At 64.7% G+C, this 113,290-nt stretch carries 106 protein-coding genes and 2 pseudogenes (1 of these 108 running past the window's edge); 63 read left to right on the forward strand and 45 right to left on the reverse strand.

Features of this window, described 5'->3' with window-relative positions:
• Positions 1-117: 117 nt before the first annotated feature.
• Positions 118-336, forward strand: a complete 219-nt coding sequence (locus tag I3J27_RS26855; protein WP_270161903.1) for a hypothetical protein — start codon at positions 118-120, stop codon at positions 334-336.
• A 959-nt stretch (positions 337-1,295) separates the two neighbouring features.
• On the opposite strand, the gene I3J27_RS26860 is transcribed toward I3J27_RS26855, so the two are convergent.
• The gene (locus I3J27_RS26860) at positions 1,296-1,694 is read right to left on the reverse strand and encodes a hypothetical protein (protein ID WP_270161904.1); all 399 of its coding nucleotides are present in this window, start codon (positions 1,692-1,694) and stop codon (positions 1,296-1,298) included.
• A 308-nt stretch (positions 1,695-2,002) separates the two neighbouring features.
• Between I3J27_RS26860 and I3J27_RS26865 the strand changes: the two genes are divergently transcribed.
• A complete protein-coding gene (locus I3J27_RS26865; protein WP_270161905.1) occupies positions 2,003-2,260 on the forward strand; it encodes a DUF2798 domain-containing protein in 258 nt (85 codons plus the stop codon).
• 7 nt (positions 2,261-2,267) lie between these two features.
• Here I3J27_RS26865 and I3J27_RS26870 read toward each other — a convergent pair whose 3' ends face one another.
• The 3 genes from I3J27_RS26870 to I3J27_RS26880 all read right to left on the reverse strand — a co-directional run bounded on the left by I3J27_RS26870 (position 2,268) and on the right by I3J27_RS26880 (position 5,529).
• Entirely contained in the window at positions 2,268-4,055 is a 1,788-nt protein-coding gene (locus I3J27_RS26870) for a chloride channel protein (protein WP_270161906.1), read from the reverse strand.
• Between the two features lie 12 nt (positions 4,056-4,067).
• Entirely contained in the window at positions 4,068-4,721 is a 654-nt protein-coding gene (locus tag I3J27_RS26875; protein ID WP_270161907.1) for an L-fuculose-phosphate aldolase, read from the reverse strand.
• A gap of 181 nt (positions 4,722-4,902) precedes the next feature.
• Complete coding sequence (locus I3J27_RS26880; protein WP_270161908.1) at positions 4,903-5,529, reverse strand: MarC family protein; 627 nt, start codon at positions 5,527-5,529, stop codon at positions 4,903-4,905.
• Positions 5,530-5,692: 163 nt separating this feature from the next.
• Between I3J27_RS26880 and I3J27_RS26885 the strand changes: the two genes are divergently transcribed.
• The 4 genes from I3J27_RS26885 (at position 5,693) to I3J27_RS26900 (ending at position 9,367) form a co-directional block, all read left to right on the forward strand.
• A complete protein-coding gene (locus I3J27_RS26885) occupies positions 5,693-6,259 on the forward strand; it encodes a YciE/YciF ferroxidase family protein (RefSeq protein ID WP_270161909.1) in 567 nt (188 codons plus the stop codon).
• Between the two features lie 155 nt (positions 6,260-6,414).
• Positions 6,415-6,798 (forward strand): Hsp20/alpha crystallin family protein, encoded by a 384-nt coding sequence (locus tag I3J27_RS26890; protein WP_028142669.1) that lies wholly within the window; start codon positions 6,415-6,417, stop codon positions 6,796-6,798.
• An 8-nt stretch (positions 6,799-6,806) separates the two neighbouring features.
• Entirely contained in the window at positions 6,807-9,206 is a 2,400-nt protein-coding gene (gene lon / locus I3J27_RS26895) for an endopeptidase La (protein WP_270161910.1), read from the forward strand.
• Between the two features lie 5 nt (positions 9,207-9,211).
• Positions 9,212-9,367 carry a hypothetical protein gene (locus tag I3J27_RS26900; RefSeq protein WP_270161911.1) on the forward strand — a complete coding sequence of 52 codons (156 nt, stop codon included), beginning with the start codon at positions 9,212-9,214 and terminating at the stop codon, positions 9,365-9,367.
• 72 nt (positions 9,368-9,439) lie between these two features.
• Here I3J27_RS26900 and I3J27_RS26905 read toward each other — a convergent pair whose 3' ends face one another.
• From I3J27_RS26905 to I3J27_RS26940, 8 genes are all read right to left on the reverse strand, one after another.
• Positions 9,440-9,742, reverse strand: coding sequence for an HU family DNA-binding protein (locus tag I3J27_RS26905; RefSeq protein WP_200512102.1), 303 nt, complete (start codon positions 9,740-9,742; stop codon positions 9,440-9,442).
• A gap of 281 nt (positions 9,743-10,023) precedes the next feature.
• The gene (locus I3J27_RS26910; RefSeq protein WP_270161912.1) at positions 10,024-11,256 is read right to left on the reverse strand and encodes an acetyl-CoA C-acetyltransferase; all 1,233 of its coding nucleotides are present in this window, start codon (positions 11,254-11,256) and stop codon (positions 10,024-10,026) included.
• A 110-nt stretch (positions 11,257-11,366) separates the two neighbouring features.
• Positions 11,367-12,830, reverse strand: coding sequence for a GH1 family beta-glucosidase (locus tag I3J27_RS26915; RefSeq protein ID WP_270161913.1), 1,464 nt, complete (start codon positions 12,828-12,830; stop codon positions 11,367-11,369).
• 179 nt (positions 12,831-13,009) lie between these two features.
• On the reverse strand, positions 13,010-13,372 hold the full coding sequence (locus tag I3J27_RS26920) for a hypothetical protein (RefSeq protein ID WP_270161914.1): 363 nt from the start codon (positions 13,370-13,372) through the stop codon (positions 13,010-13,012).
• Positions 13,373-13,403: 31 nt separating this feature from the next.
• Positions 13,404-14,381: a Bug family tripartite tricarboxylate transporter substrate binding protein gene (locus I3J27_RS26925; RefSeq protein ID WP_270161915.1), complete on the reverse strand. Its 978-nt coding sequence runs from the start codon at positions 14,379-14,381 to the stop codon at positions 13,404-13,406.
• A gap of 79 nt (positions 14,382-14,460) precedes the next feature.
• The gene (locus I3J27_RS26930; protein ID WP_270161916.1) at positions 14,461-15,306 is read right to left on the reverse strand and encodes a fumarylacetoacetate hydrolase family protein; all 846 of its coding nucleotides are present in this window, start codon (positions 15,304-15,306) and stop codon (positions 14,461-14,463) included.
• Positions 15,303-16,925, reverse strand: a complete 1,623-nt coding sequence (locus I3J27_RS26935) for a bifunctional 3-(3-hydroxy-phenyl)propionate/3-hydroxycinnamic acid hydroxylase (protein ID WP_270161917.1) — start codon at positions 16,923-16,925, stop codon at positions 15,303-15,305. The genes I3J27_RS26930 and I3J27_RS26935 overlap by 4 nt, the downstream gene beginning before the upstream one ends.
• Positions 16,922-17,821, reverse strand: a complete 900-nt coding sequence (locus I3J27_RS26940) for a VOC family protein (protein WP_270161918.1) — start codon at positions 17,819-17,821, stop codon at positions 16,922-16,924. Before I3J27_RS26940 ends, I3J27_RS26935 begins: the two co-directional genes overlap by 4 nt.
• A gap of 132 nt (positions 17,822-17,953) precedes the next feature.
• Here I3J27_RS26940 and I3J27_RS26945 point away from each other — a divergent pair, with 132 nt between their 5' ends.
• A complete protein-coding gene (locus tag I3J27_RS26945; protein WP_270161919.1) occupies positions 17,954-18,652 on the forward strand; it encodes a GntR family transcriptional regulator in 699 nt (232 codons plus the stop codon).
• Between the two features lie 14 nt (positions 18,653-18,666).
• Here I3J27_RS26945 and I3J27_RS26950 read toward each other — a convergent pair whose 3' ends face one another.
• The 5 genes from I3J27_RS26950 to I3J27_RS26970 form a co-directional block, all read right to left on the reverse strand.
• The gene (locus I3J27_RS26950; RefSeq protein WP_270161920.1) at positions 18,667-19,074 is read right to left on the reverse strand and encodes a hypothetical protein; all 408 of its coding nucleotides are present in this window, start codon (positions 19,072-19,074) and stop codon (positions 18,667-18,669) included.
• A gap of 60 nt (positions 19,075-19,134) precedes the next feature.
• Complete coding sequence (locus I3J27_RS26955) at positions 19,135-19,302, reverse strand: hypothetical protein (RefSeq protein ID WP_270161921.1); 168 nt, start codon at positions 19,300-19,302, stop codon at positions 19,135-19,137.
• A gap of 144 nt (positions 19,303-19,446) precedes the next feature.
• Positions 19,447-20,370 carry a hypothetical protein gene (locus I3J27_RS26960; RefSeq protein WP_270161922.1) on the reverse strand — a complete coding sequence of 308 codons (924 nt, stop codon included), beginning with the start codon at positions 20,368-20,370 and terminating at the stop codon, positions 19,447-19,449.
• A gap of 203 nt (positions 20,371-20,573) precedes the next feature.
• A complete protein-coding gene (locus tag I3J27_RS26965; RefSeq protein WP_270161923.1) occupies positions 20,574-23,039 on the reverse strand; it encodes a TonB-dependent receptor in 2,466 nt (821 codons plus the stop codon).
• A 173-nt stretch (positions 23,040-23,212) separates the two neighbouring features.
• Positions 23,213-24,568, reverse strand: coding sequence for a histidine kinase (locus I3J27_RS26970; protein ID WP_270161924.1), 1,356 nt, complete (start codon positions 24,566-24,568; stop codon positions 23,213-23,215).
• A 141-nt stretch (positions 24,569-24,709) separates the two neighbouring features.
• On the opposite strand from I3J27_RS26970, the gene I3J27_RS26975 reads away from it, so the two are divergent.
• Together I3J27_RS26975 and fghA are read left to right on the forward strand one after the other, a co-directional pair.
• A complete protein-coding gene (locus tag I3J27_RS26975; RefSeq protein WP_014493646.1) occupies positions 24,710-25,330 on the forward strand; it encodes a response regulator in 621 nt (206 codons plus the stop codon).
• Positions 25,331-25,399: 69 nt separating this feature from the next.
• Positions 25,400-26,245 carry an S-formylglutathione hydrolase gene (gene fghA / locus I3J27_RS26980; RefSeq protein WP_270161925.1) on the forward strand — a complete coding sequence of 282 codons (846 nt, stop codon included), beginning with the start codon at positions 25,400-25,402 and terminating at the stop codon, positions 26,243-26,245.
• Positions 26,246-26,283: 38 nt separating this feature from the next.
• On the opposite strand, the gene I3J27_RS26985 is transcribed toward fghA, so the two are convergent.
• A complete protein-coding gene (locus I3J27_RS26985) occupies positions 26,284-26,856 on the reverse strand; it encodes a DUF3280 domain-containing protein (RefSeq protein ID WP_270161926.1) in 573 nt (190 codons plus the stop codon).
• Between the two features lie 74 nt (positions 26,857-26,930).
• On the opposite strand from I3J27_RS26985, the gene I3J27_RS26990 reads away from it, so the two are divergent.
• The 6 genes from I3J27_RS26990 to I3J27_RS27015 all read left to right on the forward strand — a co-directional run bounded on the left by I3J27_RS26990 (position 26,931) and on the right by I3J27_RS27015 (position 31,784).
• Positions 26,931-28,112, forward strand: a complete 1,182-nt coding sequence (locus I3J27_RS26990; RefSeq protein WP_270161927.1) for a lanthanide ABC transporter ABC transporter substrate-binding protein PedA1 — start codon at positions 26,931-26,933, stop codon at positions 28,110-28,112.
• An 8-nt stretch (positions 28,113-28,120) separates the two neighbouring features.
• Positions 28,121-29,089, forward strand: a complete 969-nt coding sequence (locus I3J27_RS26995; protein WP_270172893.1) for a YVTN family beta-propeller repeat protein — start codon at positions 28,121-28,123, stop codon at positions 29,087-29,089.
• Positions 29,086-29,892 (forward strand): lanthanide ABC transporter ATP-binding protein PedB/LutE, encoded by an 807-nt coding sequence (locus I3J27_RS27000; RefSeq protein ID WP_270161928.1) that lies wholly within the window; start codon positions 29,086-29,088, stop codon positions 29,890-29,892. Before I3J27_RS26995 ends, I3J27_RS27000 begins: the two co-directional genes overlap by 4 nt.
• Positions 29,889-30,737, forward strand: a complete 849-nt coding sequence (locus tag I3J27_RS27005) for a lanthanide ABC transporter permease protein PedC (protein ID WP_270161929.1) — start codon at positions 29,889-29,891, stop codon at positions 30,735-30,737. Before I3J27_RS27000 ends, I3J27_RS27005 begins: the two co-directional genes overlap by 4 nt.
• Positions 30,734-31,348, forward strand: a complete 615-nt coding sequence (locus I3J27_RS27010) for a hypothetical protein (RefSeq protein WP_270161930.1) — start codon at positions 30,734-30,736, stop codon at positions 31,346-31,348. The genes I3J27_RS27005 and I3J27_RS27010 overlap by 4 nt, the downstream gene beginning before the upstream one ends.
• Positions 31,349-31,481: 133 nt before the next feature.
• Complete coding sequence (locus I3J27_RS27015) at positions 31,482-31,784, forward strand: copper-binding protein (protein WP_270161931.1); 303 nt, start codon at positions 31,482-31,484, stop codon at positions 31,782-31,784.
• A gap of 54 nt (positions 31,785-31,838) precedes the next feature.
• Here I3J27_RS27015 and I3J27_RS27020 read toward each other — a convergent pair whose 3' ends face one another.
• Together I3J27_RS27020 and I3J27_RS27025 are read right to left on the reverse strand one after the other, a co-directional pair.
• The gene (locus I3J27_RS27020; protein ID WP_270161932.1) at positions 31,839-32,396 is read right to left on the reverse strand and encodes a PQQ-dependent catabolism-associated CXXCW motif protein; all 558 of its coding nucleotides are present in this window, start codon (positions 32,394-32,396) and stop codon (positions 31,839-31,841) included.
• Positions 32,393-33,274, reverse strand: a complete 882-nt coding sequence (locus tag I3J27_RS27025) for a substrate-binding domain-containing protein (RefSeq protein ID WP_270161933.1) — start codon at positions 33,272-33,274, stop codon at positions 32,393-32,395. Before I3J27_RS27025 ends, I3J27_RS27020 begins: the two co-directional genes overlap by 4 nt.
• A 129-nt stretch (positions 33,275-33,403) precedes the next feature.
• On the opposite strand from I3J27_RS27025, the gene I3J27_RS27030 reads away from it, so the two are divergent.
• Both I3J27_RS27030 and I3J27_RS27035 read left to right on the forward strand, forming a co-directional pair.
• Positions 33,404-34,330 (forward strand): quinoprotein relay system zinc metallohydrolase 2, encoded by a 927-nt coding sequence (locus I3J27_RS27030; protein ID WP_270161934.1) that lies wholly within the window; start codon positions 33,404-33,406, stop codon positions 34,328-34,330.
• 55 nt (positions 34,331-34,385) lie between these two features.
• Complete coding sequence (locus I3J27_RS27035) at positions 34,386-35,204, forward strand: quinoprotein dehydrogenase-associated SoxYZ-like carrier (RefSeq protein ID WP_270161935.1); 819 nt, start codon at positions 34,386-34,388, stop codon at positions 35,202-35,204.
• A gap of 31 nt (positions 35,205-35,235) precedes the next feature.
• Here the strand turns inward: I3J27_RS27035 and I3J27_RS27040 are convergent, their stop codons facing one another.
• On the reverse strand, positions 35,236-36,333 hold the full coding sequence (locus tag I3J27_RS27040; protein WP_270161936.1) for an ISAs1 family transposase: 1,098 nt from the start codon (positions 36,331-36,333) through the stop codon (positions 35,236-35,238).
• Between the two features lie 259 nt (positions 36,334-36,592).
• Entirely contained in the window at positions 36,593-36,952 is a 360-nt protein-coding gene (locus I3J27_RS27045) for a hypothetical protein (protein ID WP_270161937.1), read from the reverse strand.
• A gap of 87 nt (positions 36,953-37,039) precedes the next feature.
• Between I3J27_RS27045 and I3J27_RS27050 the strand changes: the two genes are divergently transcribed.
• From I3J27_RS27050 to I3J27_RS27065, 4 genes are read left to right on the forward strand one after another with little or no spacing between them, the layout of a single operon-like run.
• A complete protein-coding gene (locus I3J27_RS27050) occupies positions 37,040-38,020 on the forward strand; it encodes an ABC transporter substrate-binding protein (protein ID WP_270161938.1) in 981 nt (326 codons plus the stop codon).
• A 1-nt stretch (position 38,021) separates the two neighbouring features.
• On the forward strand, positions 38,022-38,759 hold the full coding sequence (locus I3J27_RS27055; protein ID WP_270161940.1) for an ABC transporter permease: 738 nt from the start codon (positions 38,022-38,024) through the stop codon (positions 38,757-38,759).
• Positions 38,749-39,459 (forward strand): ABC transporter ATP-binding protein, encoded by a 711-nt coding sequence (locus tag I3J27_RS27060; protein WP_270161941.1) that lies wholly within the window; start codon positions 38,749-38,751, stop codon positions 39,457-39,459. Before I3J27_RS27055 ends, I3J27_RS27060 begins: the two co-directional genes overlap by 11 nt.
• A gap of 49 nt (positions 39,460-39,508) precedes the next feature.
• Complete coding sequence (locus tag I3J27_RS27065) at positions 39,509-39,862, forward strand: hypothetical protein (RefSeq protein WP_270161942.1); 354 nt, start codon at positions 39,509-39,511, stop codon at positions 39,860-39,862.
• 197 nt (positions 39,863-40,059) lie between these two features.
• Here I3J27_RS27065 and I3J27_RS27070 read toward each other — a convergent pair whose 3' ends face one another.
• From I3J27_RS27070 to lanM, 4 genes are all read right to left on the reverse strand, one after another.
• Entirely contained in the window at positions 40,060-40,269 is a 210-nt protein-coding gene (locus tag I3J27_RS27070) for a hypothetical protein (protein ID WP_212488791.1), read from the reverse strand.
• Between the two features lie 139 nt (positions 40,270-40,408).
• Positions 40,409-41,314 carry a DUF6662 family protein gene (locus tag I3J27_RS27075; protein ID WP_270161943.1) on the reverse strand — a complete coding sequence of 302 codons (906 nt, stop codon included), beginning with the start codon at positions 41,312-41,314 and terminating at the stop codon, positions 40,409-40,411.
• A 25-nt stretch (positions 41,315-41,339) separates the two neighbouring features.
• The gene (pqqA, locus tag I3J27_RS27080; protein WP_008562446.1) at positions 41,340-41,420 is read right to left on the reverse strand and encodes a pyrroloquinoline quinone precursor peptide PqqA; all 81 of its coding nucleotides are present in this window, start codon (positions 41,418-41,420) and stop codon (positions 41,340-41,342) included.
• 175 nt (positions 41,421-41,595) lie between these two features.
• On the reverse strand, positions 41,596-41,988 hold the full coding sequence (gene lanM / locus I3J27_RS27085) for a lanmodulin LanM (protein ID WP_270161944.1): 393 nt from the start codon (positions 41,986-41,988) through the stop codon (positions 41,596-41,598).
• Positions 41,989-42,325: 337 nt separating this feature from the next.
• Between lanM and I3J27_RS27090 the strand changes: the two genes are divergently transcribed.
• From I3J27_RS27090 to I3J27_RS27115, 6 genes are all read left to right on the forward strand, one after another.
• The gene (locus tag I3J27_RS27090) at positions 42,326-43,990 is read left to right on the forward strand and encodes a methanol/ethanol family PQQ-dependent dehydrogenase (protein ID WP_270161945.1); all 1,665 of its coding nucleotides are present in this window, start codon (positions 42,326-42,328) and stop codon (positions 43,988-43,990) included.
• Between the two features lie 10 nt (positions 43,991-44,000).
• The gene (locus I3J27_RS27095) at positions 44,001-44,357 is read left to right on the forward strand and encodes a c-type cytochrome (RefSeq protein ID WP_270161946.1); all 357 of its coding nucleotides are present in this window, start codon (positions 44,001-44,003) and stop codon (positions 44,355-44,357) included.
• Positions 44,354-45,280 (forward strand): substrate-binding periplasmic protein, encoded by a 927-nt coding sequence (locus tag I3J27_RS27100; protein ID WP_270161947.1) that lies wholly within the window; start codon positions 44,354-44,356, stop codon positions 45,278-45,280. The genes I3J27_RS27095 and I3J27_RS27100 overlap by 4 nt, the downstream gene beginning before the upstream one ends.
• Before the next feature lie 165 nt (positions 45,281-45,445).
• On the forward strand, positions 45,446-46,462 hold the full coding sequence (locus tag I3J27_RS27105) for an FUSC family protein (RefSeq protein ID WP_270161948.1): 1,017 nt from the start codon (positions 45,446-45,448) through the stop codon (positions 46,460-46,462).
• Positions 46,463-46,571: 109 nt separating this feature from the next.
• Positions 46,572-47,573: a Bug family tripartite tricarboxylate transporter substrate binding protein gene (locus tag I3J27_RS27110; protein ID WP_270161949.1), complete on the forward strand. Its 1,002-nt coding sequence runs from the start codon at positions 46,572-46,574 to the stop codon at positions 47,571-47,573.
• A 139-nt stretch (positions 47,574-47,712) separates the two neighbouring features.
• Positions 47,713-48,138, forward strand: a complete 426-nt coding sequence (locus tag I3J27_RS27115; RefSeq protein WP_270161950.1) for a hypothetical protein — start codon at positions 47,713-47,715, stop codon at positions 48,136-48,138.
• A 40-nt stretch (positions 48,139-48,178) separates the two neighbouring features.
• Here I3J27_RS27115 and I3J27_RS27120 read toward each other — a convergent pair whose 3' ends face one another.
• On the reverse strand, positions 48,179-49,147 hold the full coding sequence (locus I3J27_RS27120) for a helix-turn-helix domain-containing protein (protein ID WP_270161951.1): 969 nt from the start codon (positions 49,145-49,147) through the stop codon (positions 48,179-48,181).
• Between the two features lie 514 nt (positions 49,148-49,661).
• Here I3J27_RS27120 and xoxF5 point away from each other — a divergent pair.
• The 7 genes from xoxF5 (at position 49,662) to I3J27_RS27155 (ending at position 57,594) form a co-directional block, all read left to right on the forward strand.
• The gene (gene xoxF5 / locus I3J27_RS27125) at positions 49,662-51,470 is read left to right on the forward strand and encodes a lanthanide-dependent methanol dehydrogenase XoxF5 (protein ID WP_270161952.1); all 1,809 of its coding nucleotides are present in this window, start codon (positions 49,662-49,664) and stop codon (positions 51,468-51,470) included.
• 110 nt (positions 51,471-51,580) lie between these two features.
• The gene (locus I3J27_RS27130) at positions 51,581-52,072 is read left to right on the forward strand and encodes a c-type cytochrome, methanol metabolism-related (protein ID WP_270172894.1); all 492 of its coding nucleotides are present in this window, start codon (positions 51,581-51,583) and stop codon (positions 52,070-52,072) included.
• Positions 52,073-52,132: 60 nt separating this feature from the next.
• The gene (locus I3J27_RS27135) at positions 52,133-53,242 is read left to right on the forward strand and encodes an S-(hydroxymethyl)glutathione dehydrogenase/class III alcohol dehydrogenase (protein ID WP_247525620.1); all 1,110 of its coding nucleotides are present in this window, start codon (positions 52,133-52,135) and stop codon (positions 53,240-53,242) included.
• A gap of 33 nt (positions 53,243-53,275) precedes the next feature.
• Complete coding sequence (gene gfa / locus I3J27_RS27140; protein WP_270161953.1) at positions 53,276-53,839, forward strand: S-(hydroxymethyl)glutathione synthase; 564 nt, start codon at positions 53,276-53,278, stop codon at positions 53,837-53,839.
• A gap of 631 nt (positions 53,840-54,470) precedes the next feature.
• Positions 54,471-54,923, forward strand: coding sequence for a (2Fe-2S)-binding protein (locus tag I3J27_RS27145; protein WP_270161954.1), 453 nt, complete (start codon positions 54,471-54,473; stop codon positions 54,921-54,923).
• A gap of 1 nt (position 54,924) precedes the next feature.
• Complete coding sequence (locus I3J27_RS27150) at positions 54,925-57,237, forward strand: xanthine dehydrogenase family protein molybdopterin-binding subunit (protein ID WP_270161955.1); 2,313 nt, start codon at positions 54,925-54,927, stop codon at positions 57,235-57,237.
• A gap of 96 nt (positions 57,238-57,333) precedes the next feature.
• Positions 57,334-57,594: a hypothetical protein gene (locus tag I3J27_RS27155; RefSeq protein WP_270161956.1), complete on the forward strand. Its 261-nt coding sequence runs from the start codon at positions 57,334-57,336 to the stop codon at positions 57,592-57,594.
• Between the two features lie 111 nt (positions 57,595-57,705).
• Here the strand turns inward: I3J27_RS27155 and I3J27_RS27160 are convergent, their stop codons facing one another.
• From I3J27_RS27160 to I3J27_RS27175, 4 genes are all read right to left on the reverse strand, one after another.
• The gene (locus tag I3J27_RS27160; RefSeq protein WP_270172895.1) at positions 57,706-59,433 is read right to left on the reverse strand and encodes a methanol/ethanol family PQQ-dependent dehydrogenase; all 1,728 of its coding nucleotides are present in this window, start codon (positions 59,431-59,433) and stop codon (positions 57,706-57,708) included.
• A 145-nt stretch (positions 59,434-59,578) separates the two neighbouring features.
• Positions 59,579-60,232 (reverse strand): QcrA and Rieske domain-containing protein, encoded by a 654-nt coding sequence (locus I3J27_RS27165; RefSeq protein WP_270172896.1) that lies wholly within the window; start codon positions 60,230-60,232, stop codon positions 59,579-59,581.
• A gap of 218 nt (positions 60,233-60,450) precedes the next feature.
• A complete protein-coding gene (locus I3J27_RS27170; RefSeq protein WP_270161957.1) occupies positions 60,451-60,915 on the reverse strand; it encodes a group III truncated hemoglobin in 465 nt (154 codons plus the stop codon).
• 136 nt (positions 60,916-61,051) lie between these two features.
• On the reverse strand, positions 61,052-61,903 hold the full coding sequence (locus I3J27_RS27175) for a 3-hydroxybutyryl-CoA dehydrogenase (protein WP_270161958.1): 852 nt from the start codon (positions 61,901-61,903) through the stop codon (positions 61,052-61,054).
• Positions 61,904-62,306: 403 nt separating this feature from the next.
• Here I3J27_RS27175 and pstS point away from each other — a divergent pair, with 403 nt between their 5' ends.
• The 6 genes from pstS (at position 62,307) to I3J27_RS27205 (ending at position 66,280) form a co-directional block, all read left to right on the forward strand.
• Positions 62,307-63,362 (forward strand): phosphate ABC transporter substrate-binding protein PstS, encoded by a 1,056-nt coding sequence (gene pstS / locus I3J27_RS27180; RefSeq protein ID WP_270161959.1) that lies wholly within the window; start codon positions 62,307-62,309, stop codon positions 63,360-63,362.
• Positions 63,363-63,448: 86 nt separating this feature from the next.
• Complete coding sequence (locus I3J27_RS27185; RefSeq protein ID WP_270161960.1) at positions 63,449-63,793, forward strand: ArsR/SmtB family transcription factor; 345 nt, start codon at positions 63,449-63,451, stop codon at positions 63,791-63,793.
• A gap of 11 nt (positions 63,794-63,804) precedes the next feature.
• Positions 63,805-64,284, forward strand: coding sequence for an ArsI/CadI family heavy metal resistance metalloenzyme (locus I3J27_RS27190; protein WP_270161961.1), 480 nt, complete (start codon positions 63,805-63,807; stop codon positions 64,282-64,284).
• Between the two features lie 17 nt (positions 64,285-64,301).
• A complete protein-coding gene (arsC, locus tag I3J27_RS27195) occupies positions 64,302-64,712 on the forward strand; it encodes an arsenate reductase (glutaredoxin) (RefSeq protein WP_270161962.1) in 411 nt (136 codons plus the stop codon).
• Complete coding sequence (locus I3J27_RS27200) at positions 64,712-65,416, forward strand: aquaporin (RefSeq protein WP_270161963.1); 705 nt, start codon at positions 64,712-64,714, stop codon at positions 65,414-65,416. The genes arsC and I3J27_RS27200 overlap by 1 nt, the downstream gene beginning before the upstream one ends.
• 165 nt (positions 65,417-65,581) lie before the next feature.
• On the forward strand, positions 65,582-66,280 hold the full coding sequence (locus I3J27_RS27205; protein WP_270161964.1) for an ABC transporter permease: 699 nt from the start codon (positions 65,582-65,584) through the stop codon (positions 66,278-66,280).
• On the opposite strand, the gene I3J27_RS27210 is transcribed toward I3J27_RS27205, so the two are convergent.
• Positions 66,254-67,063 carry an ABC transporter substrate-binding protein gene (locus I3J27_RS27210; RefSeq protein WP_270161965.1) on the reverse strand — a complete coding sequence of 270 codons (810 nt, stop codon included), beginning with the start codon at positions 67,061-67,063 and terminating at the stop codon, positions 66,254-66,256. The two genes, I3J27_RS27205 and I3J27_RS27210, sit on opposite strands and share 27 nt — an antisense overlap.
• Positions 67,064-67,217: 154 nt before the next feature.
• Between I3J27_RS27210 and I3J27_RS27215 the strand changes: the two genes are divergently transcribed.
• The 3 genes from I3J27_RS27215 to I3J27_RS27225 all read left to right on the forward strand — a co-directional run bounded on the left by I3J27_RS27215 (position 67,218) and on the right by I3J27_RS27225 (position 69,135).
• A complete protein-coding gene (locus I3J27_RS27215; protein WP_270161966.1) occupies positions 67,218-67,490 on the forward strand; it encodes a hypothetical protein in 273 nt (90 codons plus the stop codon).
• A gap of 211 nt (positions 67,491-67,701) precedes the next feature.
• The gene (locus I3J27_RS27220; protein ID WP_270161967.1) at positions 67,702-68,787 is read left to right on the forward strand and encodes a hypothetical protein; all 1,086 of its coding nucleotides are present in this window, start codon (positions 67,702-67,704) and stop codon (positions 68,785-68,787) included.
• Positions 68,788-68,850: 63 nt separating this feature from the next.
• Positions 68,851-69,135 carry a TonB-dependent receptor plug domain-containing protein gene (locus I3J27_RS27225; protein ID WP_270161968.1) on the forward strand — a complete coding sequence of 95 codons (285 nt, stop codon included), beginning with the start codon at positions 68,851-68,853 and terminating at the stop codon, positions 69,133-69,135.
• On the opposite strand, the gene I3J27_RS27230 is transcribed toward I3J27_RS27225, so the two are convergent.
• Complete coding sequence (locus I3J27_RS27230) at positions 69,132-70,448, reverse strand: alpha/beta hydrolase (protein ID WP_270161969.1); 1,317 nt, start codon at positions 70,446-70,448, stop codon at positions 69,132-69,134. The two genes, I3J27_RS27225 and I3J27_RS27230, sit on opposite strands and share 4 nt — an antisense overlap.
• A gap of 269 nt (positions 70,449-70,717) precedes the next feature.
• Here I3J27_RS27230 and blaBJP point away from each other — a divergent pair, with 269 nt between their 5' ends.
• Entirely contained in the window at positions 70,718-71,602 is an 885-nt protein-coding gene (blaBJP, locus tag I3J27_RS27235) for a BJP family subclass B3 metallo-beta-lactamase (protein WP_270161970.1), read from the forward strand.
• Between the two features lie 327 nt (positions 71,603-71,929).
• Positions 71,930-73,937 (forward strand): annotated as a pseudogene (locus I3J27_RS27240) (putative bifunctional diguanylate cyclase/phosphodiesterase).
• A gap of 7 nt (positions 73,938-73,944) precedes the next feature.
• Here the strand turns inward: I3J27_RS27240 and hutU are convergent.
• The 3 genes from hutU to hutI are packed head-to-tail and all read right to left on the reverse strand — an operon-like array spanning position 73,945 to position 78,395.
• The gene (gene hutU, locus I3J27_RS27245; protein WP_270161971.1) at positions 73,945-75,615 is read right to left on the reverse strand and encodes a urocanate hydratase; all 1,671 of its coding nucleotides are present in this window, start codon (positions 75,613-75,615) and stop codon (positions 73,945-73,947) included.
• Positions 75,616-75,624: 9 nt separating this feature from the next.
• On the reverse strand, positions 75,625-77,184 hold the full coding sequence (hutH, locus tag I3J27_RS27250) for a histidine ammonia-lyase (protein ID WP_270161972.1): 1,560 nt from the start codon (positions 77,182-77,184) through the stop codon (positions 75,625-75,627).
• Positions 77,181-78,395 (reverse strand): imidazolonepropionase, encoded by a 1,215-nt coding sequence (gene hutI / locus I3J27_RS27255; protein WP_270161973.1) that lies wholly within the window; start codon positions 78,393-78,395, stop codon positions 77,181-77,183. The genes hutH and hutI overlap by 4 nt, the downstream gene beginning before the upstream one ends.
• A gap of 98 nt (positions 78,396-78,493) precedes the next feature.
• Here hutI and I3J27_RS27260 point away from each other — a divergent pair, with 98 nt between their 5' ends.
• The 6 genes from I3J27_RS27260 to I3J27_RS27285 all read left to right on the forward strand — a co-directional run bounded on the left by I3J27_RS27260 (position 78,494) and on the right by I3J27_RS27285 (position 84,481).
• A complete protein-coding gene (locus I3J27_RS27260; protein ID WP_270161974.1) occupies positions 78,494-79,852 on the forward strand; it encodes a formimidoylglutamate deiminase in 1,359 nt (452 codons plus the stop codon).
• Positions 79,849-80,577 (forward strand): histidine utilization transcriptional repressor HutC, encoded by a 729-nt coding sequence (gene hutC, locus I3J27_RS27265; RefSeq protein ID WP_270161975.1) that lies wholly within the window; start codon positions 79,849-79,851, stop codon positions 80,575-80,577. The genes I3J27_RS27260 and hutC overlap by 4 nt, the downstream gene beginning before the upstream one ends.
• Positions 80,578-80,683: 106 nt before the next feature.
• Positions 80,684-81,628: an ABC transporter substrate-binding protein gene (locus tag I3J27_RS27270; protein WP_270161976.1), complete on the forward strand. Its 945-nt coding sequence runs from the start codon at positions 80,684-80,686 to the stop codon at positions 81,626-81,628.
• Positions 81,629-81,700: 72 nt separating this feature from the next.
• Complete coding sequence (locus I3J27_RS27275) at positions 81,701-82,474, forward strand: ABC transporter permease (RefSeq protein ID WP_270161977.1); 774 nt, start codon at positions 81,701-81,703, stop codon at positions 82,472-82,474.
• On the forward strand, positions 82,471-83,256 hold the full coding sequence (locus I3J27_RS27280) for an ABC transporter ATP-binding protein (protein ID WP_270161978.1): 786 nt from the start codon (positions 82,471-82,473) through the stop codon (positions 83,254-83,256). The genes I3J27_RS27275 and I3J27_RS27280 overlap by 4 nt, the downstream gene beginning before the upstream one ends.
• Positions 83,249-84,481 carry a Zn-dependent hydrolase gene (locus I3J27_RS27285; protein ID WP_270161979.1) on the forward strand — a complete coding sequence of 411 codons (1,233 nt, stop codon included), beginning with the start codon at positions 83,249-83,251 and terminating at the stop codon, positions 84,479-84,481. The genes I3J27_RS27280 and I3J27_RS27285 overlap by 8 nt, the downstream gene beginning before the upstream one ends.
• Here the strand turns inward: I3J27_RS27285 and bamA are convergent.
• Entirely contained in the window at positions 84,478-86,991 is a 2,514-nt protein-coding gene (gene bamA, locus I3J27_RS27290; protein ID WP_270161980.1) for an outer membrane protein assembly factor BamA, read from the reverse strand. The genes I3J27_RS27285 and bamA overlap by 4 nt on opposite strands.
• Before the next feature lie 250 nt (positions 86,992-87,241).
• Here bamA and I3J27_RS27295 point away from each other — a divergent pair, with 250 nt between their 5' ends.
• From I3J27_RS27295 to I3J27_RS27325, 7 genes are all read left to right on the forward strand, one after another.
• Positions 87,242-87,625 (forward strand): hypothetical protein, encoded by a 384-nt coding sequence (locus tag I3J27_RS27295; protein WP_270172897.1) that lies wholly within the window; start codon positions 87,242-87,244, stop codon positions 87,623-87,625.
• A gap of 1,104 nt (positions 87,626-88,729) precedes the next feature.
• The gene (locus tag I3J27_RS27300; RefSeq protein WP_270161981.1) at positions 88,730-90,259 is read left to right on the forward strand and encodes an efflux transporter outer membrane subunit; all 1,530 of its coding nucleotides are present in this window, start codon (positions 88,730-88,732) and stop codon (positions 90,257-90,259) included.
• On the forward strand, positions 90,256-91,494 hold the full coding sequence (locus tag I3J27_RS27305; protein WP_270161982.1) for an efflux RND transporter periplasmic adaptor subunit: 1,239 nt from the start codon (positions 90,256-90,258) through the stop codon (positions 91,492-91,494). Before I3J27_RS27300 ends, I3J27_RS27305 begins: the two co-directional genes overlap by 4 nt.
• A gap of 1 nt (position 91,495) precedes the next feature.
• Positions 91,496-93,457 carry a MacB family efflux pump subunit gene (locus I3J27_RS27310; protein ID WP_270161983.1) on the forward strand — a complete coding sequence of 654 codons (1,962 nt, stop codon included), beginning with the start codon at positions 91,496-91,498 and terminating at the stop codon, positions 93,455-93,457.
• Between the two features lie 90 nt (positions 93,458-93,547).
• Positions 93,548-94,261 carry a response regulator gene (locus I3J27_RS27315; protein ID WP_270161984.1) on the forward strand — a complete coding sequence of 238 codons (714 nt, stop codon included), beginning with the start codon at positions 93,548-93,550 and terminating at the stop codon, positions 94,259-94,261.
• The gene (locus I3J27_RS27320; protein WP_270161985.1) at positions 94,258-95,586 is read left to right on the forward strand and encodes an ATP-binding protein; all 1,329 of its coding nucleotides are present in this window, start codon (positions 94,258-94,260) and stop codon (positions 95,584-95,586) included. Before I3J27_RS27315 ends, I3J27_RS27320 begins: the two co-directional genes overlap by 4 nt.
• Positions 95,587-95,642: 56 nt before the next feature.
• The gene (locus I3J27_RS27325; RefSeq protein ID WP_270161986.1) at positions 95,643-96,782 is read left to right on the forward strand and encodes an MFS transporter; all 1,140 of its coding nucleotides are present in this window, start codon (positions 95,643-95,645) and stop codon (positions 96,780-96,782) included.
• Positions 96,783-96,788: 6 nt separating this feature from the next.
• On the opposite strand, the gene I3J27_RS27330 is transcribed toward I3J27_RS27325, so the two are convergent.
• A complete protein-coding gene (locus I3J27_RS27330; protein WP_270161987.1) occupies positions 96,789-97,778 on the reverse strand; it encodes a Bug family tripartite tricarboxylate transporter substrate binding protein in 990 nt (329 codons plus the stop codon).
• A gap of 296 nt (positions 97,779-98,074) precedes the next feature.
• On the opposite strand from I3J27_RS27330, the gene I3J27_RS27335 reads away from it, so the two are divergent.
• Positions 98,075-100,912 carry an ATP-binding protein gene (locus I3J27_RS27335; protein ID WP_270161988.1) on the forward strand — a complete coding sequence of 946 codons (2,838 nt, stop codon included), beginning with the start codon at positions 98,075-98,077 and terminating at the stop codon, positions 100,910-100,912.
• Positions 100,913-100,918: 6 nt separating this feature from the next.
• On the opposite strand, the gene msrA is transcribed toward I3J27_RS27335, so the two are convergent.
• The 5 genes and pseudogenes from msrA to I3J27_RS27360 form a co-directional block, all read right to left on the reverse strand.
• A complete protein-coding gene (gene msrA / locus I3J27_RS27340) occupies positions 100,919-101,434 on the reverse strand; it encodes a peptide-methionine (S)-S-oxide reductase MsrA (protein ID WP_270161989.1) in 516 nt (171 codons plus the stop codon).
• 128 nt (positions 101,435-101,562) lie between these two features.
• Positions 101,563-101,985 carry an OsmC family protein gene (locus I3J27_RS27345; RefSeq protein WP_270161990.1) on the reverse strand — a complete coding sequence of 141 codons (423 nt, stop codon included), beginning with the start codon at positions 101,983-101,985 and terminating at the stop codon, positions 101,563-101,565.
• Positions 101,986-102,101: 116 nt separating this feature from the next.
• Positions 102,102-102,311, reverse strand: a pseudogene (locus I3J27_RS27350) (enoyl-CoA hydratase/isomerase family protein); the annotation flags it as partial.
• A gap of 88 nt (positions 102,312-102,399) precedes the next feature.
• Entirely contained in the window at positions 102,400-103,089 is a 690-nt protein-coding gene (locus I3J27_RS27355) for a VOC family protein (RefSeq protein WP_270161991.1), read from the reverse strand.
• A 33-nt stretch (positions 103,090-103,122) separates the two neighbouring features.
• Positions 103,123-103,791: a sensor histidine kinase gene (locus tag I3J27_RS27360; protein WP_270161992.1), complete on the reverse strand. Its 669-nt coding sequence runs from the start codon at positions 103,789-103,791 to the stop codon at positions 103,123-103,125.
• A 326-nt stretch (positions 103,792-104,117) separates the two neighbouring features.
• Here I3J27_RS27360 and I3J27_RS27365 point away from each other — a divergent pair, with 326 nt between their 5' ends.
• The 3 genes from I3J27_RS27365 (at position 104,118) to I3J27_RS27375 (ending at position 109,062) form a co-directional block, all read left to right on the forward strand.
• Positions 104,118-106,976 (forward strand): ATP-binding protein, encoded by a 2,859-nt coding sequence (locus tag I3J27_RS27365; RefSeq protein WP_270161993.1) that lies wholly within the window; start codon positions 104,118-104,120, stop codon positions 106,974-106,976.
• A gap of 118 nt (positions 106,977-107,094) precedes the next feature.
• A complete protein-coding gene (locus tag I3J27_RS27370) occupies positions 107,095-107,802 on the forward strand; it encodes a hypothetical protein (RefSeq protein ID WP_270161994.1) in 708 nt (235 codons plus the stop codon).
• Positions 107,803-108,078: 276 nt separating this feature from the next.
• Entirely contained in the window at positions 108,079-109,062 is a 984-nt protein-coding gene (locus I3J27_RS27375) for a helix-turn-helix domain-containing protein (protein ID WP_270161995.1), read from the forward strand.
• 138 nt (positions 109,063-109,200) lie between these two features.
• Here the strand turns inward: I3J27_RS27375 and I3J27_RS27380 are convergent, their stop codons facing one another.
• Entirely contained in the window at positions 109,201-111,522 is a 2,322-nt protein-coding gene (locus I3J27_RS27380) for a molybdopterin guanine dinucleotide-containing S/N-oxide reductase (RefSeq protein ID WP_270161996.1), read from the reverse strand.
• 330 nt (positions 111,523-111,852) lie between these two features.
• Between I3J27_RS27380 and I3J27_RS27385 the strand changes: the two genes are divergently transcribed.
• Positions 111,853-112,203: a RidA family protein gene (locus I3J27_RS27385; protein ID WP_270161997.1), complete on the forward strand. Its 351-nt coding sequence runs from the start codon at positions 111,853-111,855 to the stop codon at positions 112,201-112,203.
• 14 nt (positions 112,204-112,217) lie between these two features.
• Here the strand turns inward: I3J27_RS27385 and I3J27_RS27390 are convergent, their stop codons facing one another.
• Positions 112,218-113,290, reverse strand: partial view of an acyl-CoA dehydrogenase family protein gene (locus I3J27_RS27390; protein ID WP_270161998.1) — the 3' portion only. It continues 82 nt past the right edge of the window; the window shows 1,073 of its 1,155 coding nt (coding positions 83-1,155); its start codon lies off the right edge, out of view; its stop codon occupies positions 112,218-112,220.

The raw sequence follows: 113,290 nt of genomic DNA on the forward strand, positions 1-113,290 counted from the left end.
ACTTGCTCGCCCCGATTTGATGGCCGCGACGCTGATATTCGGCAGCACGCGTCGCCATGTCAGCCGCGACGACGACAACATTTCTCGTAGCCGGAGCGTCGTCATGGGAGAAACAACATGCAAAAGACCTTTGCCATTCTCGGCACCGCACTGATTGCTGCCGCCACCATCCAGACCGCCGCGGCAAGCGAACGCCACCACGCCCGCAAGGCGCAACCGGCGCCCATCACCCAGTCGGTGCGCGACTCCAACGCCGCGCTCTGGCCGTCGCAGCCGACCGCGCCCGACTGGTCGCGCTACACCAACGGCGCGACGTCCGCACCGGCAGGACGGTGATGCCGGACGCAGGGCGATAGAACGCAACTGCATCAACGTCGTCATTCGCAAGGAGCTCTTGCGGCGAAGTAATCCGGACTGCCAGCGCGGAAGGATTCCGGATCCTTCATCGCAGCCCTCGTAGGATGGGTAGAGCGCAGCGAAACCCATCACGTCTGTCTACCTGGATACACGATGGGTTTCGCAAGTGCTCTACCCATCGATTTCCCAGACACACCTTCGCATTCTCGCGACTGATTTCGCCCGAGCTTTGCTTGATCGCCACCCTCAAATCCAAGAGGGCGCAGGGAAGGCCGGGTGCTGATCTAGCACCCGCGGTCCGCTGCGCAAAAGGCACGCGCAAAAGAACCGCACAGCAGCATACAGGTGTAGCCAATCACTCGGCCTTCCCTGCGCGATGGTCGGACGGCTTATGCCATGCTCTCCCGGGAGCCGAGTTCGTTCTGGCCTCCCTCGCTCTCGCGAAAGTCGCCGGCACCGCGCCGGTTGACGCGACTGCCGCCTCCGCAAAGGCTTGACCGTAGCAACGACGGCCAGGACCACACGGTTTTGCCGTACGCACGGTTCGCGTGTTCGCCGCAGTTTTCCCGGCCCTGTCGACAAAGCCGGAAACTTACAGGCGAGACGAACCTGACAGCGCCGCTCGTCTGCACGAGGTTACGAGCTCACGGAGAGCAATCCGCCCCGCCCGCCACCTTTCGTGCCGACGCTGCTGCGTCCACCGCAAGCCCGGCTCGCGAAAATGACGATCACATGATCGCCCCTCAAGAATGAGCCGGGATGGACGACACATACGCCGTTTCCGAATTTCGGTAAAGTGGAATATTTCGCACAAGCGGATTGACAGCCGGGCGAAACAGCACGATCGCGTAGCCCGGGCGACGCGACGCCAGAACCAAAAGGGGGCGGTGCAAGGCACCACCCCCGGGATGATCTACCCGGGACGATCGGCTGAACGATCAATACGGGTTGTAGTAGCGCTGGCCGCCGTAGTAGGGACCACCACCGTAATAGCCATAGCCGGGATCATAATAGGTTCGCGGCCCGCCATAATAATAGCGGTTCTCGTAATACTCCTGGCGCCGGCTCTCGGCGATGGCGCCTCCGATCAGACCCGCCGCCGCACCCATGAAGGCGAGGCCCGCAGCGTTCGGTCCGCGCCGATAATAGCGGTGACGGCGAGCGGCGCTGAAATCGGTTGCACTCGCAGCGGCCGGACCTGCGGCAACCGCCTTGGCGGGGCCCCCGGACGATGCCGCGGCGGACGGCGATGCGGAGGCCGCGACAAGGGCGAGGCTTGCAAACGCAGCCAATAGAACGTTGCGGCCGGCTGCGGAAATCATCGGTCCATCACTCATTTTGATTTTGACCTTCCTCTGTTCTCGCCTCTGTTCTCGCCCAAAGCGACATAAGCAAACCATTCATAATACGCAAACCGCTGAAATGGTTTCCTGATCGCGGCAATCTGCCACGCTTTGAACGATTGTAAACCGAACGACCTGATCCAGCTTGCGCCACTCAACCTGAGCGGTTAATGAACAACCGCGCCGTTTTCCGGTCGCCGTAAGCGTTTTACGTGAACCAACGCATCAACCGACGCCGTCGGAATCGATGCCATTTTAGGGTTCAACGTGACTGACGCGTCCTTTTCTTCGAGAGAAATCAGATGATTGCGGTTCGCAAACTGCCGGCGCGCTATGCGCCGATCGTGATGCCATTCGTACTGTCCATCCTCATGACGGCCGTGGTGTCGGTCATTTCGACGCTGCGGAGCCTCGGCGCGACGCCGGCGTTCCTGGCGACCTGGCCCGGCGCCTGGGGGCTGTCATGGCTCGTCGCCTTTCCAACGCTGCTGATGGTGCTGCCACTGGTCCGCCGGATCGTGGCCTGCGTCGTCGCGGCCCCGCCTCAACCGGGCCGATAGAAGGCGCCTACGACAGCGCGCCCAACACCCCGCGCGTCGCCTTGTCGATCTCCTCGACATAGCGGCGGCGGACGAAGGTCTCGGTGAGGAAGCCGACCACCTTGCGGCTGTCGGTGGAATCGACCACCGCCAGCATCTCGGCCTCGGCTTCGTCGAACACCGCCATCGCGCTCTTCACGTTCATCTCCGGGATCAGCACGATCTCGGTCAGGCGCGCGAGCTCGATCACCTGGATGTCGTCGGCGATGGTGTCGAGATCGCTGGAGAACAGGTCCGGCAGCAGGACGAGGCCGACATATTCGTCAGCATTGTTGACGATGACGATTCCGGGCCGCGAGCCCAGCGCGAATTCGCGGCGGACCGCGGCGATCGTCGTTGTCGACGGCACCTTGCCGACGTCAGAGCGCATCAGCCGCTCGACAGTGAGGTTGCGCAGCCAGCCGACGTCGTTGGCGCTGCGGATGGTCTCGCCGCGCAGATGCAGGCGCCAGGTCGAGAAGGAATGGCCGAACATGAAGCGGACGCAGATCGAGGTGACGATGCAGCCGGCCAGCACCACGGCGGTGACGTCGACATTGCGGGTCATCTCGAGCACGAGGAACGACATGGTCAGGGGCCCGCCGACGATGGCGACGCCGAGCGTCGCCATGCCCGTCAGCATCGCAACCAGCGGATCGATCACGAAGTTCGGGCTGATCAGGAGCAGCACCGCGGCAAAGAACTTTCCGATCAGGCTGCCGACGAACAGCGATGCGAAGAACAATCCGCCGCGGAAGCCCGAGGCGAGCGAGATCAGGCAGGCCGTCACCTTCAGGGCGATGATCAGCGCGATCAGGCCGATCGCCATGTCGTGGAACAGATCGAGCACCATGGCGCCGTGGCCGGCCGCCAGCACCTGCGGCGTGAGAATCGCAAAGCCGCCGACGATGAGGCCGCCGATCACCGGGCGCAGCCAGACCGGCAGCCATTTGAACAGGCGCTCGAACGTCGAGGAGGAGCGCATCACCGCGATGCCGACGCCGCTGGTGACGAGCGCGAGCCCGATCAGCGCCAGATATTGTTCGACGCCGACGGCACTGACCTTGGGAATTTCGAGCGAGTACGGCGCGCCGCCGAGCCATTGCGCGGTCAGCGCGCCGGCGAGCGAGGCCGCCAGGATCGGCGCGGCACTGCCGACCGAATAGACGCCGACGATGAGCTCGCAGGCGTAGAAGGCGCCGGTGATCGGCGCGCCGAATGCCGCCGCGATCGCGGCAGCGGCGCCGCAGCCGACCATCAGGCGCAGGTCGTTGCGCCGCAGGTTGAAGAACTTGCCGAACAGCGAGGCGATGCCCGAGCCGATCTGGGTGTAGCCGGCCTCGAGGCCGACCGAGGCGCCGCAGCCGTTGGAGATCAGCGTCTGGCTCGACACCACCACGCTGTCGCGCATCGACAGATTGCCGCCGCGTAGCGCGTTGGCCTCGATCGGATCGACCGCGCTGGAGATCTTCAGTCGCCGCCGCCACCACTCCATGACACCGAGCGCGAGCCCGCCCAGCGCGGGCGCGATCAGCGCGGCCCAGGGACTGACGCGCGTATTGGCCGAGAGGCGGACGTCGATGGGAATGCCGTAGATCACCACGTGCGCGATCTGCGCGATCTCGGCCATCAACGTCACGATCGCGCCGGCCAGCGTGCCGATCACCAGCGCCAGCGGGATCAGGTAGAATTCGTTGCTGCGCAGCAGGGCGCGCAGCCGGACCATGGTGCGGTTCGTCCCCTTGCCATCGACGAGATGCCTGATCCGCACGAACACCTTCAGCCCGCCCTACCCTTCCGACAGGCCGTAGCCGGCCATTCGCTGGCGAACCCGTTCGATCTCGTCGCTCGAGAGCAGCGGCGGTTTCCCGATCTGGAGGCAGCCGTGATATTGCCGCGCCAGCGTCTCGACCTCGACGGCGAGCCACATCGCCTTGTCCAGCGTCTTGCCGACCGCAATCATGCCGTGATGGTCGAGCAGGCAGGCATGCCGGCCCTCGAGGGCCCGTACCGCATGTTCGGACAATTCCACCGTTCCGAAGGTGGCATAGGGCGCGCAGCGGATGCTGTCGCCGCCCGCCGCTGCGATCATGTAATGCACCGGCGGGATCTCCATGCCCATGATCGCCAGGATGGTGCAATAGGTCGGATGGGCGTGGACGACGGCGTTGACGTCCGGCCGCGCCTTCAGGATGTCCAGATGAAAGCGCCACTCGCTGGAGGGCTTCTGGCCGGACCCATGCGAGCCGTCCATCGCCATGAAGACGATCTGGTCGGGCGTCATGGCCTCATAGGGCACGCTGGTCGGCGTGATCAGAAGCCCGTCCACATGCCGGACGCTGATATTGCCCGAGGTGCCCTGGTTGATGCCGAGCGCATTCATGCGGCGGCAGGCGTCGATGATGGCCTGTCTCTTGGCGAGGTCGTCCGCTGTCACCGACATCTCGATTTTGTCTCGGCTTCTTCTCGACTTCTTGGCGATGGGCGTTTGTTAGACCGGGAGTACGTCAAACCAATATGGCAGTGCAAGCGAAAGCGGGCCGGATCCGGCGCGGTCTTGCCGGCTGTACCGTTACATCAAGAAACCAATCGTGAAATCAGCATATTAGCAGATTGTCGCAGGATCAGGAAAAGCTCGTCCGGACGGCCGCGATCCCGTTGATCACGAACTGCACCGAATAGGCTGCAAGCAGCATGCCGAGCACGCGCGAAAGCACGGCATTGCCGGTGCGCCCAAGGGTTTTCGCGATCAGATGAGCTGAGACGAAGCAGAGCATGCAAATCGCGCACACCGCGACGACGATCGCGATGATGATGGCGAGCTTCGCCCCGTAGCCGGCATCGCCCGTCAGCAGCAGCGTGGTGGCGATCGCGCCCGGACCGGCCATCATCGGGATCGCCAGCGGAAACACCGCGACGTCGGAGGCATGCTCCGAAGTGGCCTTGTCGGCCTCGCGGGCCTCGCGATGCGGACGGTCGCCGAAGATCATCTGGTAGGAGACGCCGAACAGCAGCAGTCCGCCGGCGATCTGGAAGGCGGGGATGCCGATCCCGAGCTGGCGGAGCAGCCAGTTTCCGGCCAGCGCAATCACCACCAGGATCGAGGCGGCGATCAGCGGCGCGCGCAACGCGATCGTGCGCTTGACCTTGTCGGGCATGCCTCCGGTCGCGGCCAGGAAGGCCGGCGCAAGGCCGACGGGATCGACCACCAGCAGAAGCGTCACGAAGGCGGACAGGGCGAAGTCGAGCATGGGACAAGTCTCGGGCGGGCGTGTCAGGCAGGAATGGCTCTGGCGGCAAGCCATAGCTGCTCGCGGCCGCTTCCGCGAGGAACAATTGCTTTCGCAGAGTCTTGATCGCGAGAGGATTGAGGAAGGGCATGCCTTCCCGTGTCGCCTCATGAGGAGAGGATTTATGGCTAAACGAGCGAAGAAACGCACGACCAGGAAGACTGCTGCGCGCCGGCCGCGTCAGGCGCCGAAGATGCTGAGCGACCTGTTCCTGGAAACGCTGAAGGACATCTATTTCGCCGAGAACAAGATCATCAAGACCTTGCCCAAGATGGCCAAGGCCGCGCATTCCAAGGATCTCGCGGCCGCCTTCAACAAGCATCTGCGCGAGACGCAGGGCCAGGTCAAACGGCTCGACCAGATCTTCAAGATGCTGGGCAAGCCCGCGCGCGGCAAGCCGTGCGAAGCGATCAACGGCATCACCGACGAGGGCGCCGAGATCATGAAGGACTTCAAGAACGCCCCTGCCCTCGACGCCGGCCTGCTCGCGGCGGCGCAAGCGGTCGAGCACTACGAGATCTCCCGCTATGGCACGTTACGCACCTGGGCCGAGGAGCTCGGCATGCCGGACGCGGCACGGCTACTTCAGGCCACGCTGGACGAGGAAGAGGCGACCGACCACACGCTGACCGAGCTCGCCACCTCCGTCATCAACCTCGAAGCGGAAGAAGAGTACCGCGCCGCGGCCTGATGCGGTGCCCCGCGCCATGACAGAACGCCGCGGTCCTTACGCCGCGGCGTTTGTTTTTTGGATCGCACGATGGCGCATGGCACGTCGGCGCCACCGCACTGGATTTCCGCGGAACCAGCCCCATATGGTGACTTTCCCACCGCCGAGCCCGCATCATGCAACCCAAAAATCCCCTCGACTGGATGCTGTCCGAAGCCCTGGACCAGCTGACCCGCGCCGAACGGCTGCGCCAGCAGTTCGGACGTCAGGAAGCCTGCTGGGAGCCACCGATCGACGTGCTCGAGACCGAGCATGAGCTCCTGATCCTGGTCGCGCTTCCCGGCGTCAATCCCGACAATGTCGAGACGGTCATCCATGACGGCGTGCTCGTCGTCTCCGGCCAGCGCACACTCCCGCCGGAGCTTCGCAACGCCCGCATCCATCGTCTCGAGCTGCCGCAGGGGCGTTTTGAGCGCCGCATTGCATTGCCCCTTGGCCGCTACGCCATCAGCCGCTTCGTGATGGACGGCTGCGTCGCACTGCGCCTCGCCAAATCCTGAGGTCGATCATGGCCACCGAACAGATGAATAACGAACAGACGAATAACGGTCCTGACGTGAATATCCCCGAAGACGCGCTGATCATCATCCCCGTGCGCGAGATGGTGCTGTTCCCCGGCGCCATCGCGCCGATCGCGATCGGCCGTGCCAAGTCCATCGCCGCCGCACAGCAGGCGCTGCGCGAGCAGCGGCCGGTCGGCATCGTCCTGCAGCGCAGCCCCGAGATCGAGGAGCCCGGGCCGGACGACCTCTACCGGGTCGCGACCATCGCCAACATCGTGCGCTACATCACCGCGCCCGACGGCAGCCATCACATCGTCTGCCAGGGCGTGCAGCGCGCGCGCATCCTCGACTTGCTGCCGGGGACGCCGTTCCCGGCCGCGCGCATCCAGCAGATTCCCGAGCCGACCACGACCTCGCCCGAGATCGAGGCGCGCGCGCTGAATTTGCAGCGCCAGGCAATCGAGGCGATCGAGCTGCTGCCGCAGGCCCCGCCCGAGCTGGTCGCAATGTTCCAGAGCACCACCGCGCCCGGCGCGCTGGCCGATCTGGCGACCTCGTTCATGGACATCAAGCCGCAGGACAAGCAGGAGGTCTTGGAGACCATCGACCTCACCCTGCGCGTCGAGAAGGTGTCGAAGCACCTGGCCGAGCGGCTGGAGGTGCTGCGCATCTCCAACGAGATCGGCCAGAAGACCAAGGCCTCCTTCGACGAGCGGCAGCGCGAGGCGATCCTGCGCGAGCAGATGGCGACCATCCAGCGCCAGCTCGGCGAAGGCGACGGCAAGGCGGCCGAGGTCGCCGAGCTGACGGCTGCCATCGCCAAGGCCAACATGCCGCCGGAAGCGGACGCGCATGCGAAGAAGGAGCTGCGCCGCTACGAGCGCATGCCCGAGGCCGCCGGTGAAGCCGGCGTGGTCCGCACCTACCTGGACTGGCTGATCGAGCTGCCGTGGGCGCTGCCCGCGGAGAAGCCGATCGACATCAAGGAAGCGCGCCGCATCCTCGATGCCGATCACTTCGGCCTGGAGAAAATCAAGAGCCGGATCATCGAATATCTGGCGGTGCGCAAGCTGGCGCCGCAGGGCAAGGCCCCGATCCTGTGCTTCGTCGGCCCGCCCGGCGTCGGCAAGACCTCGCTCGGCCAATCCATCGCACGCGCGATGGATCGCCCCTTCGTGCGCGTCAGCCTGGGGGGCGTGCATGACGAGGCCGAGATCCGCGGTCACCGCCGCACCTATATCGGCGCGCTGCCCGGCAACATCATCCAGGGCATCAAGAAAGCCGGCAGCCGCAATTGCGTGATGATGCTGGACGAGATCGACAAGATGGGCCGCGGCGTGCAGGGCGATCCCTCGGCCGCCATGCTGGAGGTGCTCGACCCCGAGCAGAACGGGACGTTCCGGGACAATTACCTGGGCGTGCCCTTCGACCTGTCGCGCGTGGCGTTCATCGCGACCGCCAACATGCTGGACCAGATTCCGGGTCCGCTGCTGGACCGCATGGAGCTGATCAGCCTCGCCGGCTACACCGAGGACGAAAAGCTGGAGATCGCGCAGCGCTATCTGGTGCGGCGGCAGCTGGTGGCCAACGGCCTCTCGGCCGAGCAGGCCGAGATCGAGCCGGAGGCGCTGAAGCTGATCGTCAAGGGCTACACCCGCGAGGCCGGCGTGCGTAACCTCGAGCGCGAGATCGGCAAGGTGTTCCGGCACGCCGCGGTGCAGGTCGCTGAAGGCACGGCCGCGAAGGTCGTGGTGACGGCGAAGGACATCGCCACCGTGCTCGGCCAGCCGCGCTTCGAAGGCGAGATCGCGCAGCGCACCAGCATTCCGGGCGTGGCCACCGGCCTTGCCTGGACGCCTGTCGGCGGCGACATCCTCTTCATCGAGGCCTCGCGCGTCCCCGGCAAGGGCGGGATGATCCTGACCGGCCAGCTCGGCGACGTCATGCGCGAGAGCGTGCAGGCGGCGATGACGCTGGTGAAGAGCCGTGCTTCGCAGCTCGGCATCGATCAGACGCTGTTCGAGAAGAGCGACATCCACGTTCACGTTCCGGCGGGCGCGACCCCGAAGGACGGACCGAGCGCGGGGGTTGCGATGTTCACGGCGCTGACCTCGCTGCTCACCAATCGCACGGTGCGCAGCGACACCGCGATGACCGGCGAGATCTCGCTGCGCGGCCTGGTGCTGCCGGTCGGCGGCATCAAGGAGAAGGTGGTGGCGGCGGCCGCTGCCGGATTGAAGCGGGTGATGCTGCCGGCGCGCAACAAGCGGGATTACGACGACATCCCGAAGAGCGCGCGGGACAACCTCGAATTCATCTGGCTGGAGCGCGTCGACGAGGCCATCGCCGCGGCGCTCGAGCCGGCGGAAGCCCAAGTCGATGCGAAGGTCGAAGCGGCGGAGTGAATGCGATGAAGAAACTGCTCGAAGAAGTGAAGCGGTCACGGAAGACGCAGCGGCTGCGCCGGCTGCTGGATCGCGTCATCGACCGGGTTCGCGATGCGCTGGCGGCACCGGGGCCGCGGCTTCGACCGATTCCGGTCCGGGTGAAGCGCCGCAAGGGTTGAGCCCCTCCGTCTCAGGCCCTCGCGGCTGCCCCAAACAAAAGGCCCCCTCCATGCGAGGGGGCCTTCGCGTTGTCAGGACACGGCGTCCTTGGCAGCCTTGACCGGGCGGGCGCGGACGATCTTCCGGGCCGGCTTGGCCTTGAACATCATCTCTTCACCCGTGAACGGGTTGGTGCCCTTGCGCGCCTTGGTCGCGGGCTTCTTGATGACCACGAACTTGGCGAAGCCCGGCACCAGGAACAGGCCGTTCTTCTTGAGCTCCTTGTGACCGACGTCGGTCAGCGTCTCCATGACGCTCTTGACGTCGCGCTTGGAAAGCTCGGTGGCGGTCGCAATCTTTTCGATCAACTGCGATTTGGACATTTGGGCTGGCATCGTGTCTCCTCTGATTCGTTGCCGGTTGCATATTAGACCAACCGGCGAAGGCCTATAGCCTTCTGCACAGTTTTGTCGCGGTTTTACGGGCTTTTTTGGCCCCCTGAGGCAAAAACCCCTGCTTTTTAGCGGCTTCCAGAGCGGAAGGCGCCTCAGGCAGCGGTTTTTGCCTTGTTTCAAAGGCCCGCAAGCAGCCTTGCTAAAGCTGATTCGCTGCTTTCGACAAGCGACGAGCGGCCTCTTTGTGCAAGGAGGAGCGCAAAAACCCCTGTAAAATAAGGCTAGACGCGCTCGATAATGACGGCGGGCGCCATGCCGCCGGCCGCGCACATGGTGACGAGGCCGCGCTTGAGGTCACGCCGTTCGAGCTCGTCGAGCACGGTGCCGATCAGGATCGAGCCGGTGGCGCCGATCGGATGACCGAGCGCGATCGAGCCGCCATTGACGTTGACCTTGGCGCGGTCGAGCTTGAGGTCGCGGATATATTTTTCCGCAACCACCGCAAATGCCTCGTTGATCTCGAACAAATCGATGTCGTCGATGGTGAGCCCCGCCTTCGCCAGCACCTTGCGTGTCGCCGGGACCGGCGCGTTCAGCATCAAGGTCGGCGAGTCCCCCATGTTGGCCATCGCGACCACGCGGGCCCGGGGTTTAAGGCCATGCGCCTTGGCGTAAGCGGGCGACGCGAGAAGGATCGCGGCGGCGCCGTCGACGACGCCGGACGAATTGCCGGCGTGGTGCATGAACTCGATATTTAGGTCCGGATGTTTTTGCAGGATCAGGCCACGATAGGTCGTGCCCTTGTCGTCGAGCGCATAGTCGGCGATCGCGGGGAAAGCGGGCTTCAGCGCACTCAGGCCTTCCATCGTGGTCTGCGGCCGCGGATACTCCTCATGATCGAGCGCGAGGCTGCCGTCCTCGCGATGCACCGGCACGAGGCTTTTCCTGAAGTGGCCGTGCTCGATTGCGTGCGCCGCACGCTTTTGGCTTTCAAGGCCGAGCGCATCGACGTCCTGACGGGTGATGCCCTCCAGCGTCGCAATCGCGTCGGCACAGACGCCCTGATGCGACTGCGGATGCCGCGCACGCAGGCGCAGATTGCCGCCGTCCATCATCATCGGCCCGCCGCCGCGACGTCCCTCCATCGACATCATCTCGCAGCCGCCGGCGATGACGAGGTCTTCGGCGCCCGCCATGATCGAGGATGCGGCCATGTTGACGCTGGTGATGCCGGAGCCACAAAAACGATCCAGCGTCACCGCGCTGGCGCGCACGTCATAGCCGGCATCGAGCGCCGACATGCGGCCGAGATCGCCGCCCTGGGTCGCGACCTGCGCGCTACAGCCCCAGACGATGTCGTCGACATCGGCGGTATTGATACCGGTGCGCGTCGCGAGCGCGCGCAGCACGGTGGCGCCAAGCTGCTGGGGATGAATGCCCGAAAGCGCTCCCTTGCCGGCCTTGCCGACGCCCCGCGGGGTCCGGCAGGCATCGATGATGAGTGCATCGGTCATTGGCGTTGTCCTCCTGTTATGAGTGTTGGGGAGCGTTTTGAATCAGGGGAACAGGGGAGTCAATGCGCGCTAGTGCAGGCCCTCTCCCCGCAAGAACGGGGGGAGAGACATCACGCCCCCGCCGCGTTCTTCGCGATCACGTTGCGGTAGAAGCTGGCGCTGAGCTTCGGCGTGCGCACCTGGGTGTCGAAATTGACGTGGTAGAGCCCGAACCGCTTGTTGAGCCCGAACACCCATTCGAAATTGTCCATCAGGCTCCAGAGGAAATAGCCGCGCACCGGCACGCCTTCGGCGGTGGCGCGCTGGAGCTGGGCGAGATAGTTGCGCAGGTACATGATGCGGTCGGTGTCGTAGATCTTGCCGTCTTGTGTCACCACATCGTCGCTGGAGGTGCCGTTCTCGGTGATGTAGATCGCATCCGTCTTCCAGATCTTCGCCGCCAGCTTCGGCACCCAGTAGATCGTCTCGGGCGCGATGCGCAGCCAGTCGGAACTCATGTGCGGAAATGATTTCGGGATCGGCAACGGCATGAAGCCCGCGCCCTGGTCGGACGGCACCACGTAGTTCTGCGGCGCGTAGATGTTGAGGCCGAGGAAATCGACCGGCGAAGAGATGATCTTCAGCTCGGCGTCGGTGTATTTCGGCGCATTGGCGCCCGCATATTTCAGGAAGGCATCGGTGTACTTGCCGGTCATGATGACGTTGAGATAGCCGGCATTCATCTCGCGCAGCGCAATCTCGGCGGCGCGGACGTGCTCCGGCGTGTCGATCGCGGGAACGCAGACGTCGATGTTCTCGGCCGGCCCCACCCGTGTGCCGCGGCGGCCGAGCGCCCGCACCGCCTGCACCGCGAACCCGTGCGCGAGCGCGCTGTTGTGCCTGATCTGGTTGACGTCGGCCTGCGGCAGCGTCAGGCCCGGCGCATCGATGCCGAGGCCGTAGCCGAACGGAACGAAACGGCCGCTCTCGTTCAGCGTGAACACGTTCCTGACCCGATCGGTCAGGCGCTCGGCGACATAGCCCGCATAGTCGCCGAAAATCTTGCAGGTCTCGGCCGAGCGCCAACCGCCGAAACGGTCCTGGAGCGATTGCGGCAGGTCCCAGTGATAAAGCGTCAGCCACGGCTCGATGCCGTTCTTCAGGCACTCGTCTATCAGCCGATTGTAGAAATCGAGCCCCTTCGGATTCGGCTTGCCGTCGCCGTCCGGAAACACCCGCGGCCAGGCCACCGAGAAGCGGTAGGCCTTGCAGCCGAGGTCCTTGATGAGCGCGATGTCTTCCTTGTAGCGGTGATAATGCTCATTGGCGCGATCACCGGTGGTGCCATCCTCGATCTTGCCGGGGATGCGCACGAACTTGTCCCAGATCGAGGCCCCTCGCCCGTCCTCATTGACCGCGCCCTCGACCTGGTAGGACGAGGTCGCCGTGCCCCAGAGAAAGCCCGCCGGGAAGCCGCCGGCAGCCCGCGGCGCAGTTGCCTGCCTGGCCTCGGCGAGTTCGAGCGGACTTGCGACACCGGCTGCGGACACCCCCGCGATTTTCGCGAACTGGCGACGCGAGATCTTATCCGACATTGATGCTGCCCCCGAGATGAGTGTTCGGCGGCACAATGGCGGGTCGGAAGCCGTTTGAGAAGCGCCGGCACCGAAATCCGATGATGCAGGATTGCGCTACCCACGGGGCAACATATCGATGCAGGCGAAGCGGCGGGCTGCGACAATCGCGCCGGTTCAGCGCAAGCGCTTGGGCAGCTCTAGGAAGACAGACGAAGCCAGACGTCCTTGCTCGCCAGCGTCCCGTCCGGAGTGGCAATCTCCATGTCCACGACATGCAGGGAACCGGGCTGATCTCCATAGATGTATCGGAGGTGCCACATGAGACCCAGGTCCGGCGAGATGATAAAATCGTCCAATCCATCGGTGATCGAGCGAACGGCCTCGCGGTGTGCCAGGGGCGCGGAAAACATCGCATCGATCAGATTGGAGAGGCTCATGCCCTCGACGAGCATGAGGCGCGCGACTTCGTCACCGTAAACGTGTCGAAGTGCCGCAACGATCGAAGCGACTGCGTCCGGATTTTTGAATGACACAGCGAAGCGAGCCTCCGGGGCCATCATGCCGGAGGCGGGATATTTTTTGCAAGTCCCGCTATTCGGGTTCGATGCCGAGCCCCTGAATGATCTTGCCGGACGAGACGAGCTGGTCGTCGAGGAAGCGCTTCGCGCCCGCGGGCGTCACGGCGTCGCCGATACGGACATCGAAGCCGAGACTGGGCGCTCGCTCACGCACGTCGGACGATTCCAGGGCGCGTGCGATCTCGGCGCTCAGTTTGTCGACGATGTCGGCGGGCGTGCCGGCCGGCGCCATGAACATGAACCAGCCCTGCAGATCGACGCTTTGCAGCGTCTCCGCGATCGCGGGAACGTCCGGCAGGGAGTCGATCCGCTTGGCGCCGGCAACGGCAACCGGCCGAAGCGTACCTGCGGTGATGAACGCCTCGGCGATGGACGCCGATTGGATCGTCACCTGGACGCGCCCCGAGATGGCGTCCTGTACCGCATTCGTGGTCGTGTTGTAGGGGATCAGGACAAAGCCGGTCCCGGCGCTCTTGTTGATGGCTTGAGCGATCAGACCCGAGAGGTTGCGGGCACCGTCGACGGCCAGGCTCAATGAACCGGGCGCCGATTTTTCGAGCTTGATCAAATCCGGCAGCGTCCTGGCCTTCACGTCGGGATTGACGAGAAGGACGTGATTGCTTCTGGCCGCCATCGCGACCGGCACGAAGTCCTTGACGGGATCGTAGGGGAGTTTCTTGAACGTGTAGGGATTGGTGACGAGCGCGGCCGATGTGGCAAACAAGAACGTGTAGCCGTCCGGAGCCGCACGGGCGACCGATTGGGTGCCGACGAGGTTTGCTGCGCCCGGACGATTCTCGACGACGAACGGCTGCCCGAGGGTCCGGGAGAGTTTTTCGGTGATGAGGCGACACATCACGTCCGGGCTGTTGCCCGCCGGCTGCGGCACGACGACGGTCACCGGCCGCTGCGGCCACGACTGCGCCAAGGCCGGAACAGAGAGGCAGAGCGCAGCGCCGGCGAGCAGCAGACGACGGGATAGTCCGGACATGATGTTCCTCCCCTGGAAGATCCCGCTTTGCGGGTTTTTGTTGGTCGTCCGCATGCCGTCACCGGCCGCGGCCGTTCGATCAGGCTTCGTCTTCGACGACGTTCCTGAGCACACCGAGGCGTTCGACCTCGATCTCGACGACATCGCCGGGCTTCATCCAGAGCGGCGGCTCGCGCCGCGCACCAACGCCGCCCGGCGTTCCGCTGACGATGACGTCGCCGGGCTCGAGCCGCGTAAACGTGGAGCAATATTCGATCTGGCGCGGGATATCGAAGATCATCTGCTTGATCCGCGCTTCCTGCATGACCTGTCCGTTGAGGCGGGTCTGCAGCTTGAGCTCGTCCAGCGGGCCGAGCTCGTCCGGCGTCATCATCCAGGGCCCGAAGGCGCCGGTGTCCGGAAAATTCTTGCCCGGCGTGAACTGATGGGTGTGACGCTGGAAGTCGCGGATGCTGCCGTCATTGTAGCAGGCATAGCCGACGACATGATTCATGGCGTCGTCGCGGGTGATGTAGCGCCCCGCCTTGCCGATGATGACCGCAAGCTCGCCCTCGAAATCGAGGTGGGTGGAGACGCGCGGCCGCACGATCGGACGCAGATGTCCGGTCTGGCTGTTGGCATAGCGCGAGAAGATGGTGGGATGATCGACCTCGGCGCGGCCGGTCTCCTTGCGATGGGTCTCGTAGTTCAGGCCCACACACAGGATCTTGTCCGGATTCGGGATGACCGGCAGCCAGACGACTTTCGAGACCGGAACGGCAGCGGCCGCGGACCTTGCATCCGCAACTCCAGCTAAGCCGGAGCCGATGGCCGCCTTGAGGTCGGCATAGCGCGTACCAAGCACGGTGCCGACATCCAGGAAGGTGTCACCCTCGACAATGCCCCAGGTGGTCCGCCCGTCGATCGCTACGGTGGTCAGTTTCACGGCGTTCTCTCCATTTTCGGATCGGAAATCTTGTCTCGCATGGCCGGCACGTCACGAAGACGCGCATCGACATCGCGCAGGAGACCATCGAGCTCGGCGGGATTGCGCGCGGTGCCGAAGACGTAATGGTCGGGCCGGACGATCGCTGCGATGACACCGTGACGGGCGAACCAGCTCGCCAGCACGTCCTCGGTCTCTTCGAGCGCGTTCGGCCGGCTGGTGCCGGCAGGTGCGACTGCGGTTGCAGATATGTCCGGGCACAGGGCGCCAAGCGAGAGCATGGCAGCGGCATCATTGCTGCAGCCGTCGACGAACAGCCGCCAGCCGGATCCTGTCACGCCGTCCAGCAAGCGAACCGTACCGCCGCTGGCGACGCGCGGCTGTGGAAACAGGCTGCCGCGCGCCGGCGTTTCGCGACTTGCCAGACAGCCTGCGCGCAGCGGCGGAATGATCTCCTGCCGTGTCACGAGGAGCGGCTTGCCGCCGCCGTCTGCCAGCACTTGCGCATCGCGCCGCCGAGCCGCAGCCAGATCACGTTCGCAGATGGATTGGCCGATCGCCTTGATCTTGCCGGTCAGCTCGATCACGTGCTGCTTGCGTTCAACCGTGTAGCTGTCGAGCAGGCTGTCGGAAGACAATCCCTTGAGCACCCGATCCAGCTTCCAGACGAGGTTCGTGGCGTCGCGCAGGCCCTGGCACATGCCCTGGCCGATGAAGGGAGGCTGCTGATGCGCGGCGTCGCCGGCGATTAGTATCTTGCCGCTGCGCCAATCGGTTGCAACGAGAGCGTGGAAGCGATAGGACGCCGCTCGCCACAATTCCCCGTCATTCGGCGTGAGCCAGGGCGAGAGCAGCTTCCAGACATTGTCGGGCCGCTCCATCTGCCGCGCGTCTTCGCCCGGCAGCAGCATGATCTCCCAGCGGCGGTGGTTGTTCGGGCCGATGAGGAAGCTCACGGGGCGCGACGGATTGCAGAATTGCGCCGAGCATCGCGGCAGGCGGGCCAGCGCACTCTCTTTCACGCGCACGTCGACGACCAGCCAGGGCTCATCGAAGATGAGATCCTCGAGGTCGAGGCCTGCGATCTGACGCACCGTGCTCGCGGCACCATCGCAGCCGATCACATAGCGCGCGGTTACGGAGCGGTGCCATCCGTCGCCGTCCTTCAGCCGAGCCTCGACACGATCCGGCGTTTGCACGAGATCGAGCAGTTCGACGCCGAGCTCGACCCGCACGTTGGAAAAGCTGGTCGCGTGGCGGCGCAGCTCGGCCTCGACCGCGGGCTGGCTGAACACCATGCTCGGCGTGTAGCCGAGCGGATAGGGCTTTGCGACCATGTCGATACGCCGGATCAACTGACCGTCGACGCCAAAGTGCTCCGAGGCGGTGAAAGGCTCGACGAACGGCGAGATCGCCTCCGCAAGGCCCATATTGTCGAAATGACGAAAGATCTCATGATCGAGAGCAATCGCGCGCGGCTTGTCATAGACGGCGGTGAGCCGGTCGATCACAAGGGTGCGATGACCGAGGCGACCGAGCTGGCCTGCGGCAACGGCGCCGGTCGGCCCGAAGCCGACGACGAGCACGTCATAATCAGTGGCGCCAGCCCTCTCCGTCATGTGCGAGCCTTCGCGAAAGGAACGGCGACCTGCGCCTTCTTGCACGCGTCGGATTTCGGCGGGGCGATGCCCCACTGATCGGTTCGTCCCGGCGGCCAGACCCAATCGCCCGGACCTTTCGCGACATAGCTGTCGTCAATCTGCAAGACTTCGGCGGTGTATTCGATGACGATACCGGCCGGATCGACGAAATAGGCAAACACGTTGTCGCCCGGCCCATGCCGGCCGACGCCCCAGCCGATCGGATAGCCGTGGTCCACCATGCGACCGGAGCCCCGCATGACGGACTCCAGATCAGGCATGAGGAAGGCAATGTGGTTGAGGCCGTTGCGAGGGGCGTCGGCAACCACGATCGCATGGTGATCGCTATTGCAGCAGAGGAAGGCCATCAGCTTCGACCGATCCGACAGCCGAAATCCCAGAACCTCCTGGTAGAAGGCCGAAAGCCTCTCGACATCGGCGCTGTTGATGTTGACATGCGCCAGCCGCTCGGGGCGCTCCGCGATCACGCGCGCCGCCTTGGTACGATCACCATGAACAAATTCCATGGCGCACCCCTGCGGTTCGCGAACCAGAAAGCTTTCGCCTCCCGACGGTGCAGGCGATGGCCCGGGCGAACTGATCACCTCGCAGCCGGCTTGCCGCGCACGCGCGAACAGGCGGTGCAAATCCTCCTGTGAGCGGACGCGGAAGCTGACCTTGCGGAGCGACGTCGCTTCACCGGCCGTGAGCTCGAGAACGTGAAAGTCGCTGCCCGTTGCAGCGAGGTACGCCGTGCCGCCCGATTCCGCCGCAACGTCGAGGCCCCAGACCTTGCTGTAGAACTCGACCGAGCCGGCAAGCTGCGGCGTCGTAATCTCGACGCTGCGCAGGGCCGTCACCGGAAAGTCGGACATTGGACTTCCTTGTCAGGGACCGCGAACGTCAGTTCCTTAATATGTATAAAACCGATGGTAAAGACAAAATTTATAAATAATTGGTCCGGGCTCTGCTAATGTACACAAGCATAGAGATTCCGATGGATTCCCATGAGCCCTGACCTGCCAAGCCCGAAGGCGGACCAGCCGGCAACGCTGGCGACCACGATCTACGCGCGCCTCAAGGCCGACATCCTGACCACGCGGCTCGAGCCCGGACGCAAACTGCAGTCGCGCTTCCTGATGGAGCAGTACAACGTCGGACAGACGCCATTGCGCGAGGCCCTCAACCGCCTGACGACCGAAGAATTCGTCGTCGGCATGGAGCAGCGCGGCTTCTATGTGAAAGAGGTCAGCAAGGAAGAGCTCCAGGAGTTGACCAAGACGAGGTGCTGGGTCGAAGGGCTGGCGCTCCGCGAGTCCATGCAGAATGCGACCCAGGTCTGGGAAGAAGCTCTGCTGGTGGCGCATCACCGGCTCGATCGCACGCCGCGATCGCTCAAGCCCGCCACATTCGAGGACAATCCGGACTGGGAAAAGGTGCACCGCGCGTTCCACGCGACGCTGATCGGCCTTTGCGGTTCGCGGCCTCTGCTTGGCTTCTGCGAGCAACTCGCCGATCGGCTCTATCGGTATCGCATGATGTCGATCGCGAAGGCCTATCCGGCCCGCAAGGTCGGCGCCGAGCACAGCCAGATCCTTCAGGCAGTTCTCGCCAAGGATAGCGAGCAGGCCGTGCTTCTGCTTCAGCAGCACTATCAGCGCACGGCCGCCGTCATCTATTCCGATCTCGACGGGTTGCTGGCGTAGCTTCGCCGCGATCTTTAGCGCGAGCGCTTCGGCAATTTCGGAAGCTTGGCAGGATCGAACGCCGGGAGCTCCCCGACTTGCTCGGGTGGCAGCGGCGGTTGCTCGGTGAGAATGAGCGTTCCCTGCAGGATCATGCCCGGCACTTGTGCTGCCGTCGCCGTGTAGGTCGCGATCTTGCCGGGGCAGTGTCCCTCGATGACGAGCGTGAGCTCGTCGTCGTTGCCGAAGACCGTTGCGCGTCCGTCGGTATGGCGCTTCGTCGAGACGGTTGCGGTGAAGCGATCCCCATCCACCTTGCAGGAGCCGTGATACGTCATCAGGCTGTCGCGGCCCCAGATCTGGCCGTCCGCGACATGGACGATCCCGGTCCCCTGATCCAGCGGCGTCTTGTACCACGCCGCGTAGGTGCCGTCCTTCAGCATGGGAGCAGTCTCCCTGGTATTCCCACGCGGATAGTCCGCATGATCAGCGCTAACAAAGCGTTAATTGCGCGGCCCGTGCCAATCCGGGCGGTCCTTTCGCAGCTCCGCTTCGAGTTCCTCGACGATGCTGTGAAGCAGGCACGCGGCAAGCGGATCGGTGACTTCCTGCTCCAGGCGCCGATAGCGCGCGAGCTGGAATTCCTGCTCTCTCAACTGGCGTTCCGTCATCAGATGGCCCTCCGGCATACCGACGCGGACAGAGCCGAGGAGTTTCGTTAAAATTTTCCGATCATTTGCGATGGTTGACGGTCGGTTAAAGAGGACGAAGTGAGCCAGGCTGCGGCAGCGGAAAGCCAGTTCCGCCCTTCCCGTTCATTTCATCGCAATGTCGCTGTCCATTTTCCGGAGTTGCGAGAAAGCCGCCCAAGCTTTTTGATATTCGCTGTCCTTGGGATCGATCGTCAGGAGCGCTCGGCAGGCCTCTTTGATTTCGTCCGACGAGGGACGCATCGTGACATCTCCGGACGACTTCGCGCGCTCCCAACGTTCCGCGACGTCTTTCGCCATGGCCAGTGCTTCGGACGGGGTCCGCTTCCGGGTCGACTTCCCTAACGGATGATCTGGAGGGAACGTGGGCCATGCGACCGGAGGCTGATCGGCTCGCCGCTCGCTCTCCTTGCCATCTCCACGCGCCACCGTCGGACCTGACTGCCCTCCATTTGCAGAGTCAGACGGGCCAGTCTTGGCGGCCAACTCGCGGATCTGTTGCTCCATTGTGCCGCCGGAGGACTGTCCGCCCGCCGATGGCGCAAGCGTCGTCAGGACTGAGGCAGCCGACGTGTCGGCCTGCAATTTCTGGACGGTCTTCGCGATGGACAACACACCGGGCGATGAAGCCGGCTTCTGCTGCGCGACCTTGTCGATTTCAGCGGGGCAAGATCTGAATCCCGAGCGCTGGTTCGTGATCCGGCCGTCATCATCGACGCGGGCAAAGTCGATCGCCACGGTGTAAACGAAAGCGGCATCGACGAATTGGGCGGACTTGTCTCTTGCTTTGACAGCGCCGCAAACATATCTCGCCGCGTCGGCCTCGACCGAGCGCAATGCGCTGAATTTAGCCGAGTCCGGGTCGATCAGCGCATGACGAACGGCCGCGCGGGCTTTCGCATGTTCCGAGGAGAAGGCGCTGAGCACGACATCGGAGTTGAACATGTCGGGCTGGTAGTACCACTGGTACTCCACACCGAGGAATGCTGCGCCGAGAGCCGCTGCGATCAGGAAAGCCGGTACATTCATGCGATTGTTCCGGGTCATGGAACCCGGCATGGTTGTTATTCGTTTCAGCGCTTACTTGCGCTAGAACGGTCTAACAATCCGTTAATCGGTTGAACAATCGAACGTGATCTACCAATGGAAGAGCGCCGCTTCGTTCGGCGAGTTCCGTCACGGGGAGCAATGCCAGTTCGCGCGCCTGCCGGCGTCGACGCAATACCACCGGCCTAGAACGTCACCCGCATCCCCGCATAGAACGCCCGTGGCCTTGCCGGGCTGAGCGAGCGCGGGTCGGTGAAGTCGGCGCCACCATTGGTGAAGTTGGGCACGGCGCCCGTGTCGAAGAATTGGCCGTAGGTCGCGTAGCGCTTGTCGAAGACGTTGTCGACACGGCCGTAAAGCTGGAAGTTCTTCGTCACCTGATAGGACGTGTGGAGGTTGAACACCGTGTAGGACGGCAGCTTCGAATATTGGTTGGACTCGTCGCCGACGAAATACTGGCTGGAGACGAACAGTGCGTTGCCGCCGACCTTCCAGACGTCGGTGACGTTGTAGTCGATACCGATCTTGACGCGGTGGCGCGGAATCGCGGGGAGCTGATTGCCGGGCAGGACCTGGATGGTCTCGGTGGCGGGATCGGCGAACGGACTTTCGGAGCCAAGTGCGAACGCGTCGAGATAGCGCGCGTCGACGAACGCATAGCTCGCCTGGAATTGAAGCGTGGGCGACTTGATGTTGACCTCGGCTTCCAGCCCCTGACGCCGCGTCCTGCCGACATTGGTGAAATAGCCGAAGCCGGTACGTCCGACCGCGGGAACGGCGACGATGTCGTCATAATTGGTGGCCCGGAAACCGCCGATCTTCCAGCCGAGCGTGCCGATATTCAACTCCCTGGTGCCGCGCAGGCCCGCTTCAATGGTCTTGGACACGACCTGCTTCAGCGGCGGGTCGGAGACGAGGAACGCTGCAATCAGACAGGGACGCGCCGGATCGGAGCAGCCGAGCTCGAGCGGCGTCGGCACGCGGTTGGCCTCGGAATAGCCGGCATAGGCCGTCAGCTCGGGATTGATCTTATAGGTGCCGCCGATGACCGGGTTGAAGCGATAGAAGGTGTGGTCGCCGTTGAGATCGGTGCCGAGCTGATCTTCCAGCGTGATGCGCGCCGCGTTGAAGCGGCCGCCGCCCGTGATGGCGAAGGCATCCGTCACATTGAACGTATCCATCGCGTACAGGCCGTTATACTGGTTGACCGTTCGCAGCGAGACGGGACCCGCAACGGTATCAGGTACGCCGGTCGGCCCCAGAAAGAGGCCGCTGCCGCTGACGACGTAGTTCTCGCCCATCGTGCCGATCTCGGCGGTGGCGTTATAGCGCGTGACACTGGCGTCGTAGGTTGCGCCCATCACGAACCGGTTGTCGTGCCCGAACAGTTGATCGGTGTTGGTGGCCTGCCCCGATACGCCGAAGGTGGTCGACCGTATCGTGCTCCGGTCGATCTCGCCGAGGATCGTCCCCGATGCGAAGGGATTGGCAAGCGGCAGGCCGTTCGTGCCGTTCGCGGGTGTGGCGCCGTCGCCAAAGCAAAGAAGGCCAACGAGCCCCGGATCGGTGCATTCCTGCGCGTCGGTCGGATTGCCGTCGACGAGCTTCTGCTCGTACCGGCGCACATGGGCGGTGCCTTCGAGCGTCCAGGTCGGCGTTGCATCGACCTTGCCGGTCAGGTTGAGATAGCCGACGCGGTTGGAGGTGGTCTGCGGGGTCGTGTAGGTCGCGCCCCAATATTTATCGAGCAGCTCGGCGGGCACGGTGGCGCTGGCACCGAAATCGTTTTTCGCAACGCCCATGTTGGCGTGGAATTCGCTGTCGCCCGCCTTGTAGCCGACATCGCCGTAGAAGCGCCGCACGGTCGATTGGGAGAAATTACGGAAACCGTTGTCCCGCAGGCCTTCGACCGCGGCATAGACGCCGTAATTCTTGTCGACCGTCTTGCCCCATTGTGCCGAGCCCTGGATGCGGCCGAACGAGCCGCCCATGAGATCGAGCTCGGCGCCCTGATAGGTGAAGCCGTCCTTCATCTGCAAATTGATCGCGCCGCCCAGCGCGTTGAGGCCGAAGGCGGGATTGTTGGTCACGAGCGTCACCGACCTGATCGCCGCCGTCGGGATCAGGTCCCAGTTGACGGCGTCCGAGAAGGCTTCGTTGATGCGGACACCGTTCTGGTACACGGCGAGGCCTTGCGGCGTGCCCGTCACGGGCGACGCGACGAAGCCGCGAAACTCGACATCCGGCTGAAACGGATTGCCGGTGACCTCGGTGATGTTGACGCCGGCGATATTGTCGCGCAACGCGTCGGTGATGTTCAGCGAGCCCGTCCGCTTGATCTGGTTGGCATCGACCGCGTTGATTGCCGAAGGGACCTTGTCGACCTCGAGACCGCGGCCGGTGCCCGGCGAGGTCGGGTAGACATAAAGGCGTGTCCGGGGGCTGGCGGAGGACGGCGCTCCCACGCGCGCGACCGGTCGCGGCGGCGCGCTGCGCCTCGCCGTCGGCTGCGATGGCGCCGTCACCTCGACCGCAGGCAGGTTCTGGACGTTGGTCTGCTCGTCCTGCGCGGCCCCCGCGGGGCCGGCGAAAACCAACCCCGACATCAGCCCCGTCGACACCGAGGCCATCAACAAACGACGCTTGCCCATCCCCTGCCTTCCCATCCGTGACCACCGGCTGTTTTGATTTTCGCCGTTTGGTCGAGATGAGTGTAGTCGGCGGTCGCGATCCCGCCAGCCACAAAAGGTCTGGCAATCTCCGCGCCCGTTTTCCCGATCAAATCGGGAATTTTTCCCGATTGATTGTTTGAGCATGGATCTGATCAGGCCGCCGCCGTCGGAACCAGCGCCTCGACGGTCAGACCGCCATCGCCGGAGACGACGCTGAGCGTGCCGCCCAGCGCCAAAATCCGCTCGCGCATGCCGACGAGGCCGAAGCCGAGCTTCTGGCCCGGCTCCATGCCGCGGCCATTGTCGCTGACCCGCACCCTGGCGCGGCCGCGGCCGTCGCGTTCCACCGGCTCCACGGGCTCGATGACGACGTTGACCGAGGTCGCGCCGGCGTGGCGGAACACGTTGGTGAGCGCCTCCTGAACGATGCGGTAGATGGTGAGATCGGCGGTCTCGCCGGTGACCCCGAGCGACGGCGAGATCACGGTCTTGATCGCGACGTCGGGATGCGACTCCCGCCACAGCCGCGACAGCGATTCCAGCGCCTGGCGCAGGCCGAGCTCGGCAAGGCCCACCGGCCGGAGCCGTTCCAGCACGCGGCGGTTGAACTGCTGGAGCGCGTTGATCTGTTCCAGCATGGCGCTGCCGTGTTTTCGCACCGCCTCCGCGCTCGGCGCGCGTCCATCTGCCTGCTTGGCCAGCGCGCTCGCATGCGCGCGCAGCGAGAACAGATACGGCCCGAACTCGTCGTGCAGCTCGCGCGCGATTTCCTTGCGCTCGACGTCCTGGAGCGACACCGTGCGCTCGGCGAGGCGCCGCTTGTCCTCGACCGCCTCGCCGAGCGTTGCCGCAAGGTGGTTGAGCTTGGTGCAGATCGCGGCGAGCTCGGGCGCGCCGCCCGGCGTGACGCGCGCCTGATATCGCCCGCCCTCGAGCTCGGCCATCGTGTTCGCCAGGGACTGAAGCGGCGCCAGCGCCCGCCCGATCACATTCATCATCACCAGGAACAGCGCGAGCGCGATCACCGAGCCGACCTCGAGCTGGGTGACGATGGCATCCCAGATCTCGGCGATCTCGTCATCGGGATGCGCAGTGATCACCAGCGTCCCCGGCTTGCCATGGATTGAAACGGGCACGCTCACCGCGGTCTGCTCGGGATGAACAAGGCCGACGAACCAGGCCGGCGGCCCGCGCGCATCGTCGGCATCGGCCCGGGGCGGCGTCAGCGAGTTCCCGCCGGCATCCTTGAGGGCGATGCTGACATGGCGCAGGCGGCTGAGATCGCGCGCGATCTGGTTCAGCCGGGCATCCGGATCGGGCGCCTCGTTCAGATCCGCCACGATCATCTCGATGAATTCGCGCGCAAGCCGGATCACGCTCTGGTCCTCGGCCTGCACCCGCGGCCCGGCCTCCGCGACCTGGCGGCCGATATTGACCGCGAGGCCGAGTGCCAGCAGCAGCGCCAGCAGGAGGGTGATGCGCGCGCGCAAGGATAGATTTTGCCACATGGGTGTCGTCCGTGCCCCGCGAAGGTTGGCCCGCGCCTGTCCGATGACGTTGACAGAGGCGAAGCGCCCGATATCTAATCGAAAGCGTACAGCAATCCCGGCCGGGCGCGAAACAGGCTGGCGCTGTCGCGGGGAACGCCTATGCGCATTCTGATCGTCGACGATCATCCCATTGTCGCCTCCGGCTGCCGTGCCGTGCTGGCCGACGAAGGCGAGATCGAGATTTTGGAGGCCGCCGACGCCGAAGACGGCGAGTGCGTCTTCATTGTCGAGCGCCCCGACCTCTGCATCATCGACATCAACCTGCCGACCGTCTCCGGCTTCGAGCTGGCGCGCCGCATCCTCGAGCGCGCACCCGAGGCCCGCATCATCATGTTCAGCATGAACGACGATCCCGCCTTCGCCGCGCGCGCGATCGAATGCGGCGCCAAGGGCTACGTCTCCAAGACCGGCGACCCCGATGACCTCGTCGAGGCGATCCGCGCCGTCGGCGGCGGCGGCACTTACCTTCCGACCGCGATCGCGCGCAGCATCGCCTTCGCAGGGCCGACGCTGGCGCAGAGCCCGCTGTCGAAGCTGAACGCGCGCGAGATGGAGATCCTGCGGCTGCTGAGCGCCGGAAAGAGCCTGTCCGAGATCGCCTGGCTGGTGCAATCGTCCTACAAGACGGTGGCCAACACCTCCTCGATCATGCGCCAGAAGCTCGGGGTGAAGACCTCGGTCGAGTTGGTGCGGCTGGCGATCGACAGCGGCGTCGCCTGACATCGCCAAAAATTCGGTCACACAAGCGTTGCAATCCTGATGTGGTTAGATGCCACGGAGCATAACGGCATGACGATCCAGACTGTCTCGACCAATACATCCTATGGCGGCGTGCAGGGCGTGTACCGCCATGCCAGCCAGGCGACCGGAACCGACATGGTGTTCTCGGTCTATGTCCCCCCGCATGCGCAGGGCGCAAAGCTTCCCGTGGTCTGGTATCTCTCCGGCCTCACCTGCACCCATGCCAACGTCACCGAAAAGGGCGAATTTCGCAAAGCCTGCGCCGAGCTCGGCCTGATCTTCGTCGCGCCCGACACCTCACCGCGCGGGCCGGACGTGCCGGGCGACGCCAACAATGCCTATGATTTCGGCCTGGGCGCCGGTTTCTATGTCGACGCGACGCAAGAGCCGTTCGCGCGCAACTATCGCATGTGGAGCTATGTCACCGACGAATTGCCCAAACTCGTGGCGGAGAACTTTCCGGTCGACGCCAAGCGCCAATCGGTGATGGGCCATTCGATGGGCGGCCACGGCGCACTGACGGTGGCGCTGCGCAACCCGCACCGCTATCTCGCGGCCAGCGCGTTCGCGCCGATCGTCGCGCCCTCGCTCGTGCCCTGGGGCATCAAGGCGCTGACCGGCTATCTCGGGCCGAACAAGGATGCCTGGCGCAGCCACGACACCGTGGCGCTGATCGAGGACGGCGCGAAATACTCCGGCTTCCTGGTCGACGTCGGCGAGGCCGACAACTTCTTGAAAGAGCAGCTCAAGCCGGAGCTGCTGGAGGCTGCATGCGCCAAGGCCAGCATCCCGCTGACGCTGCGGCGGCAGGCGGGATATGACCACAGCTATTACTTCATCTCGACCTTCATGGGCGATCATCTGCACTGGCATGCGGAGAGGTTGAAGGGGTGATTTGCTTACCCTCCCCTGGAGGGGAGGGTCAGCGCCCCTTACTCCGGCTTGCCGTAATTCGGCGCCAGCAACCGGTTGCGGATCAGGTAGCTCATCGTGCGGGTCCAGGCTTCATCGGTGTTGCCGCGCATGTCGGCGCTGGCGGCCGTGATCATGTTGCCGGTCTTCACGTCGCGCAGATAGATGTTGAGATTGATGATCAGGTTCGAGACCTTCTGCACCATGCCGGTGATCTCGAGGTCGGCGCCCAATTGCCCAGCGAGCTTGAGGTCACAGCGGCCGCAAGCCTGAAGATTGGCGTGACGGGCGGCATCCCTGACCGGTGCGATGTCGAGCAGCTGGAACTTGCCTGACGCTGCCAGCTCCTTGCGGAGCTGCTCGCTGATGCGATCGAGCCGCGCTTCCTCCGGCTTGGAGCCGTAGAACTCGCCAGGCAGGCTGGTGTCGATCAGCTCGAAATCGAACACCACGAGCTTCGGCGGATCGGCGAACGCGACTGAGCCCGTCAACAGCAAAGCCGCGAAACATATCAGCGCTCGCATGATCGTGATTCCAGCCCTCGTGCGCGCGGGGACGAAATGCGGGGTTGCATGCCCTGACAAATCGGTCATGCTTTAGCAGAAACAATTCTCCATCGGCGGTCAAGCCGGGGAGAACTCCTGGAGAAAAAACGTTTGGAGGAAGCATGATCCGATGGTTGGTCGGCCTGATCGGCTTGGGTCTTGCCGCGACGAGCGCGCTCGCGGCCGACCCTGTCATGATCGGCGTCGGCTATCTCGGTGTCGCCGGTACCAGATCGACGCTGTCGCTGGTCGAGCAGCCCGCGGAGAATGACGGCGTCGCCGGCGCGCGCCTCGCCATCGAGGACAACAACACCACCGGCAGATTCCTCAACCAACGTTTTACGCTGGAGGAGCGACGTATCAAGGAGGGCGAAGATGCCGTGCAGGCCGCGACCGCGCTTGCCGAGAAAAACGGCTTCATCATTGCCGACCTGCCGGCCGATGCGCTGTTGAAGGTCTCGGACGCCCTGCGCGAGCGCGGCACATTGCTGTTCAATGCCGGCGCGATCGACGAGCGGCTGCGCGAGGCCGATTGCCGCGCCAATGTCATCCACACGGCGCCGACGCGTGCGATGCTGGCCGATGCGCTTGGCCAGTATCTCGTATGGAAAAAGTGGTCGCGCTGGCTGCTCGTGGTCGGCTCGCACGACGAGGACAGACTGTTCGCCGATGCGCTGAGGCGTACGGCGACGCGGTTCGGCGCCAAGATCGTCCAGGAAAAAACCTTCGAGGACAAGGGCGGCGCGCGGCGCACCGACTCGGGCGTCACGCTGATCCAGCGGCAGATGCCGGTGTTCACGCAACAGGCCCCGGCCTACGACGTGCTGGTCGCCGCCGACGAGAGCGAGGTGTTCGGCGCCTATCTGCCGTATCGCACCTGGGATCCCCGCCCCGTCGCGGGCTCGGCTGGCCTCGTGCCGCGGAGCTGGGACGCATCGCAGGACCAATGGGGCGCGATCCAGATGCAGAACCGCTTCGTCAAACTGAACGCGCGGCGCATGACCGCGCTCGACATGCAGGCCTGGACGGCGGTGCGCATGATCGGCGAGGCCACCTCGCGCACCAATTCGGGCGACGTCAAGAAAGTCACCGACTTCATCAAGGGCCCGGATTTTTCCGTCGCCGCCTTCAAGGGCACGCGGCTGACCCTGCGCGACTGGAATCTTCAACTGCGCCAACCGATCCTGCTCGTCGACGGCCGCATGGTGATCTCGGTGTCGCCGCAGGAAGGATTCCTGCACCAGGTCTCCGAACTCGATACGCTCGGCTATGATCGTCCGGAGAGCAAATGCAAGCTGAAGTGAGAATGCAGATGTCGCGCATGTGGCGTGTGGGGTTGCTGTCCGGACTGGCGCTGGCGGCAGCGCCGGCGCATGCGTTCATCGCCTATGTCTCGAACGAGAAGGGCAATACGGTCTCGGTGATCGATACCGAGAGCTGGACGGTGACCAAGACCATCAAGGTCGGACAGCGGCCGCGCGGCATCGACTTCACGCGCGACGGCAAGTTCGTGATGGTCGCGGTCGGTGACGACGACACCATCCAGGTAATCGACGCCAAGACGCAAGCCGTGGTGGACAGCTTGCCCTCCGGTCCCGACCCGGAACTGTTTGCGCAGGATGCCGCCGGCAAGATCCTCTATGTCGCCAACGAGAACGATAACACGGTGACCGTGATCGACCTGGAGAAGCGCGCCCGCCTCGGCGACATTCAGGTCGGCGTCGAGCCCGAGGGCATGACCATCAGCCCCGACGGCAAGATGCTGATCAACACGTCCGAAACCACCAACATGGCGCATTTCATCGACACAGCATCGCGCCAGATCGTCGCCAATGTGCTGGTCGACGCGCGGCCGCGCTTTGCCGAATTCAAGCATGATAGTTCAGAGCTGTGGGTGTCCTCGGAGATCGGCGGCACGGTCTCGATCATCGATCCCGGCAAGCATGAGGTGATCGGCAAGGTCAATTTCGAGGTTCCCGGCCTGCGAAAAGAGGCGATCCAGCCGGTCGGCATCGGCATGACCAAGGACGACAAGACCGCCTTCGTCGCGCTCGGCCCCGCCAACCGCGTTGCCGTCGTCGACGTCGCCTCGCGCAAGGTGATCAAATATCTGCTGGTTGGACAGCGGGTCTGGCACATGGCGTTCACGCCGGACGAGAAGTACCTGCTCACCACCAACGGCGTGTCGAACGATGTGTCCGTCATCGACGTCGCCGCGCAAAAGGTGATCAAGACCATTCAGGTGGGCGAGCTACCCTGGGGCATCACGATCGCGCCATGACCAGCCCTGCCCCCATCGCCGAACCACACGAGGCGCCGAAGCCTGACCCGGCAGCGGTTGCAGCTTTGTCGATCGACGGCGTCAGCCATGCCTACGGCCCGCGCCGTGCGCTGATGGACGTCTCGTTCAAGGTGCAGCCCGCAAGCTTCACCGCGCTGCTCGGCCTCAACGGCGCGGGCAAGAGCACGCTGTTCTCGCTGATCACGCGGCTGTTCGGCATCCAGAGCGGCCGCGTCGGCATCTTCGGCCATGACGTCGGCAAAAGCCCCGGCGAGGCACTGCGGCTGCTCGGGGTCGTGTTCCAGCCGCGCACGCTCGATCTCGATCTGTCGCTGACGCAGAACCTGCTCTATCACGCCGCACTGCACGGCATCAGTCGCCGCGATGCCACCGCACGTAGCGCGGAGCTGCTCGACCGCATCGGGCTGACCGAGCGCGCCGGCAGCAAGGTGCGCGATCTCTCCGGCGGACAGATGCGGCGGCTGGAGATCGCCCGCGCCCTGCTGCACCGGCCGCGGCTGCTGTTGCTGGACGAGCCGACCGTCGGCCTCGACGTCAAGGCACGCGCCGACATCATCAGCCATGTCCGCCAGCTCGTGACGGAGCAAGGCATCGGTGTGCTCTGGGCCACGCATCTGTTCGACGAGATCATGCCCGGTGACGATCTCGTGGTGCTGCACCAAGGCAAGGTGCTGGCACAGGGGCCTATGAGCCAGGTCATCTCTGAAGCCGGCGCGCAGGACGTCAACACCGCCTTCATGCGCCTGACCGGCGCGCAAACCATGCCGGGAGGCGGTGCATGAGCAGCATCACGACGCGGGACGCTCCGCACGGCTTCTCATTTGCCGAGTACATGACCTGCCTCACCGGCATCGTCTGGCGCGAGGGCCTGCGCTTCCTGCATCAGCGCGAGCGCTTCGTCTCCGCGCTGGTGCGGCCGCTGGTGTGGCTGTTCATCTTCGCCGCCGGCTTCCGCCAGGTGCTCGGCATCTCCATCATCCCGCCTTACGAGACCTACATCCTCTACGAGGTCTATATCGCGCCCGGGCTGATGGCGATGATCCAGCTGTTCAACGGCATGCAGTCCTCGCTCTCGATGGTCTATGACCGCGAGATGGGCAACATGCGCACGCTGCTGGTGAGCCCGCTGCCGCGCGGCTTCCTCTTGTTCTGCAAGCTGCTCGCGGGCACCGCGGTGTCGCTGCTCCAGGTCTATGCGTTCCTCTTGATCGCCTGGTTCTGGGACATCACCCCGCCGCCCTCGGGCTACCTCACCGTGCTGCCGGCGCTGATCCTGTCCGGGTTGATGCTGGGCTCGCTCGGCATGCTGATTTCCTCCGGCATCAAGCAGCTCGAGAACTTTGCCGGCGTGATGAATTTTGTCATTTTCCCGATGTTCTTCGCCTCCTCCGCGCTCTACCCGCTCTGGCGGGTGCAGGAGGGCAGCCCTTATCTGTATTATCTCTGCGAGGCCAACCCGTTCACCCATGCGGTCGAGCTGATCCGCTTCGCACTGTACGGACAGATCAACTGGATCTCGCTGGCGGTGGTGGCGACCTGTACAATCGTCTTCATGATCGGCGCGATTTTGGCCTATGATCCCTCGCGTGGGCTGGCGCGACGAGGCCCTGCGGGAGGCGAAGGATGACGGTTCGGGTTCTGGCCATGGCGCTTCTGGCACTCACAGCCACGAGCACGGCCGCGCGGGCGGCCGATCCGCGCTATCCCGACTGGCCGTGCACGCAGGCAAAAGTGCCGGTGATCTCACTCGCCGCCGTCTGGGCCGGCCCGGAACTCGGCGACGCCGAGACCAAATGGAAGGACGACACCAAGATCACCGCGCTGGTCTCAAAACTGTCGGCGCGCAAGACGCCGCTGGACGAAGCCGAAAAATCCGTGAAGGAATTTCTGGCCGCCTCCGCCACGGACAAGACCGCGAACGCAAAACTGCTGTTCGCCGGCCTGTTCGACACGCTCAACGCCCAGCGCTCCCAGGTCATGAACGGGCTCGAACGCGTCAGCCGCAAGCAGCGCGAGGCTGCCGACAAGATTCGCGAGGAGACCCTCGCGCTCCAGGCACTCCAGGGGACAACGCCGCGCGACGAGACCAAGGTCGAGGCCCTCAGCAACGAACTGATCTGGAAGACCCGCATCTTCGAAGACCGCTACAAAGTGGTGCGATTCGTCTGCGAGGTTCCGACCACGATCGACCAGCGCCTGTTCGCGCTGGGACGCGTGATCCAGCAGGAAGTGGAATAGCCGGTTTGCCGACGGCTTTCGCCAGAGTTCCCGCGATCTCATTGCGATCGTTAATCTTTGCAGCGCTATCTGCCGGAACCAAATCGATCTAGGATGGCTTGTCGAAGTGGATCTCGAACGCCGGGAGGCCTCGATGGGAACAACTAGATTCGTCTTCGCAGGCGCTGCCGTCATCGGCATGCTCGCAACCAGCGCTTTCGCTGACGACATGACCGGAATGATTACAAGGATCGACCGGCTCAACAACACGATCTCGATCCAGCAGACGCAGAAGGGCACGGTCGGCGGCAGCGCAGGCGGCGCCGGCGCGCTCCAGCAGTACAAGGCGAAGGACGCCGCGATGCTCGACGCCGTTCATGCCGGCGACCGGGTGACGTATTCGGCGACCGACGACACGAATGGTTCGGGCACGCTGACGAAGCTGCAGAAGCAGTAACAGTTCGTCTCCCTCTCGCCGCCTGCGGGGACGAGGGAGCACACCTGTGCCCGCCTACTGCTCCGGCCGCGGCTCCGGCTGCGCTTCCTCGGTGGGCAGTTTTGCGCGCTCCCAGCCGTCGCTGCCGTCGGGATACCAGGCGACGTTGGAATAGCCGTAGGCCAATGCGCGCTTGGCGGCATTCCACGACATCCAGCAATCGGCGAGGCAATAGATCACGAGCAGTGCGGCCTTGTCGCCGCGCGAGGCGCGTGCGAGGCCGCGCCGGAAATAATCGTCCATCGCCGGCGGCAACGTGCCGTAACCGGTGTCGGGCAGCCAGAGGCTGCCGGGAATGTTTTTCCGCGGCATATCGCGCCAGACTGTGCCCTCAGGGAGGTTCTTCGGCTTCGGCGGCCGCGGCAGCACGTCGACGAACGCAGCGCTCTTGGCACGCCAGATCGCCTCGGCCTCAGAAGTCGAGAGCACGCGCGCTCCGGCTAGCGTCGCCGGCACCGGGGCGCGATAATTGTCGGCGCGATAGCCTTCGGGCTCGAACGGCTCCTGCTGCTGCGCAAATGCCGGTGCCCACAGCACCGCGGCGACGAGCGCAGCGGCCAACGGCCGCATCATGGTGTCTTCTTGGCCGTCTCCGCACCGAGCGGCCGATCGCTCTCATCCAGCAGCGGTACACCGAAGTCGAGCAGGATCTTGCTGATCTCGCCCTGATTCTCCTGAATGAGCTTGTTGAGCTGCCGCTTCCAGTTCTGATCGGCGGGACGTACGCCCATGCCGATGCGATAGACCAGCTTCGGCCCGGTGGTTTCCTTCACCAGTGGTGTGACGTGCAGAGAGCCGGCTTTCTTCGCGTAGTAGCCGGCCATCGGTCCCCACAGCACGCCGGCGTCGATCTTGCCGGCAGCGAGATCGTCGACCATTGCCTGCGCCGAATTGTCGAAGCGCGTGTCGATCATCAGCGGGTAGGGTTTTGCATCGCTCATCAGGCCGGCGATCGCCATGTTGGTCGCGGGCGGCGTGCCGGCAACGATGCCGACATGCTTGCCCTTCAACCTGGCATCCTCGAGCGTATCGACGTCCTCGAGCCCGCTGCCATTCTTGGCGACCAGCGCATAGCTCGTGCGGTAATAGGGATTGGTGCCCTGCACCAGGTCGTCGCCTTGCGGGAATCCCATGATGACATCGCAGCGATGCGCGCCCAATGTCATGCGCACGAAGCCGGTGGCCTGCGGGAAGAAGACGTAGTCGAGCTTCTTCTGGAGCTTGTCCGCAAGAAACTCGGCGAGCTTGTTCTCGAAGCCCTCGCCCTTTTCATTGGAGAAAGGCAAATTACGCGGGTCGGCGCAGACGCGCAGCACCTTGGGGTCGACGAGCTCGAACGAGAGATCGCCGGTCTCGTTGGTCTGCGCCATGGCGACGTCGCCGAACGCGCAGGATGCAACCAGGACCCAGAGTGAAAACAACCAGCGACGATGTCGTCCGGCCTCCATCATCGCACTTCCTCCTCGTTTTGTTTGAATGTTATCCATGCAACGCATGACGCGCCATGAATTGCCAAACTTTGTGCTGGCTTTGCTTTGTTGCAGCGCAATGCGCGCAACCCTTTGAACTGAGGCGGAAAAGTGTCTCGCATCGCTCTCGTGATCGCAGCCTTGTCCCTGCTGGGGACAGCGACGCTAGCACGCGCCGGGGCGGCCGAATTGCCTGTGAGCGAAGTCGCAACCGGAATCTTCGTACACTCCGGGACCATCGCGCTCATGACGCGCGAGAACGAGGGCGACATCGCCAATGTCGGCTTCATCGTCGGCGAGGACGCGGTCGCCGTGATCGACACCGGCGGCAGCCTCCGTGAGGGCGAGGCGCTGCTGGCGGCTGTGCGGGCGCGCACCAGCAAGCCGATCCGCTATGTTATCAACACCCACGGCCATCCCGATCATGTGTTCGGCAATGCGGCCTTCGTTGCCGAGGGAACCAGCTTCGTCGGCCACAGCAAGCTGCCGCAGGCGCTGGCCAGCCGAGGGCCGTATTATCTCGACAATTTCAGGCGCATCATGGGCAGCGAGCTGATCGATCCCGTCAAGATCGTGCCGCCCACGATATTCGTGTCAGATGCGCTGACGCTCGATCTCGGCGCGCGCCGCCTGACCTTGCGGGCCTGGCCGGCCGGCCACAGCGACAGCGATCTGACCGTGTTCGACGAGACCAGCAAGACGCTGTTCGCGGGCGATCTCGTCTTCCTCCGCCATATTCCGGTGATGGACGGCAGCATCCGCGGCTGGCTCGATACCTTGAAGGGATTGGAGGCCATTCCGGCGCAGCGCGTCGTTCCCGGTCACGGGCCCGTGAGCAACTGGCCTGCCGCGGTCGCCAATGAACGGCGTTATTTGTCAACGCTGCTGTCCGACGTCCGCGCGCTCAACAAGAAGGGCGAGCCGATCCGAGCCGCCGCCGATAAGGCCGCCGCCATGGAGCGGCCGCATTGGGAGCTGTTCGACGACTACAACGCCCGCAACGCAACCGCAGCATTTTCAGAAATTGAATGGGAGTAGCGGGCGCGCTACGATGGGCAGGAGATCAGCTTCGCTGACTCCGGGAATCACGACCATGATGGGATGCACACGCCGCCTGCCTTTGATCGCCGCATTGCTCGGCATCGCCTTCGCCATGCCGGCGCAGGCCGAAGAGGCTGACGATCCCTGGCCGGGCCTCGTGCAGGACATCTTCGGCAACCGTCCGATGAATGACGGCAGCGCCGTCATCGGCATCGAGATGCCCTATCGCGCGGAGGACGCCGCCATCGTGCCGGTGAGCCTGCGCAGCAAGCTTTCCCCCGGTGACAGCAGGCGCATCCGCGCGATCACGCTGGTGATCGACCGCAACCCGGCGCCGATGGCGGCGAAGTTTGAGCTCGGGCCGGATGCCAACGTCACCGAAATCTCCACGCGCGTTCGCGTCAACAACTACACCGACGTCCACGCCGTCGCCGAGCTCAGCGACGGCCAGCTCTATGTCTCGAAGGTTTATGTAAAGGCCTCAGGCGGCTGCTCGGCGCCGGCAGGCAAGAATACCGAGGAAGCCAACAACCGCCTCGGCAAGATGCGCTACCGGCAGTTCGCGCGCGAGGACGCGCCGGCGAGCCGCGTCCGCGAGGCGCAGATCATGATCGGCCATCCCAATAATTCCGGCCTGCAAATGGACCAGGTCACGCAGCTCTATATTCCCGCCTTCTTCGTCAATCAGCTCAAGCTGACGCAGGACGACAGCCCCGTGCTGTCGATGGAAGGCGGCATCTCGATCTCGGAAGACCCCAATCTGCGCTTCACCTACGTCTCCAACGGCGCCAAGCGTTTCCGCGCGGAGGCGAAGGATACGGACGGACACGTGTTCCGCAATGAATGGGATGTGGAGAAGCCGGGGACTTAGGCGAGGAGCACCCTCCCCCGGGAGGGCAGGGCTATCGCATGTGGCCGAGGAGTTCGAAGAAGAAGGCATCGTTCCAGCCGGCCCGCTTGAGCTTGAGACGCAAGGAGATGGTGCTGTCGGGGTGAGCTCTGGCGACGTTGAGGGCAAGTCGCCTGAGGACGGCAAGGTTGGCAGGACCGTTGTCCTTGCGGTTGCGGGCCAGATCCTCGTCGAGGATGACGTCGAGCGGCCAGTGCAGGCCGTTTTCGATGGTCCAATGGGTGCGAACGATGCGCAAAACCTGTGTGCGACTGTAGTTTTGGCTCATCAGGAAGTAGCGCTCGACAGCTTTGTCCTTGCCGCGCTTGCTTGTGATCCGGGCGACAGCTTTGAGGGCGGGAAAGTTATGTTTCTCGGCCATGTCTTTGACGGGCACGACAAGCGCGCTGCGTCTTTCCTTACGCCCATGGTCTGCATCGGCGGTAGCAACCGGCTTCTTCCCCTTGCGCGCCGCTGCGGCAATCGCGGCCTTGGCGTCAGCCAGCAGGGCGGGCTGGTTCTCCTTCACCGCCAGCACGTAGTCGCCGCCCTGCGTCACGATCTGCTTGGCCATCCCTCGGTGACAATGCAGTGCATCGGCCGTCACGACGCAGCCTTTGAGTTGCAAGAGTTCGAGCAGTTGCAAAGCGCCGGCGGCTTCGTTGTTGTTCGGCGCCAGAACGTTGGCCAGCGCCATGCGCGTCTGCGCTGCCCACGCCGTCACCATCACCGGCGGCATGTGGCTTTTGCCGCTCTCGTAGCCACGCCGCAGCGCCTTGCCGTCCAACGCGATCACGCCTTGCGGCCGTGCAATCTGCGCACCTTGAGCGAAGGCTTCCATAAAGCGGCGGAATGCCGCCTCGAATGCTTTTGGATCGAGCATGCGGAACACTCGGCTGAACGTGTCATGGCTCGGCAAGCCATGCTTGAGCACCAGCACGTCCTGCCAAAGATAAGCCTTTAGCCGCGCAAACAGCGCCATGTCGGTGCAACTCGTCGCTCCGCACAACGTCGCCATCAGCGCGATGAACAAAAGCTCCGTCAGGTCGTGCAGCGCATTGTCCGCACGCGGGTCGGGCAGGTCTTCGAAGCACTCCGAAAATCGATCCATCGGTCGCCCTCTCCAACTCCGGGAGCCACCTTCAGAATCGATTTCTCTCCAAATCGCAATGCCTTAGAGCCACATGCGATTCCCCTGCCCGGGAGGGGGAGGGTCGGCTCACATTGACCGTAGCGAAATGTGAGACGGGGTGGGGTGACGGTCTCTCCACATCGAACAGTGCCCGTGTTGAGAGATCACCCCACCCCGCTCGCGCTACGCGCGATCGACCCTCCCCCTCCAGGGGAGGGTAAGACGCCACGACGCAATTTCAGAAACACCTCACCTCGGCCTCCGCCTGCGCCCGCCGCAAATCGTTCACCGCCGAGTTCGCCTGCTCCGAGGTGCGGAACTGGACGCCGAGATTGCCGCGGACCTGGGACATGCTGAGCGCCGTCTCCGCCGTGACGTAGCGATCGTAGGACACGATCGAGGCCACCACGTCGATCGAGCAGGAGCATTGCTCGATCGACTGCCGGCTCTCGCCATTGGCTTTCATGCAGCCATAGACATATTCCGCGCGCGCCGACGTCGGATAGTCATTGGCCTCCTCGGCCCGCGCCACGCCTGCGGTCGCCGCCAACACCGCCAATGCGGCGACAATCGGTCGTAGCTGTCCCGCCAGATTCATGAGCGTCCTCCCGCTGGTTGCGATGAAAGCTATGCTATGCGTATTGTCCTGAAAAGCACTCTATCAGAGGAAACGGCTCACAAGGTGATGAGAGCATTTGGTCGAACATTGGCACTCGCGGCGACGCTGGCGCTGGCTCTGGCCGCACCCGGCCGCGCCGCGGAGACGATCCGCCTTGCGGTGCAGAAGACCGGAACGTTCTCCTGGGAACTGGCCGCGATCCGCGCGAGCGGCCTCGACAAGGAGGCCGACCTGTCGCTCGACGTCACCGAGCTCGCGAGCCCCGAGGCCGGCAAGATCGCGCTGCGCGCCGGCAGCGCCGACATCATCCTGTCGGACTGGCTGTGGGTGTCGCGCGAGCGCGCGCTCGGCGCCAGGCTCACCTTCTATCCTTATTCGAGCGCGCTCGGTGCGGTGATGGTGCCGGCGGCTTCGCCGCTCAAGACGCTCGCCGATTTGAAGGGCCGCAAGCTCGGCGTCGGCGGCGGTGCGATCGACAAGAGCTGGCTGCTGCTGCAGGCGCGGATGAAGCAGGACGGTATCGACCTGAAGTCGGAGGCGACCGTCGTCTATGGCGCCCCGCCCTTGATCTCCGCCAAGGCGCTCGACGGCGAGATGGATGCGAGCCTCAACTTCTGGAATTTCTGTGCGCAGCTCGAGGCGAAGGGTTTTCGCCGCCTCGCCGGCATCGAGGACATTTTGCCGAAGCTGGGAGCCAAGGGCGCGGTGTCCGCGGTCGGCTATGTCTTCGACGAGAGCTGGGCGGCGAGCCATCGCGATGCCGTGGCGCGCTTCATCGCGATGACCCGCAAGGCCAAGCAGCTGCTCGTCACATCCGATGCGGCCTGGGACAAGATCGCGCCGCTCACCGGCACCAGTGATGCCACCATGCTCAAGACCTACCGCGACCGCTATCGTGACGGCATTCCGCGCCGGAGCATCGCGGACGAAGAGGCCGATGCGCGCGTGCTCTACCGCGTGCTCGCCGAGATCGGCGGCCGCGATCTGGTCGGCCCCGCGGCCGAGCTCGATCCCGGCACCTTCTATCACGCGGTTCCCGGAGACTGAGGTGCTGCGTCTTCTGTCGTTTGCCCTGTTTCTCGCGATCTGGTGGATTGCAGCGCTGTTCGTCGGCGGCGCAAAGCTGCCCTCCCCGCCGGCCGTGCTCCAGGTGATGATCGCAGAGGCCTCGAGCGGCGCGCTGTTCCTGCATCTCGGCGCCACGCTCGCCCGCGTCATCCTCGCCTTCGTGCTGGCGATGTCGCTCGGCAGCGCCATCGGCTATTTGATGGGACGGGTCAAGCTTGCCGACCGGCTCGGCGATCCCTGGCTGATCCTGCTGCTCAACCTGCCGGCACTGGTCGTGATCGTGCTGGCCTATATCTGGGCCGGCCTGACTGAAGCCGCCGCGATCGCCGCGATCGCCATCAACAAGCTGCCGACGGCCATCGTCACCTTGCGCGAGGGCACCCGCGCGCTCGACCGCTCGCTCGACGAGATGGCGAGCGTATTTGCGATGCCGCGCTGGCGCGCCTTCCGCCACGTGGTGCTGCCGCAGCTTGCGCCCTATATCGCGGCCTCGGCCCGCTCCGGACTGTCGCTGGTGTGGAAGATCGTGCTGGTCGCCGAACTGCTGGGGCGGCCGAACGGCGTCGGCTTCGAGATCGGCGTCGCCTTCCAGCTATTCGACACCCCGCGGCTGCTGGCCTATTCGCTGACCTTCGCCGCCGTCGTGCTCGTGATCGAAACCTTGCTGGTGCAGCCGTTCGAAGCCCGCGCAACACGGTGGCGGCCCCGTGCGGCTTGAGGTCGAGATCACAGGCAAGACGTTCAGGAGTGCCGCGGGCGAAACCCACGAGGTGCTGGCGCCGCTCAAATTTGCGCTTCAATCGGGCGAGGTCGGCGTGCTGATCGGCCCGTCCGGCTGCGGCAAGAGCACAATGCTGCGCATCATCCTTGGATTGGACCACGATTTTGCAGGCCGCATCGCGCGCCCGCCGGAGGCGAGGGTCGGCATGGTGTTCCAGGAGCCGCGGCTGCTGCCGTGGCGCTCGGTGGAGCAGAACGTTCGGTTGGCTGCGCCTGACGTCTCGGACGCAAAACTGTCGGAGCTGTTCAGGATTTTGGAGCTGGACGCGCATCGAAGCCATTTTCCCGGCGAATTGTCGCTGGGCCTCGCCCGCCGCGTCGCACTGGCCCGCGCCTTTGCGGTCGAGCCCGATCTGCTCGTGCTCGACGAGCCCCTCGCCTCGCTCGACGACGCGCTCGCCGGCCGCCTGCGCGACGAGATCGCAACGCTGGTCGCAAGCCGCCCGGTGATGACGCTGCTCGTCACCCATAGTCTCGATGATGCGATCCGTCTCGGCGACCACCTGTTCTTCCTGTCGCCGCAGCCGGCGCGCATCGTGCAGGAGGTGCCGATTGCCATTCCGCGCGCAGAGCGCAGCGAAGCCGAGCTCGGCAGGATCAAGGCGAAGCTCGCGGCCTTGCTGCTTGAATCGAAATGAACACTCGTGGTCAACTGGACCCAATGAGATTGCCTGAGGGAGGTTCACCATGCGGCGTACGCTGATTGCGATCGGCATCCTTTTGGTTGCAATGCCGGGCGCGGCGCTCGCGCAGGCCAAGGGCAAAGGCATCCGCCTCTGGAATCTGACGACGGAGACGATCTCCGGCTTTCAGCTCTCGCCCGCCGGCAAGACCGACTGGGGCCCAAATCAGTGCCTGAACGACAAGGACAAGGAAGTCGATCACGACGAGCGGCTGCGCATCACCGGCGTTGAGCCGGGCCGCTACGACGCCAAGGTCAGCTATCCCAATTCACGCCAATGCATCGTCCGCGACATCGAGATCAGGGCGGACGCGGTGTTCTCGATCGCCGACAAGGATTTGAAGGACTGCACGAAGTAGCGCCTGAGGAGCCCGCGTAGCGGGCATCTCGAAGGATGGCTAGGGCGAGATCTCGTAGAGTGGGCAAAGGCGCAGAGCGCCGTGCGCACCATCTTTCCGCAATCACGGAAGTGGTGGGTACGCTTCGCTTTGCCCACCCTACGGCTTTTGCCGTCATGGCCGCAGACGCGCGCTCCTCACCATGAGGGTCTCAGGCTTCACGCCTTATCGTTCGGGTGCGGGTATTCGCAGCGCCAGCGCACCGCCTGCCACTTCGGATGGTCGCCGACCCATTGCGCGATATAGGGCGGCGCCGCCATCGCGCATTGCCGCGGCGACCCCGCGTAATTGAACACCAGATGCTGCTCCTCGCAGGTCGCAGGCGAGAGCACCGCACACACGGTCACCACCAGGTCAATCGGGTTCATGCCGGGATCCTCTCGCAAGGGGGCGAACAGAGACTAGCACGAAAGGTTACGCTCCAAGGAGTGGGAAGTTTCAATTCGGCGGGGGGAATGGGGTCTCTTTCCCCTCTCCCGCTTGCGGGGAGAGGGGAAGAAAGTCCGCCTAGAAATTAACGCCGAACACCAGTCTCGCCTGATGTCGCTCGAAATTGACGAGGTCGAGATTGCCGCTTGATCCGGCCGGGCGGCCCCAGGCCTGCATGCTCCAGCTCATGGTCAGCCGCGACCGCTCCGAGAGCTGGAAATAGGCGGTCGGACCGACGAACAGGGCCTGCCCTGCGAACTCGCCGAGGCCGATGCCCTCATATTGCCGGAAGTAGCGCAGCTCGCCGCCGAGCAGCACATTGGGCCGCACGCGCACCATGCCGGCAAAGGCGGCGCCGATGGTGGAGCTCTTCTCGGAGGTGCCCGCCACCTCGAAGCGCGCCCATTCCGGCTGGTAGATCAAATTGAGCGCCGCGATGGCGTAGTTCGGAACCAGCTCGCGGTCGAAGGCGAGCGTGAAATCGGTGCCGTACATCCGCCCCTTCGCGCCGCTTGTCTCGTCGATGCGGTCGCCATGGAGCTCGGCGGCGACAGTCAGTCCAAATGGCGCGCGCTCGCGATCGAGCAGGCGATAGCGCAGGTCGAGCGAAGCCCCCTGGAAGTTGAACTGGCGGCGGTCGTCGAGATCGGGGACGCCGGTGATGTCGTGCAGCGTGGCAGTGCCGCCGACCTCGATGCGGAAATTCGGCAGTGGCACCACTTCGATCTCGAACTCCTGCTCGAGGGCGCGATAGCTGCCACCGCCCTTGCCGAAGCGTCCCGTGGTCTGGGTCTGGAATTCGCGCTCGCCGGGGCTGCCGACATCGGTCCCGATCATGAAGCCGAAGATGTGCTCGGTATCGAAGCCCTCTTCGGCGCTGACGCATGCCGGTGCAAGCGCGACGGTGCAGGCGGCTATGGTCCAGAATGTAGGGGCTCTCGCGCGCATCCCCGACACTACCACGGCTTCGACGGCGTTTGCCATCGAAGCCGCGGCAGGTTCGTCTGTCTTACTTGCGCGAAGCGCAGGCGTACATGTTGATTTCCATGCCGACCGGCACTTCCACGATCTTCGGAGCTTTCCAGGCCATTCGGGGTCTCCCCAAGGTATTATTGAGCGCGACATCGCGCGGGGCAAAACCTAGGGCTGCCTCAAGCACAGCGCAAGCATCGAATCGAAGCACGAACACAGCGAACTGTCGCATCGCGCTTGCAAATTTCTCTCTCGGGCAAACCGCCTTCGCTCCCAGTCAAGCCGGCCTATTCTCACCGCAACAATCGCAGCAACGCGCGGCCGGCGCGGGAATTCAGCTCCTTCGCATCCAGCGTTCCGTCCTTGTCGGGATTCGCTGCGTTGAAGCGCTGCTCGACCACCGAGAGATATTCGTCGAGCGTGAGCGTCCCGTCGCGATCGGGATCGGCGGCGGCGAGTTCTTTCGCCGTTAACCGTCCGCGCAGTTCGCGCGCGTCGAGCGTGCCATCATGGTCCGGGTCGAGCTTTGCGAACAATGCAGCCGCCGCCTTCTTCACCTCGGCGAGATCGAGCGTGCCGTCATTGTCGGTGTCGAACATCTTGACGGCACTGCCGGATGCCGACCAGGCGGGGCCGGACAGCATTGCAATCGTGAGAGCAAGCGCAACAGAGCGACGTGAAATCATCTGGACCTCCTGATCAAGTCCCCGATTCGCGCGGGATCGAAACGAGATAAGTCTACAAGCGACCCCCGGTTCAAGTCCGGAATTGCAACCTGCGCACGCACAACCCCTGGAACGTGGCTGCCGACGAGAGCGGCCCAGGCCGGCACCACTTCATGCCGCGGAATTTTTTCAGCGTCTGCACACAAGTGGAAGCCGATTGTCAGGTTTCTGTCAGGTGACCGGCATCTGGCATCCAACAAATCGGCAACGCACTTGCGACTTTCGTATTGACGGGTTTTGCATTCGGGCGGAGTGTTGCAATCGCAGCGTCAAAAGGCGCGCATATTGGGAGGAACGGATGAAACGCTTTGCGATGGCCGCGAGCCTCGTCATATCCGCATGCTCGGTTGCGAGTGCACAGACGACCGAGCAGCTGGTGAAGGGCGCGACCGATACATCTAACGTTCTCAACTACGGGATGGGCTACAATCTGCAGCGCTTCTCGACGCTGAACCAGATCAACAAGGACACCGTCAAGAACCTCGTCCCGGTCTGGAATTACTCCTTCAACGACGATCGCAGCGAGGAATCGCAGCCGCTGGTCTACCAGGGCGTGATCTACGTGACCTCGCACAACGCGACCATGGCGGTCGATGCCAAGACCGGCAAGCAGATCTGGAAATCCAAGATCGAATATCCCGCCGAGACACCGCGCATCGTCTGCTGCGGCATCATCAATCGCGGCGCCGCGCTGTACGACGGCAAGGTGTTCCGCACCACTCTCGACGCCAACGTGATCGCGCTCGACGCCAAGGACGGCAAGGAGCTGTGGCGGCAGAAGGCGGCCGACATCAAGGAAGGCTATTCGATGACGGTGGCGCCGCTGGTTGCCGACGGTGTCGTCATCACCGGCATTTCCGGCGCCGAGTTCGGCACCCGCGGCTTCATCGACGGCTGGGATCCGGCGACGGGCAAGCATCTGTGGCGTACCCATTCGATCCCCTCGCCGGACGAGCCCGGCGGCGACACCTGGAAGGGCGACACCTGGAAGCTCGGAGGCGGCTCGACCTGGATCACGGGTTCGTATGACCCCGAGCTGAACACGGTCTATTGGGGCATCGGCAATCCCGGCCCGTTCAACTCGGCGGTGCGCCCCGGCGACAACCTCTACACCTGCTCCGTGCTGGCGATGGATCCCAAGTCCGGCAAGATCAAATGGCACTACCAGTTCTCGCCGAACAATCCGTTCGACTATGACAGCGTGGCCGAGATGGTCCTCGCCGACATGAACGTCGAGGGCAAGCCGACCAAGGTGCTGATGGACGCCAATCGCAACGGCTTCTTCTACGTGCTCGACCGCACCAACGGAAAGCTGCTCGCGGCCAATCCGTACGTGAAGGTGAATTGGGCCACCGGCATCGACATGAAGACGGGGAAGCCGATCGAGACCGACGTTTCCAAGGACGCGCGCGAGGGCAAGAAGGTCACGGTCTATCCGTCGATCCTCGGCGGCAAGAACTGGGAGCCGATGTCGTTCAATCCGCAGACCGGGCTCGCCTACGCCAACACGCTCGCCTTCGGCGGCCGGTACAAGACCGAGCCCGTCACCTTCAAGCAGGGTGAATGGTATCTCGGCATGGACCTGACCGACCTCTGGGAATGGGGTGACGGTCCGCGCGGTCACCTGAAGGCGATCGATCCCATGACCGGCAAGGCGAAATGGGAAGCACCGAGCGACATTCCGCGCTTCTCGGGTGTGCTGTCGACGGCAGGCGGCGTCGTGTTCTCAGGCGCGCTGACCGGCGAGTTCGAGGCCTTCGATGCCGACACCGGCAAGAAGCTCTGGCAGTTCCAGACCGGCTCGGGCATCGAGGGACAACCTGTGACCTGGCAGCAGGACGGCGTGCAGTACATTGCCGTGACGAGCGGCTATGGCGGCGTCTACTCGCTGTTCTCCGGCGACGAGCGGCTGGCCAAGGTGCCGCCCGGCGGCTCGCTGTGGGTCTTTGCAGTCAAGCAGTAACCACGGCGCGATGCTGAAGGACATATCTCACAAGACGGTGGCGATCCTCGCCACCGTCGCGGTGCTGACGGCCGCGCTTGCGGCGACCGTTCGTGCCGCGGACGACGCAACCGGCAATCCGCTTCAGGCGCAGATCGATCATGGCAAGTCGACCTATGCCGCAAAATGCTCGCACTGCCACGGCCCCAATCTGATGAACTCCGGCACCATCACGCCGGACCTGCGCGCCTTCCCCGACGACAAGACGCGCTTCGTCACCACGGTGAAGAACGGCAAGAACAACAAGATGCCGCCCTGGGCCGACATTCTCAACGACGACGAGATCGGGGAGCTCTGGGCTTTCATCTCGAGCCGGAGGAAGCCATGAGAACCTGGCTCGCCGCGTGGGGCGTCGCCGCCATCCTCGCGGCGGCCACGGCCGCGCGTGCGGCCGACGATCCCTTGAAAATCTGCCTCGACGAAGATCGGCCGCCGCTCTCGGTGCATCACAAGGGCAAGCCGGATGCCGGCTTCGACCTTCTGCTGGCGGAGGCGATCGCGGAACGGATGGGACGGCCGCTGAAGATCCAGTGGTTCGAGAGCAAGCTGGACGAGGATTCCAGCCCGCAACTCGAGGCCAATGCGCTGCTCTCCGACGGACGCTGCTCGCTGGTCGGCGGCTACGCGCTGACGACGGATTCCCTCGTCAAGCCCGGCCTGAAGACGGCGCGCCTGCCGGATTTTGCAGGTGCCACGCGCGACGACCGGCGCCGCCGCGTCGTGCTCGGCGTGCTCGCGCCGAGCCAGCCTTATGTTTACTCGCCGATGACGGTGGTGCTGGGGCCGAAAGCGCAGGGCCGCAAGATCGGCGGCATCGGCGATCTCGCCGGGCTTCGTCTCGCAATCGAGAGCGGCTCGCTGGGCGATGCCATCCTGATGACCTTCGACAAGGGACGCCTGATCGACAGCATCACCCATCTCGTCCCCGGCCGCGACGACCTCCTCGGCGCTCTTGCCCGAGGCGACCATGACGCGACGCTGATCGACCTCGGCCGCTTCGACGCCCACCGCGCCGCGCATCCCGACACGGCAATCACCGCCTCCGGCTACTACTATCCGATCGGTGCCAATCGCGGCTATGTCGGGCTCGCCAGCGATGGCGCGCTGATCGACGCGGTCAACAAAGCGCTGACGGAGCTTGCGGCCGAAGGCAAGATCGCGGAGTTCGGCAAGCAGGCCGGGCTCACCTATCTGCCACCGCGCGAGCCTGCGATCCTGGGCGATGTCTGGATGAAGATCATTCAGCGCTGAACGTTCGCCGCGAAGAGTGGCGTCACCTCATCCTCTGCTGTCATCGCCCGCCTTCGCGGGCGATGACAGCGAGCGCGCGGAGAATGCGTGCTACAATCCGTTCGCTGGCCTAGCAGAGCCCCTCCCCGTATGATGCCTGCGTTTCATTCGCCCATTTGGTGCCCTGTGAATTCCCCGACCTCCACCGCAAGCCTGCGCGATCTCCTCTCCCGCGAGATCAAATCCGCCGAGCTGCTGCGCGCGCTGATTGTCGTCGGGCCGATGGTCGTGGCCTACTTCATCTCGCGCGAGACGGCGCTGCTCAATCTCGGCCTGGTCGCGGTCTCGCTGCTCATTCCGGCGCTCAGGCTGCACCTGCCGCCAAAGATGATCGCGTGGCACTACCTCGCGATCCTCCTGACCTTCGCCGCGCTGTTCCTCGCGGCGCCGGTCAAGCCGCTGTTCGTTGCGCTGACGGCGCTCGCCGGCTTCCTTGCGGTGGCGGGAACGCGCTATGGCGAACATTTCCGCACGCTGGGCAATTGGGTGTTCATCCCCGCGGTCTATCTTGCCTGCGAGGTGCGGGAGGGCGTGAGCGCTTCGGAAGCGCTGCGTCACGCCGGTGTGATCATCGTCTCCTCTCCAATCGCACTGGCGCTCGTCTGCGCGATCCGGATCTACGACCAGCGGCGGCGCAGCCCCGCCGCGACCTCGTTCGGACCGCCTGCCGCCGAGTGGTTCTTGCCCGCGGCAGCGACCGCCATGGCGGTCTTCGCCGCGGCGGGCCTGGTCGAGATCCTCGACCTTGCGCAGGGGCAATGGGTGATGTGGTCAGCCGCAAGCGTCGTGGTCGGCGATCTCTCGGCGTCCACCGGCAAGCTGAAGCAGCGGGCGATCGGTGCCTTTATCGGCGTGCCGCTCGGTTTTCTCGCGGGCCTCGCCCTGCCGCAAAGCCGCGTCGGTTATGCCATCGCGGTTCTCGCGGCCACGCTCACGCTGATCTCGTTCTCCCGCTACATCGTCGGCTTCGGCCTGCGCTGCTTCTTCATTGCGCTCGCCGCATCCTTTGCCGGCGGCGCCAGTGGCATCGCAGAGGAGCGCATCGTCAACGTTCTGATCGGCGGCACCTTCGGCCTCATTGCAGTGGCGCTGACCGAAACCGTCTGGCTGCGGGTCATACGAAAGGTCCGATCGTCCGGATGACGCCCGAATGGGCAAAGCACGGCCTTTCGAATGCGCCAATCTGTCTCGCCTGCCGCCCATGGCAGCGCCAGCCTGATGCAGTACCTTCGGCCAAAATCCGGAGGGAATCATGTCCGCAAAGCTCGATCGCCGCCACTTCATCGCCGCCGGTGCCAGCGCACTCACGATGCCATTTGTTACGCGCGGCGCCTCGTCGCAAGGCACGTCGCAAGGCACTTGGCCATCGCGGCAGATCCGCATGATTTGCAGCTACCCGGCCGGCGGACAAACCGATCTGCTCGCGCGCGCCTATGGCGAATTCATCTCCAAGCAGATCGGCAAGACCGTCGTCGTCGAGAACAAGCCCGGCGCCTCCGGCGCGATCGGCACGGCGGAAGTCGCCCGCGCCGAGCCCGACGGCCACACCATGCTGTGCTCGATCTCGACCACCTTCATCATGAACCGGGTGGTGATGAAGAATCCCGGCTACAACATGGACAAGGACCTGACCCTCGTCAGCGTCATTCCGGGCGCCGGACTGCTGCTGGTCGCGAACCCCAGGACCGGCGTCAAGACGCTGGAGGATTTCGTCGCCTTCGCGCGCAAGAGCGGCAAGGTGAATTTCGGCACCTACAGTGCCGGCTCGGCCCCGCACATGACGATCCACGAGCTCAACAAGCAATACGGCCTCAACATCGAGCCGGTTCACTACCGCGGCGAGGCCCCGATGTGGACGGGGATGCTGGAAGGCACGCTCGATGCCGCGATGGGCAGCTACACGGCGGCGCAGTCGGTCCTGCAAAGCGACCGCGGCACCGTGTTCGCCGTGCACTCGAAGAAGGTCGACGCGATCCCGGCCATCAAGACCCTCCCCGAGCAAGGCGCGACGTCGAAATTCTTCACCGTGAGCGGCTTCTCCGGCTGGGCGGTGCCGAAGGCGACGCCGCAGCCGGTGGTCGACCGCCTGGCCGAGCTCTGCGTCGCCGCCAACAACGATCCGAAGGTGAAGGAGGTTCTCGCGACCTTCGTGCTCGAGCCGGCGATCGGCTTCAAGGAGACCAACGCGCTGTATCAGCGCGAGCTGCCGATCTGGATCGAGAGCGCAAAATCGCTCGGCCTCGAGCCGGCCTAAGCCTTCAGCCGGGCCGCGAGGTGCCGGTCATCTCGCGGCCCGGCGTCCGACCAAAGCCTAGTGTCGAGAAGCCGTTTTCCCGCTATGATTGCGCGCCGCTGCCGGAAGCCCTCACCGCCGGACGAGAAAGGCCGATCGCATGACACCGGATGCAGTCGCCGTCGCCGTTATGGTCATCCTGCTTTTTCCGATGGGTTATTTCACGCTGGCCTCGCCCGCCTTCCTGCTGGTGAAGCTCGACATCCAGCCCGTCGCCCAGCTCCTGCGCGGCATGTTCAATGCCCATTTTCTGGTGATGCGCGTTGCCGGCGTGATCGGAACGCTGGCTTTCCTGGTCGACGGTCGGCTGGTCGCCGCAATCGGCGTCGGCCTGCTTACTGCTCTGGCGATCGGCGGACGCCGCTGGTTCATGCGACGGATGGACGACCAGCTCAGCGCGACAGACGCGGGCGACACCGAGGCCCCGCGTCGGCTGCGCCGGCTGCATTGGAGCGGCATGCTGTGCAACGCGGTGCTGCTCGTCGCTCTCGTGACCAGCATTCCCTACGTCGCCATATCGGCCTGAGAGATATCGCGGCCGGCATCGGCTGCGGCGCGGCGTTCGGCTAATGCTCGCCCGAACTCGCGGCGCCCTGCTGCGCCTTGTGGATCGAGGACGGCACCACGCCAAAATATTTCCGGAACACCCGGCTGAAATGCGATGAGCTGGAGAAGCCCCAGGAGAACGCGACGTCGGTGATGGTCTTGCCGCCGTGCGCTTCGAGCTCCTGGCGGCAGTTCTGCAAGCGCGCCTGCCAGATGTAGTCGCTCACCGTGGTGCCGCGCTCGGAGAACAGCATGTGCAGATAGCGCTTGGAGCAGCCGAGCTCGGCTGAAATCTGGTCGATGCACAGATCCGGATCGCGCAGGTGCTCGCGGATGAAGAACTGCGCGCGCACATACATCGCCTCGGGCCCGACGCGATCGAACATCGTGTCGGCTTCGCGCAGCGGCAGCAGCAGCAGATCGATCAGCGAATCGGCGACACCGACCGCGCTGTTAGCCGACAGCTTGGCCGCCTCGTCGAAGGTGGCGTGGACGAAGTCGTGGGCGATCCGCCCCGTCCCCGTCTTCGCCGACAGCTTGCAGGCCGGCATCCGCTGCGACGGGAATCCGCGATCACGCAACAGCGCCTTCGGCACGATCACCACGTCGTGACGCGTGAAGGCGGGGCTGATGATCGAATGCGGGCAGGAGACGTCATAGGCGATGATGTCGCCCGGGTTCAACTCGATGTGGCGGCCTTCCTGCTCGAAATAGGACACGCCGTAGGTCTGGAAGTGGATCTTGATGTACGGATGCTCGTTGGCCTTGGCGCGCGCCAGCGTGTGCGCGATGCGATGCTGGCTCACTTCGATCTGGCAGAGCTTGAGGCGCGAAACGGAGGTGTAGTCGATGCGGCCCTCGAGCGAGGACGCCTCGAGCGGATCGACGTCGAAATGCCCGCACAGGCTCGTCAGCCCGTCGATCCAGCTCTGGATCTGACGCTTCGGCGTCAGCCCGGTCGTCGAGAGCGTGTGAATTGTGTCGGACATTAATCCAGCCACTGCCTTGATCCGGAGATTCGACGCGAATCGCGACCAGCGCTGCCGGAGCCCTCAGCCATGATTGCGTGACGTTTACCTCGAATTTGAGCGGTCTTTTGCAACGAGCGCCATCGTTCCATTGCCACCCTTGAAAGTTAATCCTCCGCCTTAGTTGCAGCGCCGTCAAGGGGAACCTGATCGTTGAACGCCGCGCGCGCGGGCGCCGAAGCCGCTGAATTCGCTACTGCAAAATCAAAATCTTCGCGTCCGTGCGCTGTCAAGCAAAGCGGCTTCTCTCTTGGGCAAGTTTCCCGATGACGAAGTCGTTAGGGATTGCGGCAGGAACAACAAGAACGGGCCGCTCCTGCACGTGGACCCGTAGCTCTCATCCGGAGGAGGAAACAGCACAGCATCGTTTCTGGTCCCAATCGTGACCGCCCTGCACGAGCAGACGCCGGACGAGAAGCCCGGTGATTAAGCAATGCTTCGGAAACAATAAACGATACCCAACGGAGGAATGACTATGCGCAAGGTGCTAATGGCGACCTATCTTGGCTCCGCGGCCGTGCTCGCCGTCGGCAGCGCGTCAGCCAATGACGAGCTGATCAAGATGTCGCAGAACCCGAAAGACTGGGTGATGCCAGCGGGCGACTACGCCAATACCCGCTATTCCAAGCTGAACCAGATCAACGCTCAAAACGTGGGCAAGCTGCAGGTCGCCTGGACCTTCTCCACCGGCGTGCTGCGCGGCCATGAGGGCGGCCCGCTGATCATCGGCAACATGATGTACGTCCACACGCCGTTCCCGAACAAGGTCTACGCTATTGACCTTTCGCAGGAGAACAAAATCGTCTGGAAGTACGAGCCGAAGCAGGATCCGAACGTCATCCCCGTGATGTGCTGCGATACGGTCAACCGCGGCCTGTCCTACGGCGACGGCAAGATCATCCTGCATCAGGCCGACACCAACCTCGTCGCGCTCGACGCCAAGACCGGCAAGGTCGAGTGGTCGGCGACGAACGGCAACCCCGCGAAGGGCGAGACCGGCACTTCGGCTGCACTGGTGGTCAAGGACAAGGTCCTGGTCGGCATCTCCGGCGGCGAGTTCGGCGTGCAGTGCCACGTCACTGCTTACGACCTCAAGACCGGCAAGCAGGCCTGGCGCGCCTTCTCCGAAGGTCCGGACGACCAGATCAAGGTCGACCCGGCCAAGACGACGGCGCTCGGCAAGCCGGTCGGAGCCGACTCCTCGCTGAAGACCTGGCAGGGCGATCAGTGGAAGATCGGCGGCGGCTGCACCTGGGGCTGGATGTCCTACGATCCCGCTCTGAACCTCGTCTATTACGGATCGGGCAACCCCTCGACCTGGAATCCGAAGCAGCGTCCCGGCGACAACAAATGGTCGATGACCATCTTCGCGCGCGACGCGGACACCGGCATGGCCAAGTGGGTCTACCAGATGACGCCCCACGACGAGTGGGACTATGACGGCGTCAACGAGATGATCCTGTCGGATCAGCAGATCAACGGCCAGCCTCGCAAGCTGCTGACCCATTTCGACCGTAACGGCCTCGCCTACACGATGGACCGTGAGAACGGCGAACTGCTGGTCGCCGAAAAGTACGATCCGAAGGTGAACTGGACCTCCGGCGTCGACATGGACAAGAACTCGGCGACCTATGGCCGTCCGAAGGTGCTCGACGCAGCGTCGACCGACAAGGCCGGCGAGGACCACAACGTGAAGGGCATCTGCCCGGCCGCGCTCGGCACCAAGGACGAGCAGCCGGCAGCCTACTCGCCGGACACGCAGCTGTTCTACGTCCCGACCAACCACGTCTGCATGGACTACGAGCCGTTCAAGGTGAGCTACACCGCGGGCCAGCCCTATGTGGGCGCGACGCTCTCGATGTATCCGCCGCAGGGTGAAACCCACATGGGTAATTTCATCGCCTGGGACGGCAAGACCGGCAAGATCGTCTGGTCGAACAAGGAGCAGTTCTCGGTCTGGTCGGGTGCGCTCGCAACGGCCGGCGGCGTGGTGTTCTACGGCACGCTCGAAGGCTACCTGAAGGCGGTCGACGCCAAGTCCGGCAAGGAGCTCTACAAGTTCAAGACTCCCTCCGGCATCATCGGCAACGTCACCACCTATGAGAACGGCGGCAAGCAGTACGTCGCAGTGCTCTCGGGCGTTGGTGGCTGGGCCGGCATCGGTCTCGCCGCAGGTCTGACCGATCCGACCGCCGGCCTCGGTGCAGTCGGTGGCTACGCAGCCCTCAGCAACTACACGGCACTCGGCGGTACGCTGACCGTGTTCTCGCTGCCGGCGAACTAGCCTCACCTCGTATCGCTCCGGCGCGTGGATCAACTCCACGCGCCGGCTCGTCTCCACCTGATGCCTACGAGGACAATCTCTTGCGTAAAATCTGCTCTGTCATTGCTGCGATGATCTTCGTTGCTTCGGGGGGAATTGCCGTTGCGGACGGCCCGGGCGACCCGACTGCTGTGAAGAAGGAAGACGACGGAAAGTGGCTCGATAAAGAAGGCACCCCGACCTACAAGATTTCGGCGGACGGCACCGTGGACTGGTTCACCTATTCCGGATACCGGCGCTATCACTCCGACTGCCACGTCTGCCATGGCCCCGACGGCATGGGATCCACCTACGCACCGGCGTTGAAGGACTCGGTCAAGACCATGAGCTATGGCGACTTCCTCGGCGTCGTCGCCTCCGGCCGCAAGAACATTTCGACCGCGCAGGAGAACGTCATGCCTGCCTTCGGCGACAACCCCAACGTCGCCTGTTACATGGACGATCTTTACGTCTATCTCCGCGCCCGCTCCGACGAGGCGTGGGGCCGGCAGCGCCCCTCCAAGAAGGAGGAGAAGAATGAGGCCTATACCAAGGCGGAAGACGCCTGCATGGGCAAGAAATGAACGTTGCGGAGACTGCCGAGACTACCTCTTGGCGTCTTGCGAGAATTTGAGGAGTTACCGATGAAGACACGTGCCGCCGTCGCTTTCGAAGCCAAGAAACCACTCGAGATCGTCGAGCTCGACCTGGAAGGACCGAAGGCTGGCGAAGTCCTGGTCGAGATCAAGGCGACGGGCATCTGCCACACCGACGCCTACACGCTCGACGGCTTCGACAGCGAGGGAATCTTCCCGTCGATCCTCGGTCATGAGGGCGCCGGCATCATCCGCGAGATCGGTCCCGGCGTGACCTCCGTGAAGCCCGGAGATCACGTCATTCCGCTCTACACGCCGGAATGCCGGCAGTGCAAAAGCTGCCTGAGCCAGAAGACCAATCTGTGCACGGCCATCCGCGCCACGCAGGGCAAGGGCGTGATGCCCGACGGCACCAGCCGCTTCTCCTACAAGGGCAAGCCGGTCTACCACTATATGGGCTGCTCGACGTTCTCGAACTTCACCGTGCTGCCGGAGATCGCGGTCGCCAAGATCCGCGAGGACGCGCCGTTCGACAAGAGCTGCTACATCGGCTGCGGCGTCACCACCGGCGTCGGCGCCGTCGTCAACACCGCGAAGGTCACGCCGGGCTCCAACGTGGTCGTGTTCGGCCTCGGCGGCATCGGCCTCAACGTGATCCAGGGCGCCAAGATGGCCGGTGCCGACAAGATCATCGGCGTCGACATCAACGACGCCAAGGAAGATTGGGGCCGCCGGTTCGGCATGACCGAGTTCGTCAATCCCAAGAAGATTACCGGCGACATCGTCCAGCATCTCGTCGGCCTCACCGACGGCGGCGCCGACTACACTTTCGACTGCACCGGCAACACCACCGTGATGCGCCAGGCGCTGGAAGCCTGCCATCGCGGCTGGGGCACCTCGATCATCATCGGCGTTGCCGAATCCGGCAAGGAGATCGCCACCCGCCCGTTCCAGCTCGTCACCGGCCGCAACTGGCGCGGAACGGCCTTCGGCGGTGCGCGCGGCCGTACCGACGTGCCCAAAATCGTCGACTGGTACATGAACGGAAAGATCCAGATCGATCCGATGATCACCCACGTGCTCAAGCTCGAGGAGATCAACAAGGGTTTTGACCTCATGCACGAGGGCAAATCCATCCGTTCAGTCGTCGTGTTCTAGCCCGAAAGTGTCACCCCCAAGGAGGATCGACCCATGACTGTTGCACTCCATCCCTCGATCGATAACGGCATCAAGCAAGGCAGCGGCAGCTTCGCCGGCGGCACGCTGGCCTGCAAATGCAAGGACCACCCGGTCAAGGTCGGCATCAAGGGCGACGTCGCCCACAACCACGCCTGCGGCTGCACCAAGTGCTGGAAGCCGCAGGGCGCGAACTTCTCTGTCGTCGCCGTGGTGCCGCGCCAGAACGTCACCGTGCTCGAGAACGGCGACAAGCTCCAGGTCGTCGACCCCTCCGCAGTGATCCAGCGCCACGCCTGCAAGGCCTGCGGCACGCACATGTACGGCCGCATCGAGAACAAGGGCCATCCGTTCTACGGCCTCGACTTCATCCATCCCGAGCTGTTCCAGGAGCAGGGCTCGCAGGCACCGCAATTCGCCGCCTTCGTCTCTTCCGTGATCGAGTCGGGCGTGAAGCCCGAGCAGATGGCGGGCATCCGTTCGCGGCTGAAGGAAATCGGGCTCGAGCCCTATGACTGCCTGTCGCCGGCGCTGATGGACGCGATTGCGACCCATGTGGCGAAAGCCAAAGCCGCCTAGGCAAGGCCGACTGACTTCGCCGTGCCCCGTCCGCTCGCTGGCCCCGACCAGCGCCAGCGAGCCGGACGGGTCCGGTCCCGGAATAATCGCGGCGATGCCGCCGCCGCTGTACCCTGCGTATGAGGGCCATGAGCTCCTCAGTCCTGGTCTCTGAATGACTGCGCAGTGCCGCCCGCTTCCCTCTTGAAGTCCGCGCCTCTGCGTTTCTCCCTCCCTCGACTGAGGCATCCTGCTTCGTCCGCGCAGTTCTTCTGCCGGACGAAGCTTTTTTTTGCGCCGCGCCCGTTTCGGGAGGCGCGCGAGCGTGATGCCGCGCCCTGCTTTTGACAAACCATCGATGCAATCTTTTCCCGCCGAAGAGAGCTGACCAAGAACACTTGGCTGTGAACACCGAACCGCTGCGACCTCTGCTAGGATCGCGGCGTCACGATGCCGCGCGAATTCAATTAATCAAGAATAAGACGGGAGGTATCGAGCACATCCGGACATCACGATTCGCATTCCTGCTTCCTGCCGGGATCTGCCCGCGCAGGAGAACCGGCCGGAATGGCGACACGACACAACGGACCATTGCGCCGATCTCGGTTGGCCATGTTGAAATCGACATGCTTATGAAGAGCGAGGGACCATCATGATCAAGGTGAAGATCAACGGCCAGGAACAGAGCTGGGACGGCGACCCGGATCTCCCGCTACTCTGGTTCCTGCGTGACGAGGCCGGACTGACCGGCACCAAATACGGCTGCGGCCAGGCCCTGTGCGGCGCCTGTACCGTCCTCGTCGACAAGGAGGCCGTGCGCGCCTGCGTCACGTCGGTCAACGATGTCGCCGGGCGCGAGATCACCACGATCGAGGGGCTGCATCCGAATGGCGATCATCCGGTGCAGAAGGCCTGGCGTCAGGTCAACGTGCCCCAATGCGGCTTCTGCCAGGCCGGCCAGATCATGCAGGCGGCCGCGCTCCTGATGGAGAACCCGAAACCGTCGCACGACCAGATCCGCGAGGCGATGGCCGGCAACATCTGCCGCTGCGGCTGCTACCAGCGCATCGAGAATGCAGTCCATCTCGCATCGACGGGAGTGTGACATGAATTTCATCGAGAATCCGGCGAAGCTTCGTGGCTTCGAAAAGCACATCAAGGTCGAGAAGGTCTCGCGCCGCAGCATCCTCAAGGGGCTCGGCATCACCGGCGGGTTCGTGCTCGCCGCCCCCGTGATGTCGCGCCAGGCGCTTGCCTACGAGACCGGTGCCGGCAAGATGCCGCACGGCGTCGTGGTCGATCCGCGCGTCTTCGTTTCGGTCGCCCCGGACGGCATCGTCACGATCGTCGGGCACCGTTCCGAGATGGGCACTGGCGTGCGCACCAGCCTGCCGCTGATCGTGGCCGAGGAAATGGAAGCCGACTGGTCCAAGGTGAAGGTAGCGCAGGCCCATGGCGACGAGGTCAAGTTCGGCAACCAGGACACCGACGGCTCGCGCAGCACGCGGCATTATCTGATCCCGATGCGCCAGATCGGCGCCTCCGCCCGCACCATGCTGGAGCAGGCCGCCGCCAAGCGCTGGGGCGTGCCCGCGACCGAGGTCAAGGCCGTCAATCACGAGGTCGTCCATAGCGCGACCAGCCGCAAGCTTGGCTTCGGCGAGCTCGCAGCCGACGCCGCCAAGGAATCGGTCCCGAGCATCGAAGGCCTCAAGCTGAAGGACCCCAAGGACTTCCGCTATCTCGGCAAGGGCCAGGTCGGCATCGTCGACCTCCACGACATCACCACCGGCAAGGCGCGTTACGGCGCCGACGTGCGCCTGCCCGGGATGAAGTATGCCGTGATCGCGCGTCCGCCGGTGACCGGCGGCAAGCTGGTCTCGTTCGATCCGGAAGCCGCACTGAAGGTTCCCGGCGTCGACAAGGTGATGCAGGTGCGCGGCTGGCCGTGGCCGTCGAAATTCCAGCCGCTCGGCGGCGTTGCCGTGATCGCGCGCAACACCGGTGCGGCGATCAAGGGCCGCGATGCGCTGAAGCTGGTCTGGGACGACGGCGACAACGGCAAATACGACTCGATCGCCTATCGCAAGGAGCTCGAGGAGGCCTCGCGCAAGCCCGGTCTCGTCCTGCGCAAGGAAGGCGATGCGGACGTCGCCCTGAAGGGCGCCGACAAGGTCGTCGTCGGCGAATACTACGTCCCCCATCTGGCGCATGTCAGCATGGAGCCGCCGGTGGCGGTGGCCGACGTCAAGGGCGACAAGGCCGAGATCTGGGCGCCGGTGCAGAGCCCGGGCGGCACGCGCGAGGACGTCGCCAAGACGCTCGGAATTCCCGAGGGCAACGTCACGGTCAACGTCACGCTGCTCGGCGGCGGTTTCGGCCGCAAGTCGAAATGCGACTTCGCGCTCGAGGCCGCGCTGCTGTCGAAGGAGCTCGGAGCGCCCGTGAAGGTGCAGTGGACGCGGGAGGACGACATCCACAACGGCTTCCTGCACACCGTCTCCGTCGAGCGGATCGAGGCCGGCCTCGACAAGAGCGGCAAGGTGATCGCCTGGCGCCACCGCAGCGTGGCGCCAAGCATCGCCTCGACGTTTGCGGCCGGAACCGTGCATCAGGCTCCATTCGAGATCGGGATGGGTCTGGTCGACATGCCGTTCGAGATCGCGAACATCAGTTGCGAGAATCCGGAAGCGGCCGCGCACACCCGCATCGGCTGGTTCCGCTCGGTCTCCAACATCCCGCGCGCCTTCGCGGTGCAGTCGATGGTCGGAGAGATCGCACAGGCGACCGGCCGCGACCAGAAGGACATGCTGCTCGAGCTGATCGGCTCGCCCCGCATCGTCAAGCCGACGGTGAAGGACCTCTGGAACTATGGCGAGCCCTATGACAGCTACCCGATCGACACCGCGCGCCTGCGCAAGGTGGTCGAGCTGGTCGCCGAGAAGGGCGAGTGGGGCCGCAAGGTGCCCAAGGGCCACGGCATCGGCATCGCCGTGCACCGCAGCTTCGTCAGCTACATCGCGACGATCGTCGAGGTCGCCGTCGACGAGAAGGGCAAGCTTACGGTACCGCGGGTCGACACCGCGATCGACTGCGGCACCTATGTCAACCCCGAGCGAATCGCCTCGCAGATCGAGGGCGCGGCGATCATGGGGCTGAGCCTCGCCAAATACGGCGAGATCAGCTTCAAGGACGGCAAGGTGCAGCAGAAGAACTTCGACGACTTCCAGGTCATCAGGATGGACGAGTCTCCCGTGGTGACCAATGTCTACATCGTGCCCCCCGGTCCCGACACACCGCCGAGCGGCGTCGGCGAGCCCGGTGTTCCGCCGTTCGCGCCGGCGCTGATCAACGCGATCTTCGCGGCGACGGGAAAACGCATCCGCTCGCTGCCGATCGGCAAGCAATTGGAGGCGTAAAGCGCTGCAACAAGAGGAAGCGCAATAGAAGTCTATCGCGCTTGGGAACACAAGGCGACCTCGCGCCGTTTGCATCGATCTGACAGGAGCAGATCGATGACCAACATCTCAAAAGCGCTCGCAGTCTCGTTGCTGTCGAGCGCTTTTCTTTTGACCACCGCTGGCGCGTTCGGCCAGAGCAACACGACGCCGCCGACTTCCGCGACGCGTCCCACCACGCCGGACCAGAACTCGCTGCCCAACGCCAATGCCCCGCCCGCCTCAACCACCCAGACCACCGGGCAGACCAACACCGATCCGAAGGTTCAGGAGATGAACCAGAAGGAGAAGGACAAAGTGGACAGGCAGGGGAAGTAGTTGCTGCCGCTTTGCATCGTCACCCCCATCGCGCACGGCAAAATGCGGCGGACGTTGCCGTCCGCCGCATTTGCCCCCTGACGCTCCGCTTCTTCGATCCGCCCGCGGAGCTTATTTCTTCAGCGCGAACACCCAGATGACGCCGCCCTGCGGCACGTTGGACTCGATGCCGATATTGTTGGTCACGAGAGCATCCTGGATGCGCTGTGCATCAACGCCCCAGCCTGACTGGATCGCGATGTATTGCGTACCGTCGATCTCATAGGACGAAGGCATGCCCATGATGCCGGAGTTGGTCTTCTGCTCCCACAACAGCTCGCCGGTCTTGGCGTTGAAGGCGCGGAAGTTGCGGTCGTTGGTGCCGCCGACGAAGACTAGATCGCCTGCGGTCGCCGTCACCGAGCCGAACAGCTGCGACTTCGGGAAGTTGTGCTGCCACACCTTCTTTCCAGTCGCCGGATCCCAGGCCTGGAGCTCGCCGAAATGATCCGCTCCCGGCTTGGTCTTCAGGCCGATGTCCTCGGGCTTGGTGCCGAGCCAGAGTTCGCCGGGCTTGAGCGGGAGCTTCTCGCCGGTGAAGCCGCCGCAGAAATTCTCATTGGCGGGCACGTAGACGAGGCCGGTCTTCTGGCTGTAGGCCGCCGAGGGCCAGTCCTTGCCGCCCCACAGCGAGGGGCAGAACTCCACGCGCTTGCCGACCACCGGCTTGTGCGCGGGATCGACGATCGGCTTCCCGCTCTCGGGTTCGATGCCCTTCCAGACGTCGGTGGAAACGAACGGCCAGCCGGCGACATAGTTGATCTTGGTCGGCGTGCGCTCGAGCACCCAGAAGATCGCGTCGCGGCCGGGATGGATCAGGCTCTTGATGCTGCGGCCGTCACGTTGCAGATCGACCAGCATCGGCGCGTCGACTTCGTCCCAGTCCCAGGAATCGTTCTGGTGATATTGGTGATGGGTCTTGATCTTGCCATTGCTGGGATCGAGCGCGAGCACCGACGAGGTGTAGAGATTGTCGCCGGGGTGCATCTCGCCGGGCCACGGCGCAGCATTGCCGACGCCCCAATAGATCGTCTTGGTGTCCTTGTCGTAATTGCCGGTCATCCAGGCCGAGCCGCCGCCGTTTTTCCAGTCGTCGCCCTGCCAGGTGTCGTGACCGGGCTCGCCCTCGCCGGGAATGGTGTAGGTCCGCCACAGCTCCTTGCCGTCCTTGGCATCGAAGGCGGCAACGTAGCCGCGCACGCCGAACTCGCCGCCGGAGCCGCCGACGATGACCTTGCCCTCGACGACCAGAGGCATCAGGGTCATGTATTGCCCCTTCTTGTAGTCCTGCACCTTGGTGTCCCACACCACCTTGCCGGTCTTGGCGTCGAGCGCGACGACGTGGTCGTCGGTGGTGGCGAGATAGAGCTTGTCCTCCCAGAGGCCGACGCCGCGGCTGGTCGGATGCAGTTGGAACAGATCGTCGGGGAGCTGCCGCTTGTAACGCCAGTATTCGTCGCCGGTCTTGGCATTCAGTGCGATCACCTGCCCCATCGGGGTCGCCACGAACATCACGCCGTTGTTGACGATCGGCGGCGCCTCGTGGCCTTCGACCACGCCGGTGGCGAAGGTCCAGACCGGCGTGAGATTCTTCACGTTCGAGGTGTTGATCTGGTCAAGCGGGCTGTAGCCCTGCCCGTCATAGGTGCGCCGATAGAGCATCCAGTTGCTCGGTTCCGGATTTTCCAGGCGCTGCTGGGTGACCGGAGCATAGTTCTCGATCGGCCCGGCGATTGCGGCGTTCGCGGCAAGACACGTGAAGGCAACGAAGCCGGACAGGTACCATTGCTTCCTGGTCATCGACATTTTCATGGACGTTCCCCTTTTTCATCCGTCTGAATTCTTGTTTTGAATTTTTGTCTTTTGAATTCTAGTCGTTGGTCCCGTCGTCCGCCCCGCGGCGGATGCGGCCTCTCGTGACGCGGGCGCTTTCCCGCACCGTCCATCATCCTGGCTGCACGCCACCTACCTTTCCGATGAAGTTGCCGGCGACGCTGAGCGAGGTGTCAGCGAGCTCGAGCGGCAGGGCCGCGAGCCGTCGCGGCGCCGGCCCGAACACGACCTGCGCGCCCACGCGGGGATCGTATTCGGAGTTGTGGCACATGCACTTGAACACGTCCTTGTCGCCGACATCGCTCTTGACCCAGGCGGTGACGGGACAGCCCGCATGCGAGCAGATCGCCGAATAGGCGATGATGCCGTCGACGGCGCGCGCGCGGGTTTTCTCGTCGAGTTCGGCGGGATCGAGCCGGATGATCAGGATCTCGTTGAGGCGTGAGGCGTTGCGCACGACCGATGTCTTGGGATCTTTCGGCCAGGCATGCACCGGCGGCCCACCGGGCGGGACATCGGCGGCCGTGATGAGCTTTCCTTCCCGGTCACCCTCGGAGAAGACCAGCAGGTCGCCCTTCTGTGGCCGCTCGTCGGAGCCGGGCGGATCTTCACCCGCACGCGCCGGCGTGGAACAACCAAGGCAAGCGGTGGTGGCGAGCGCACCAAGCAGCAGCGTGCGCCGCGTCTGCTCCGGGCCTGCGTCAACTTCAGGTTCCGCAGAACTCTCGGACGATGAGGAATTGTTATTGAGCGATGCGCACGACATGCACGCTAGCAGGCGCTGGAACTCTGCCGAAAACAAGGCGGAGAATTGGCGCCGCAATGCATCAATATGGCTTTGCTCGCGTAGATTGCGCGCAACTGAGTGCATTCCCGCGCATATTGGCGATTGCAACGTCACATCGCGCGATCGGCATGATGATTTTGCAGATCAGACTGACGATGTTGGAATTGGTGCGGCGCGCTCGGCCTCGGCAATCGTTGTCAGGACCTGAGCACGTGTCGCGGCGCAGCGATGCACCCGGCGATGGTTGCCGATGCCATCTCAAAACTGTCGGCGATGCGACGCGCCCTGTCGATGAAAAGGCTAGCCGCCGGCGGCGGGCAGACTTCGCGCGCGGTTTGCTCGAACAGGTCGAGCCAGCGGTCAAAGTGATTGCCGACCAGGCTCAGCGGCATATGCGCCCGCATCGGCGAGCCATGATAGCGGCCGCTCATCAGCACGACCGACGACCAGAAATCCCTAAGCTTGGCGAGATGCTCGTCCCAATTCTGCACGACTGCGAACACCGGCCCGAGCAGCGCGTCCTCGCGCACGCGTCCGTAGAAGCGGGTGACGAGCTCCCCGATCATCTCCTCTGTAATCCCGGTGCGCTCGATCGCGTCCTGGGTCAGCAGGTTCCGCCGCGCGGCCGCCGCCTCGCGCTCGGCCTTCAGTCGATCCGACATGTCCTTCGTTATCCGCTTTCGTTGTTCCCGCGGGCCGCTCGTCCGACATTGTCGGGCCAATTGCGCGCGGCGTCTTTGTCGCAGCGCAAATTGCGGGAATCGGCGGCGGGTGTTGAACGCCCGCCGTCGCGCTTGATCAGGCGCCGTAAGTGTAAAAGCCCTGCCCGGTCTTGCGGCCGAGATGGCCGGCATCGACCATTTCCTTGAGCAAGGGGGCCGGACGGTATTTGGGGTCGTTGAAGCCTTTGTAAAAGACCTCCATCACCGAAAGCATGGTGTCGAGCCCAACGAGATCGGCCAGCGCCAGCGGCCCGATCGGATGGTTGCAGCCGAGCTTCATGCCGGCGTCGATCTCTTCCGCGGTCGCAATCCCTTCCTGGAGCGCGAAGATCGCCTCGTTGATCATCGGGCACAGGATCCTGTTGACGGCGAAGCCTGGGCTGTTCTTGGCGGTGATCGCGACCTTGCCGACGCGCTGGGCGAAATCGAGCGCCTTGGCGTGGGTGTCGTCCGAGGTCTGCAAGCCGCGGATGAGCTCCAGCAGCGCCATCACCGGCACCGGGTTGAAGAAGTGCATGCCGATGAAGCGGTCGGGACGGTCGGTCGCGGCGGCGAGCTTGGTGATCGAGATCGAGGAGGTGTTGGTCGCGACCAGCGTGCGCGGCGACAGCGTCGCGCAGAGGTCCTTCAGGATCTTGACCTTGAGCTCCTCGTTCTCGGTCGCGGCCTCGATGACGAGGTCGCAATCCGACAGCTTGGCGCGGTCGGTCGTGCCGGTGATGCGCTTGAGCGTGGCCTCGCGATCGGCTGCCGACATCTTCTCCTTCTTGACCAGGCGCTCGAGGCTGCCGCCGACGGTGGAGATCCCGCGGTTCACCGCCGCATCGGAAATGTCGACCATCACGACCGACAGCCCGGCCGCCGCGCAGATCTGCGCGATGCCGTTCCCCATGGTCCCTGCCCCGATGATGCCAACGGTCTGGATCATTGCCTCGAATCCTTCATCCTTGCGGCCCGTGCCCTGGCGGCCCCGTCCCATTGTTCCTGTATCAGGGTCTAGCACCGCCCACCGGCAGGTGCGACCTGATCCTGCCCTTTCCTTAAAGCATCCGAGCCGGGAATAAAGCCGCCATTCGGTCGCGAAACGGCATGATTTGACGCTTCTTTTGGCGGTTTGCCCCGAATTGGCACTTGCTCCCGCCCCTGCGCCTCGCAGCGGAGAGATGGCTGCCGCTCGGCTCGCTTCGGCCCCCGACCTAATCCGATCGGACGATGCGGGGCTCACCAACGGCGTAGTGTAATCGATTCGCAATGGCCAGCGCGAATGCTTCGCGACGCTGTTGTGACATAGGCCACATCGGCTTCGCGCCCCACCTGTTAGCGTCGTGCACATGAACAAACATATGGTACTGCCAATTGTCCTCACCGCTCTGCTCGTCGCCACGCCAAGCCTGGCCGCCGAGACCAAGGGAGCCGGCTCAACCTTCGTTTCGCCCGTGATGGCGAAATGGATCGACGCGTACAAAATGAAGACCGGCAACACCGTCAGCTATCAGGCGGTCGGCTCGAGCATCGGCGTCGGCCTGATCAGGAAAGAAGCAGTCGACTTCGGCGCAAGCGACATGCCGCTCGACCCGAAGGAGCTGGACAGGCTCGGCATGATGCAATTCCCGATCGTGATCGGTGGCGTCGTGCCGGTGGTCAATATCGACGGCGTCAAGCCCGGCCAAATCCGCTTCACGGGACAGGTGCTCGCGGACATCTATCTCGGCAAGCTGAAATCCTGGAACGATCCGGCCATTCGTGCCGTCAACCCCGACATCAGGCTGCCGAACACGCCGATCACGGTGGTCCATCGCGTCGACGGCTCGGGGACGACGTTCAACTGGTCGAATTACCTCTCCAAGGTCAGCCCGCAGTGGAAGACGAATGTCGGCGAAGGCACCTCGGTCGAGTGGCCGCTTGGGCTTGGCGGCAAGGGCAATGACGGCGTCGCCTCGCTCGTCAGTCTCGTTCCAGGCTCCATCGGCTATCTCGAATACACCTACGCGCTGCAACGGCTCGACAGGATTTCCTTCGGCCTCGTGCAGAACAGCGCCGGCAATTTTGTCGTCCCCGACGCGGCATCGTTCCAGGCGGCGGCCTCGAGCGCAGACTGGAAGGCGGAGAAGGATTTCCATCTCGTGCTCACCGACGCGCCCGGCGAAAACGCCTATCCGATCACGGCCACGACCTTCGTGCTGATGCCGAAGATGCCGAAATCTCAGGAACGGTCGGCGGCCGCCATCGACTTCGTCCGCTGGTCGCTGGAGAACGGCAAGCCGCAAGCCGAGACGCTCAACTACGTTCCGCTGCCGCCCGCCCTGATCGACCAGATCGAACGCTACTGGCAACAGAGCATTGGGGCAACCTCGACGGTCTCGGCGTCGGCCAACGTCAAGCGCTGAACTGCGACGCCCGAGCATCACATCGAGATTGGGGCCAACCCCAATCTCGATTGACAGGGCTCCATTATTTCAATAATCGTTGAAATATGGAAAAGACGGACGCCGTCGCGGCGCTCGCCGCGCTCGCACAGGACAATCGCCTCGACGTCTTCCGCCTGCTGGTGCAGGCCGGCCCCGAAGGCCTGACTGCCGGCGCGGTGGCCGAAGCGCTGGATCTCGCCCCCAACACGCTGACCTTCCACTTCGACCGGCTGCGGATGGCCGGGCTCGCGACCGTCCGGCGCGAGGGGCGCTCGATGATCTATGCGGCGCGGTTCGAGACCATGAACGCGCTGGTCGGTTTCCTGACCGAAAACTGCTGCGGCGGAGCATCATGCGCTCCGGCCGGACCTTCGAAGCCCGCGCGGAAGCGCAGTCAAGCGCCAGCCTGAAAGGACCGACCATGAAGCGCCTGCACGTTCACGTGTCCGTCGAGGATCTCTCCCATTCCATCGGGTTCTACTCGGCCTTGTTCGCCAGCCAACCGTCAGTCGTGAAATCCGACTATGCCAAATGGATGCTGGAAGACCCCCGCGTGAATTTTGCGATCTCGACGCGTGGCCGCGCGGTCGGCCTCGATCATCTCGGCATCCAGGTCGAGACCGGCGATGAGCTGCAAGAGGTTTATGCCCGATTGCGCCAGGCCGGCGGCAGCGTCATCGAACAGGGGCAGACCACCTGCTGCTATGCGACGTCGGAGAAATCCTGGATCGACGATCCGGCCGGCATCGCCTGGGAAACCTTCCACACCACGGGCGAGAGCACCAATTACGGCGACGGCAGCGGCGAGAATACGGCGCGGGTTGCTCATGAGAAGCAGGAGACCCAGTCGGCCTGCTGCACACCGCAGACGGCGCCAGCGGTCTCGCGGGCCTGCTGCTGAGCACGAGGACTTCCGCCATGGACGCGATCATCTATCACAATCCCGATTGCGGCACGTCGCGCAACACGCTTGCGATGATCCGGAACACCGGCATCGAGCCGCACGTGATCGAATATCTGAAGACGCCGCCATCGCGGGCGTTGTTGCAGCAGCTCATCGCACGCATGGGGATCTCGGTGCGCGAGGCGGTGCGCGAAAAGGCGGCGCCTTATGCGGAGCTCGGGCTCGACGACCCGGCGCTGGCGGACGATCAGCTGCTCGATGCGATGATGGCACATCCGATCCTGATCAACAGGCCGATCGTGGTCACTCCGAAAGGCGTCAAGCTCTGCCGTCCTTCCGAGCTCGTGCTCGATCTGCTGCCGGCACGGCAGGGCGAATTCGTCAAGGAAGACGGTGAGCGCATCACGCTGGATCGCGGCACCTGATGCCAAGCCTTGCACAGCGCGCCTTCGCGGAGTGGCTTGGAACGGCGTTCCTGCTTGCCGCCGTCGTCGGCTCAGGGATCATGGCCGAGAAGCTCTGCGGCGGAAACGTCGCGCTCGCGTTGCTGTGCAATACGATCGCCACGGGTGCCATCCTCGTGGTGTTGATCCTGATGTTCGCTCCGATATCGGGAGCCCACTTCAATCCGGTCGTGACGCTGGCATTCGCCTTGCGCGGCGAAATCGCATGGACGGATGCTGCGGCCTACCTCGCGGCTCAGATCGCTGGCGCAATCGCAGGCGTTGCAGTCGCACACGTGATGTTCGAGCTGTCGGTCCTCCAGCTTTCGCCCACGGAACGCGCTGGTGCCGGACAATGGCTTGCCGAGGCCGTGGCCACCTTTGGTCTGCTGTCCGCCATCCTTGGCGTCGGGTCTCGCACACCCACCGCCGTTCCTTATGCCGTCGGCCTCTATATCACCTCGGCGTATTGGTTCACGTCGTCCACCTCGTTCGCCAATCCCGCGGTCACCATCGCCCGCTCACTGTCCGATACATTCGCGGGTATCGCCCCTCACGGCATCCCCGCCTTCATCGCCGCTCAGGTCGTTGGGGCCGGTCTTGCCGTTCTGCTCGGACGCTGGCTTTGGGGCGGAGCCACCGAAGTGCGAAGCGCGGCGCAGATCACGCCCCAGAGTCCTGCATAACGCGGCACCGACGTTCATTTTCCGGATGAATCGCGTTTTCAAATTCCTCCTGCTGGGTATTCTGTCGTCGAACAAGACTCGCTGGGACCAGTCCGTGAAGCGATTGCGAAGGCTCGACGTCGACGATCCCGAGGCATTCTGCCCGGCGCAACAGCGTCGGGCCGGATGAACGATTTCGCTCGATCCATTGGCGCCGCCTTCGCGCTGATCGGCGAAGCCGATTCCGAGCTGCTCGGCATCGTCACCCTGTCGGTGCGCGTCAGCCTGACCGCGAGCATCGTCGCGCTCGTGATCGGCGCGCCGTTCGGGGCCTTGCTTGCGATCACCCGCTTCCGCGGGCGGCAGGTCATCATCGTGCTGACCAATGCACTGCTCGGCCTTCCGCCGGTGGTGGTCGGGCTCGCGCTTTATCTGCTGCTGTCGCGGTCCGGCCCGCTCGGGGCGGCCGGCCTGCTGTTCACGCCGGCGGCCATGGTGATCGCGCAGACGCTGCTCGCGACGCCGATCGTGGTGGCGCTGGTGCACCGGCCGGCGAGCCTGCTGTGGGCGGAGTATGGCGACCTCGCGCGGATCGACGGACTATCGACGCTGCGCAGCATCGGACTCTTGTTCGCGCTCGGCCGAACCTCGCTGCTGACGGCCTTTCTCGCGGCGTTCGGGCGCGCCATCGCCGAGGTCGGCGCCATCATCATCGTCGGCGGCAACATCCGCGGTTTTACCCGCACGATGACGACCGCGATCGCGCTGGAGACCAGCAAGGGAGACCTGCCGCTGGCGCTCGGGCTCGGACTGATCCTGCTCGCGCTCAGCGTCGCGGTGTCGACCGTCGCCTTCCTGCTAGTGGGACGCGTTGGGGAAAAATAGCTGCTCGCCGCCGACCTTGTAGCCGGCGATCGCATCCTGCCCCTTCGGCGAGACCAGCCAGTCGATGAAGGCCTGGCCATCCTTCGCCTTCACGTTCGAATGCGTGGCCGGATTCACCAGCATGACGCCGTACTGATTGAACAGCCGCTTGTCGCCCTCGGTCAGGATGGCGAGCTCGCCGCGGTTCTTGAACGACAGCCAGGTGCCGCGGTCCGACAGCAGATAGGCGTTCGACGACGAGGCCATGTTCAGCGCCGGGCCCATGCCCTGGCCGATTTCGCGATACCAGTTGTCGTTGCCGGCAGCGATGTCGACGCCCGCCTCCTTCCATAATCTCAGCTCCGCCGCATGCGTGCCGGATTTGTCGCCGCGCGAGATGAATGGCGCCTTTACCGCCGCGATCTTGCGCAGCGCATCCGCGACGTCCTTGCCGCCGGCGATCTTCGCGGGGTCGCTTCTGGGGCCGACGATGACGAAGTCGTTGTACATCACGTCGAAGCGCTTCTCGCCCTGCCCTTCCGACATGAACTTGTCTTCGGCGGCCCTGTCATGGACGAACACCACGTCGGCATCGCCGCGGCGCCCGATGTCGAGCGCCTGGCCGGTGCCTACGGCCACGACCTTCACCGCGATGCCCTCGGCCTTCGAGAACAAAGGCAGCAGGTAACCGAACAGGCCCGACTGTTCCGTCGATGTCGTCGAGGCCACGGTGATGGCGCGTTCTTGCGCGTATGCGCACGTCGACCAGGCCAGAACCGCTGCGATGGCCGCAAGCTTCCTCATTGCGTCGTCCTCGTATTCGATGTCGGGTGTTCCAAATTACCTCGGGCGAACGATGCAGGGAACCCCGACGATCTGTGCACCCGCTCGTGCCGCTGGTTAGGAACGTCATCTTCATCGGTCGGTTGTCACGACGGTGAACTCCGAGGAGAATGCGATGAAGAAGATCATCCTGGCATCCGCCTGCGTCATGGCGCTGGCAACCGTTGGCGCTTTCGCGCAGACGCAACCCGCCCCGGGAGCTTCCGGTCAGGGCGATGTCGGTCAATCCTCGCGTGGTCCCGCGACCAAAGGCATGACGACCGGCAAGTCGTCGAACATGCAGAACGAAGCCGGCAGCAGCAAGGGCACGCAGCCACCGAGCGCCGGCGGCAGCAATACGAATAACATGGGCAGCCAGGCTGGCGGCGGCGCGGGCTCCGGCAAGTAGGCTGGAAGATCGAAAATCCTGGGAGGGGGCAGCCGTTTCTTCCCGCGCGTAGCCGGGCGGGAGATGGATGCGTGGATGTTCTGCAATTGGTCCCACCTACATTGACACAGGTGTGACGGCCGGGGCAGTTTTTTGCATTGCTGGCGAATCAGCGATTGCCTCACGCCGAGTACCTCTTGGACAACTCCCAGTGCTTTCGAGACTGATATCGTTGCTGCGCCGCATTCCTGCGGTGAAATGGGCGTTCACGAAGCTTCGGCCCTCGCCGCATGGCGGCAGCATCGACGAAGCTGCGCGCGCCGCGGACGACTCGTCAGCCATCGTCGCCGATATCGCGGAAGCCGCTCCGGCTCTCGACGGCAACATCAGCACCGACCCATTGCACCGCGACATCGAGGTCGCGACTCCGGTCGCAGAGCACGACACCGCCATTTCTGTCGTGGCGGAAAGCCCGTCGGCCGCGTGCGCTAACATCAGCATCAGCGAGGATCCATCCCCTGACATGCCGGTCATAGCCGAACCGGTCGCCGTCGCAGAGGTTCCGGTCTCATCGGTTGAGGTCGAGACCGAGCCTGCCGCTCCCGAGCCCGCGGTTGCGGAGGAAACGCCGGTCACCCCGGTTGATATCGAGATCGCTCCGGTCGATGCTCCCGTTCTCGTGGTCAACGACGATCCGTCCACTGTCGTCGTTCTGGATGTCGAACCGGCCGTCGCGGACGATTCCTTCGTTGCGCTTGCCGAGAGCAACGTCTCAACGGACCAGGTCTCCGAGAGCGGCATCGACAGCGCTCCGTCTCCCAGCGTCACGATGGAAATCGAGCCGGTTCCCGATCCTGCCCCGGTCGCCGTGATCGTCGTAGAGGGGCCTTGCGCCGACACACCGAACGTCGTCACGCCTATCGAACCGGAGCCGGTCCTTACGGCTCCCGCGTCGGAAGTCCCCAGTGCGCCGAAGCCTCGCGCAAAGGCCGCCGAGCCCCCCGACCGGGCCGCGCTGATCCGGCAGCGCTGGGCGGAGACCGGGATCAGGATGTGGAATCCGCGGCTTCACGGTGCCGGCGATGCCACGCTGAACATCCAGGGGCGCGTCGAGCTGCTGCCGCCCGCACCCGGCGAGACCATGCCGCGCTACGACAAGCTGGAATTCAGGATGCTGGGCGGACAGATCGTCTGCGAGGGCGTGATCGTCGAAGCGCCTGCACCGGCGGGCCATCGCAGCTTTACGCGACTTGCCGAACCGCGGAACCAGGACCGGGTTCGCGAGCCGGAGCGGGAACGCCAGGCCGCGCTCGCCTGACCCTTTCCCCTGCGACCACGCTCGCCATATGCTAGGCTGATGTCCCGACACGGGAGGTTGCATATGCGCACAGGATCGTTGCCACTCGTCGTGATCGCCGCCCTCTGCGTCTCGCAAGGCGTCTTTGCGGCGTCCGGCAAACGGCCGCGTCACGCGCCCGCAGCAGCACCCACCACCGATCCGTCCGCACCCTACAAGGCCGACCGGATCTCCTCCTCACGCGGCGAGACGATCCTCGACACGCCCGGCCAGACAACCGTGCTGACCCGCCAGACGCTCGACGACATGAACGCGAGAAGCCTCCGCGACGCCATGCGCTCCACCGCCGGCGTGACGATCGGGCGTTAGGGGATCGGATAGCCTTTCCAGACCCACTCCAGTGCGGCCGGCAGCGTTTGCGCGATTGTAGGACGATCGACGTGCTTGGCGTTGCGCACGAACAGGAACTGGTAGTGGTAGCCCTTTTCCGCCAGCACCTTGGCCATCAGCGCGTTCGACAGGGTCCAGTCGTGCATGCCGTCAGGAATGGTGGGATTTGGATAGAACAGATCCTGGTCGCCGCCGAAGAACCAGAAGCGGATCGGCTTCGTCGGCGCGGCGACGATCAGCGGCACGCCGGGCGGATCGGCCGGCGTCAGCACGCCGGCCTTCGAGATGAGATTGGGACCGGCCGGCCCCGTCCACGCGCTGTGATATTCCCAGGCACCGCCGCGCAGCGACGGATCGTGCGGCCATTGCTGGTTGACCATCGTCGGCGAGAAAGCCAGCACGCGGTGATAGAGATCGGGATAGAACCACGCCATGGTGAAGGCGGCGGCCCCGCTCGAGCTCAGCCCCATGGTCGCGCGCCCGTCAGGATTTCCGGTCAGCTTGACGTCGGCGTTCTTCTCGACGACCGGCAGCACCTCGTGCTCGACGAACTGCGCATAGGCCCCTGACACCGTGTCATATTCGCGGCCGCGCTGGCTGCCTTGCGCGTCCTGGCCGCCATTGCCGATCTGGATCGCGATCATCGGCGGCACGCGCCGCTGCGCGATCAGATTGTCGAGCGTGGTGGCGAGGTCCTTGTAGGCATTGGAGCCGCCGTCGCCGACCACGATGAACGGCGCCTCGGTGCCGCGCACATATTGCGCCGGCACGTAGACGTCGATCGTTCGCGACCAGATGCCGGGATGGCTGGTGGTGACGATCATGTGCGACTTGTCGTCCGGTGCGGTCACGGTCGTCATGATCGAGGAATTGGTGCAGCCGGCGACGTCGTCGCGGATCAGGCCGGGATTGTAGATCGTGCTGTCTTTCGACGAGAGCGTGAAGGACTTCGTCGTGCCGCGCGGCACGCCCTCCTTCACAATCGTCTCCGGCGCGGGATTGTGGGTGGGCCCGATGATGAAATTGCCCTCGGCGCCGGGCGGCGGAAGCGTTCCATCGGGCAACTCCGTCGCGCGCGGATAGTTGGCGCTCGCTGGATCGCGCGCCGGCGGCGCCGTCTTGAAGTCGAGACCCGTCGTGTCGATGAAGAACGGTGCTGCCTTGTCGGTGGTGTTGGCGCCGGGCGGCACGGCCATGTTCTGAGTGACGCAGGCCGGCTGCGACAGCGCAATCGAAGTCGAGGAGACAACGGAAATAAGCGCCCCCGCAAGGACGGACAATGAATTGGTCATGTCAGCTCCCGGTAACGACAAGTCTTCGTGGCTCGTCTTGACGCAAAGTATGGCGGACCACTCGCATGCGGTCAAACGACGGTCGTCCGCTTTGTAGCCATAGCCGCCATGCTCAAAACGGGACAGGGGCCGTTATTCCGCGCATGGCGCCAAATTTTGAAGGCACCAAGCCGTTGCTGCCGCACCTTGCTCAACGTAGTTTGCGCACCGATCGAGACGGACGAAAACCGCGCCCGATCAAACGACAAGAACAATCTGGGAGGCAAATCATGAAGAAGCTCGCGGCCGCGCTGTGCGCGCTGGCACTGTTCGCAACGGGCGCGCAGGCGCAGACCATCAAGGATTTCCTGGCAACGGTCATGCAGAAATGGACGGCGCCGTTCGAGCCGTTCCAGCTGATCGGCAACATCTATTATGTCGGGACCGAAGGCATCGCCGTCTATGTCATCAAGACCTCGCAGGGCCTGATCCTGATGGACACCGCGATGCCCCAGTCGACCGGCATGATCAAGGACAACATCGCGAAGCTCGGCTTCAAGGTCGCCAATATCAAGATCATCCTCAACTCGCACGCCCATCTCGACCACACCGGCGGCTTTGCCGAGATCAGGAAAGAAACCGGCGCGCAGCTCATCGCCGGCGAACGCGACAAGCCGCTGCTCGAAGGCGGCTACTATCCGGGCGACGAAAAGAACGAGGACCTTGCCTTCCCCGCTGTGAAGGTCGATCGCACCGTGAAGGAAGGCGACAAGGTCACGCTCGGCGACACCACGTTGACGGCACATGCAACGCCCGGTCATTCGCCGGGCTGCACGAGCTGGGAAATGAGCGTCAAGGACGGCAATCAGGATCGCGAGGTGCTGTTCTTCTGCAGCGGCACGGTGGCGCTGAACCGGCTGGTCGGCCAACCGACCTATCCCGGCATCGTCGACGATTACCGCGCGACCTACACCAAAGTGAAGGCGATGAAGATCGACGTGCTGCTCGGGCCGCATCCGGAAGTCTATGGCATGCAGGCCAAGCGCGCGGAGATGAAGGACGGCGCACCGAACCCGTTCGTCAAGCCGGGTGAGCTTGCGACCTATGCAACCAGCCTGTCGGAGGATTTCGACAAGCAGCTCGCCAAGCAGACGGCGGCGCTGGAGAAGAAATAGCGGCCGTAGTGTCTCTTCACCTCTCCCGCCGCGGGGAGAGGTGAAGCACATGCGCCGGCTGCCCCGCGGCAATACGCAGCGCCGCGCCGTCGCCGATCTGCATGGTTAGCAGGTGGTAGCTATGGTGATTTCGGACAGCTCGGGCCCGAGACGCATGCATCCGCCACGAAATATCCTTAACGGGGTCTCACCAGCGCACGTGGCCGGAAAATTTCGCGGCAGCGTACAACCGGCGCGGGCTTCTTGAGCATCCCCCACCTAACGCGACCTTTACCCCCACTGTGCAAGATCGTCGCTGTTTTGAAGGGATTCGGGGCTCGTATTGCAATGCCTGTCGCCAGTTTGAAATCTCATCTCGCCGCCGCGATGGCTCTGTTTCGCGTCCCCGCAGACAACCCGGACCTGACGCGCGCACAGTTCGCCGCCTTCTCCAAGCAGGTCCCGTTGCTCTACTTCCTCCTCATGAGCAACTCGATCGCGGTCGCCTACACCTATGTCAACGTGGCGCCGGACTGGCTGACGATGATCGTGCCGAGCGTGCTGACCGTGCTCGCCGCGCTTCGCACCTTCTGGTGGCTGCGCCAGCGCCATCTCGTGCGCAGCGATGCCGACATCCTGCGCAATCTGCGCGCCACCAACTGGATGACATTGCCGATCGGCGCCGGCTTCACGGCGTGGTCTTTCGCGCTCTATCCCTACGGCGACCCCTTCGCCAAGAGCCAGGTCGCCTTCTACATGGCCGTGACCGTGATCGGCTGCATCTTCTCGCTGATGCATTTGCGTTCGGCGGCGCTGATCGTGACGCTGGTCGTCGACGTGCCCTATGTGCTGTTCTTCTTCGCGACGGGCGAGCCGACGCTGAAGGCGATCGCGGTCAACAACCTTCTCGTCTCCGGCGCGATGGTGACGGTGCTGTTCATCTACTACCGCGACTTCGCCGATCTCGTCGCCAACCGCAAGTCGCTGCTGGCGCAGCAGGCCGCAACGCAGGCGCTCTCGGACGAGAACTTCCGCCTCGCCAATCTCGATTCCCTCACGGAGCTGCCGAACCGCCGCCGCTTCTTCGCCGAGCTGTCGAGCGCCTTCACCGACGCCGAGCGGAGGAATATTCGCGTCGCGGTGGGGATCATCGACCTCGACGGCTTCAAGCCGATCAACGACAATTACGGCCATTCGGTCGGCGATCGCGTCCTGATCGAAGCCGGTCGCCGCATCCGCGAAGTTTGCGAAGGCTTTGGCCCGCAGCGCGTGGAATTTGCCCGGCTTGGCGGCGACGAGTTCGGTCTCGTCGTATGCGGCGATCCCGACGACACGGACCTGGCACGGCTCGGCGAACGCATCGGCGACCAGGTCAAGCTGCCATACCAGCTCGACACCGCCCATACCGGCCTGTCCTGCTCGATCGGCTTTGCGCTATTTCCGGATTCCTCGACGACGTCGGAAGCGCTCTATGAATGCGCGGACTACTCGCTCTATCACGCCAAGCGCCATCTGCGCGGCCGTACCGTGATCTTCTCGAGCGAGCTCGAGGCCGAGATCCGCAGCCGCGGCGTCATCGAGAATCTCTTGCGCACCTCCGATTTCGGCGCCGAGATGGGGCTGGTGTTCCAGCCGATCGTGGACGCCATGAGCGAGCACACCGCGGGCTTCGAGACGCTGGCGCGCTGGAACAGCCCCCGCCTCGGCTGGGTCTCCGGCCGACTTCATTCCGGCCGCCGAGCGCATCGGCCTGATCCGGCCGCTGACCCAGGCGCTGCTCGCGCGCGCGCTCGCCACCGCCACGACCTGGCCCGATCAAATCCGCCTGTCGTTCAACCTCTCCGCCCACGACGTCTGCGCGGCCGAGGGCATCCTGCCGCTGATCTCGATCATCGAGAAGAGCGGGTTGCCGCCGCACCGGATCGATTTCGAGATCACCGAAACTGCCGTCACCTTCGACTTCGCGCGCGCGCAGCAGTCGATCGCGACGCTGAAAGCGATGGGCTGCGGCATCTCGCTGGACGATTTCGGCACCGGTTATTCCTCGCTGAGCCACGTGCACCGGCTGCCGCTCGACAAGATCAAGGTCGACCGCAGCTTCGTCGCCGACATCAACGAAAATCCGGTGAGCCACAAGATCATCAAGTCTCTCGCCGGCCTGTGCGACGACATGGAGATCGCCTGCGTCGCCGAGGGTGTCGAAACCCGCGCCCAGCTCGACAGCCTGCGCCGCCTGGGATGCGACTTCATCCAGGGCTACTACTTCGCAAAGCCGATGCCGGCCGATGCGATCGGCGATTATCTGGCGGCGGAGCGGCTACGCCTCGAAGGCAGTGCGGCCAGGGTCGTGGCCTGAGGCGCGCTTACTTCCCAAGGCTCGGCAGGTCGAGCCCCTTCTCGCGCGCACAGTCGATCGCGATGTCGTAGCCAGCATCCGCATGGCGCATGACGCCGCTGGCGGGATCGTTCCAGAGCACGCGCTCGATCCGCTTGGCCGCTTCCGGCGTGCCGTCGGCGACGATCACCATGCCGGCGTGCTGGGAATAGCCGATGCCGACGCCGCCGCCATGGTGCAGCGAGACCCAGGTCGCGCCGCTGGCGCAATTGAGCAGCGCGTTGAGCAGGGGCCAGTCGGACACCGCATCCGAACCGTCCTTCATCGCCTCGGTTTCGCGGTTGGGGCTTGCCACCGAGCCGCTGTCGAGATGATCGCGGCCGATCACGATCGGCGCTTTCAATTCACCGCGCGCCACCATCTCATTGAAGGCAAGGCCCAGGCGATGGCGATCACCGAGCCCGACCCAGCAGATCCGCGCCGGCAGCCCCTGAAACTTAATGCGCTCCCTGGCCATGTCGAGCCAGTTATGCAGATGCTTGTCGTCGGGCATCAGCTCCTTGACCTTGGCGTCGGTCCTGAAAATGTCCTCGGGATCGCCCGACAGCGCGGCCCAGCGGAACGGCCCGACACCGCGGCAGAACAGCGGGCGGATATAGGCGGGCACGAAGCCGGGGAAATCGAAGGCGTTCTTCAGGCCCATGTCCTGCGCCATCTGGCGGATGTTGTTGCCGTAGTCGAGCGTCGGAATGCCCTGCGCATGGAAATCCAGCATGGCCTGGACGTGTTCGACCATCGAGGTTTTTGAGGCGCGCTCCACGGCCTTCGGGTCAGACGCGCGCTTGGTGTCCCAATCGGCCAGCGACCAACCCTTCGGCAAGTAACCGTTGATCGGATCATGCGCGCTGGTCTGGTCGGTGACGATGTCGGGCTTGACGCCGCGGCGCACCAGCTCCGGAAAGATCTCGGCGGCATTGCCGAGCAGGCCGACCGAGACCGCCTTCTTCGTCTGTGCTGCCTCGGCCATAATCGCGAGCGCCTCGTCGAGCGTCGCAGCCTGCCGATCGAGATAGCCGGTGCACAGCCGCATCTCGATGCGGCTCGGCTGGCATTCGACGGCGAGCATCGACGCTCCGGCCATGGTCGCGGCCAGCGGCTGCGCGCCGCCCATCCCGCCGAGACCAGCGGTCAGGATCCATTTGCCGGCGAGGCTGCCGCCGTAATGACGTCGGCCGACCTCGACGAAGGTCTCGTAAGTGCCCTGCACGATGCCCTGGCTGCCGATGTAGATCCAGGAGCCGGCCGTCATCTGGCCGTACATCATCAGGCCCAGGCGATCGAGCTCGTTGAAATGATCGAGCGTCGCCCAGTGCGGCACGATGTTGGAGTTCGCGATCAGCACGCGCGGCGCATCGGCATGGGTGCGGAACACGCCGACCGGCTTGCCGGACTGGACAAGCAGCGTCTGGTCGGCTTCCAGCTTGCGCAAAGCGTCGGTGATCCGGTCAAAACTCTCCCAGTCGCGCGCGGCGCGGCCGATGCCGCCATAGACCACGAGCTCGCTCGGACGCTCCGCGACATCGGGATCGAGATTGTTCATCAGCATGCGCAAGGGCGCTTCCGTCAGCCAGCTCTTGGCGCTGATGTCGCTGCCGCGGGGCGCGCGGATGGTGCGGTCGTTATCCAGTCGGCGGTTCATGTAGACCTCTTAGTCAAGTCTCGGAAACGGATCGGATGGAAACGCGGCGATCGCCGCCGCCGGCAGTGAGTCGGCTTCAATCAGCCCAGCCGCTTTGGCGAGATCGCCGGCCATGTAGCGATCGGCCCCAAGCGCGGGCACCTGCTCGCGAAGCATGGCAATGACGGCGACGAGCGGCGCGCTGGTCGCATGAGGCGCGCGCAGCGTGATGCCTTGCGCTGCGACCAGAAGCTCGATTCCCAAAATCGCGGCGAGATTGTCGGCCATGTCGGAGAGGCGCCGCGCAGCATGCGCAGCCATCGAGACGTGATCTTCCTGGTTAGCGCTGGTCGGTGTCGAGTCGATCGAGCAGGCCGAAGCGCGCTGCTTGTTCTCGGCGTAGAGCGCGGCCGCCGTCACCTCGGCGATCATGAAGCCGGAATTGACGCCGGGGTCGGGTGTCAGGAACGGCGGCAGGCCGAAATTGAGCGCGGGATCGACCAGTGTCGCGATGCGCCGCTCGCTGATCGCGCCGATCTCCGACAACGCCAGCGCAATCGCGTCGGCGGCAAAGGCGACCGGCTCGGCGTGGAAATTGCCGCCGGAGACGATCTCTCCGGTGTCGACCAGAACCAGTGGATTATCAGTGACGGCATTGGCCTCGACGATCAACGTGCGCGCGGCCTGCGTGATCAGGTCGAGCGCCGCGCCCGCGACCTGGGGCTGGCAGCGCAGGCAATAGGGATCCTGCACCCGCTCGTCGCCTTCGAGATGCGACAGGCGGATGTCGCTGCCTTCAAGCAGTGCGGTCAGGGTCGCGGCCGCGGCGATCTGCCCGGCATGGCCGCGCAGCGCCTGGATCTCGGGTCGGAACGGCGCCGTCGAGGCCATCGCCGCATCGACAGACAGCGCACCTGTCACGAGGGCGGCGCGCGCCAGGCCAAATGCGCGCAGCACGGCGGAAATGGCATAGGCGGTGGAGAACTGCGTGCCGTTGATCAGCGCGAGCCCTTCCTTGGGGCCGAGCGTCAGCGGCGCGAGGCCAGTGGCGGCGAGCGCCTCACTGCCGGACACGGTCTTGCCCTCGACGATCGCCTGTCCTTCGCCGATCATCACCGCGGTCATATGCGCGAGCGGCGCGAGATCACCGGAAGCGCCGACCGAGCCCTGCTGCGGCACCAGCGGATAGACGCCCCGCGTCAGCATGTCCTGCAACTGCTCGATCACCTCGCGGCGCACGCCGGAGGCGCCACGCCCGAGCGAGACGATCTTCAGCGCCATCATCAAACGGACGATCGGCGCGGGCGTCGCCGGGCCGACGCCGCAGCAATGCGAGACGATGAGATTGCGCTGGAGCAGCGCGGTCTGGTCCGGCGGAATACGCTTTGACGCGAGCTTTCCGAAGCCGGTGTTGATGCCGTAGACGGGGGTGTCAGCTCGCGCGGCCTTCGCGACGATCTCCGCCGCCGCATCGACGCGCGGCCAGAACGAGGGATCGAGCACGACCGATTGCCCGGCGAGCACGCGCGCGAGATCGTCGAGGCTGACCGTTCCCGGTTTGACGACGATAGCTGCGCCCTGCTCCGTCACTGTCCCCTCCATACCCGCCGGTGCAGCGGATTGAAGCCGATGCGATAGACCAGTTCGGCCGGCCGCTCGATGTCCCAGATCGAGAGGTCGCACCATTTCCCGGCCTCCAGCGTGCCGGTCTCATGGAGCACACCGAGTGCACGCGCGCCTTCGCGGGTGACGCCGGCGAGGCATTCGACGACATTCATCCGGAACAGCGTCGCGCCCATATTCATCGCGAGCAGAAGCGAGGTCAGCGGCGAGCTGCCGGGATTGCAATCGGTGGCGAGCGCCATGGGAACGCCGTGCTTGCGGAACGTCTCGACCGGCGGCTTCTGCGTCTCGCGGATGAAATAGAACGCGCCCGGCAGCAGCACGGCGACCGTTCCGGCCTTCGCCATCGCGGCGGCGCCGGCTTCATCAGTATGTTCGAGGTGATCGGCGGAGAGCGCGGAGAATTTTGCGGCGAGCGCAGCACCGCCGAGGTTCGAGAGCTGATCCGCATGAAGTTTTACGGGCAGTCCGAGTGCCCTCGCCGTCTCGAATACGCGCGCCGTCTGCTCGGCCGAGAACGCGATGCCCTCCATGAAGGCATCGACGGCATCGGCAAGGCCGGCCTTTGTCACCGCGGGCAGCATCTCCTTGCAGACGAGATCGATGTAGCGATCCTTGTCACCATCGGCTTCAACCGGCAGCGCATGCGCGCCGAGGAAGGACGTGCGGATCGCCACCGGCCGCCGACGACCGAGGCTGCGCGCGGCGGCGAGCTGGCGCATCTCGGTCTCGGTATCGAGGCCGTAGCCGGACTTGATCTCGACCGTGGTCGCGCCCTCGCCGATCAGCGCATCGAGTCGCGGCAGCGCGCTGGCGACGAGCTCGGCCTCGTTGGCCTTGCGCGTCGCGGCGACCGTCGAGACGATGCCGCCGCCGGCACGCGCGATTTCTTCGTAGCTTGCGCCCTTCAAACGCAGCTCGAATTCATGGGCACGATTGCCGCCATAGACGAGATGGGTGTGACAGTCGACGAGGCCCGGCGTGATCCAGCGCCCCTCGCAATCAATCCGCTTGATCGCGTCCGCATCAACAGGAAAATCCGCCGCCGCCCCCGCGTAGACGATGTGGCCGCCGCGCGCTGCGATCAGGCCATGCTCGATCTCGCCGAGATCGGGGCGGTCGGCCCGCATCGTGGCGAGCCGGACATTGTGCCAGATTCGATCGAAGCGCTCTGCCATGCAACGGTCCCTTCGCGAAGTCCCTGCGCCCTGGGATGCTTGACTTATATGTCTAGACATATAATCGTAAGGCGGTTCTGTCCAGCCGGCGTGTCATCATGTCCCGACTGCATTTTGCCTCCGCGCTCCTGCCCTCGGGCTGGGCCAATGACGTGCAGGTGGTGATCACCTCCGGCGCGATCGCCGAGGTGACGCCGGACGTAGCGCCGGCCGCAGGCGACGAGCGCCGCGGAATCGCACTTCCGGGATTGGCGAGCCTGCACAGTCACGCTTTCCAGCGCGGCATGGCGGGGCTTGCCGAACTGCGCGGCGACTCGACCGATACGTTCTGGACCTGGCGCGAGACGATGTACCGCTTCGCGCTGGCGATGACGCCGGATGACGTGACCGCCGTCGCAACGCAGCTGTATGTCGAGATGCTGGAGCAGGGTTTTACCCGCGTCGGCGAATTCCATTATCTGCACCACGATCGCGACGGTTCGCACTATGTCGACCCCGGTGAAATGGCTGCGCGCATTGCGCAGGCTGCCGAAGCCTCAGGCATCGCGTTGACGCTGCTGCCGAGTTTTTATGCGCATGGCTCCTTCGGCGGCGCAGCGCCGCATGACGGTCAGCGCCGCTTCATCTGCACGGTCGATCAATTCGCCGCGCTGATGGCGGCGTCGCGCAAGGCCATCGGACACTTGCCGGACGCCAATATCGGCATCGCGCCGCACAGCCTGCGCGCGGTGACGCCGGACGAGCTTGCGGCGATCATTCCGCTCGCGGATGGCGGGCCGGTGCACATTCATGCCGCCGAGCAGGTGAAGGAAGTCGAGGATTGCCTGGCCTGGTCGGGACGGCGTCCGGTGCAATGGCTGCTGGAGCACGCGCCCGTCGATCGGCGCTGGTGCCTGATCCACGCGACCCACATGACGGATGAGGAAATCAGCGCATTCGCCGCCACCGGCGCGGTGGCAGGCCTCTGTCCCATCACCGAAGCGAGCCTCGGCGACGGCATCTTCCCGGCGCGCGAATTTCTCGCGGCCGGCGGCGCGTTCGGTGTGGGCACCGATTCCAACGTGCTGGTCGGCGTCACCGACGAATTGCGCCAACTCGAATACGGCCAGCGGCTCAAGCATCGCCAGCGTAATGTCCTCTCCGGCGGCGCCGGCCGCTCGACGGGACGCACACTGTTCGACGAGGCTCTTGCGGGCGGCTCGCGAGCGCTGGCACAAGCGACCGTCGGTCTCGTGCCCGGCGCGCGCGCCGACATCGTCACGCTCGACGCCGCGCATCCGTCGCTGGCCGGGCGCTCCCACGACGCACTCATCGACGGCTGGATCTTCGCGGCAGGCAGCGGTGCGATTGATTGCGTGTGGGCTGGCGGCCACAAGGTCGTCGAGGGCGGCCGGCACAGGCTGCGCGAGACGGCCCGCCAGCGCTTCAACGCAGCGGTACAGAGGCTCATCGCATGAGCCTCGTCACCGACGCTGCCGACAAGCCCACGCTTTACAAGCGCATCCGCGCCGACATCGAGAAGCGCATCCTGACCGGCGAATGGCCGCCCGGGCACCGCATCCCGTTCGAGCACGAGCTGGTCGCGCGCTATGGTTGCTCGCGCATGACGGTGAACAAGGCACTGTCGGAACTCGCACAGGCCGATTTGATCGAGCGGCGGCGGCGCGCCGGCTCCTTCGTGCGCCGGCCGCAGCACCAGTCGGCGGTGCTCAAGATCGCCGACATCCGCGCCGAGATCACCGCGCTCGGGCGCGCTTACGGCTACGAGCTGATCGGCCGCAAATTGCGGGCGGCCACCGCCGCCGACCGCGAGCGTCTTGGCGTCAAGAAAGCCGGCAAGGTGGTCGCGATCAGTTGCCGCCACAGCGCCGACAACGTACCGTTCGCGGTCGAGGATCGGTTGATCGATCTTGCCTCCGTGCCGGATGCGGCGGCTGCGGATTTCGCGCGTGAGCCGCCAGGCTCGTGGCTGCTTCATCATGTCCCGTGGACAGAGGCCGAGCACACGATCAGCGCCATCGTTGCGGACGATCGCACGGCGGAAGCGCTCGACATCAGCGTCGGCGCGCCCTGCCTCGTGATCGACCGCTATACCTGGCGGAGCGCGCGCACGATCACCGCAGTGCGCCTGCTCTATCCCGGTGACTCTCACCGCCTTGTCGCCCGATTCAAGGGAGGCTGAGAGAAGAATGTCGGCACAAATCGTGCAACGCTTCGGGCAACGGTCCATAGGGGCCGACAGAGATCAACAGGACGTCAATCCATCGATCGGCAAGAGGACGACAATCATGCGTAGTTCGACAATTTTTGCGACAATCATTGCGCTTACGGCCGCCACGCCCGTGCTCGCCGACGACGTCAAGGTCGGCGTCGGCATTTCCGGCTGGACCGGCTTCGCGCCGCTGACGCTGGCGAAGGAGGCCGGCATCTTCAAGAAGAACGGCCTCGACGTCACCATCAAGAAGATCCCGCAGAAGGACCGCCACCTCGCGATCGCGTCCGGCGACGTCCAGTGCGCGGCGACGACCGTCGAGACCTGGATCTCCTGGAACGCCAACGGCGTTGCGACCAAGCAGATCTTCCAGCTCGACAAGAGCTACGGCGCCGACGGCATGGCCGTGCGCAACGACGTCACGTCGATCAAGGAGCTGAAGGGCAAGACCGTCGCGGCTTCCGCTCCCGGCACCTCGCCCTATTTCGCGCTGGCCTGGATGCTGAAGAAGAACGGCCTCACGGTGAAGGACGTCACCGTCGTGAACCTGGAGCCGGCCGCGGCCGCGCAGGCGTTCGTCTCCGGCCAAAACGATGCTGCAATGACCTATGAGCCGTATCTGTCGACGGTTCGCGCCGCGCCTGACAAGGGCAAGATCATCGCGACCACGCTCGACTACCCCATGGTCATGGACACGTTCGGCTGCACGCCGAAATTCCTGACGGAGAACCCCAAGGCCGCGAAGGCGCTCGCCGACAGCTATTTCGAGGCGCTCGACATGATCGCCAAGGACCAGGCCAAGGCCTACGAGATCATGGGCGCCGACGTGAAGCAGAGCGGCGAGCAGTTCGGCAACTCGGCGAAATATCTGCGCTGGCAGGACAAGGCTGCGAACCAGAAGTTCTTCGCGGGCGACTTCCTGACCTTCAACAAGGAGGCCGCCGACCTCCTGCTCGAGATCGGCATCATCAAGGCTGCGCCGAAGGTCGAAGACCTCTTCGACGCCAGCTACATCAAGTAAGTCCCCCAGGAGCCGCCGGCCCCGTCTCGCGGCGGGGCCGGCAAACTCGTTCATCGCCCGGATAGATCGTTGATGCGTCCTCTTGATCCCGTGACGTCGAAGCAGCGCGTGGCTTACGGCCTAGCGTTCTTCGTGGTGTTCGTTGCCCTCTGGTCGTGGGCGACGTTTGGCGGCCATGTGTCGAAAACCTTCCTCGCCAACCCGCTGACCATGGTGCAGGAAGGCTATGACCTGCTGGCCAAGCAGGGGTTCGTCTACGACATCGGCATGACGATCTGGCGCGTCGTCGGCGGCTTCGCGCTCGCCGCCGTCATCGCGGTGCCGCTCGGCGTTCTCATGGGTGCGTACAAGCCGGTCGAAGCCTTCCTCGAGCCGTTCGTGTCCTTTGCGCGCTATCTTCCCGCCTCCGCGTTCATTCCGCTGTTGATCCTGTGGGCCGGCATCGGCGAATTGCAGAAGCTGCTCGTCATCTTCATCGGCTCGGTGTTCCAGGTCATCCTGATGGTCGCCGTGACCGTCGGCGCGACGCGCCGCGACCTGGTCGAGGCCGCCTATACGCTCGGGGCCAGCGACCGCGGCGTCATCCGGCGCGTGCTGTTGCCGTCCTCCGCGCCCGAGATCGCGGAGATCCTGCGGCTGGTGCTGGGCTGGGCCTGGACCTACGTCATCGTCGCCGAGCTGATCGGCTCGTCCTCGGGCATCGGCCACATGATCACCGACAGCCAGGCTCTGCTCAACACCGGCCAGATCATCTTCGGCATCATCGTGATCGGGCTGATCGGTCTGCTCTCGGACTTCATGTTCAAGGCGTTCAACGCCTGGCTGTTTCCGTGGAGGCTGGCATGACGACGCTAAAGATCGAACAGGTCTCGCGCACCTTCCCCGCGCGCCACGGCAACGCGCCGACCAGGGCGCTGGAGCCGACCGATCTCACCATCGGCAATAACGACTTCGTCACCATCCTCGGCCCCTCCGGCTGCGGCAAGTCCACGCTGCTGCGCATCGTCGCCGGCCTCGATCGTCCGACCGGCGGGCGCGTCACGCTCGACGGGCGCGAGGTCACAGGCCCGGGCGCCGACCGCGGCATGGTGTTCCAATCCTACACGCTGTTTCCATGGCTGACCGTGCGCGAGAACATCGCATTCGGCCTGCGCGAACGCGGCGTGTCCGAGGCGGAGCGCCACAAGATCGCCGATACCCTCATCCGTCAGGTCGGACTTGCCGGCTTCGAGAACCATTGGCCCAAGCAGCTGTCCGGCGGCATGCAACAGCGCACCGCAATCGCCCGCGCGCTCGCCAATGATCCGAAGATTCTTTTGCTCGACGAACCCTTCGGCGCGCTCGACAACCAGACCCGCGCGCTGATGCAGGAGATGCTGCTCGGGATCTGGGAGCGCGACCAGAAGACCGTCCTGTTCGTCACCCACGACATCGAGGAAGCGATCTTCCTCGGCAGCCGCGTCATCGTGATGAGCGCGCGTCCCGGCCGGATCAAGGCCGAGATCAATGTGGACCTGCCGCATCCGCGCTCCTACAAGATCAAGACCACGCCCGAATTCGTCCAGCTCAAGGAACGGCTGGTCGAGGAAATCCGCACCGAGGCGCTGAAGGTTGCCGAACATGCCTGACACCCAGCCGCGCGCCGATGGGGAACGCGTTCTCGCCGACCTCAATGCACTTCGGGCTATCGGCACCTACAAGACCGGCGTGCACAAGCCGACCTTCTCCGAGCCGCACAAGCTTTCACTGGAGTGGCTGGTGCAGAAGCTGCCCGGGGCCGGCCTTTCGGCCGCGATCGACGGCATCGGTAACGTCTTCGGCACCAGCGCGAAGCCCGGGCCGAAGCTGCTGGCGGGCTCGCATCTGGAAAGCCAGAATTACGCCGGCTGGCTCGATGGCCCGCTCGGCGTCGTCTATGCGCTCGAAGCCGCCCGCGTGCTCAACGCCGATCCCTCCGTGAAAGGCGCGGTCGAGGTCGCCGCCTGGTGCGACGAGGAGGGGCACTTTGGTCATTTCCTCGGCTCGCGCTCTTACGTCGGCCAGGTGACCGAAGCCGACATCGACGCCGCACGCGACCGTACCAGCGGCCGCACCATGCGCGACGCCCTCGCCGATATGGGTCTCGCGGGACGCCCGCGCATCGCCGCCGAGCCGGGACGGCACGTCGGATATCTGGAGGCACATATCGAGCAGGGCGACACGCTCGAGAGCGGCAAGCTCGCGATCGGCGTCGTGACCTCCATTGTCGGCATCTGGCAATACCAGATCAATTTCACTGGCGAGCAGAACCACGCCGGCACCACCCGCATGGCGGCGCGGAAGGATGCCGGGCTGGCGCTGGCCAAATTCTGCGTCGCAATCGACGAGCGCTTCCCCGGCGTGTGCGGACCACGCACCGTCTGGACCACCGGCCGCATCACGCTCGATCCCGGCGCGCCAAGCATCATTCCCGGTGGCGCCGAGATGCTATTCCAGATCCGCGACGACAATCCTGCCGCCATCGCGCGGCTGGAGGATCTGCTGCGGACCATGGCTGATGAGGCCAGCGCGAAGGGCCCCTGCACCGTCGCCGTTACGAAGCTCCGCACCGGCGCGCCCGCCATGATGAATTCAGGCATTCAGGACGCAATCGAAGCTGCGAGCCAGGCCCTGGCTGACGGACGGTCGATCCGCATGCCGAGCGGCGCCGGCCACGATGCGCAGATGCTGGCGACCGTCATGCCCGCGGGCATGCTGTTCGTGCCGTCGATCGGCGGCATCAGCCACCACTGGACCGAGAATACCGCCGACGCCGACATCATCACCGGCGCACAGGTGTTCGTCGAGGCCTGCCGGCGGATTCTGGGCGGCTAGAACGACGTGCCGCCACCGAACCTGAACTCCTGGACGGTGTCGTATTTGCCCTTCGTGATCGGCACGGCATAGTCGAAGCGCAGCGGCCCGAACGGCGAGGCCCAGATCAGGCCGACGCCGACCGACGAGCGCACCGTGTTGCCGTCGTCATATTGCAGCCCGCAGGTCGGGCAGGCCTTGGTGTTGACTTCGCCGGTCGCCGTCCACGACGTCGGGCCCTGGTAGCCCCAGAGCGAGCCGGCATCGGCATAGACCGCGCCCTTCAGACCGACCTCCTTGGGCAGGAACCAGAACGGCATCTGCAGCTCCATCGAGGCGCCCCAGTATTTGGTGCCGCCGAGCGCATCGCCGCTCGAGCCCAGGCTCCAATAGGTGATGTCGCGCGGACCGATGCCGTTGGAGGCGAAGCCGCGCACGAGGTTCGGGCCCATCTGGAAGTGATCCAGCATGCGCAGATCCTGGTTGCCGAGCTTGCTGAGGAGACCGCCCTGGAGATGGATCACGCTGATGATCTCGGACACGAGCGGCGTGTAGTATTTGGCGTCCAGCGCGGTCTTCAGATAGGTGACGTCGCCGCCGACGCCGGCGAAATCCTGCTTGAAGTCGACCAGCAAACCGTCGGTCGGGTTCTTGGTGTTGTCGAGCGTGTTGTAGGTCAGCGTGTAGCCGAGCGCCGACGTCCAGGTCGCGCCGTTCGCCAGTTCCTTGCGCACCGGCAGGCTCGACTCGCCGTCGCCGTAGCAGCCATAGCCGTAAACTCCAGAACTCGTGGAATTGGTCGGGTCGGCGCCGCCCAGCACGTTCTGGATGTAGGCCGGCGTCGGGTTGAAGGCGAGCGAACTGTTCGCCGCGTTGTTGTTACAGTTGTTGTAGGCGCTCGCGAGCGAGATGCTCTGCTGATAGAGCGAATAGCGGAGCTGGAGCGAGAGGTCCTCCCGCAATGCGAGGCCGATGCGCGGCGAGAAGCCCAGCGTCGTTACGCCGTAGCTCGTATAGCTGTTCGATTTCTGCTGCTTCCAATAAGTGTCGAACCCGAGAGCCATCCGGTAGTCGAGCAGATAGGGCTCGACGAAGGACAACGATATGCCGCGCGAATACTGCCCGTAGGTGACGGACGCCTTGGCATAGAGTCCCTTGCCGAGCAAATTGCGCTCGGAGATCGAGACTTCTGCGAGCGCGCCGTCGCTGGTGGAATAGCCGCCCGAGATCGAGAAGTCGCCGGTCGATTTCTCTTCCATGTCGACGATCAGGATGACGCGGTCACTCGAGGAGCCCGGCTCGGCGACGATCTTGACGCTCTTGAAATAGTCGAGGTTCTTCAGCCGCCGTTCGGCACGGTCGACCAGCGCGCGGTTGTAGGCATCTCCTTCCGAGATGTCGAACTCGCGCCGGATCACGTAGTCGCGCGTCCGCGTGTTGCCGCGCAGGTTGATGCGTTCGACATAGGTCCGCGGGCCCTCGTCGACATTGAACACGACGGACACCGTGTGCGCCTCGAAATTGCGGTCGCCGCCCGGCCGCACCAGGGCGAACGCATAGCCGCGGCGCGAGGCCTCGATCTGCATCTCCTCGGTCGACTTCTCGAGCGATTCGACGTTGTAGAGGGCGCCGACATGGACGCGCGAAAGGCTGCGCAGCGACGCTGCGTCGAAATTGGGAATGCTGGAACGGAAATCGACCGAGCCGACGCGGTACTGCTGGCCTTCCTCGATCTTGAAAGTGACGAGAAAGCCCTTCTTCTCCGGATCATATTCGGTGAGCGCGGCCACGACCTGGACGTCGGCAAAGCCGTTCTTGAGATAGAAACGGCGGATCAGGTCGCGGTCGGCCTCGACGCGATCGGGATCATAGAGGTCGTTGTTGCCGAGAAAACTGAGCAGATTGCTCTCGTGCGTCTTGATCACGTCGCGCAGGCGCGAGGCCGAGAAGGCGCTGTTGCCGATGAACTCGACCGATTTGACGCCGGTCTTGACGCCTTCCTCGATCGTGAAGATGAGATCGACGCGGCTGCTCGGCTGCTCGATGATTTCAGGGGTGACGCGTACGTCGTAGCGGCCCGAGCGGCGGTAGATCTCGGCAATGCGCAGCGTGTCGGACTGCACCAGCGCCCGCGAGAAGGCCCCGCGTGGCTTGGACTGGATTTCCGCAGAAAGCTGCTCGTCCTTGATCTTCTTGTTGCCCTCGAACGCGATGCGGCCGATCACGGCATTTTCGACCACCGACACCACGATGCGGCCGCCGGCGCGGCTGATCTTCACGTCCTGAAACAGGCCGGTCCCGATCAGCGCCTTGAGGCCCTCGTCGATCGCGGGCTGATCGAGCCGCCCACCGGGACCGGGCCGGAAATAAGAGCGGACCGTCTCGGCCTCGACGCGGCGATTGCCTTCGACGACGATGGTCTCGGCAGCCTGCGCGGCCGCCGGCTGCGGCCATAGCGCAAAGGGAAGTGAACTTGCAATCGATACGCCGCTCACCACCGCAACGATCAGCCAGGCCCGCAAAAACGACATTCCACACCTCAAGAGAACCTCGCCTGCTCTGAAACGGGAACGCTGTGGCCGCGGTGTGGCTTGGAGATTGCCGCATTGTTTCTGCGCGTTGAATTTCATTCGGAGGGCCGATCGCGGCCGCAGCGCGGAGAGACAATTGCTGCGGCGATTGAGCAGCTCGCGGGCTCTTGGGTTCAGCAACATCGCGCAACAGGCGAATCCTTTACAGGCCCTTAAGCCGGTGCGAGAGGCGACCACATCAGGAACTCGCATGGGGCATTTGCCGATGAACGCGCTTGTCATGACCAGGACCGTGCTGGTCGCCCTCCTCGCCTCGACCCTCACCGCGCATGCCGCAACCACCGGTAAGCGCGATCGACAACAAACGACACAAAATGCCGTCTATGAATACGGCCCGCGCGGCCCGAACCATTCCTACCAATCAGGTCCGCACACGCGCATCTATGTGAGCAAGCGGTCGTGGCTGGATGGCGGGACCGAGGTGCTGCCCGGCGAGCGCAAGTTCACCGACTACGCCTTGCCGCCCGGCACCTCCTTCGCACGCGGCAACAACAACCGGCCGCTCGACCGCCAGCCCCTGAGCCCCGACTCGGATCTGGGCGGATTTGCGCAGCGAATTCCGATTTCGTGGTGAGAGGGCTCCGTCTCCACGCCGTCATTGCGAGGAGCCCTTGCGACGAAGCAATCCAGAATTCCACAACGAAGAGATTCTGGATTGCTTCGCTGCGCTCGCAATGACGGAGCATGAGGCGGCAGCACAATTCTCCGACGTGCTCTCGTAGGATGGGTAGAGCGCAGCGAAACCCATCAACGCTTTCGTCCTCGCGGATACATGATGGGCTTCGCAAGTGCTCTACCCATCCTACGACTTCCCAGACGCACCTTCGCAATCTCGCGGCGCATTTCGCCCGAGCTTTGCCTGGTCTCGCTACCCTCTTGAGCCAAGAGGGCGCAGGGAAGGCCGGGTGCTGACCTCGCACCCGCGGTCCGCTGCGCGAAGATGTAGCGCAGGAAACCGCACAGCAGCATACAGGTGGTGCCAATCACTCGGCCTTCCCTGCGCGATGGTTGGACGGCTTATGCCGTGCTCTCCCGGGGGCCGAACTTTCCCTCTGGCCTCCCTCGCCTTCGCGAATTGGATGATGCTGTCCGCCCGGTTGGGCTCGCACACACCTCCGCGAAAGCTTGACCCTAGCAACGACGGCCAGGACCACACGGTTTTGCCGTACGCACGGCCCGCCATTTCGCCGCAGTTTTCCCGACCCTGTCGACGGAGCCGAAAACTTACAGACGAGACGAAGCCTGACAGCGCCGTTCGTCCGCACGCGGTTTCGAACTCACGGGGGCTACCCGCCCTGCCCGTACCCTCTCGTGCCGACGCTGCCGCGTCCACCGCAAGCCCGGCTCGCGAAAATGACGACCACAAGATCGCCCCTCAAGGATGAGCCGGGATGGCCGACACATACGTCAAAACCGAATTTCGGTAAAGCGGAATATTTTCGCGCGTGCGGATTGACAGCCTTGCAGGTGTTTTGCCCGACGGGCAGCCCGGCGAGATGCCAGGCAACATCTGTTTACATCCAGCAACATTCCATCTGCCGAAAGGCCACGATCGCCCGGCTAATGGTTCCAGCCTCGCCCTGTGCCCCTCGAAGGCCGCGGGCACTCCCTCCTTCCGGAGCGGGGCCAATGGATTTCAGCCGATTTGATGCCGTCACACCCGTTCGCCGTTAGTCCCGTGTCATCCGCAAAGGAGAACCATCATCCGACGCCCGGCCTGTCGCGCAGCGCCGTCTTGCGCGCAAGATCCGTCTGCGTTGCGCTGATGCTGACCGGTGCATTGGCTGGCTGCGCGGTCGGCCCGGATTATGGTGGCCCGCCCAGGCCGGACTTGCCCTCGCACTGGAGCAGCAAGACCGCTTCGCATCGCGACGCCGGCAAGCTCGATCGCTGGTGGCTGCGCCTGCGCGATCCCCTGCTCAACCGGCTGATCGAAGAGGCCGTCCAGGCCAACCCCGACGTCGCGAAGGCGAAAGCGGTCGTGCGCGAGGCGCGCGCCACGTTGCAGCAGACCGCCGCAGGCCTGTTTCCGTCCGTGAGCGGGACGGCCTCGGTCACGAACAACAAGACCAGCGCTTCCTCCTCTTCCGCCCTCGTCGACAGCGCCCCCTACACGCTGCACCAGGCGAGCTTCGATTCGAGCTGGGAGCTCGATCTGTTCGGCGGCACGCAGCGAAGCATCGAGGCGGCGCTGCGCGGCGAGCAGTCCAGTGAAGAGGATCTGCGCGACAGCCTCGTCACGCTGATCGGCGACGTCGCCGCCTATTACGTCGAGGCGCGCGGCTATCAGGCACGGATCGCGCTCGCGCAGCGCACCTCGGTCTCGCAGCGCGACACCGAAAAGCTCACCCGCAGCAAATACGAGGCCGGCAGCGGCAATGCCGTCGATCTCGCCAAGGCCACCGCGCAGGCCGCCAGCACCGAGGCGAACGTGCCCACCTATCAGGCCGCGCTCGCGGCCGATATCCACCGGCTCGGAATCCTGCTCGGGCGGCCGCCAAACGGTGTTGCCTCGCTGCTGGCGCAGTCCGCACCCGTGCCTGCGCCGCGCATGCCACTGCCGACGGGGCTGCCCGCCGATCTCCTCCTGAGCCGGCCCGACGTCGCCAGCGCCGAGCGCAAGCTGGCGCAGGCGACCGCCAAGATCGGCGAGGCTGAAGCCGACCGCTACCCCGCGGTGTCGTTGACCGGTTCGGTCGGCACCTCTGCGCTGCGCACCGGCGATCTCGCAAAATATTCCAGCGTGAGCTGGTCGGTCGGGCCCTCGGTGACGGTGCCGGTGTTCGATGCCGGCAAGCGCCAGGCGGCGGTCAGGATTGCCGAAGCGCAGCGCGACCAGGCCTTCGCGACGTTCCATTCGACCCTGCTCACCGCGCTCGAAGACGTCGAGAACGCGCTGGTCTCGCTGTCGCGCGAACGGGTGCGCGCCACCAAGCTCACGGAGGCGGCCAAGAACTACCGCGAGGCCGCGCGACTGTCGCGATCTCTGTTCGAGACCGGCAGCGCCAGCTTCATCGACGTGCTGGACGCCGAACGCTCACTCTACTCGGCTGAGGACTCGCTGATCCAGAGCAAGGTGTCGGCGGCCAAGGACTACATTTCCCTCGCAAAAGCGCTCGGCGGCGGCTGGACTGATCCGGTCGACATCTCGACGCCGATCATCGTGGACGCCAACACGGGACCTCACTGGCGGGAGACGGTCAAGTGACTGCTATCATCACCGCCAAGCGGCTGAAGCTCGCCGCCGCAATTGTTGCCGTCGTGGCGACGGGGGTCGTCGCGGCCACGCGTTTCCCGGGCACGTCGAACAAGGCGCAATCCTATATCACGGCGTCCGTCACCGTCGGCGATCTGCGCGAGGAAGTGCTTGCCAGCGGCACGCTCAAGCCGGCGCGGCTGACCGCCGTTGGCGCGCAGGTGTCGGGCCGGATCACCGCGCTCAACGTGCGGGTCGGCGACCGCGTCAAGGCCGGCGACGTCATCGCCCAGATCGATCCCGTCACCAAGCAGAACGATTTGCGCAGTTCCGAGGCTTCGCTGAAGAACTATCGCGCGCAGAAGGACGAGAAGGAGGCTGCGCTGGTGCTGGCCGAAGCCAATCTGGCGCGCCAGCAGGCGACATTGGCGCAGCGGGCGACGTCACGCAGCGATTTCGACAGCGCGGACTCGACCGTGCGCCAGACCCGTGCGCAGATCGTCGCCCTGGAGGCCCTGATCGTGGGGGCCGAAGCCAGCGTCGAAACGGCCAGGGTCAACCTCGAATACACCCGTATCACCGCCCCGATCGACGGCACGGTGCTGGCGACCGTGGTGCAGGAGGGGCAGACGGTCAACGCGGTGCAGTCCGCGCCGACCATCGTCGTGCTCGGCCAGCTCGAGACGATGACGGTGCGGGCAGAGATCTCCGAGGCCGACATCGTCAAGGTCAGGCCGGGGCAATCGCTTTACTTCACCATTCTCGGCGATCAGGACCATCGCTACGAGGCCCGGCTGGAGCAGATCGAACCCGCGCCCGAATCGATCAAGAACGACGCCAGCTTCTCCTCGACCACGACGTCGAGTTCGAGCTCCAGCACGAGCTCGTCGAGCTCGACCAGCACGGCGATCTACTACATCGGCGTCTTCAACGTCCCCAACAAGGGTCTGTCGCTGCGGACCTACATGACCGCGGAGGTGCACATCGTCACCGGCGAGGCCAAGCGAGTGAAGGTGATCCCGGCGCTGGCGGTCATGCGGAAATCCGATGGCCGCAGCACGGTGCGCACCCTCAGCACGTCGGGTGACGTCAGCGAGCGCGAGGTCAAAATCGGCCTCAACGATCGCACCACCGTCGAGATCAGATCGGGTCTCGACGAGGGCGAACGGGTCGTCACCGGAGAGGCCAACGAGCAGACCGCATCACGCGGCATGCCGGGCGGTCCGCCGGGAGGGGGAGGTCCCTGACATGACCGATCCGATCATCGCGCTCGAAAATGTCCGGCGGGAGTTCACGGCCGGCGACACCCAGGTGGTCGCCCTCGACGATCTGTCGCTGAGCATCCTGCCGGGCGAGATGGTCGCGATCATCGGTCAGTCCGGATCTGGCAAGTCGACGCTGCTCAACATCCTCGGCTGTCTCGACCGTCCGACGTCGGGCGCCTATCGCGTCGCCGGCAAGAACGTCTCCGAGCTGGATGCGGACGCGTTGGCGGCGCTGCGCCGCGAGCATTTCGGCTTCATCTTCCAGCGTTACAATCTGCTCGGCGACCTCTCGGCCGCCGCGAATGTCGAGATCCCCGCCGTCTACGCCGGCATCAATGCGCGCGAACGCCGCACGCGCGCGAATGGGCTGCTCGAGCGGCTGGGCGTCGCGACCCGAGGCGGCCATCGCCCCAACCAGCTCTCCGGCGGCCAGCAGCAGCGCGTCTCGATCGCCCGCGCCCTGATCAACGGCGCCGAGGTCATCCTGGCGGACGAGCCGACCGGCGCGCTCGACCGGCGCAGCGGCGAGGAGGTCCTGAAGATCCTGAAGGAGCTGCATCGCGAGGGGCGGACGATCATCATCGTCACCCACGATGCCGATGTCGCCGCCCGCGCCGAACGGATCATCGAGTTGCGGGACGGCCAGATCGTCGCCGACCGCCGCACGGAGGCGGCGGGCGTATCAGAGCCGACGGCTCCGGTCGCCCGAACCACATGGGACAGCGGTGCCGGCTGGTCCGGCGCATTGGGGCGTTTGCGAGAAGCATCGCGGATGGCGCTGGTGGCGATGGCCGCGCACCGGCTTCGCGCCTTCCTGACCATGCTCGGCATCATCATCGGCATCGCCGCGGTGTCGTCCGTCGTCGCGCTCGGCAACGCCTCCCAGCGCAAGGTGCTGTCCGATATCGCAAGCCTTGGCACCAACACGATCGAGGTGTTCCCGGGCAAGGATTTCGGCGACGCCCGCGCCGGCAAGATCAAGACGCTGGTGCTCGACGATGCCCGCGCGCTCGACCGGCAGAGTTTCATTGCCGGCGTCACGCCGACGGTCTCGACCAGCACCACCGTCCGCTACCGCGGCAACGAGTCCAACGTGCTGGTGAACGGCGTCGGCGAGAGCTACTTCCAGGTCAAGGGCGCCAAGCTCGCGAAGGGACGCCTGTTCGATACCGACGCCGTCCGCAACATCGAACGGCAGGCCGTCATCGACGACAACACCCGCAAGACGTTCTTCGCCGACGATCAGACCGCAGGGATCGGCCGCGTCATCTGGCTCGGCAAGGTGCCCTGCCGCATCGTCGGCGTCATCGCCCAGCAGCAGGGCGGATTCGGCTCGAACCAGAACCTGTCGGTCTACCTGCCCTACACCACCGTGCAGGCGCAGTTCACCGGCGACCACGCGCTTCGCAGCGTCCTGCTCCGGATCAGCGATGAGGTCTCGACCAATCTGGCGCAGGACGCGGTCACCACGCTGCTGACGCAGCGGCACAACACCCGGGATTTCGTCATCCTCAACACCGACGATATCCGACGCACCATCACCAGCACGACGCAGACGCTGGCGTTCCTCGTGGCCGCGATTGCGGTGATTTCGCTGATCGTCGGCGGCATCGGCGTCATGAACATCATGCTGGTGTCCGTCTCCGAGCGGATCAGCGAGATCGGCGTACGCATGGCGGTCGGCGCCCGGCGCAGCGACATCCTCCAGCAGTTCCTGGTGGAGGCGACCCTGATCTCGTCGATCGGCGGCATCGCCGGCATTCTCGTCGCGATCCTGCTCGGCACCGCCATCAACATCGCGATGCCGGGCTTCCAGGTCAGCTATTCGCTGTTCTCGATCGGCGCGGCGTTCCTGACCTCGACCGGAATCGGGGTCGCGTTCGGCTTTTTCCCGGCCCGCCGCGCCGCCTTCCTCGACCCCGTGGTGGCGCTGAGCCGTGACTGACCCTAGGATTGCACCATGACCGTAGCTCTTCGGACGAGACAATCGTCCGCAAATCGACCAACGATCGGTAATCCCGATGCGATCTCAATCATGACCAATGGCACGCAGAACATCCTGGTCGTCGAGGACGACCAGCAGACCCGCGAGCTGATCGCGCGCTATCTGCGCGATCACAAATTCGCGGTCGCCGCCGTCACCAACGGCAAGGAGATGGACCGCTATCTGTCACAGAACCGGGCCGACCTGATCGTGCTCGACCTGATGCTGCCCGGCGAGGACGGCCTCAGCCTCTGCCGCCGCGTGCGCATGGAGTCCATGACGCCGATCATCATCCTCACCGCGAAGGGCGAGGATCTCGATCGCATCCTCGGCCTCGAAATGGGCGCCGACGACTATCTGCCCAAACCGTTCAACCCGCGCGAGCTGCTCGCCAGGATCAACGCGGTCCTGCGCCGGCAAGCGAGCGGCCTTGCGACCAGCTCCACCGCGACGCGCCTCAAATTCCAGGGCTGGATCATCGATCTTCGCTTGCGGGAACTGCGCGACCCCGAAGGCGCGCAGGTGCCGCTGACGAGCGCCGAGTTCGATCTGCTGCAAGCCTTCTGCGAGCGGGCCGGCCGCATTCTGACCCGGGACAGCCTTCTCAACATGACGCGCGGCCGTCCCGGCGGTGGTTTTGGCCGCAGCATCGACGTGCTGGTCAGCCGGCTCCGCCGCAAGCTCGACAGAACGGAAGGGACGTCCGTGATCAAGACCGTCCGCACCGGCGGCTACATCTTCACGCCGGTGGTGGAGGAAGCATGAGCCGCCTCGCCGACATCGTCGCGCTGTTCAGCTTCAGGCGGATCAGCGGCCAGATCGCGGCCCTGATCCTGGTCTCGCTGATCCTGATCCACGTCCTGGTCGCCGGATATTTTCTGCTCAACCGGCCGAAGATTCTGGCGGACAGGCCGCTCGAGCAATTTGCGCTGATCGTTCAGATCATCGCCAACACACCACAAGCCGAACGAGCGCTTGTCCTGGAGAACGTCAGCCGGACCTTTCCCGGGTTGAAACTCCAATTGCGAGAAGGCGTTTCCGCCTCCGCCGTGCCGTTGCCGGAGCGGACGCTGAACGTTCCCTCGCCGCTCGACGGCGAAGTTGACCTCATTCGCGGCAGCACGTCGGAAGACGATCGCGTGTGGTTCCACCTGTCGAAGGACGACGTGCTCGAAGCCACGATCGGATCGCCCAAGATTCCGGCCTTCGTCAGCGGCCTCTGGACCTCGACGCTGCTGTTCCTGGTGGCGAGCATGACGCTGCTGGGCGCCTGGGCCGGCCGCGCACTCTCCGCGCCTCTGTCGGCCTTCGCGCGGGCGGCTGAAAGCTTCAGCCTGAACGGAACGTCTGCGCCGCTCTCCGAAACCGGGCCCGAGGAGATCAAATCCACGGCGCGGGCGCTCAACCGGATGCGCGAGCGCATCACCGCGCTGATGAACGACCGAACCCGCATGCTCGCGGCCATCAGCCATGATCTGCGCACGCCGATCACGCGGCTGCGGCTGCGCTCGGAATATATCGAGGATCCGACACAGCGCACGCAAACCGTGCGCGACCTCGACCAGATGCAGTCGATGCTCGAGTCGGTTTTGTCGCTGCTGCGCAATCAAAGCCCGGTCAAGCCGACGCTGGTGGACGTTGCCGCGCTGCTCCAAATGGTCTGCGAGCAATTTTCGGATTCCGGATTTGCCGTGACTTATACCGGCCCGGACCGGGCCACCTTCATCCTGCGGCCCGACGAGATGATCCGCGCGGTCACCAACATCGTCCAGAACGCAACGCGTTTCGGAACCCGGGTCGACGTCGCGTTGCTGGTGACCGGGGACCAGCTGGTCATCGATGTCTTCGACGATGGACCTGGCATTCCCGATGACAGGAAAGCGGCGATGCTGGAGCCGTTCGTACGGGGCGAGGAAGCCCGTACCATGGACGAGACCGCGGGCTTTGGCCTGGGTCTCTCGATCGCGCAGGCGATCGTGACCGCGCATGACGGAACGCTGCTGCTGCTCGACAACGAGCCAAAGGGCCTGCACGTTCGCTTGCAGCTCTCGAGCGCACCCTGCGACAATTCGGGCATGCCTCGGACATAAAGGCGCGGTATTCCTCGGGCTTATCGTCCGCCCCGCCTCTGTCCCCCGGAGTTCCCATGTCTTCTGCCGACCGGCCGGCGACGCGCCTTGCGACGCGGCTCGCCTTCCTCGTCGCGGGCTTCGGCACCGCGTGCTGGGCTCCGCTGGTGCCGTTCGCGAAGACGCGGCTCGGCGTGGACGACGGCGTGCTCGGATTGCTGCTGCTCAGCCTCGGCATCGGTTCGGTCGTCGCGATGCTCGTGACCGGCATCATGAGTGCGCGCTACGGCAGCAAGCCGATCATCATCGCGGGCGGGCTCGGTCTGGCGCTGGTGCTGCCGCTGCTGGCGGTCGCGAGCACGCCGGCCGCGCTGGCGCTGGCGCTGCTCGCGTTCGGTGCCGCACTCGGCTCCATCGACGTCGCCATGAACATCCACGCCGTCGAGGTGGAGCGTGCCGCGGGACGTCCGCTGATGTCGGGCTTCCACGCGCTGTTCAGCATCGGCGGCTTTGCCGGATCGGCCCTGATGACCGCGCTGCTGTCGCTGCAACTCGGCGCGTTCGCCTGCACGCTGATCTGCGCCGTGCTGATGCTGATCGCGATGCTGGTCACCTCACCGCGCCTGCTTCGCTCCGTGCAGGTCCAGGACGGACCGCTGTTCGTGCTGCCGCACGGCTCCGTGCTCCTGCTCGCGCTGCTCGGCGCCATCACCTTCCTGGTCGAAGGCGCGATGCTGGACTGGGGCGCGCTGCTCGTCATCGGCGCGGGCCTCGTCTCCGAGGCGCAGGGCGGCATCGGCTACATGGTGTTCTCGATCGCGATGACGGTCGGGCGGCTCGGCGGCGACGCCGTCGTCGCACGCATCGGCGACCGCACGACATTGGTGTGGGGAAGCCTCATCGCCATCGCGGGTTTTGCGGTGCTGCTCACGGCGCCCATCGCAATGGTCGCCATCGGCGGCTTCCTGCTGATCGGCCTCGGCGCGTCGAACCTCGTGCCGGTGCTGTTCCGCCGGGCGGCGCGGCAGACGGTGATGCCGACCGGGCTTGCCGTCGCGGCGATCACGACCGCGGGCTATGCAGGGATTCTGGTCGGCCCCGCCGGTATCGGCTTCGTCGCACGTCTTGGCGGACTGCCGGCGGCATTCTGGCTGCTGGCCGCGCTGATGTGTCTCGTCACGCTGTCTGCGCGCATCGTGACGCGCACCGACGCCTGAGCGGCCTCACAAATTGCCGAGCCCGATCGATTTGATCAGGGGCGCTAGGCTCGCCGATGTCGCCTCGACGATGCGCTGGAATTTGTCCGGGCTCGAATCATTGTCCGGCTCCATGCCCTGGGCACGGTAGCTGGCCTGAAGCTCCGGATCGGCCATGGCAAGGCGCGTCGCCTGTGCGATCCGGTCGATGATCGCATCCCCGGTGTCCTTGGGCGCAAAGATGCCGAACCATCCCTCATAGCGGAGATCCGGCATGCCGGATTCGACGGCGGTCGGAATCGCCGGCGCCCCGCTCAGCCGCCTCTCGGTGGTGACCGCCAGCAGCCTGACTTTCCCGGCGTGCGCCAGTTGCTGCAACTGAACAGACATGACGGCGATGACGAGCGAGATCTGGCCACTGACGAGGTCGTTGGTCGCCTGCGCAATGCCCCGATACGGAATGTGGACGATGTCCAGCGAACCAGCCTGCTGCTTGAAGGATTCGCCGACCAGATGATTTCCGGTGGCGATGCCGGGTGTCCCGTAGGACAGCTTTCCCGGATTGGCCTTCGCGTGGGCGATCAGCTCGCGCAGGTCTGCGGCCGGCACCGACGGATGGACGGCAAAGACCAGCGCGCTGTTGATCAGGCGGTAGACGGCGCGGAAATCGCCGACGGCATAACCGGGATTCGCCGACGTCAGGGGAATGATGACTTGCGTGCTGCCGTTGCCGAGCAACAGCGAATAGCCGTCGGGCTCCTCGCGCGCGACCGCCGCGGTGCCGATCGCGCCGCCCGCCCCGCCAATATATTCGACGAAGGTCGGCCCGAGCAGCGACGACATCTTGTCGACCCAGGGACGGCCGATCTGGTCGCCCGATCCGCCGGCGCCATAGGGAATCACGAGGCGAATGGGGCGGGACGGATAATCGGCGGCTTGCCCGCTGCGCGAAAGAGCCGCCAGCGCCGCTGCGCCCGAGAACGCATGGACCAATTGTCGCCGCGAGAGGGAAGGCATGATCGAATTCCGGAAGTCGGTGGTCACAGTCGAGGCGGGACCGGCTCCCGGACCATCTCATCGCAGCGATCCGCGACCGCCGTCAATGCCCCATCCGGGTGAGAGGCCCGGGGCCATCGCTCCGGATGCGGCTCTAAGCCATTCCTTTTCAAGCATTTTTCAGCGGATCGACCGACCCACGCCGCCTGCGCAGGGCTGCCGGCCAGGCCCACTGCTTTCGGCCAGTTTACTGTACGCCTCGTTCTGATAGACCAGAAAGAAATACCTTTTGACTCCCGTTGAGGGGGCAATGGCGCGTGCCAGCTCGTAGCGAAGACTCGGCCATTTCCTTTGGGCCATTTCGACTGTTTCCGAAGTCCCGGCTCTTGGAGAAGGAGGGCTCGCCGCTTCATGTCGGCGGCCGTGCGCTCGATATTCTCATTTTCCTTGCCGAGCGCCCCGGCGAAGTCGTCGACAAGCGCGAACTGGTCAAGCGCATCTGGGCCGACGTCAATGTCGACGAGGGCAGCCTGCGTTTCCACGTCGCAGCGCTGCGCAAGGCGCTCGGCGATACCGGCAAGTCGGCCCGTTATGTCGTCAACGTCCCCGGACGCGGCTATTGCTTTGTCGCCTCGTTTGCTCAACCGGCCCCGGCCGCCGCACAGCCAACCGTCGACATCCTGCCTCCCCGCTCCCTCCCCACGCCGCTCTCGAAGATGGTCGGCCGGGAGGAGATCGTCGAGAAGATATCGAACGGGCTTTCGCTGCATCGCTTCATGACCGTGGTCGGCCCCGGCGGCATCGGCAAGACCGCCGTCGCCGTCACCGTCGGACATCGCCGATCGGCGGATTTCGGCGGGCGGGTGTTCTTCGTCGATTTCGGCCCGCTGCGGGATGCGAGCCATATCGCAACCAGCATCGCCTCCGCGCTTGGCCTCACCATCAGCGCGGAGGATCCGACGCCGGCGCTGCTGACATTCTTGAAGACCGGCCCGGCCCTGCTGATCTTCGACAGCTGCGAGCATGTGCTGGACGCGTTGGCCCCGCTCGTCGAGCGCATCGTGCGCGAAGCGCCGCAGCTTCGCGTTCTCGCAACCAGCCGCGAGTCGTTCCGGAGCGAGGGTGAACGCATCTTCCGGCTGTTCCCGCTGGATTGCCCACCCGAGCGCGAGGGTCTCGATGTCGCCGAGGTCCTCGCCTATCCGGCGGCCCAGCTCTTCGTCGAGCGCATCGCGCAGAGCTCGGGTCCGTTCCAGCTCAGCGCGGAGGAAGCGCCGCTCGTCGCCAGCATTTGCCGGCGGCTCGACGGCATCGCGCTCGCGATCGAGCTTGCGGCGGGCCGCGTCAACGCCTACGGCATCGCCGGCACCGCATCGCTGCTCGACAGCCGCTTTTCGCTGCAATGGCGGGGACGCCGCACCGCCGTGCCGCGGCACCAGACGCTCGCGGCGGCGCTCGACTGGAGCTACGACCTGCTGCCTCCGGCGGAGAGCGCCACGTTGCGACGCCTGTCGGTCTTCGCCGGGCCGTTCGCGCCGGAGGCCGCCGCTTCGGTGGCCGCCGGCGACGGCCTCAGCGCATCGGAAACGCTGGAGGCGATCGACAGCCTGGTCACCAAATCGCTGATCTCGCCATACGGCTCGCGGACGCTGCGCTATCGCTTGCTCGACACCACGCGCACCTACGCACATGCGAAGCTCAACGAGCTCGGCGAGACCGGTCGGGTCGCGCGGCGTCATGCCGAGCATTTCCGCGATTTCTTCGAGCACGCGGACGCCGATGCTTCGACGCCGCTGCCGGAATGGCTGAGCGTCTATGGCGCGGAGCTGGACAATGTGCGCGCCGCGCTGAACTGGGCCTTCGGGCCCGACGGCGACACGACGCTCGGGATCGCACTGACAGCAGCCGCCGTCACGCTGTGGGTCCGCCTGTCCCTGTTCGCCGAATGCCGCGAGCGCGCCAAGACGGCGCTCGCCGCGCTCGGCGACGGCGAGGACAATGACCGCATCCGGATGCAGCTGCTGGCGGCGCTCGGCTGGTCGCTGATGTATGGCGAGGGCCGCGCGCGCGAGGCGCGCCCGATCCTCGAGACGACCCTGGAGCTGGCCGACCGGCTCGACGACAAGGATTTCCGCCTGCGCGCGCTCTGGGGCCTGTGTATCGACCAGTTCAACAACGGGCAGTTCGGCAAGGCCCGCGCACTGGCCGACCGCTTTGCGACTGCCGCGGCGAACTCACCTGACAGGACCGATGTCATGCTCGGCGACCGCCTGACGGCGGTGGCGCTGCATTATCTCGGCGAGCAGAACGAGGCACGCGTTCGCATTGACCGCGTCAACGCGTCGCTTCATGTGCTGGCCGAGAAGCCGAAGATCTTCCCGCTCGACCTCCGAATATCCACGCAATATTTTCGGGCGCGCATCCTGTGGCTTCAGGGCCTCGCCGATCAGGCCCAGGCGCTCGCCGCCCGAAACATCGAGGAAGGCCGTGCCAACGGCCATGCGCTGACGTTCTGCAGCGTGCTCGGACAGGCGACCTGCCCGATCGCCTTCTGGTCCGGCGATTTCGAAGCCGCCGAGCGCCACGGCGCCGAGCTGCTCGAACATACCGAGCGCCATGCCATCCGGCTGTGGGGCCTGTGGGCGCGGGCCTTCAACGCGGCCGTCATGGTCAGGCGCGGCGACGTCGCGACGGGCCTGCCGCTGCTGCGCGAAGAGCTCAATCGCGCCGGTGATGCGCGTTTCCTGCCGCGGTTTCTTCCTCTGCTCGGCGAGCTCGCCGCGGGTTTTCTGGAAGCCGACCAGATCGACCGCGGCCTCGACGTGATCGAGGACGTCCTGACCCGCTGCAATGACCGGCAGGAGCTCTGGTATCTGTCGGAGCTGACCCGCATCAAGGGCGAGTTGATGCTGAGGAGCGTGCGGCATTCGGGCGATGCCGAGGCGTTCTTTCGTGAAGCCATGCGCATTGCCGTCCAGCAGGGCGCACGTTTCTGGGAGTTGCGTTGTGCAACCAGCCTCGCACGATTCATGATCGGAGCTGGCCAGAACGCGCAGGCTCTGGCCATTTTGCAGAACGTCTCCGGGTCGTTCACAGAAGGCGCCGACATCGTCGACATGCGCAGCGCCCGCGCGTTGATGGCGCAACTGCGCTGAGGCGCCCTAGCCTCCTACGGCAGCCGCGCGCCGCGGCAGCTTCCAGTCGGGCCGGATGAAGTGGCAGGTGTAGCCGTCGGGATAGCGCTCCAGATAATCCTGATGCTCCGGCTCGGCTTCCCAGAACTCGGCCGCGGGCGCGACCTCGGTCACCACCTTGCCGGGCCACAGGCCGGACGCTTCGACGTCGGCAATGGTGTCTTCGGCGATCCGCTTCTGCTCGTCGCTCGTCGTGAAGATCGCCGAGCGATAGCTCGTGCCGAGATCATTGCCCTGGCGGTTGAGCGTGGTCGGATCGTGGATCTGGAAGAAGAACTCCAGCATGGTCCGGAAGCTGGTCTTGGCGGGATTGAAGATGATCTCGATCGCTTCGGCGTGGCCTTCGTGGTTGCGATAGGTCGCGTTCTTGACGTGCCCACCGGTGTAACCGACGCGGGTGGAGATCACGCCCGGCTGCTTGCGGATGAGATCCTGCATGCCCCAGAAGCAGCCTCCGGCCAACACTGCGCGTTCCGTTGTCATCTGTCCGCTCCCGATTGATCGCTCTTTATCTGCCTTATCATATGCATTCGGCGGCCCGTCCGAAAGGCACGCGTTTCGTTTATGTCCACCCGGTTCCTCAGAACCGGGCGAACATTGAAAGCTCGTATCTAGCCCAATTTGGCGTCGAGCGTGATCGCAGCGTTGAGCACCTTCGACACCGGACAGTTCTTCTCCGCCTCGCCCGCGATCTTCGCAAAGCCTGCATCGTCGAGATTCGGCACCTTGGCGCGCAAGGTCAGCGCCGACTTGCTGATCTTGAAACCCTTGCCTTCGGGTTCGAGCGTAACAGCGGCTTCGGTCGAAAGCTCGTCCGGCGTGAAGCCTGCCATCTGGAGGCCGAACGCCAGCGCCATCGTAAAACAGCCGGCATGGGCCGCCGCGATCAACTCCTCGGGATTGGTGCCCTTCTCGTTCTCGAAACGGGTCTTGAACGAATAGGGTGTCTGCGCGAGCACGCCGGATTCACTCGACAGATGACCGGTCCCATCGCGACCGGTGCCTTTCCAGACTGCTGTTGCCTTGCGGATCATCTCAATCTCCTTGTTTGATTTCAGCACCGGCGCTCCGTACCGGAGGAAGGCGACATTGGCACGACCGCCTGTCACCATTCCAACCGGCCGAGCGCCGCAGCGGTTCCGTTGGTTGGTTAGCTGCCGAGCTGTCCGACGTGGAAGCCGAGCCGGTTCTCGACGTCACCGGCGCGGTGGAATCCGCGCCCCATCAGCGCCTTGATGCGGCTCTGGTAGGCGGGACGACCGAACGCGGCCAGGAATGCGTCCCACTCCGGCTTGATCTCGTCATCCGGCGGCAGGCTGGCGACATCGACAAGACGTTTCGTCTCGGCGATGGCCTGCTTGCACGACAAAAACGGCACGGCGCGCGATGAGCTCAGTCATCACGCGCCGTGGCGGCTTGCATCGGTCGAGGCGTCGGTGCTGGCAAACTCAGGATGGCAGTGGTTGACCCGCCTGCTCGCGGACGATGTAGTCGGCGTACCAATCCGCCCAGTTCTCGTCGTGTCCACCGGTGCGCTTCTCATGCTCACCATGCGCCGTCGCCGCGCGCCGCAGCGCTGCTGCAAGCTCCACCTGCGAGGCGAAGGCCGTACCGTCAGCCGCGATGCGTCCCGGCAATCGCGTGGTGATCTCCTGGAACAGCCAGCCATTGCCATCGGGATCGCTGAAAGAGGCAAACGAGCTATAGCTGCCGCGCTTCGGGTCAGCACCGCTGACACGGACGCTGCCGAACAGATACGGCTCGTCCGGACCGGCGTGAACATCGCCGCCACCATGGAAGGGTTCGCTGACCTCGACGCCGCGAGCGAGAAGATCCTGTCGTGCCGCGTCCAGATCGGAGACGATCAGATACAAGCCTCGCGTCGAACCGGGCGCTGCCGGCGTGACGTTCTTGCCGAAGATCACCGAACAGGCCGAGCCCGGCGGCGTGAACTGGATCACGCGCCATTCGTCGCCCGAGGCAAAATCGGCGTCCAGTCGCCAGCCGAGCCGCGCGTAGAACGCCTTGGCGCGGTCGACATCGGAGACGGGGATGACGACGACTTCCAGCTTCAGATCAACACTACGCGATGTCGAAGGCTTGACCGCGGTCTCTCGGACGATTTCGAGTGTGGACATGTCGAACTCCCTGAGTTGAGATTGAGACGAGCTTCAAGCGGCAGTTGGCATCACGATCGTCACGCGTGTACCGCCCTGCCCGGCCTCGCCCTGCAGCCGCGCATGGATGCTGCGTGCGAGCCCTTCGAGGATGCGGCTGCCGGTGCCCTGAAGCGGACCGGTCGCACCGATGCCATTGTCGGCCACCGTGCAGAGCCATGCGCCGTCGCGGCTGGCCATCTCGACGCGGATCAGCGCATCGTTCTTGCTCGGGAAGGCATGCTTTGCCGCATTCGTGACCAGCTCGGTCAGCATCAACGCGAGACGATGACACTGCGACATTGGCAGCGTGCCGCTTTCGATCGCAGCCTCGCAGCGGATGCCGGCAGGCTCCAGCACCGCCCTGGAGAGCGCTTCGCACAGGCTTTCGAAAAAAGCTTCGACGGAGACAGCGGGCAAATGATCGCTGTCCGACAGAAGTTGATAGAGCCTGCCAAACGCGACGATGCGCCGCTCGAACCGGTCCAGCGCAACGGAGACATCCCTGGCGCCTGCCCGTGCGAAATCGCGGCGAACTGACGCACCCAAGAGCGTCAGCGTGTTTTTCATCCGATGGTGGGATTCCCTCAGCACGAGCTCCCAATCACGCGACTGATCATCAAGGCTGGCGACATATTGAGACCGAACGAATTGATCGTTCGTCCCTGAGCCGATAGCAGACATGATAGCCTCCCCGCTGGACAGTGGACCTAACTCGGAGGCTATAGTGGATGCGCCGTAGGTGTTATGCTCGTTAGACGTTGCAAGTTTTTGTTATGATCCGGCGCACACAAGCTGCGGCAGCGAAGCTGTCGTGTCGACAGTCGCGCGACTGATGAATTGTGGCGCTCGCTCCGGAAACTGCTCTCGTTTAACGAAATTTGTGACGGATGGTCCCTGCGCGATGGAGCGTCGGCTGCGCCATTTCGCCATTTTCAGTCAGTTTACTCATCGCCTCGTTCTGTTAGACCAGACCATCAGACATTGGCTCTCGCACTGAAATGATTGGCGTGCCGGACACCAATGACCAGGATTCGGCCGTGTCCTTCGGGCCATTCCGGCTGTTTGTAAAGTCGCGCCTGCTCGAGAGGGACGGCGTTCCGCTTCAGCTCGGTGGCCGCGCGCTCGATATCCTCATTTTGCTCGCTGAACGCGCCGGCGAGGTCATCGACAAGCGAGAGTTGATCAAGCACGTCTGGGCCGACGTGAACGTCGACGAAGGCAGCTTGCGCTTCCACATCACGACGCTGCGCAAGGCCTTGAGTGATAAGGCCTTGGGCGATGCCGGCGAAGGCTCCCGCTATGTCGTCAACGTGCCCGGCCGTGGCTATTGCCTCGCCGCCCCACTGGTCCGTTCTGAATCGCCGGAGAAGCGGACAGGCCCGGCCGTCTCGTCGGCTCACGCACTTCCCCCGCCGCTTGCCAGAATGATCGGACGAGACGACGCGGTCGCGGGGATTGCCGCCGAGCTTGCGCAGCATCGGTTCGTGACGATCGTCGGCCCAGGCGGAATCGGCAAGACGTCGGTCGCCCTCGCCGTCGCGCACGATAAGCTCCAGGCCTTCGACGGACAGGTCAACTTCGTCGATTTCGGCGCGCTGACGGATGCCAGGCTCGTTCCCGGCACCATCGCCGCCACGCTTGGGCTGACCGTCAATTCCGAGGACCCGATACCGGGCCTGCTGACGTTCCTGCGCAGCCGCCGGACGCTACTGGTCCTCGACAGCTGCGAGCACATCATCGACGAGCTCGCGCCCTTGGCCGAGCGCATCGTCCAGGACGCACCGGAGCTGCATATCCTCGCCACCAGCCGCGAGTCCTTTCGCGCCGAAGGCGAGCGCGTCCACCGGTTGTTTCCGCTGGACTGCCCGCCCGAGCGCGACGGGCTCGGCATCGCCGACATCCTTGCCTATCCCGCAAGCCAGCTCTTCGTGGAACGCATTGCCGAGAGCCTGGGCGACTTCGAGCTAAGCGAGGAGGATGCGCCGCTCATCGCCGAGATTTGCCGGCGGCTGGACGGCATCGCGCTCGCGATCGAGCTCGCGGCCGGACGCGTCGACGCCTATGGCGTTGCCGGGACCGCCTCGCTGCTCGACAACCGATTTTCGCTGCTGTGGCGGGGACGCCGCACCGCGATTCCGCGCCACCAGACCCTGAGCGCCGCGCTCGCCTGGAGCTACGATTTGCTGCCGGCAGCCGAAAGTGCAACGCTGCGCGGCTTGTCAGTGTTCGTCGGCCCGTTCACGCTCGAGGCCGCGCTTGCCGTTGCGTCCAGCCAAGGCGTCAGTGAACCTGAAGCGCTCGAGGCGATCTCGAACCTGCTCTCCAAATCACTGATCGCGACCTCGCCCGCGGAGCGACGGCTGCGCTATCGCCTGCTCGACACCACGCGCGCCTTCGTCGGCGACAAGCTGGTCGAGAACGGAGAAGCGGGTCGCGTCGCACGGGCCCATGCCGAATATTTCCGCGACGTCCTGCGCGACATCGCGCTCACCTCCATGGGCATGCAGAGCGCGGGCGGCTTCCTTCCCTATGCCGACCATTTGCCCAATGTTCGGGCCGCGCTGTCCTGGAGCTTTTCGGACAATGGCGACCGGGCGATCGGCGTGGATCTGGCGGCCTCCGCCGCCCAGTTTTTCCTCGAGCTGACATTGCTGACGGAGTGTTTTCGCTGGACGCAGCAGGCGCTGGCCGCTTCCGATGCGAGCACATTGGACAGCCGCCAGGAGATGACGTTGCAGGCCGCGCTCGGCGTCTCCGTGATGTTCACGCAGGGCAATACCGACGCAGTCCGGGTAGCGTTCACGCGGAGCCTCCAGCTTGCCCGCGAGCTCGAGGATCTGCACTGGCAGCTCTGGCTGCTGCGCGGTTTGCACATCTACTTGACCAGGGTCGGAGATTTTCACGGTGCGCTCGGCACCGGCGAGCAGGGCGAGAGCGTTGCGTGCAAGCTGAACGATCCCGCCGCCGCGCTGAACGTCGAATGGATGCTTGGCGTCGCGCATCATCTGATCGGCAATCAGGACAAGGCCGTGCAGTTCTGCGAGAGCGCGATGGTGCACAATCCCGGCTCGCAGCGGTTGAACATCGGGCATCTCGGCTATGACGACCGCATCGTCGCGCTGGTGGCGCTGGCGCGCGGGCTGTGGCTTACCGGCCGGCCCGATCGCGCGATCGAGGCGGCCAGATACACGGTGCGCGAGGCCGAGCTGCTCGAGCAGCCCCTCACGCTCGGCATCTCGCTGATCTGGACGATCTACGTGTTCCTCTGGGTCGGCGACTGGGCCAATGCCGAAATCCTGATCGAACGGCTGATCGATCATTCGGCGCGGCACTTCCTCGGCCCCTATCACGCGGTCGGCATCGGCCAGAAGGGCGATCTGCTGCTTCGTCGCGGCGACATCGCCGGCGGGATCGAGCATCTTCGCCGCAGCCAGGCCACGCTATACGCGACGCGGCACCGGATCATGACGACGGTGTTTGCGACGGCGCTGGCGGAGGGCCTCGCCTCCCAGAACCAGCCCGTCGATGCCTTGCGCACGATCGACGAAGCCATCGCGGAGATCCCCGCGCACGGTGAATCCTTCGACATGCCGGAGATGCTCCGGGTCAAGGCGGACATCCTCGCCCGGTCCGGCAATGCCGCGGAGGCCGAAAACTGCTTCCGGAGATCGCTCGATCTGTCGCGCCGGCAATGCGCGCTCGGCTGGGAGTTGCGGGGGGCGATCGGCCTCGGCCACCTCTGGCACCAGGCCGGAAAGACCGGCGAAGCACGCGCCTTGCTCGCCCCGCTCGTCGCGCGGTACCAGGACGGCCTCCAGACCCGTGATCTCGTGGCCGCCAGGGATCTGCTTGGCGCGCTGAATTGACAGTATCTTCAACGAGATACCGCCAGAAATACTGCTCGCAACTCCTAACAACTTCTAACACGCCAATCAGCATCCGCCCCGCCATGGTGGAGACACTTCATGGCGGATATGGCGGGACATGGCGCTTCTTGACGATGTGATCGAAGCCAGCGGCGGAATGGCCCGCTGGAACAGCTTGAACCGGTTCACGCTCCACCTTTCCGTCGGCGGCTCGCTATTCTCCGGCACCGGACATGCCAGCGAGTTCAAGGATGTGACCGCGGAGGGCTCGACCCGGTCCCAATCGGTCCGCTTCACCGGCATCACCGGGGGCGAGTACTCCGGCTCCTTTCATCCCGACGCGATCACGATCGAAAGCCTCGAGGGTGAGGTCCTGCGCACCTGGAACAACCCCAGCCTTGCATTTCCCGAGACCCGCTCCCCTGCGCTCGTGGACGAGCTGCACCTCGTGTTCTTCTGCGGCGTCGCTATCTGGAATTATCTGACCAACCCATTCCTGCTCGCCCATCCCGACGTCGTCACGGAGGAGCTGACACCGTGGCGCGAGAACGCGGACACCTGGCGGCGGCTGCGGGCGCAATTCCCGCCGCACCTGATCACGCTCGCGCCCGAGCAGATCTTCTATTTCGACGAGAACGCGCTGCAACGGCGGACCGATCACGATCTCTTCGGAATGAAGGTCGCGCATTACTCCTGGGCGCACGACAGTTTTGGCGGCATCGTCGTGCCGACGCTGCGCCGTGCACAGACCCTGCGGCCTGACGGAACGGTGATCACCAAGCCTGTGCTCATGGACGTCGAGATTTTCGACGCCGTGTTCGAGTAGCGGCATGCGCGAGAACGGACGAGGTCGCGTGAGTGAACCGGATGTGGACTGCGCCGAAGCTGCGCCAATCCGCGCAATGAATTGAAAAACCGCATAAAACAAAGCCTCCTGCGGCGAGCTGTCACACCGCCTGTGCTCACACAACAACTAACAACTCCTAATCACCCCTAACGAGCGGCCTGGCGCTCACGCGCCTACTCTCTCACCATCGCGAACGCCGGACTTGCGCGTTCGCCGGCCGCCTCAAGCGGTCATTGAGACGAGAGAGGACGAACGATGTTCACCGACTTGCAGGCGCGCAGCCGGATCGATTTTCGAGCCGCCACCCGGGACGGCGAGGCCCCGCAGCAAACACGGGCCGTCGCACGGGAGAGCACATGGCGGCAGCTCGATTGCAACGAGCGGGCCGCGAGCGAGACCATTGCGATTTCACGGTGGGAGGACGCGCGGGACATCTCGTCGCACCAGGCGACGACGCCGGAGGATCGCTATTTCGTCGCCATCGCGCTGAAGACCACGCGCGCGAAGCTGAGCCGCGACCGCCAGATCATTTTCGACGGCACGATGCCCGCAGGCACTCTGTATGTCAGCGCGCCGTCGAAGCCGCTGGCCGCGCAATTCCAGGCGCCTTGCGCCTTCCTGCACTTCCACATCTCCACCGATCATTTTCCCGCGGGGCTGCCCGCGATCGAGGGCCTCGATAACCTCGTCCTGCTGCGCGACCCGCTCGCCGCCGAGCTCGCCAAGGCCCTGACCGAACATGGCGATGCCGCGGACCGGCCGTTCGCCCGCTGCATCGGCCAAACCCTCGCGATGCATCTGACCAGGCTCGAGCTGCCGCGCGCAAAGGTCAATGCCTTGCCGAAATGGCGGCTGCGGCGCATCGAGCAATATGTCGCCGATCACTTTGATCGCTGCATCAGCCTGTCCGAGCTCGCCAACGTCGCGGGCCTCTCCAGGATGCATTTCGCGGCACAATTCCGCGCCGCGACCGGCTATCGTCCGCGCGAATATCTGCTCAATCACCGGGTCGAGCACGCGAAGACCCTGCTCGCGTCGACCGAGCGGCCGCTGGCGGAGATCGCGCTGGCCGTCGGCTTCAGCACCCAGGCGCATTTTTCGACCGTGTTCAAGCGCATCAGCGGCCAGTCTCCGGCACGCTGGCGCCTCGCCAGCAAAAGCCAGCGCTTTGAGGTCGAAGCGTCGCCGCGGCGCCGTCCTTCCGCCGACGGAGATTGGATCGCAAGCGCGGCCGCGTAGCTCGTCCATTTGCGCCGGCTCGCGCCCCTCTCCTCCCGGGTCTGCGAGCCTCTCGGGGCCGTCCCTGCGCCCACACAGGGCGGCCCCTTTTTCGTCTGTCGCCGCGCTTCCAATGGCGAGGCAAGCAGCAGGCGTCCCCTACACCGGATCGAACGCCCGGATCGGCGGCAGATTGCCCGCGAACTTCTCCACTTCCACTGCCGTCAACTGCCCCGTACATCCCTGCGCAAAGGACGACGTGCCGATGTCGCGGGTGAGCACGTTCGGATTGCCGTGAACGCAGAGCGGCGCGTCGTCTTCGGGGTCGGCGGGATCGTACCAGGCGCCGGTCGGAAGCTGCACCACACCGGGCGCGATGCCATCGGTGACGTGGACCGCGGCAAGGCAGGCGCCACGGTCGTTGAACAGGCGGATGATGTCGCCGTCCTTGATGCCGCGCGCGTCGGCGTCGCGCGGGTTCATGCGGGCGACCTCGCGGCCGCGATGTTTGCCTTGAAGCGAATGTCCGCCGAAATCGAGCTGGCTGTGCAGGCGCGTCACGGGCTGGTTGGCGACGAGGAAGCACGGCGCGCCCGGCTTCGGCATGTCGGTCTTGTCGAGCCAGACCGGATGGCCCGGGCAATCCGCATCGCCATGGCCGGCGATCTTGGCCGAGAAGATCTCGATGCGTCCGCTCGGCGTCGGCAGCGGATGCGCGACCGGATCCTCGCGAAAACTGCGCAGCCGGCCGCCGTCGTCGGGCTGTTGCGGCACGACGAGACTGCCCCGCTGCCAGAATTCGTCGAAGCTCGGGGCCTCGAGGCCGCGCTTGGCGAGCGACGCGCGGGTCGGCTCATAGAGATGTTCCAGCCACTGCCGCGACGTGCGGCCTTCCGTAAAAGGTTCGCGGGCGCCGAGACGTTCGGCGAGATCGGCAAAGATCTCGTAATCGTCGCGCGCAAGGCCGAACGGCTCGGCGATCCGGTGCATCGCGACCATCAGGGGATCGTTGCTGGAATAGCCGATGTCCTCGCGCTCGAGCGTCATGGTCGCGGGCAGGACGATGTCGGCGTGCCGCGCGGTGGCGGTCCAGCCGAGATCGTGCACGACGAACGTATCGACTTGCGCAAACGCCTTGCGCAGGCGGTTGATGTCCTGGTGATGATGGAAGGGATTGCCGCCGGCCCAGTAGACCAGACTGATGTCCGGATAGGTGCGCGTCTCGCCATTGTAGCGATAGGTGCTGCCGGGGTTGAGCAGCATGTCGGCAATGCGCGCAACCGGAATGAAGTCGCGCACGCCGTTGCGGCCCTGCCCGAGCGTCGGCCCCGGCACGTCGTTGACGCGGCGGCCGTAATAGCCGATCGCGCCGAGCGAATAGGCGTAGCCGCCGCCGGCAAGGCCGATCTGGCCGAGCGCGGCCGCCAGCACCATGCCCATCCATACCGGCTGCTCGCCATGCTCGGCGCGCTGGAGCGAATGCGAGACGGTGATGAGCGCACGCTTTCCGGCGAGACGGCGGGCGAGCGTGCGGATCGTGTCGGCGGCGACACCTGAGATCGCGGCGGCCCATTCGGCATGCTTGGGCTGGCCATCCGTTTCGCCGGTGAGGTAGCGCAGGAAAACCGGCCATCCTTCCGTGTAGCGATCGAGGAAGGCCTGGTCGTGCAGGCCTTCGCTGACCAGCGTGTGAACGATGCCGAGCATCAGCGCGGTATCGGTGCCGGGCACGCAGCTCATCCATTCGGCGCCGGCCTCGACGGGCAGGTCTTCGCGCAGCGGACTCATCAGGATGAACTCGCAGCCGCGCCGGCGCGCAGCCTCCATGGCGCCGCGCTCGACATGCTTGCTGATCGAGCCGCCGGCCACCATGGAGTTCTTCAGAGCCATGCCGCCGAACGCCAGCACGATGTCGGTCTCGGTCGCGATCTGCTCCCAGGTGACGTTGCGCTTGGTGATGTCCTCATAACCGCAGAGGATCTGCGGCAGCAGCACCGAGGACGCACCGGACGAGTAACTGTTCACCGAGCGCACATAGCCGCCCATCGCGATGTTGAGGAAGCGATGCACCTGGCTCTGCGCGTGATGGAAGCGCCCCGCGCTCGACCAGCCGTAGGAGCCGCCGAACACGGCGCCGGGCCCGCGTGTGTCGCGGATGCGGCCGAGCTCGTCGCCGAGCAGATCGAGCGCCTTCTCCCAGCTCACGGAGACGAATTCGTCGCGGCCGCGGCGGTCGTCGGGGCCCGGCCCGCGCTCCAGCCAGCCGCGGCGGATCGCAGGCTGAGCGATGCGCGCCTGGTGCCGCAGCGCGCCGGGGAAATTGTCGATGATGCCGTTCGGATCGGGATCGCCCGCATAGGCCCTGACCTCGAGTCCCGCTTCGCCTTGACGCGCCGAAAACACGCCCCAGTGCGAGGTGTGGGGCTTGAAGCCGTCGGACAGGTCGAGACCGGGGTCGGGGAAGCCAATCGTATCGTCCATCATTGCATTCCTTGTTCCGGTCGCGCCACGGTCCCCGCCGCTCCCGTGTCAATTCGGGTGGCAGTATAACGATCCGCTCCCCGATGTCGTCGGGATCAGGGCCGGCGAAAATGCCAGGCCCTCGTGCAAGGGCAGCTTGGCGAACGTTCGAGGGAACGAGCCCGCGCGAACCTTCGACCCATTTTATACTTTATTTCAATGCTTTACTCCGCCGAACCCGGAACAGCCCGATCCATCTCCCGGCAAGAATGCGTGCAAAATCTCTTCCAACGACAGTGACATTGAAACGTGCGATATGGCCAACCTCCCCACCACAACATCGGTCTCATCATGATCAAGCGCGTCCTGCCCTACGAAGGTCTGCTCCACGAAGTGGTCGAGCACAATGGCGTGCTTTACATCGGGGGAATCGTCCCCGAGGACACGAGCCTCGATATGTCGGGCCAGGCGAGCGACGTCCTCGGCCAGCTGGCGAACCTGCTGAAGACCCTCGGATCAGATCTGGCCAGCGTCTTGCAAGTGACCATCTACATGACCGACCTGAAGGAGAAGGCAGCGTTCAACGCGGCCTGGAAGGCGCGCTTTGCAGAAGCTCATCTGCCGGCACGCGCCGCCATCGGCGTCGCCGATCTCGGTCCGGGCGTCAAGCTCGAGATGACCGCGATCGCCGCGCGGCAATAGCGCCGCCGGCCTCGTCACATGGCCTTTCGCTGCGCGAGACGCGCGATGTTGAGCTGGTGAATCTGGCTGGTCCCCTCGTAGAGGCGGAACAGCCTGATGTCCCTGTACCAGCGCTCGATCGACGAGTGATCGGCGATGTAGCCGGCGCCGCCGAACATCTGCACGCAGCGATCGGCCACGCGGCCGCACATCTCCGTCGCGAAATATTTGCACATCGATGCTTCGAGCGCGACGTCCTCGCCGCGGTCCCGCTTGCGCGCGGTCTCGAGGATCATCGATTGCGCCGCAAAGATCTCCGTCCGGCAATCGGCAATCATCGCCTGGACGAGCTGATAGTTGCCGACCGGCTCGCCGAACTGAACGCGGCTGCCGGTATGGCGGATGGCCATGTCGAGCATCCGGATCGCCGGCCCGGTCGACAGGGCGGCCAGATGAATGCGCTGCTTGTTCAGCACCTTCATGATGGTCTTGAAGCCCACGCCTTCGCGGCCGCCGATCAGATTGGCCGCCGGCACCCGGCACTGGTTGAAATAGACCGCACCCACGGGCGAGCCCGCCTGCCCCATCTTGCGGTAGGGCGCACCGGTCGCAAGGCCCACGCTCCCGCGCTCGACGATGAAGGCCGAGACGCCCGAAGCGCCCTTCGTGTGCGGATCGGTGCGCGCCGTAACGGTGAAAATGTCGGCCAGGGGCGCGTTGGTGATGAAGCACTTCTCGCCGTCGAGAATGTAGTGATCGCCGCCGCGGCGGGCGATGGTCTTGACGTTCGAAGCCTCCGAGCCGGCATCGGGCTCGGTCACGGCGAGGCAGCCGGTCCATTCACCGCTGGCAAGGCGCGGCAGGTAGGTCTGCTTCTGCTGCTCGGTCCCGTCGGCGACGATTCCCTCCGAGCCGATGCCGGTGTTGGTGCCGACGCGGGCGCGAAAGGCGACCGAACATTGCGACAGCTCGAATGCGGCCAGCACGAGCTCCTCCGTGGTGAGCCCGGCGCCGCCATAGGCCTCCGGGATGCTCCAGCCGAAGAAGCCCTCCGTGCGCATGGTGGCGACGATATCCGCTGGGACCTCATCGCAGCTTTCGACGCGCG

This window comes from Bradyrhizobium xenonodulans (assembly GCF_027594865.1).
Classification (GTDB): domain Bacteria; phylum Pseudomonadota; class Alphaproteobacteria; order Rhizobiales; family Xanthobacteraceae; genus Bradyrhizobium; species Bradyrhizobium xenonodulans.

Bases quoted from the DNA above. Each gene is read 5' to 3' on its own strand.
- I3J27_RS27165 (WP_270172896.1), bottom strand. From the start codon at position 60,232: ATGTCGTGCGCATCGCTCAATAACAATTCCTCATCGTCCGAGAGTTCT.
- I3J27_RS27160 (WP_270172895.1), bottom strand. From the start codon at position 59,433: ATGACCAGGAAGCAATGGTACCTGTCCGGCTTCGTTGCCTTCACGTGT.
- I3J27_RS26950 (WP_270161920.1), bottom strand. From the start codon at position 19,074: ATGCTGAAGGACGGCACCTACGCGGCGTGGTACAAGACGCCGCTGGAT.
- gfa (WP_270161953.1), top strand. From the start codon at position 53,276: ATGACTGTTGCACTCCATCCCTCGATCGATAACGGCATCAAGCAAGGC.
- I3J27_RS26860 (WP_270161904.1), bottom strand. From the start codon at position 1,694: ATGAGTGATGGACCGATGATTTCCGCAGCCGGCCGCAACGTTCTATTG.
- blaBJP (WP_270161970.1), top strand. From the start codon at position 70,718: ATGAAGAAGCTCGCGGCCGCGCTGTGCGCGCTGGCACTGTTCGCAACG.
- I3J27_RS27045 (WP_270161937.1), bottom strand. From the start codon at position 36,952: ATGAATCTGGCGGGACAGCTACGACCGATTGTCGCCGCATTGGCGGTG.
- pstS (WP_270161959.1), top strand. From the start codon at position 62,307: ATGAACAAACATATGGTACTGCCAATTGTCCTCACCGCTCTGCTCGTC.
- I3J27_RS26900 (WP_270161911.1), top strand. From the start codon at position 9,212: ATGAAGAAACTGCTCGAAGAAGTGAAGCGGTCACGGAAGACGCAGCGG.
- I3J27_RS27020 (WP_270161932.1), bottom strand. From the start codon at position 32,396: ATGATGCGGCCGTTGGCCGCTGCGCTCGTCGCCGCGGTGCTGTGGGCA.
- I3J27_RS27145 (WP_270161954.1), top strand. From the start codon at position 54,471: ATGATCAAGGTGAAGATCAACGGCCAGGAACAGAGCTGGGACGGCGAC.
- I3J27_RS27210 (WP_270161965.1), bottom strand. From the start codon at position 67,063: ATGAGGAAGCTTGCGGCCATCGCAGCGGTTCTGGCCTGGTCGACGTGC.
- I3J27_RS26905 (WP_200512102.1), bottom strand. From the start codon at position 9,742: ATGCCAGCCCAAATGTCCAAATCGCAGTTGATCGAAAAGATTGCGACC.
- I3J27_RS27150 (WP_270161955.1), top strand. From the start codon at position 54,925: ATGAATTTCATCGAGAATCCGGCGAAGCTTCGTGGCTTCGAAAAGCAC.
- lon (WP_270161910.1), top strand. From the start codon at position 6,807: ATGGCCACCGAACAGATGAATAACGAACAGACGAATAACGGTCCTGAC.
- I3J27_RS26985 (WP_270161926.1), bottom strand. From the start codon at position 26,856: ATGACCGATTTGTCAGGGCATGCAACCCCGCATTTCGTCCCCGCGCGC.
- I3J27_RS27215 (WP_270161966.1), top strand. From the start codon at position 67,218: ATGAAGAAGATCATCCTGGCATCCGCCTGCGTCATGGCGCTGGCAACC.
- I3J27_RS27135 (WP_247525620.1), top strand. From the start codon at position 52,133: ATGAAGACACGTGCCGCCGTCGCTTTCGAAGCCAAGAAACCACTCGAG.
- lanM (WP_270161944.1), bottom strand. From the start codon at position 41,988: ATGATTTCACGTCGCTCTGTTGCGCTTGCTCTCACGATTGCAATGCTG.
- I3J27_RS27170 (WP_270161957.1), bottom strand. From the start codon at position 60,915: ATGTCGGATCGACTGAAGGCCGAGCGCGAGGCGGCGGCCGCGCGGCGG.
- I3J27_RS27310 (WP_270161983.1), top strand. From the start codon at position 91,496: ATGACCGATCCGATCATCGCGCTCGAAAATGTCCGGCGGGAGTTCACG.
- I3J27_RS27315 (WP_270161984.1), top strand. From the start codon at position 93,548: ATGACCAATGGCACGCAGAACATCCTGGTCGTCGAGGACGACCAGCAG.
- I3J27_RS27120 (WP_270161951.1), bottom strand. From the start codon at position 49,147: ATGTCCGACACAATTCACACGCTCTCGACGACCGGGCTGACGCCGAAG.
- I3J27_RS26920 (WP_270161914.1), bottom strand. From the start codon at position 13,372: ATGATGGCCCCGGAGGCTCGCTTCGCTGTGTCATTCAAAAATCCGGAC.
- fghA (WP_270161925.1), top strand. From the start codon at position 25,400: ATGACGATCCAGACTGTCTCGACCAATACATCCTATGGCGGCGTGCAG.
- bamA (WP_270161980.1), bottom strand. From the start codon at position 86,991: ATGTCGTTTTTGCGGGCCTGGCTGATCGTTGCGGTGGTGAGCGGCGTA.
- hutI (WP_270161973.1), bottom strand. From the start codon at position 78,395: ATGGCAGAGCGCTTCGATCGAATCTGGCACAATGTCCGGCTCGCCACG.
- I3J27_RS26865 (WP_270161905.1), top strand. From the start codon at position 2,003: ATGATTGCGGTTCGCAAACTGCCGGCGCGCTATGCGCCGATCGTGATG.
- I3J27_RS27225 (WP_270161968.1), top strand. From the start codon at position 68,851: ATGCGCACAGGATCGTTGCCACTCGTCGTGATCGCCGCCCTCTGCGTC.
- I3J27_RS27190 (WP_270161961.1), top strand. From the start codon at position 63,805: ATGAAGCGCCTGCACGTTCACGTGTCCGTCGAGGATCTCTCCCATTCC.
- I3J27_RS27110 (WP_270161949.1), top strand. From the start codon at position 46,572: ATGTCCGCAAAGCTCGATCGCCGCCACTTCATCGCCGCCGGTGCCAGC.
- msrA (WP_270161989.1), bottom strand. From the start codon at position 101,434: ATGACAACGGAACGCGCAGTGTTGGCCGGAGGCTGCTTCTGGGGCATG.
- I3J27_RS27075 (WP_270161943.1), bottom strand. From the start codon at position 41,314: ATGGCAAACGCCGTCGAAGCCGTGGTAGTGTCGGGGATGCGCGCGAGA.
- I3J27_RS27005 (WP_270161929.1), top strand. From the start codon at position 29,889: ATGAGCAGCATCACGACGCGGGACGCTCCGCACGGCTTCTCATTTGCC.
- I3J27_RS27375 (WP_270161995.1), top strand. From the start codon at position 108,079: ATGTTCACCGACTTGCAGGCGCGCAGCCGGATCGATTTTCGAGCCGCC.
- I3J27_RS27345 (WP_270161990.1), bottom strand. From the start codon at position 101,985: ATGATCCGCAAGGCAACAGCAGTCTGGAAAGGCACCGGTCGCGATGGG.
- I3J27_RS27090 (WP_270161945.1), top strand. From the start codon at position 42,326: ATGAAACGCTTTGCGATGGCCGCGAGCCTCGTCATATCCGCATGCTCG.
- I3J27_RS27115 (WP_270161950.1), top strand. From the start codon at position 47,713: ATGACACCGGATGCAGTCGCCGTCGCCGTTATGGTCATCCTGCTTTTT.
- I3J27_RS27370 (WP_270161994.1), top strand. From the start codon at position 107,095: ATGGCGCTTCTTGACGATGTGATCGAAGCCAGCGGCGGAATGGCCCGC.
- I3J27_RS27000 (WP_270161928.1), top strand. From the start codon at position 29,086: ATGACCAGCCCTGCCCCCATCGCCGAACCACACGAGGCGCCGAAGCCT.
- I3J27_RS26995 (WP_270172893.1), top strand. From the start codon at position 28,121: ATGTCGCGCATGTGGCGTGTGGGGTTGCTGTCCGGACTGGCGCTGGCG.
- I3J27_RS27355 (WP_270161991.1), bottom strand. From the start codon at position 103,089: ATGTCCACACTCGAAATCGTCCGAGAGACCGCGGTCAAGCCTTCGACA.
- I3J27_RS26925 (WP_270161915.1), bottom strand. From the start codon at position 14,381: ATGTCCGGACTATCCCGTCGTCTGCTGCTCGCCGGCGCTGCGCTCTGC.
- I3J27_RS27015 (WP_270161931.1), top strand. From the start codon at position 31,482: ATGGGAACAACTAGATTCGTCTTCGCAGGCGCTGCCGTCATCGGCATG.
- I3J27_RS27360 (WP_270161992.1), bottom strand. From the start codon at position 103,791: ATGTCTGCTATCGGCTCAGGGACGAACGATCAATTCGTTCGGTCTCAA.
- I3J27_RS27260 (WP_270161974.1), top strand. From the start codon at position 78,494: ATGTCCCGACTGCATTTTGCCTCCGCGCTCCTGCCCTCGGGCTGGGCC.
- I3J27_RS27050 (WP_270161938.1), top strand. From the start codon at position 37,040: ATGAGAGCATTTGGTCGAACATTGGCACTCGCGGCGACGCTGGCGCTG.
- I3J27_RS27200 (WP_270161963.1), top strand. From the start codon at position 64,712: ATGCCAAGCCTTGCACAGCGCGCCTTCGCGGAGTGGCTTGGAACGGCG.
- I3J27_RS27010 (WP_270161930.1), top strand. From the start codon at position 30,734: ATGACGGTTCGGGTTCTGGCCATGGCGCTTCTGGCACTCACAGCCACG.
- I3J27_RS27325 (WP_270161986.1), top strand. From the start codon at position 95,643: ATGTCTTCTGCCGACCGGCCGGCGACGCGCCTTGCGACGCGGCTCGCC.
- I3J27_RS26880 (WP_270161908.1), bottom strand. From the start codon at position 5,529: ATGCTCGACTTCGCCCTGTCCGCCTTCGTGACGCTTCTGCTGGTGGTC.
- I3J27_RS27295 (WP_270172897.1), top strand. From the start codon at position 87,242: ATGGGGCATTTGCCGATGAACGCGCTTGTCATGACCAGGACCGTGCTG.
- arsC (WP_270161962.1), top strand. From the start codon at position 64,302: ATGGACGCGATCATCTATCACAATCCCGATTGCGGCACGTCGCGCAAC.
- I3J27_RS27330 (WP_270161987.1), bottom strand. From the start codon at position 97,778: ATGCCTTCCCTCTCGCGGCGACAATTGGTCCATGCGTTCTCGGGCGCA.
- I3J27_RS26955 (WP_270161921.1), bottom strand. From the start codon at position 19,302: ATGACGGAACGCCAGTTGAGAGAGCAGGAATTCCAGCTCGCGCGCTAT.
- pqqA (WP_008562446.1), bottom strand. From the start codon at position 41,420: ATGGCCTGGAAAGCTCCGAAGATCGTGGAAGTGCCGGTCGGCATGGAA.
- I3J27_RS26965 (WP_270161923.1), bottom strand. From the start codon at position 23,039: ATGGGCAAGCGTCGTTTGTTGATGGCCTCGGTGTCGACGGGGCTGATG.
- I3J27_RS27285 (WP_270161979.1), top strand. From the start codon at position 83,249: ATGCCTGACACCCAGCCGCGCGCCGATGGGGAACGCGTTCTCGCCGAC.
- I3J27_RS27185 (WP_270161960.1), top strand. From the start codon at position 63,449: ATGGAAAAGACGGACGCCGTCGCGGCGCTCGCCGCGCTCGCACAGGAC.
- I3J27_RS27035 (WP_270161935.1), top strand. From the start codon at position 34,386: ATGATGGGATGCACACGCCGCCTGCCTTTGATCGCCGCATTGCTCGGC.
- I3J27_RS26945 (WP_270161919.1), top strand. From the start codon at position 17,954: ATGAGCCCTGACCTGCCAAGCCCGAAGGCGGACCAGCCGGCAACGCTG.
- I3J27_RS27280 (WP_270161978.1), top strand. From the start codon at position 82,471: ATGACGACGCTAAAGATCGAACAGGTCTCGCGCACCTTCCCCGCGCGC.
- I3J27_RS26885 (WP_270161909.1), top strand. From the start codon at position 5,693: ATGGCTAAACGAGCGAAGAAACGCACGACCAGGAAGACTGCTGCGCGC.
- I3J27_RS27130 (WP_270172894.1), top strand. From the start codon at position 51,581: ATGATCTTCGTTGCTTCGGGGGGAATTGCCGTTGCGGACGGCCCGGGC.
- I3J27_RS26910 (WP_270161912.1), bottom strand. From the start codon at position 11,256: ATGACCGATGCACTCATCATCGATGCCTGCCGGACCCCGCGGGGCGTC.
- hutC (WP_270161975.1), top strand. From the start codon at position 79,849: ATGAGCCTCGTCACCGACGCTGCCGACAAGCCCACGCTTTACAAGCGC.
- I3J27_RS27230 (WP_270161969.1), bottom strand. From the start codon at position 70,448: ATGACCAATTCATTGTCCGTCCTTGCGGGGGCGCTTATTTCCGTTGTC.
- I3J27_RS27275 (WP_270161977.1), top strand. From the start codon at position 81,701: ATGCGTCCTCTTGATCCCGTGACGTCGAAGCAGCGCGTGGCTTACGGC.
- hutU (WP_270161971.1), bottom strand. From the start codon at position 75,615: ATGAACCGCCGACTGGATAACGACCGCACCATCCGCGCGCCCCGCGGC.
- I3J27_RS26935 (WP_270161917.1), bottom strand. From the start codon at position 16,925: ATGACGGAGAGGGCTGGCGCCACTGATTATGACGTGCTCGTCGTCGGC.
- I3J27_RS26875 (WP_270161907.1), bottom strand. From the start codon at position 4,721: ATGTCGGTGACAGCGGACGACCTCGCCAAGAGACAGGCCATCATCGAC.
- I3J27_RS26960 (WP_270161922.1), bottom strand. From the start codon at position 20,370: ATGAATGTACCGGCTTTCCTGATCGCAGCGGCTCTCGGCGCAGCATTC.
- I3J27_RS27100 (WP_270161947.1), top strand. From the start codon at position 44,354: ATGAGAACCTGGCTCGCCGCGTGGGGCGTCGCCGCCATCCTCGCGGCG.
- I3J27_RS27025 (WP_270161933.1), bottom strand. From the start codon at position 33,274: ATGATGGAGGCCGGACGACATCGTCGCTGGTTGTTTTCACTCTGGGTC.
- I3J27_RS27065 (WP_270161942.1), top strand. From the start codon at position 39,509: ATGCGGCGTACGCTGATTGCGATCGGCATCCTTTTGGTTGCAATGCCG.
- xoxF5 (WP_270161952.1), top strand. From the start codon at position 49,662: ATGCGCAAGGTGCTAATGGCGACCTATCTTGGCTCCGCGGCCGTGCTC.
- I3J27_RS27385 (WP_270161997.1), top strand. From the start codon at position 111,853: ATGATCAAGCGCGTCCTGCCCTACGAAGGTCTGCTCCACGAAGTGGTC.
- I3J27_RS26975 (WP_014493646.1), top strand. From the start codon at position 24,710: ATGCGCATTCTGATCGTCGACGATCATCCCATTGTCGCCTCCGGCTGC.
- I3J27_RS27095 (WP_270161946.1), top strand. From the start codon at position 44,001: ATGCTGAAGGACATATCTCACAAGACGGTGGCGATCCTCGCCACCGTC.
- I3J27_RS26890 (WP_028142669.1), top strand. From the start codon at position 6,415: ATGCAACCCAAAAATCCCCTCGACTGGATGCTGTCCGAAGCCCTGGAC.
- I3J27_RS27175 (WP_270161958.1), bottom strand. From the start codon at position 61,903: ATGATCCAGACCGTTGGCATCATCGGGGCAGGGACCATGGGGAACGGC.
- I3J27_RS27040 (WP_270161936.1), bottom strand. From the start codon at position 36,333: ATGGATCGATTTTCGGAGTGCTTCGAAGACCTGCCCGACCCGCGTGCG.
- I3J27_RS26855 (WP_270161903.1), top strand. From the start codon at position 118: ATGCAAAAGACCTTTGCCATTCTCGGCACCGCACTGATTGCTGCCGCC.
- I3J27_RS27205 (WP_270161964.1), top strand. From the start codon at position 65,582: ATGAACGATTTCGCTCGATCCATTGGCGCCGCCTTCGCGCTGATCGGC.
- I3J27_RS26915 (WP_270161913.1), bottom strand. From the start codon at position 12,830: ATGTCGGATAAGATCTCGCGTCGCCAGTTCGCGAAAATCGCGGGGGTG.
- I3J27_RS27155 (WP_270161956.1), top strand. From the start codon at position 57,334: ATGACCAACATCTCAAAAGCGCTCGCAGTCTCGTTGCTGTCGAGCGCT.
- I3J27_RS26940 (WP_270161918.1), bottom strand. From the start codon at position 17,821: ATGTCCGACTTTCCGGTGACGGCCCTGCGCAGCGTCGAGATTACGACG.
- I3J27_RS27270 (WP_270161976.1), top strand. From the start codon at position 80,684: ATGCGTAGTTCGACAATTTTTGCGACAATCATTGCGCTTACGGCCGCC.
- I3J27_RS27070 (WP_212488791.1), bottom strand. From the start codon at position 40,269: ATGAACCCGATTGACCTGGTGGTGACCGTGTGTGCGGTGCTCTCGCCT.
- I3J27_RS26990 (WP_270161927.1), top strand. From the start codon at position 26,931: ATGATCCGATGGTTGGTCGGCCTGATCGGCTTGGGTCTTGCCGCGACG.
- I3J27_RS27380 (WP_270161996.1), bottom strand. From the start codon at position 111,522: ATGGACGATACGATTGGCTTCCCCGACCCCGGTCTCGACCTGTCCGAC.
- I3J27_RS27320 (WP_270161985.1), top strand. From the start codon at position 94,258: ATGAGCCGCCTCGCCGACATCGTCGCGCTGTTCAGCTTCAGGCGGATC.
- I3J27_RS26970 (WP_270161924.1), bottom strand. From the start codon at position 24,568: ATGTGGCAAAATCTATCCTTGCGCGCGCGCATCACCCTCCTGCTGGCG.